Annotated in this window: 96 protein-coding genes and 1 riboswitch (2 of these 97 cut by a window edge); of the genes, 55 read left to right on the top strand and 41 right to left on the bottom strand. The window is 60.3% G+C overall.

Annotated features, from left to right (window positions below; all coding sequences use genetic code 11):
• From rfaP to glnE, 5 genes are all read right to left on the bottom strand, one after another.
• Window positions 1-303: the start of a lipopolysaccharide core heptose(I) kinase RfaP gene (gene rfaP, locus LJU29_RS02295; RefSeq protein ID WP_005752705.1), read on the bottom strand. 504 nt of this gene lie to the left of the window's left edge; 303 of the gene's 807 nt are visible here — the first part of the coding sequence; the start codon lies at window positions 301-303; its stop codon lies off the left edge, out of view.
• On the bottom strand, window positions 303-1,424 hold the full coding sequence (locus LJU29_RS02290; RefSeq protein WP_057423947.1) for a glycosyltransferase family 4 protein: 1,122 nt from the start codon (window positions 1,422-1,424) through the stop codon (window positions 303-305). Before LJU29_RS02290 ends, rfaP begins: the two co-directional genes overlap by 1 nt.
• Window positions 1,424-2,488 carry a lipopolysaccharide heptosyltransferase I gene (waaC, locus tag LJU29_RS02285; protein ID WP_004666429.1) on the bottom strand — a complete coding sequence of 355 codons (1,065 nt, stop codon included), beginning with the start codon at window positions 2,486-2,488 and terminating at the stop codon, window positions 1,424-1,426. Before waaC ends, LJU29_RS02290 begins: the two co-directional genes overlap by 1 nt.
• A gap of 2 nt (window positions 2,489-2,490) precedes the next feature.
• Entirely contained in the window at window positions 2,491-3,525 is a 1,035-nt protein-coding gene (gene waaF / locus LJU29_RS02280; RefSeq protein WP_257111596.1) for a lipopolysaccharide heptosyltransferase II, read from the bottom strand.
• Between the two features lie 129 nt (window positions 3,526-3,654).
• Entirely contained in the window at window positions 3,655-6,612 is a 2,958-nt protein-coding gene (glnE, locus tag LJU29_RS02275) for a bifunctional [glutamate--ammonia ligase]-adenylyl-L-tyrosine phosphorylase/[glutamate--ammonia-ligase] adenylyltransferase (protein ID WP_004666430.1), read from the bottom strand.
• Window positions 6,613-6,996: 384 nt separating this feature from the next.
• Between glnE and aceE the strand changes: the two genes are divergently transcribed.
• The 5 genes from aceE to yccS all read left to right on the top strand — a co-directional run bounded on the left by aceE (window position 6,997) and on the right by yccS (window position 16,923).
• Entirely contained in the window at window positions 6,997-9,642 is a 2,646-nt protein-coding gene (aceE, locus tag LJU29_RS02270; RefSeq protein WP_002551766.1) for a pyruvate dehydrogenase (acetyl-transferring), homodimeric type, read from the top strand.
• Window positions 9,643-9,784: 142 nt separating this feature from the next.
• A complete protein-coding gene (gene aceF, locus LJU29_RS02265) occupies window positions 9,785-11,434 on the top strand; it encodes a dihydrolipoyllysine-residue acetyltransferase (RefSeq protein WP_257111595.1) in 1,650 nt (549 codons plus the stop codon).
• A 299-nt stretch (window positions 11,435-11,733) separates the two neighbouring features.
• Complete coding sequence (dbpA, locus tag LJU29_RS02260) at window positions 11,734-13,113, top strand: ATP-dependent RNA helicase DbpA (RefSeq protein WP_257111594.1); 1,380 nt, start codon at window positions 11,734-11,736, stop codon at window positions 13,111-13,113.
• A 296-nt stretch (window positions 13,114-13,409) separates the two neighbouring features.
• Window positions 13,410-14,588 (top strand): BaiN/RdsA family NAD(P)/FAD-dependent oxidoreductase, encoded by a 1,179-nt coding sequence (locus LJU29_RS02255; RefSeq protein ID WP_057423988.1) that lies wholly within the window; start codon window positions 13,410-13,412, stop codon window positions 14,586-14,588.
• Between the two features lie 136 nt (window positions 14,589-14,724).
• The gene (yccS, locus tag LJU29_RS02250; RefSeq protein ID WP_257111593.1) at window positions 14,725-16,923 is read left to right on the top strand and encodes a YccS family putative transporter; all 2,199 of its coding nucleotides are present in this window, start codon (window positions 14,725-14,727) and stop codon (window positions 16,921-16,923) included.
• On the opposite strand, the gene LJU29_RS02245 is transcribed toward yccS, so the two are convergent.
• Window positions 16,886-17,641, bottom strand: coding sequence for a substrate-binding periplasmic protein (locus LJU29_RS02245; protein ID WP_005778817.1), 756 nt, complete (start codon window positions 17,639-17,641; stop codon window positions 16,886-16,888). The two genes, yccS and LJU29_RS02245, sit on opposite strands and share 38 nt — an antisense overlap.
• A gap of 227 nt (window positions 17,642-17,868) precedes the next feature.
• Here LJU29_RS02245 and LJU29_RS02240 point away from each other — a divergent pair, with 227 nt between their 5' ends.
• Together LJU29_RS02240 and LJU29_RS02235 are read left to right on the top strand one after the other, a co-directional pair.
• Window positions 17,869-18,327: a GNAT family N-acetyltransferase gene (locus LJU29_RS02240; protein WP_002551760.1), complete on the top strand. Its 459-nt coding sequence runs from the start codon at window positions 17,869-17,871 to the stop codon at window positions 18,325-18,327.
• A gap of 61 nt (window positions 18,328-18,388) precedes the next feature.
• Window positions 18,389-18,685 carry a winged helix-turn-helix domain-containing protein gene (locus LJU29_RS02235; RefSeq protein WP_054077095.1) on the top strand — a complete coding sequence of 99 codons (297 nt, stop codon included), beginning with the start codon at window positions 18,389-18,391 and terminating at the stop codon, window positions 18,683-18,685.
• 16 nt (window positions 18,686-18,701) lie between these two features.
• Here the strand turns inward: LJU29_RS02235 and LJU29_RS02230 are convergent, their stop codons facing one another.
• Entirely contained in the window at window positions 18,702-19,226 is a 525-nt protein-coding gene (locus tag LJU29_RS02230; protein WP_005731076.1) for a M48 metallopeptidase family protein, read from the bottom strand.
• Window positions 19,227-19,259: 33 nt separating this feature from the next.
• The gene (locus LJU29_RS02225) at window positions 19,260-21,398 is read right to left on the bottom strand and encodes a two-component system response regulator (protein ID WP_257111592.1); all 2,139 of its coding nucleotides are present in this window, start codon (window positions 21,396-21,398) and stop codon (window positions 19,260-19,262) included.
• Between the two features lie 315 nt (window positions 21,399-21,713).
• On the opposite strand from LJU29_RS02225, the gene LJU29_RS02220 reads away from it, so the two are divergent.
• On the top strand, window positions 21,714-22,385 hold the full coding sequence (locus tag LJU29_RS02220) for a polysaccharide lyase family 7 protein (RefSeq protein WP_005743045.1): 672 nt from the start codon (window positions 21,714-21,716) through the stop codon (window positions 22,383-22,385).
• A gap of 98 nt (window positions 22,386-22,483) precedes the next feature.
• On the opposite strand, the gene putP is transcribed toward LJU29_RS02220, so the two are convergent.
• Window positions 22,484-23,971 (bottom strand): sodium/proline symporter PutP, encoded by a 1,488-nt coding sequence (putP, locus tag LJU29_RS02215; RefSeq protein WP_005731074.1) that lies wholly within the window; start codon window positions 23,969-23,971, stop codon window positions 22,484-22,486.
• Window positions 23,972-24,419: 448 nt separating this feature from the next.
• Between putP and putA the strand changes: the two genes are divergently transcribed.
• Both putA and LJU29_RS02205 read left to right on the top strand, forming a co-directional pair.
• Window positions 24,420-28,373, top strand: coding sequence for a trifunctional transcriptional regulator/proline dehydrogenase/L-glutamate gamma-semialdehyde dehydrogenase (gene putA / locus LJU29_RS02210; protein WP_257111591.1), 3,954 nt, complete (start codon window positions 24,420-24,422; stop codon window positions 28,371-28,373).
• Window positions 28,374-28,599: 226 nt separating this feature from the next.
• On the top strand, window positions 28,600-30,402 hold the full coding sequence (locus LJU29_RS02205) for an acyl-CoA dehydrogenase (RefSeq protein ID WP_257111590.1): 1,803 nt from the start codon (window positions 28,600-28,602) through the stop codon (window positions 30,400-30,402).
• Window positions 30,403-30,423: 21 nt separating this feature from the next.
• Here the strand turns inward: LJU29_RS02205 and LJU29_RS02200 are convergent, their stop codons facing one another.
• On the bottom strand, window positions 30,424-33,069 hold the full coding sequence (locus tag LJU29_RS02200; protein ID WP_257111589.1) for a dermonecrotic toxin domain-containing protein: 2,646 nt from the start codon (window positions 33,067-33,069) through the stop codon (window positions 30,424-30,426).
• A gap of 83 nt (window positions 33,070-33,152) precedes the next feature.
• A complete protein-coding gene (locus LJU29_RS02195; RefSeq protein ID WP_183137932.1) occupies window positions 33,153-33,323 on the bottom strand; it encodes a hypothetical protein in 171 nt (56 codons plus the stop codon).
• A gap of 247 nt (window positions 33,324-33,570) precedes the next feature.
• On the opposite strand from LJU29_RS02195, the gene LJU29_RS02190 reads away from it, so the two are divergent.
• The gene (locus LJU29_RS02190) at window positions 33,571-35,313 is read left to right on the top strand and encodes a potassium/proton antiporter (protein WP_002551752.1); all 1,743 of its coding nucleotides are present in this window, start codon (window positions 33,571-33,573) and stop codon (window positions 35,311-35,313) included.
• A 38-nt stretch (window positions 35,314-35,351) separates the two neighbouring features.
• Window positions 35,352-38,741 (top strand): mechanosensitive channel MscK, encoded by a 3,390-nt coding sequence (gene mscK, locus LJU29_RS02185; RefSeq protein ID WP_257112673.1) that lies wholly within the window; start codon window positions 35,352-35,354, stop codon window positions 38,739-38,741.
• A 69-nt stretch (window positions 38,742-38,810) separates the two neighbouring features.
• Here the strand turns inward: mscK and LJU29_RS02180 are convergent, their stop codons facing one another.
• The 5 genes from LJU29_RS02180 to LJU29_RS02160 are packed head-to-tail and all read right to left on the bottom strand — an operon-like array spanning window position 38,811 to window position 44,967.
• Window positions 38,811-40,544 carry an acetyl/propionyl/methylcrotonyl-CoA carboxylase subunit alpha gene (locus LJU29_RS02180; protein ID WP_257111588.1) on the bottom strand — a complete coding sequence of 578 codons (1,734 nt, stop codon included), beginning with the start codon at window positions 40,542-40,544 and terminating at the stop codon, window positions 38,811-38,813.
• Window positions 40,541-42,145, bottom strand: coding sequence for a 5-oxoprolinase subunit B/C family protein (locus tag LJU29_RS02175; protein ID WP_257111587.1), 1,605 nt, complete (start codon window positions 42,143-42,145; stop codon window positions 40,541-40,543). Before LJU29_RS02175 ends, LJU29_RS02180 begins: the two co-directional genes overlap by 4 nt.
• Window positions 42,146-42,154: 9 nt before the next feature.
• Window positions 42,155-42,952 carry a putative hydro-lyase gene (locus LJU29_RS02170; RefSeq protein ID WP_257111586.1) on the bottom strand — a complete coding sequence of 266 codons (798 nt, stop codon included), beginning with the start codon at window positions 42,950-42,952 and terminating at the stop codon, window positions 42,155-42,157.
• Window positions 42,953-42,954: 2 nt separating this feature from the next.
• Complete coding sequence (locus LJU29_RS02165; protein WP_002551748.1) at window positions 42,955-43,719, bottom strand: LamB/YcsF family protein; 765 nt, start codon at window positions 43,717-43,719, stop codon at window positions 42,955-42,957.
• 15 nt (window positions 43,720-43,734) lie between these two features.
• Window positions 43,735-44,967, bottom strand: coding sequence for an NRAMP family divalent metal transporter (locus LJU29_RS02160; RefSeq protein WP_002551747.1), 1,233 nt, complete (start codon window positions 44,965-44,967; stop codon window positions 43,735-43,737).
• A 253-nt stretch (window positions 44,968-45,220) separates the two neighbouring features.
• Between LJU29_RS02160 and LJU29_RS02155 the strand changes: the two genes are divergently transcribed.
• Window positions 45,221-45,886 carry a GntR family transcriptional regulator gene (locus LJU29_RS02155; RefSeq protein WP_080438858.1) on the top strand — a complete coding sequence of 222 codons (666 nt, stop codon included), beginning with the start codon at window positions 45,221-45,223 and terminating at the stop codon, window positions 45,884-45,886.
• Window positions 45,887-46,024: 138 nt separating this feature from the next.
• Window positions 46,025-47,488 (top strand): protein adenylyltransferase SelO, encoded by a 1,464-nt coding sequence (gene selO, locus LJU29_RS02150; protein ID WP_005752661.1) that lies wholly within the window; start codon window positions 46,025-46,027, stop codon window positions 47,486-47,488.
• Window positions 47,489-49,224: 1,736 nt separating this feature from the next.
• Here selO and LJU29_RS02145 read toward each other — a convergent pair.
• From LJU29_RS02145 to pilG, 6 genes are read right to left on the bottom strand one after another with little or no spacing between them, the layout of a single operon-like run.
• Window positions 49,225-49,695, bottom strand: coding sequence for a chemotaxis protein CheW (locus tag LJU29_RS02145; RefSeq protein ID WP_002551743.1), 471 nt, complete (start codon window positions 49,693-49,695; stop codon window positions 49,225-49,227).
• Entirely contained in the window at window positions 49,688-55,657 is a 5,970-nt protein-coding gene (locus LJU29_RS02140; RefSeq protein WP_257111585.1) for an Hpt domain-containing protein, read from the bottom strand. The genes LJU29_RS02145 and LJU29_RS02140 overlap by 8 nt, the downstream gene beginning before the upstream one ends.
• Before the next feature lie 47 nt (window positions 55,658-55,704).
• Window positions 55,705-57,747, bottom strand: a complete 2,043-nt coding sequence (locus LJU29_RS02135) for a methyl-accepting chemotaxis protein (RefSeq protein WP_002551741.1) — start codon at window positions 57,745-57,747, stop codon at window positions 55,705-55,707.
• 48 nt (window positions 57,748-57,795) lie between these two features.
• Window positions 57,796-58,335, bottom strand: coding sequence for a chemotaxis protein CheW (locus LJU29_RS02130; protein WP_002551740.1), 540 nt, complete (start codon window positions 58,333-58,335; stop codon window positions 57,796-57,798).
• A 14-nt stretch (window positions 58,336-58,349) separates the two neighbouring features.
• Window positions 58,350-58,715 (bottom strand): twitching motility response regulator PilH, encoded by a 366-nt coding sequence (gene pilH, locus LJU29_RS02125; protein WP_002551739.1) that lies wholly within the window; start codon window positions 58,713-58,715, stop codon window positions 58,350-58,352.
• Between the two features lie 46 nt (window positions 58,716-58,761).
• The gene (gene pilG / locus LJU29_RS02120) at window positions 58,762-59,172 is read right to left on the bottom strand and encodes a twitching motility response regulator PilG (protein ID WP_002551738.1); all 411 of its coding nucleotides are present in this window, start codon (window positions 59,170-59,172) and stop codon (window positions 58,762-58,764) included.
• Between the two features lie 244 nt (window positions 59,173-59,416).
• Between pilG and gshB the strand changes: the two genes are divergently transcribed.
• The 7 genes from gshB to LJU29_RS02085 all read left to right on the top strand — a co-directional run bounded on the left by gshB (window position 59,417) and on the right by LJU29_RS02085 (window position 65,419).
• Window positions 59,417-60,376 carry a glutathione synthase gene (gene gshB, locus LJU29_RS02115; RefSeq protein WP_002551737.1) on the top strand — a complete coding sequence of 320 codons (960 nt, stop codon included), beginning with the start codon at window positions 59,417-59,419 and terminating at the stop codon, window positions 60,374-60,376.
• A gap of 156 nt (window positions 60,377-60,532) precedes the next feature.
• A complete protein-coding gene (locus LJU29_RS02110) occupies window positions 60,533-61,435 on the top strand; it encodes an energy transducer TonB (RefSeq protein ID WP_031599039.1) in 903 nt (300 codons plus the stop codon).
• Between the two features lie 75 nt (window positions 61,436-61,510).
• A complete protein-coding gene (locus tag LJU29_RS02105) occupies window positions 61,511-62,083 on the top strand; it encodes a YqgE/AlgH family protein (RefSeq protein WP_002551735.1) in 573 nt (190 codons plus the stop codon).
• Entirely contained in the window at window positions 62,083-62,523 is a 441-nt protein-coding gene (ruvX, locus tag LJU29_RS02100) for a Holliday junction resolvase RuvX (RefSeq protein ID WP_002551734.1), read from the top strand. Before LJU29_RS02105 ends, ruvX begins: the two co-directional genes overlap by 1 nt.
• A 98-nt stretch (window positions 62,524-62,621) precedes the next feature.
• Complete coding sequence (gene pyrR, locus LJU29_RS02095; RefSeq protein ID WP_002551733.1) at window positions 62,622-63,134, top strand: bifunctional pyr operon transcriptional regulator/uracil phosphoribosyltransferase PyrR; 513 nt, start codon at window positions 62,622-62,624, stop codon at window positions 63,132-63,134.
• Window positions 63,135-63,146: 12 nt separating this feature from the next.
• Window positions 63,147-64,151 carry an aspartate carbamoyltransferase catalytic subunit gene (locus LJU29_RS02090; protein WP_004666454.1) on the top strand — a complete coding sequence of 335 codons (1,005 nt, stop codon included), beginning with the start codon at window positions 63,147-63,149 and terminating at the stop codon, window positions 64,149-64,151.
• Window positions 64,148-65,419 (top strand): dihydroorotase, encoded by a 1,272-nt coding sequence (locus tag LJU29_RS02085; RefSeq protein WP_122322663.1) that lies wholly within the window; start codon window positions 64,148-64,150, stop codon window positions 65,417-65,419. Before LJU29_RS02090 ends, LJU29_RS02085 begins: the two co-directional genes overlap by 4 nt.
• Window positions 65,420-65,612: 193 nt before the next feature.
• Here the strand turns inward: LJU29_RS02085 and LJU29_RS02080 are convergent, their stop codons facing one another.
• The gene (locus LJU29_RS02080) at window positions 65,613-66,017 is read right to left on the bottom strand and encodes an NINE protein (protein WP_004666455.1); all 405 of its coding nucleotides are present in this window, start codon (window positions 66,015-66,017) and stop codon (window positions 65,613-65,615) included.
• Between the two features lie 250 nt (window positions 66,018-66,267).
• On the opposite strand from LJU29_RS02080, the gene LJU29_RS02075 reads away from it, so the two are divergent.
• The gene (locus LJU29_RS02075) at window positions 66,268-66,945 is read left to right on the top strand and encodes a C40 family peptidase (RefSeq protein WP_257111584.1); all 678 of its coding nucleotides are present in this window, start codon (window positions 66,268-66,270) and stop codon (window positions 66,943-66,945) included.
• Between the two features lie 94 nt (window positions 66,946-67,039).
• Here the strand turns inward: LJU29_RS02075 and LJU29_RS02070 are convergent, their stop codons facing one another.
• Entirely contained in the window at window positions 67,040-68,074 is a 1,035-nt protein-coding gene (locus LJU29_RS02070; RefSeq protein ID WP_257111583.1) for a type IV pilus twitching motility protein PilT, read from the bottom strand.
• A 55-nt stretch (window positions 68,075-68,129) separates the two neighbouring features.
• Between LJU29_RS02070 and LJU29_RS02065 the strand changes: the two genes are divergently transcribed.
• The 8 genes from LJU29_RS02065 to LJU29_RS02030 all read left to right on the top strand — a co-directional run bounded on the left by LJU29_RS02065 (window position 68,130) and on the right by LJU29_RS02030 (window position 74,404).
• Window positions 68,130-68,816 carry a YggS family pyridoxal phosphate-dependent enzyme gene (locus LJU29_RS02065; RefSeq protein ID WP_005752647.1) on the top strand — a complete coding sequence of 229 codons (687 nt, stop codon included), beginning with the start codon at window positions 68,130-68,132 and terminating at the stop codon, window positions 68,814-68,816.
• A gap of 22 nt (window positions 68,817-68,838) precedes the next feature.
• Window positions 68,839-69,657, top strand: coding sequence for a pyrroline-5-carboxylate reductase (gene proC, locus LJU29_RS02060; protein ID WP_257111582.1), 819 nt, complete (start codon window positions 68,839-68,841; stop codon window positions 69,655-69,657).
• Window positions 69,658-69,682: 25 nt separating this feature from the next.
• Complete coding sequence (locus LJU29_RS02055) at window positions 69,683-70,273, top strand: YggT family protein (protein ID WP_004666457.1); 591 nt, start codon at window positions 69,683-69,685, stop codon at window positions 70,271-70,273.
• 192 nt (window positions 70,274-70,465) lie between these two features.
• Complete coding sequence (gene metX / locus LJU29_RS02050; RefSeq protein WP_257111581.1) at window positions 70,466-71,605, top strand: homoserine O-succinyltransferase MetX; 1,140 nt, start codon at window positions 70,466-70,468, stop codon at window positions 71,603-71,605.
• 7 nt (window positions 71,606-71,612) lie between these two features.
• Complete coding sequence (gene metW, locus LJU29_RS02045) at window positions 71,613-72,233, top strand: methionine biosynthesis protein MetW (protein WP_005752641.1); 621 nt, start codon at window positions 71,613-71,615, stop codon at window positions 72,231-72,233.
• A gap of 33 nt (window positions 72,234-72,266) precedes the next feature.
• Window positions 72,267-72,860 carry an RdgB/HAM1 family non-canonical purine NTP pyrophosphatase gene (gene rdgB / locus LJU29_RS02040; RefSeq protein ID WP_054077078.1) on the top strand — a complete coding sequence of 198 codons (594 nt, stop codon included), beginning with the start codon at window positions 72,267-72,269 and terminating at the stop codon, window positions 72,858-72,860.
• Window positions 72,857-74,071 (top strand): radical SAM family heme chaperone HemW, encoded by a 1,215-nt coding sequence (gene hemW / locus LJU29_RS02035; RefSeq protein ID WP_257111580.1) that lies wholly within the window; start codon window positions 72,857-72,859, stop codon window positions 74,069-74,071. Before rdgB ends, hemW begins: the two co-directional genes overlap by 4 nt.
• Window positions 74,072-74,080: 9 nt before the next feature.
• Complete coding sequence (locus tag LJU29_RS02030) at window positions 74,081-74,404, top strand: DUF3392 domain-containing protein (RefSeq protein WP_002551720.1); 324 nt, start codon at window positions 74,081-74,083, stop codon at window positions 74,402-74,404.
• A gap of 28 nt (window positions 74,405-74,432) precedes the next feature.
• Here the strand turns inward: LJU29_RS02030 and LJU29_RS02025 are convergent, their stop codons facing one another.
• Both LJU29_RS02025 and ilvD read right to left on the bottom strand, forming a co-directional pair.
• Entirely contained in the window at window positions 74,433-74,792 is a 360-nt protein-coding gene (locus LJU29_RS02025; protein ID WP_005752635.1) for a hypothetical protein, read from the bottom strand.
• Between the two features lie 184 nt (window positions 74,793-74,976).
• Window positions 74,977-76,824, bottom strand: a complete 1,848-nt coding sequence (gene ilvD, locus LJU29_RS02020; RefSeq protein WP_004667272.1) for a dihydroxy-acid dehydratase — start codon at window positions 76,822-76,824, stop codon at window positions 74,977-74,979.
• Between the two features lie 337 nt (window positions 76,825-77,161).
• On the opposite strand from ilvD, the gene alaC reads away from it, so the two are divergent.
• The 7 genes from alaC (at window position 77,162) to otnI (ending at window position 84,471) form a co-directional block, all read left to right on the top strand.
• Entirely contained in the window at window positions 77,162-78,370 is a 1,209-nt protein-coding gene (alaC, locus tag LJU29_RS02015; RefSeq protein ID WP_003346356.1) for an alanine transaminase, read from the top strand.
• A gap of 174 nt (window positions 78,371-78,544) precedes the next feature.
• Window positions 78,545-79,000, top strand: coding sequence for a YkgJ family cysteine cluster protein (locus LJU29_RS02010; RefSeq protein WP_003422458.1), 456 nt, complete (start codon window positions 78,545-78,547; stop codon window positions 78,998-79,000).
• 226 nt (window positions 79,001-79,226) lie between these two features.
• A complete protein-coding gene (gene ltnD / locus LJU29_RS02005; RefSeq protein WP_057454202.1) occupies window positions 79,227-80,132 on the top strand; it encodes an L-threonate dehydrogenase in 906 nt (301 codons plus the stop codon).
• 10 nt (window positions 80,133-80,142) lie between these two features.
• Window positions 80,143-81,432 (top strand): 3-oxo-tetronate kinase, encoded by a 1,290-nt coding sequence (gene otnK / locus LJU29_RS02000; protein WP_257111579.1) that lies wholly within the window; start codon window positions 80,143-80,145, stop codon window positions 81,430-81,432.
• On the top strand, window positions 81,432-82,070 hold the full coding sequence (gene otnC, locus LJU29_RS01995) for a 3-oxo-tetronate 4-phosphate decarboxylase (RefSeq protein WP_257111578.1): 639 nt from the start codon (window positions 81,432-81,434) through the stop codon (window positions 82,068-82,070). The genes otnK and otnC overlap by 1 nt, the downstream gene beginning before the upstream one ends.
• A gap of 135 nt (window positions 82,071-82,205) precedes the next feature.
• A complete protein-coding gene (locus LJU29_RS01990; protein ID WP_257111577.1) occupies window positions 82,206-83,663 on the top strand; it encodes a GntT/GntP/DsdX family permease in 1,458 nt (485 codons plus the stop codon).
• A gap of 22 nt (window positions 83,664-83,685) precedes the next feature.
• Window positions 83,686-84,471 carry a 2-oxo-tetronate isomerase gene (gene otnI / locus LJU29_RS01985; RefSeq protein WP_005743070.1) on the top strand — a complete coding sequence of 262 codons (786 nt, stop codon included), beginning with the start codon at window positions 83,686-83,688 and terminating at the stop codon, window positions 84,469-84,471.
• A 154-nt stretch (window positions 84,472-84,625) separates the two neighbouring features.
• On the opposite strand, the gene LJU29_RS01980 is transcribed toward otnI, so the two are convergent.
• On the bottom strand, window positions 84,626-85,021 hold the full coding sequence (locus LJU29_RS01980) for an acyl-CoA thioesterase (RefSeq protein ID WP_004409331.1): 396 nt from the start codon (window positions 85,019-85,021) through the stop codon (window positions 84,626-84,628).
• Window positions 85,022-85,241: 220 nt separating this feature from the next.
• A riboswitch (S-adenosyl-L-homocysteine riboswitch) is annotated at window positions 85,242-85,352 on the top strand.
• Window positions 85,353-85,375: 23 nt separating this feature from the next.
• Between LJU29_RS01980 and ahcY the strand changes: the two genes are divergently transcribed.
• From ahcY to rhlE2, 3 genes are all read left to right on the top strand, one after another.
• Window positions 85,376-86,785: an adenosylhomocysteinase gene (gene ahcY / locus LJU29_RS01975; protein ID WP_057454204.1), complete on the top strand. Its 1,410-nt coding sequence runs from the start codon at window positions 85,376-85,378 to the stop codon at window positions 86,783-86,785.
• A gap of 192 nt (window positions 86,786-86,977) precedes the next feature.
• A complete protein-coding gene (gene metF, locus LJU29_RS01970; protein WP_003366111.1) occupies window positions 86,978-87,823 on the top strand; it encodes a methylenetetrahydrofolate reductase [NAD(P)H] in 846 nt (281 codons plus the stop codon).
• A 311-nt stretch (window positions 87,824-88,134) separates the two neighbouring features.
• Window positions 88,135-90,012 (top strand): RNA helicase RhlE2, encoded by a 1,878-nt coding sequence (gene rhlE2 / locus LJU29_RS01965; RefSeq protein ID WP_002551708.1) that lies wholly within the window; start codon window positions 88,135-88,137, stop codon window positions 90,010-90,012.
• A 441-nt stretch (window positions 90,013-90,453) separates the two neighbouring features.
• On the opposite strand, the gene LJU29_RS01960 is transcribed toward rhlE2, so the two are convergent.
• From LJU29_RS01960 to LJU29_RS01950, 3 genes are all read right to left on the bottom strand, one after another.
• Entirely contained in the window at window positions 90,454-91,032 is a 579-nt protein-coding gene (locus tag LJU29_RS01960; protein ID WP_005747871.1) for a YceI family protein, read from the bottom strand.
• A gap of 27 nt (window positions 91,033-91,059) precedes the next feature.
• Window positions 91,060-91,608 (bottom strand): cytochrome b, encoded by a 549-nt coding sequence (locus LJU29_RS01955; protein ID WP_002551706.1) that lies wholly within the window; start codon window positions 91,606-91,608, stop codon window positions 91,060-91,062.
• A gap of 356 nt (window positions 91,609-91,964) precedes the next feature.
• Window positions 91,965-93,839, bottom strand: coding sequence for a flavin monoamine oxidase family protein (locus LJU29_RS01950; RefSeq protein WP_257111576.1), 1,875 nt, complete (start codon window positions 93,837-93,839; stop codon window positions 91,965-91,967).
• Between the two features lie 209 nt (window positions 93,840-94,048).
• On the opposite strand from LJU29_RS01950, the gene LJU29_RS01945 reads away from it, so the two are divergent.
• Both LJU29_RS01945 and LJU29_RS01940 read left to right on the top strand, forming a co-directional pair.
• A complete protein-coding gene (locus LJU29_RS01945) occupies window positions 94,049-95,455 on the top strand; it encodes an adenosylmethionine--8-amino-7-oxononanoate transaminase (protein WP_057422119.1) in 1,407 nt (468 codons plus the stop codon).
• 143 nt (window positions 95,456-95,598) lie between these two features.
• Window positions 95,599-96,318: a 16S rRNA (uracil(1498)-N(3))-methyltransferase gene (locus tag LJU29_RS01940; protein ID WP_257111575.1), complete on the top strand. Its 720-nt coding sequence runs from the start codon at window positions 95,599-95,601 to the stop codon at window positions 96,316-96,318.
• 21 nt (window positions 96,319-96,339) lie between these two features.
• Here LJU29_RS01940 and trhA read toward each other — a convergent pair whose 3' ends face one another.
• Window positions 96,340-96,954 (bottom strand): PAQR family membrane homeostasis protein TrhA, encoded by a 615-nt coding sequence (gene trhA / locus LJU29_RS01935; protein WP_257111574.1) that lies wholly within the window; start codon window positions 96,952-96,954, stop codon window positions 96,340-96,342.
• Window positions 96,955-97,108: 154 nt separating this feature from the next.
• On the opposite strand from trhA, the gene LJU29_RS01930 reads away from it, so the two are divergent.
• Window positions 97,109-98,035: a LysR family transcriptional regulator gene (locus tag LJU29_RS01930; protein ID WP_057422118.1), complete on the top strand. Its 927-nt coding sequence runs from the start codon at window positions 97,109-97,111 to the stop codon at window positions 98,033-98,035.
• A 10-nt stretch (window positions 98,036-98,045) separates the two neighbouring features.
• Here the strand turns inward: LJU29_RS01930 and madM are convergent, their stop codons facing one another.
• The 9 genes from madM to mdcA all read right to left on the bottom strand — a co-directional run bounded on the left by madM (window position 98,046) and on the right by mdcA (window position 105,367).
• The gene (gene madM / locus LJU29_RS01925) at window positions 98,046-98,810 is read right to left on the bottom strand and encodes a malonate transporter subunit MadM (RefSeq protein WP_054996838.1); all 765 of its coding nucleotides are present in this window, start codon (window positions 98,808-98,810) and stop codon (window positions 98,046-98,048) included.
• Window position 98,811: 1 nt separating this feature from the next.
• Entirely contained in the window at window positions 98,812-99,240 is a 429-nt protein-coding gene (madL, locus tag LJU29_RS01920) for a malonate transporter subunit MadL (RefSeq protein WP_002551699.1), read from the bottom strand.
• Between the two features lie 69 nt (window positions 99,241-99,309).
• Window positions 99,310-100,245: a malonate decarboxylase subunit epsilon gene (gene mdcH / locus LJU29_RS01915; protein WP_257111573.1), complete on the bottom strand. Its 936-nt coding sequence runs from the start codon at window positions 100,243-100,245 to the stop codon at window positions 99,310-99,312.
• The gene (locus tag LJU29_RS01910; protein WP_054996840.1) at window positions 100,242-100,880 is read right to left on the bottom strand and encodes a malonate decarboxylase holo-ACP synthase; all 639 of its coding nucleotides are present in this window, start codon (window positions 100,878-100,880) and stop codon (window positions 100,242-100,244) included. The genes mdcH and LJU29_RS01910 overlap by 4 nt, the downstream gene beginning before the upstream one ends.
• Window positions 100,874-101,674: a biotin-independent malonate decarboxylase subunit gamma gene (gene mdcE / locus LJU29_RS01905; protein WP_005778738.1), complete on the bottom strand. Its 801-nt coding sequence runs from the start codon at window positions 101,672-101,674 to the stop codon at window positions 100,874-100,876. The genes LJU29_RS01910 and mdcE overlap by 7 nt, the downstream gene beginning before the upstream one ends.
• Complete coding sequence (locus LJU29_RS01900; protein WP_057452928.1) at window positions 101,671-102,522, bottom strand: biotin-independent malonate decarboxylase subunit beta; 852 nt, start codon at window positions 102,520-102,522, stop codon at window positions 101,671-101,673. Before LJU29_RS01900 ends, mdcE begins: the two co-directional genes overlap by 4 nt.
• On the bottom strand, window positions 102,515-102,814 hold the full coding sequence (locus LJU29_RS01895) for a malonate decarboxylase subunit delta (protein WP_004654333.1): 300 nt from the start codon (window positions 102,812-102,814) through the stop codon (window positions 102,515-102,517). Before LJU29_RS01895 ends, LJU29_RS01900 begins: the two co-directional genes overlap by 8 nt.
• Window position 102,815: 1 nt before the next feature.
• The gene (locus tag LJU29_RS01890) at window positions 102,816-103,691 is read right to left on the bottom strand and encodes a triphosphoribosyl-dephospho-CoA synthase (protein ID WP_057404827.1); all 876 of its coding nucleotides are present in this window, start codon (window positions 103,689-103,691) and stop codon (window positions 102,816-102,818) included.
• The gene (gene mdcA / locus LJU29_RS01885; protein ID WP_057452927.1) at window positions 103,691-105,367 is read right to left on the bottom strand and encodes a malonate decarboxylase subunit alpha; all 1,677 of its coding nucleotides are present in this window, start codon (window positions 105,365-105,367) and stop codon (window positions 103,691-103,693) included. Before mdcA ends, LJU29_RS01890 begins: the two co-directional genes overlap by 1 nt.
• Before the next feature lie 263 nt (window positions 105,368-105,630).
• Here mdcA and LJU29_RS01880 point away from each other — a divergent pair, with 263 nt between their 5' ends.
• Entirely contained in the window at window positions 105,631-106,023 is a 393-nt protein-coding gene (locus LJU29_RS01880; RefSeq protein ID WP_054996844.1) for a PAAR domain-containing protein, read from the top strand.
• A gap of 221 nt (window positions 106,024-106,244) precedes the next feature.
• Here the strand turns inward: LJU29_RS01880 and LJU29_RS01875 are convergent, their stop codons facing one another.
• A complete protein-coding gene (locus LJU29_RS01875; protein WP_005752605.1) occupies window positions 106,245-107,024 on the bottom strand; it encodes a ParA family protein in 780 nt (259 codons plus the stop codon).
• Between the two features lie 308 nt (window positions 107,025-107,332).
• On the opposite strand from LJU29_RS01875, the gene LJU29_RS01870 reads away from it, so the two are divergent.
• The 11 genes in view from LJU29_RS01870 to LJU29_RS01820 are tightly spaced (at most 10 nt apart) and all read left to right on the top strand, a layout consistent with a single transcriptional unit that may run on beyond the window.
• The gene (locus tag LJU29_RS01870) at window positions 107,333-108,052 is read left to right on the top strand and encodes a beta-ketoacyl synthase chain length factor (RefSeq protein ID WP_005743087.1); all 720 of its coding nucleotides are present in this window, start codon (window positions 107,333-107,335) and stop codon (window positions 108,050-108,052) included.
• The gene (locus tag LJU29_RS01865) at window positions 108,028-108,840 is read left to right on the top strand and encodes a lysophospholipid acyltransferase family protein (protein WP_054077060.1); all 813 of its coding nucleotides are present in this window, start codon (window positions 108,028-108,030) and stop codon (window positions 108,838-108,840) included. Before LJU29_RS01870 ends, LJU29_RS01865 begins: the two co-directional genes overlap by 25 nt.
• A complete protein-coding gene (locus LJU29_RS01860) occupies window positions 108,815-109,075 on the top strand; it encodes a phosphopantetheine-binding protein (protein WP_002551687.1) in 261 nt (86 codons plus the stop codon). Before LJU29_RS01865 ends, LJU29_RS01860 begins: the two co-directional genes overlap by 26 nt.
• A gap of 9 nt (window positions 109,076-109,084) precedes the next feature.
• Window positions 109,085-109,339 carry an acyl carrier protein gene (locus tag LJU29_RS01855; RefSeq protein ID WP_004654315.1) on the top strand — a complete coding sequence of 85 codons (255 nt, stop codon included), beginning with the start codon at window positions 109,085-109,087 and terminating at the stop codon, window positions 109,337-109,339.
• Window positions 109,336-109,881, top strand: a complete 546-nt coding sequence (locus tag LJU29_RS01850) for a COG4648 family protein (RefSeq protein WP_004654313.1) — start codon at window positions 109,336-109,338, stop codon at window positions 109,879-109,881. The genes LJU29_RS01855 and LJU29_RS01850 overlap by 4 nt, the downstream gene beginning before the upstream one ends.
• Window positions 109,882-109,891: 10 nt before the next feature.
• Complete coding sequence (locus LJU29_RS01845) at window positions 109,892-111,574, top strand: acyl-CoA synthetase family protein (protein ID WP_257111572.1); 1,683 nt, start codon at window positions 109,892-109,894, stop codon at window positions 111,572-111,574.
• A complete protein-coding gene (locus LJU29_RS01840; protein ID WP_002551683.1) occupies window positions 111,567-112,301 on the top strand; it encodes a glycosyltransferase family 2 protein in 735 nt (244 codons plus the stop codon). Before LJU29_RS01845 ends, LJU29_RS01840 begins: the two co-directional genes overlap by 8 nt.
• On the top strand, window positions 112,298-113,245 hold the full coding sequence (locus LJU29_RS01835) for a lysophospholipid acyltransferase family protein (protein WP_005752586.1): 948 nt from the start codon (window positions 112,298-112,300) through the stop codon (window positions 113,243-113,245). The genes LJU29_RS01840 and LJU29_RS01835 overlap by 4 nt, the downstream gene beginning before the upstream one ends.
• The gene (locus tag LJU29_RS01830; protein WP_257111571.1) at window positions 113,226-114,773 is read left to right on the top strand and encodes an HAL/PAL/TAL family ammonia-lyase; all 1,548 of its coding nucleotides are present in this window, start codon (window positions 113,226-113,228) and stop codon (window positions 114,771-114,773) included. The genes LJU29_RS01835 and LJU29_RS01830 overlap by 20 nt, the downstream gene beginning before the upstream one ends.
• Window positions 114,763-115,188 carry an acyl-CoA thioesterase gene (locus tag LJU29_RS01825; RefSeq protein ID WP_002551680.1) on the top strand — a complete coding sequence of 142 codons (426 nt, stop codon included), beginning with the start codon at window positions 114,763-114,765 and terminating at the stop codon, window positions 115,186-115,188. The genes LJU29_RS01830 and LJU29_RS01825 overlap by 11 nt, the downstream gene beginning before the upstream one ends.
• Window positions 115,185-115,343, top strand: partial view of an outer membrane lipoprotein carrier protein LolA gene (locus LJU29_RS01820; RefSeq protein WP_005743093.1) — the start only. The gene runs 456 nt beyond the window's last position; the window shows 159 of its 615 coding nt (coding positions 1-159); the start codon lies at window positions 115,185-115,187; its stop codon lies off the right edge, out of view. The genes LJU29_RS01825 and LJU29_RS01820 overlap by 4 nt, the downstream gene beginning before the upstream one ends.

Here is a 115,343-nt window from a genome sequence, read left to right as displayed (position 1 = left end):
ACGTTCACCATAGGCCACGGCCGTCATGGTCGGTACGCCGACTTCATGCAGACGCTCGATGGCGTCCCACTCCTTGCCAGCGCCCAGCACTGGCAACTTGGCAGTTGCCAGGTTCTTGGCGATTTCACCCCAACCGATACCACGGTGGATCTTGACGAAATAACCACGCCCGTCGACCTCGGTGCGCAGCGTGCGGCGTCCTTCAAGCTCGCGGTAGACCTCGCCGCTCAGGCCCTCGACCTCGACGAACGCATCGCGTCCGGCCCACAGGCTCTTGAACGGTTCAGCCAGGAACAGCTTCATCAATAGTGCTCCGCCAGAATCACATCCGCAGCGTGTTGCGGCATGCTGTAAAGGTCCGCTGTGTCAGCAAAGGCCAGGCCATTGCGACCCCAGGCGCTGCGCGCGTCATCATCCTCAAGCATGTCCGACAGGTAGCGATTGAGTTGCACCTGATCGAACGGCTCGTCCAGTACCCGCCCGCAGTCAGCTTCGGCTATGTAATGGGCGTACCCGCAGACTGCACTGACCAGAACCGGCAAACCGGCGACCAGTGCTTCAAGCAATACGGTGCCAGTATTCTCGTTGTAAGCCGGATGAATCAGCAGGTCGGCGCCCAGCAGAAAACGCGGAATATCGCTGCGCCCTTTCATGAACGTCACCTGGTCGCCCAGGCCCAGCGCCGCGCTTTGCAACTGGAATACTTTGGGGTCGTCCTGGCCGATTACAAACAGGCGGGTACGCTTTTTGAGCTCGGCAGGTAACGCCGCCAGCGCCTTCAGGCTGCGATCGACGCCCTTTGTCTTGAAACCGGAGCCGATCTGCACCAATAACAGGTCTTCGTCGGCAAGCCCGAATTCCTTGCGAAAGCCAGCACGGATGTCTGGTGCGTCCGGCGGTGCGCGGCGATCCTGGGAAATGCCCGGTGGCAGCAAATGAAAGCGCGACGGCGGGGTGTCGTAATGCTTGATGAACAGCGGCTGCTGTACTTCGGAAATCATCAACACCTGAGTTTTCGAGTCTTTAGCAAACACCGCGCGCTCGTAGTCAGCAAAGTGGCGATAACGGCCCCACTTGCGATACAGCGGGCTGCGCAGGTTCTGCGCCTTGTCCTCGAAGCAGCCGTCGGCGGCGTAATACACATCCAGACCGGGCATCTTGTTGAAACCGATCAGACGGTCCACCGGGCGCCTGGCCAGGTCTGCTTCCATCCACGCCGTGAGCTTTTCATTGCGTCGATGATTGAAGAACGCCTTGACCGGCGCTACCAGCACTTCAAAACCGGGCGGCACATCGCCTTCCCAGATCAGGGTGTAGACGCGGATCTGGTGGTCGCGCTGCTGGCACTCCAGCGCAATGCGCATGAAATCGCGTTGCAGACCGCCGAACGGAAAGTATTTGTAGAGTACAAAAGCCAGTTGCATCAGCCAGGTTCCTTTGCCAGCAACAGCGCGCCCAGTTGGCTCGCTACTCGCTCGGGATTCAAACGAGTGAAGCACATCGGCCACTCGCGTTTAAGGTCGAACCGGCGCTGATCATCGGCGGTCGGTTGGTACGTGCATTTCTTTTGCAGGCAAGGTGTGCAGCCCGGATAGTCGCTGGCCAGATGCACCTGCGACTTGCCATACGCTCCGGTCAGGCCCGGGTTGGTCGGGCCGAACAGGGAAATGGTCGGCACGTCCAGCGCGGCGGCCAGGTGTCCGATTCCGGTATCCACCGCAACGCAGGCCTGTGCGCTGGCCAATACCCGCGCTACACCCGCCAGATTCAATTTCGGCAGCACGTGTGCGCTGTCCAGACCGTCGGCAATGCGCTCGGCGCGTGCCTTTTCTGCCGGGTTGCCCCATGGCAATTGCACCTGCAGGCCCCGAGCCGCCATCAGTTCGGCCAGTTGTCGCCAGTACAACTCGGGCCAGTGCTTGGTGTCCCAGGTTGTGCCATGCAGGAACAGCACGAACGGAGCCTGCAACGTGTCATCCAGAGTCGCCAGCGGCTTGAGGCCGTAGTCGCCCATACCGGACGGCTGTGGATAACCCAATGCCTGAGCGAACAACTGACGCAGTCGTTCGACCGCATGCTGCCCGCGCGGCACTGCAAAAGCGCGGTCATAAAAGCGACTGGCGACCGGTTCGCGTGCCGAGTCGCGGTCCAGCCCCGCCACCGGCGCATCGACATAACGTGTCAGCCAGGCACTTTTGAACAAGCCCTGAGCGTCAATCACCAGATCGTAGCGCTGTTCGCGCACCTGCTGTTTGAAGCGCCGCCACTCCCCCGACCTGAAGGTCTGCCAGAGGTGCTTGCGCCAGCGGCGGATCGCCACCGGGATCACCCTGTCGACCGCTGGGTGCCAGGCGGGAATTTCGGCGAAACCCTCTTCCACTACCCAGTCAAAGCGGATGCCGGGCAGCGCTCGCTGCGCATCGGTCAGTGCGGGCAAGGCATGGATCACATCGCCCAGCGAAGAAGTCTTGATCAGCAGTACCCGCAAAATCAGGCGACCTCCACCGGCGTGCTGTTCAGGCGGCTCAGCGCCTGAATCACGGCGTCCGGTTCAAGCAGACGCATACAGTTGTAATGGCCGAAACGGCAGGTGCGCTCAAAGCACGGGCTGCACTCGATACCCAGGCGCACCACTTCCACTGCGTCGGCCAGCGGTGGCGTGAAGCCCGGCGAGGTCGAACCGTAGACGGCCACCAGCGGGCGGTTCAGCGCTGCGGCCACATGCATCAGGCCGGAATCGTTGGACACCACCGCGTCGGCACACGAGAGCAGGTCGATGGCTTCGGCCAGCGAGGTTTCACCACTGAGGTTGACCGACTCCTCACGCAGACCGGGAATCAGTTCCTGGCGAACACTCTCGCCGACCGGGTGATCCTTTTTCGAGCCGAACAGCCAGACTTGCCAGCCTTCGCGAATGCTGGCGTCGGCGACTTGTGCGTAATGCTCGGCAGGCCAGCGCTTGGACTCGCCAAACTCTGCACCTGGGCATAGTGCCAGCACCGGACGATCGAGGGTCAGCCCGAACTTGCTCAATGCCGCATCGCGAGTCGCGGTGTCGATACGCAGGCTGGGCTTGGGATAAGGACGCGGCAATTCGGTGCTCTTGTCGAATGCCAAAGCCATGAAACGCTCGATCATCAGCGGATAGCGCTGTTTGTCGAGGGTGCGCACGTCATTGAGTAGGCCATAGCGGAATTCACCGCGCCAGCCGGTACGCTTCGGTATACCGGCAAAAAAGGGCACCAAAGCGGATTTCAGCGAGTTGGGCAGCAGGATAGCCTGATCGTATTGGCCAGCCAGGGACTTGCCGATCCGGCGACGGGTCGCCAGCTCGAGGGCACCGTGACCCAGCGGGAAACTGAGCGCAGCACGAACCTGCGGCATGCGTTCCAGTATCGGACGGCTCCATTCAGGGGCCAGCACGTCGATTTCGCACTCGGGATGACGCTGTTTCAGACACTGGAACAGCGTTTGTGCCATCACCATGTCACCGACCCAGCTAGGCCCAACGATCAGAATTTTCATGTTCTATCCAAAAACGACCAGAAACGATCAGGGAGGCCGATCAGACTGCGTGACATTCCCACACAACCTGTCGCCTCCCTGTCATAGCTTTATATAGTGTTGCAGCGGAATATGCCGTTGCCGCGCGGCTCAGCTCAACCCCATCTGCGTCCAGATCCGCATCACCTCACGCCGCTGGGCATGAAACTGATCGCCGCTGACCACGCCCGCCTGCTTCTGCAAAGCCTGACGATGCGCTGCCGAGCGGTACGCCTTGTAGGCTTCGCGCAACAGGCCGGCGTCCGTGTCAGGCAACAGTCCGGCGTCCTCAAGCCCTTCGAGAATCCGTATGTTGTCGGTGTATTGCAGCAGCGCTGGATGCTCTCTGGACCACGCCAAGGCGGCGTATTGCACCATAAATTCGATATCGACGATACCTCCGGCGTCCTGCTTGAGGTCGAACGGCACCGACGCCTCGAAGGCATTGGCCGCCCTTCCGGCTGCTGTCACGCGGGTGCCGAGGTTGTCGCGCATCTTGCCGCGCATCTCGCTGACCTCTGCGCGCAGCTTGCCCAGATCACGCTCGCGCCCCAGTACATCGGCACGGACTTTTTCGAACTGCTCGCCAACATCGCGACTGCCGGTCATCACCCGCGCACGCACCAGCGCCTGATGCTCCCAGGTCCAGGCTTCATTGGCCTGATAACGGGCGAAGGCCCCCAGCGAACTGACCAGCAACCCGGATGCACCCGACGGCCGCAGGCGCATGTCGACGTCATACAGCTGACCGGAGTTGGTTTGCGTGGTCAGCAAATGGATCACCCGCTGCCCCAGACGAGTGAAGAACTGCGCGGTGTCGATCGGTTTGGCACCGTCGGTCTCGGCCTCCAGATCGCCATCATGAATGAACACCAGATCCAGATCGGAGCCGTGCCCCAGCTCGATGCCGCCGACCTTGCCGTAGCCGACGATCACGAAGCCCGGATCGCACAACGTGCCGTCCGGACGTAAAGGCGTACCGTGCCGGGCCACGCTGTAGCGCCAAGCCAGCGCCAGCACCTGATCGAGAATCGCCTCGGCCAGCCAGGTCAGGTAATCACTGACTTTCATCAACGGCAGGCTGCCGGATATCTCGGACGCCGCAACGCGCAGACTGTGCGCCAGCTTGAAATGCCGCAAGGCTTCCATCTGCTGCTCGAGGTCGTCCTCCGGGATACGAATCAGTCGTTCACGAAGCTCGGCCGCCAGCTCTGGTGCCAACGGCGGATTGAACAGGCGACCTTCATTGAGCAGCTCATCGAGCAGCAGCGGGAAGCGTGCGATCTGCTCCGCAATCCATGGGCTGGCAGCGCACAGGGTCAACAGTTGTCGTAATGCATCGGGGTTTTCGGTCAGCAACACCAGATACGCCGAGCGCCGGGCGACCGCTTCTACCAGCGGCAGCACACGCTCCAGCACCAGGTCGGGCTTCTCATGCTCTACCGCCTGAGCCAGCAACCGAGGGATGAACGCATCCAGCCGCTCACGACTCAGACGCTGCATCGAACGCAGGTTGGGACTGCTGCGCAGGCTGGCCAGATTTTTCAGTGCCTTTTCCGCATCGACGAAACCGGCCTGCAACAGCTGGCGACCCGCGGCTTCCTCGTCCTGGGACTCTTCCCACAGGGGCAGCCACTCGCCACCCACCGCGACTTCACTGTCGTCCTGCTGCTCGTCGTCGGGATCCGAATCGGGGTCGGCGATGACCTGACGGAAATGCCAGGACACCCGACTGCGCCAGTACATAAGGCGCTCGTGAAAACTGACCCAGTCGGCAAAGCCCATGATCAGGGCAATGCGTGCCTGATCCTGATCGTTGTCCGGCAACATTTGCGTCTGACGGTCGGCAATCGCCTGAATGGCGTGCTCGGTGTAACGCAAAAATTCGTAACCCTCGCGCAGCTCTTCAGTCACCGCCGAAGGCAGATAACCCTGCCCTTCAAGGGTTTTCAGCACTTTGAACAGCGGGCGCTGTTGCAGGCTCAGGTCGCGGCCACCGTGGATCAGCTGGAACGCCTGGGCGATAAACTCGACTTCGCGAATCCCCCCCGCACCGAGCTTGATGTTTTCCGCCATGCCCTTGCGCTTCACTTCCTGCTGAATCAGCTGCTTCATGGTGCGCAGCGCTTCAATGGCCGAGAAGTCCAGGTAACGGCGATACACAAACGGGCGCAACATATCCAGCAGCTCGGCACCTGCGGTCTGATCGCCGCCGACCACTCGCGCCTTGATCATCGCGTAACGTTCCCAGTCCCGGCCCTGATCCTGGTAATACTGCTCCAGCGCGTTGAAACTGAGCACCAGCGCCCCGGAAGAACCGTAGGGCCGCAGGCGCATGTCGACCCGGAACACGAAACCATCGACGGTTACCGGGTCCAGCGCCTTGATCAGCCGTTGCCCCAGGCGAATGAAAAACTCCTGGTTATCCAGCGCACGCTTGGTGCCCAGCGTCTCGCCACCCTCCGGGTAGGCAAAGATCAGGTCAATGTCCGACGAAAGGTTCAGTTCGACCGCGCCGAGTTTGCCCATGCCCAGAATGACCATGTGCTGCGGCTGCCCAGAGTGACGACCGGTCGGTGTGCCGAACTGCTCGCAGTGCCGTGGATACAGCCATTGGTAGGCCAGGTCGATCGAAGCATCGGCCATTTCCGATAGATCACGGCAGGTTTCGATCAGATCTGCCTGACGGGTCAGATCGCGCCAGATGATTCGCACTTGCTGGCGTGCGCGCTGCCGACGTAGATTACGCCCCAGCTCGTCATCACTGGTGGCGCTCGACAGGGCATCGGCAATCTGACCGCGCAATTGGCCGGCAGAGAGGCTACGCTCCAGCTCGCCCGAATCGGCCAGTTGCAGGAGCATCTGTGGGTCACGGCAAACTTGCTCGGTGACAAAATCACTGGCGGCGCAAACCCGGTCGAACGCCTTGCGGCGCGCTTCCGGCCAGGCCTCGAAAGACGCCAGCGCGTCCTCCGACAAAGCAGTGAGCGCGGCCTGGAAAGTCTGGCGGGCACGGGTAATCAATGGCAGCAGAATGGCCGGAAATTCAGCCAGTAAAGGTAGGCTCATGGTCTATCCTTGATCGGCGTGCAAACGCCCGTCTGTCATGACGGCAAGACACGTCTGCCAGCACCGCTTGTCGAACAAAGGTTATAAATTGCTGGAAAAATCAAATTAGAAGCATAAAAATCCGCTTTTTCCCTGCAAGATATTCAATAGCAATCAACAGTAACGTTTTAAGTTACAAGACAACAGGAGCGATTGAGTCGCTTCTCTGTAGTTTTACTACTGGGTCCGATACTCGGAGGGCTGAAATCGTCGTCGATTTGTAGTAAAACTACACGCCGCCGGATCCCACCCTCCGGTAATCCAAGAAATTATGTCGTCTGCCCACAAGGCCAGTCGCAAACTCAGGCAACCGATTCTGGAAGCCTTTCCGCCCTGGAGCAAGCCATGCAAGACCTCGATCCCGTCGAAACCCAGGAATGGCTGGACGCCCTGGAATCGGTTCTCGACAAAGAAGGCGAAGACCGCGCTCACTACCTGATGACCCGTTTGGGCGAGCTGGCCACCCGTAGTGGTTCGCAGCTGCCGTACGCCATCACTACGCCATACCGCAACACGATTCCTGTCACCCACGAAGCACGCATGCCTGGCGACCTGTTCATGGAACGCCGCATTCGCTCGCTGGTGCGCTGGAACGCATTGGCAATGGTCGTCAAAACCAACCTGAACGACCCGGATCTGGGCGGCCACATCTCCAGCTTCGCCTCCAGCGCCACGCTGTACGACATCGGCTTCAACTACTTCTTCCAGGCCCCGACCGACGAACACGGCGGCGACCTGATCTACTTCCAGGGTCACGCATCGCCAGGCGTCTATGCCCGTGCGTTCCTCGAAGGCCGTATCACCGAAGACCAGATGAACAACTTCCGCCAGGAAGTCGACGGCAATGGCCTGTCGTCTTACCCACACCCGTGGCTGATGAAGGATTTCTGGCAGTTCCCGACTGTATCGATGGGCCTTGGCCCGATCCAGGCGATCTACCAGGCGCGCTTCATGAAGTACCTGGAGCACCGCGGTTACATCCCGGAAGGCAAGCAGAAAGTCTGGTGCTTCCTGGGTGACGGCGAGACCGACGAGCCGGAATCCCTGGGCGCCATCGCTCTGGCCGGTCGCGAGAAGCTCGACAACCTGATCTTCGTCGTCAACTGCAACCTGCAGCGCCTCGACGGCCCGGTTCGCGGCAACGCCAAGATCATCCAGGAACTGGAAGGCGTGTTCCGTGGCGCTCAGTGGAACGTCACCAAAGTCATCTGGGGCCGTTTCTGGGACCCGCTGCTGGCCAAGGACGTCGACGGTATCCTGCAACGTCGTATGGACGAAGTCATCGACGGCGAATACCAGAATTACAAGGCCAAGGACGGCGCGTTCGTCCGCGAGCACTTCTTCAACTCGCCCGAACTCAAGGCAATGGTTGCCGATCTGTCCGACGACGAGATCTGGAAACTCAACCGTGGTGGCCACGATCCGTACAAGGTTTATGCGGCCTACCACGAAGCCGTCAACCACAAGGGTCAACCGACCGTGGTTCTGGCCAAGACCATCAAAGGTTATGGCACCGGCGCCGGCGAAGCGAAAAACACTGCACACAACACCAAGAAGGTCGATGTCGACAGCCTGCGTCACTTCCGTGACCGTTTCGACATCCCGGTCAAGGACTCCGAACTCGAAGCCCTACCGTTCTACAAGCCGGAAGAAGGCAGCGCCGAAGCCCGTTACCTGAGCGAGCGTCGTGCTGCGCTGGGTGGCTTCGTACCTCAGCGCCGCGCGCAGAGCTTCAGCCTGCCGACGCCGCCACTCGATACCCTCAAGGCCATCCTTGACGGTTCGGGCGATCGTGAAATTTCCACCACCATGGCTTTCGTGCGCATCCTGGCGCAGCTGGTCAAGGACAAGGAAGTCGGTCAGCGCATCGTGCCGATCATCCCGGACGAAGCCCGTACCTTCGGTATGGAAGGCATGTTCCGCCAGCTGGGCATCTACTCGTCGGTCGGCCAGCTCTACGAGCCAGTCGATAAAGAACAGGTAATGTTCTATCGCGAAGACAAGAAAGGCCAGATTCTCGAAGAAGGCATCAACGAAGCGGGCGCCATGTCCTCCTTCATCGCTGCCGGTACTTCGTATTCCAGCCACAACCAGCCGATGATTCCGTTCTACATCTTCTACTCGATGTTCGGTTTCCAGCGTATCGGCGACCTGGCATGGGCTGCTGGCGACAGCCGCACCCGTGGTTTCCTGATCGGCGGCACCGCCGGCCGTACCACGCTGAACGGCGAAGGCCTGCAGCACGAAGACGGTCACAGCCACATTCTGGCGTCGACCATCCCGAACTGCCGCACCTTCGACCCGACTTACGGTTACGAACTGGCAGTGATCATCCAGGACGGCATGCGCCGGATGTTCGAAGAGCAGCAGGACGTTTTCTACTACCTGACCGTGATGAACGAGTCCTACACCCAGCCAGCCATGCCGGCCGGTGCGGAAGAAGGCATCGTCAAGGGCATGTACCTGCTCGAAGAAGACACCAGGGAAGCGGCGCACCACGTCCAGTTGCTGGGCTCGGGCACCATCCTGCGTGAAGTTCGCGAAGCGGCGAAGATTCTCCGTGACGAGTTCAACATCGGCGCTGACGTCTGGAGCGTTACCAGCTTCAACGAACTGCGTCGCGACGGTCTGGCTGTAGAGCGTAACAACCGCCTGCACCCTGGCCAGAAGCCGGAACTGAGCTATGTTGAGCAGTGCCTCAACGGTCGCAAAGGCCCGGTCATTGCATCGACGGATTACATGAAGCTGTTCGCTGACCAGATTCGTCAGTGGGTTCCAACCAAGGAGTATAAAGTTCTGGGCACCGACGGTTTCGGCCGTAGCGACAGCCGCAAGAAGCTGCGTCACTTCTTTGAAGTCGATCGTCACTTCGTTGTGCTGGCAGCCCTGGAAGCTTTGGCGGATCGTGGCGATATCGAACCTAAAGTGGTGGCGGAAGCCATCGCCAAGTTCGGCATCGATCCTGAAAAACGCAATCCACTGGACTGCTAAGAGTCTGCTTCAAGAGCGCTGATCAGAGCGTAAACAGCCGAGGATGCGGAATTTACCTACCGTAAATGAGCATCCAACGCTGTTTCGTTGTAACTGAACCAGCGTATTGGTGAGTGAACAGGTTCTCCTAAGGAGAGACATAGTGAGTGAGTTAATTCGTGTACCCGACATCGGCAACGGTGAAGGCGAAGTCATTGAATTGATGGTCAAGGTCGGTGATCGCATCGAAGCCGACCAGAGCATTCTGACGCTGGAATCAGACAAGGCGAGCATGGAAATCCCTGCTCCCAAGGCTGGCGTCATCAAGGCCATGAAGGTCAAGCTGGGCGACCGCCTGAAAGAAGGCGACGAGCTGTTCGAGCTGGAAGTGGAAGGCGAAGCGGCTGCGGCTGCCGCTCCTGCCCCCGCAGCCGAACCTGCCGCGGCCCCTGCTGCTGCCGAAAAACCGGCTGAAGCTGCACCGGCAACTGCCGCTGCGCCTGCTCCGGCAGCCAGCGCCAGCGTTCAGGACATCCACGTGCCGGACATCGGCTCGTCGGGCAAGGCCAAAATCATCGAGCTGATGGTCAAGGTCGGTGACTCCATTCAGGCTGATCAGTCGTTGATCACCCTGGAATCCGACAAGGCCAGCATGGAGATCCCATCTCCGGCAGCAGGCGTTGTCGAGAGCATCGAAGTCAAGCTGGACCAGGAAGTCGGTACCGGCGACCTGATCCTCAAACTGAAAGTCGAAGGCGCAGCGCCCGCCGCAGCTCCGGCACCTGCTGCCAGCGCACCGGCTGCCGCTCCTGCCAAGGCTGAAGCGGCTGCACCGGCCGCTGCTCCAGCGCCGAAAGCCGAAGCAGCACCTGCTCCGGCTGCACCGGCCAAAGACGGCGCCAAGGTTCACGCAGGCCCGGCTGTTCGTCAGCTGGCACGCGAGTTCGGCGTCGAGCTGAGCGCGGTCAGCGCCACCGGCCCACACGGCCGCGTGCTGAAAGAAGACGTTCAGGTTTACGTCAAGACCATGATGCAGAAGGCCAAGGACGCTCCGGCTGGCGGCGCAAGCGGCGGCTCGGGCATTCCGCCGATCCCGGAAGTCGATTTCAGCCGTTTCGGCGAGATCGAAGAAGTACCGATGACGCGCCTGATGCAACTCGGCGCTTCGGGTCTGCACCGCAGCTGGCTGAACATTCCGCACGTCACGCAATTCGACCAGGCCGACATTACCGACCTGGAAGCTTTCCGTGTTGCGCAGAAAGGCGCTGCCGAGAAGGCTGGCGTCAAGCTGACCGTTCTGCCACTGCTGCTCAAGTCCTGCGCCCACTTGCTCAAGGAGCTGCCGGACTTCAACGCCTCGCTGGCACCAAGCGGCAAGGCTGTGATCCGCAAGAAGTATGTGCACATCGGCTTTGCCGTGGACACCCCGGATGGCCTGTTGGTACCGGTTATCCGCGACGTCGATCAGAAGAGCCTGTTGCAGCTGGCCGCCGAAGCCGCAGCACTGGCTGAAAAGGCACGTAACAAAAAGCTGACTGCAAACGACATGCAGGGCGCGTGCTTCACCATCTCCAGCCTCGGCCACATTGGCGGCACCGGCTTCACGCCGATCGTCAACGCGCCGGAAGTGGCAATCCTCGGAGTTTCCAAGGCCACCATCCAGCCAGTCTGGGACGGCAAAGCCTTCCAGCCAAAACTGATGCTGCCGCTGTCGCTGTCCTACGATCACCGCGTGATCAACGGTGCAGCTGCCGCCCGCTTCACCAAGCGCTTGAGCGAATTGCTGGCGGATATCCGCACAATCCTGCTGTAAGCCAGGCAGGCCCGTCCCCGGACGGGCCTTGCTATACATCTTTGCGAGCTGCCACGCTCGAACCTCAACCCCGCCTTCCAGCGGGGATTTTTTTGCCTGGCTATCACGCCCATGCTCCGCGCTCATTGCTGGATTCTGTGGGAGTGACCGGGGCGGCGATCCGCATTGCTCACGACCATCTTCTGGGGCTGTACGGCCCCCTTCGCGAGCAAGCTCGCTCCCACGACCTTTATCGCGGTGTGAGGTCTGGCTGGCGGGTGATACACTACGCGACATTTTTGTTTTGCAGGTCCACCGTCGTGACTAACACCGCTTTCAATTCTCTGCCTCTGTCCGCTGCCATGCTGGCTAACCTGAAGTCGCTTGGTTACGCCGAAATGACACCGATTCAGGCGCAGAGCCTGCCGGTGATCCTCAAGGGCATGGACCTGATCGCGCAAGCCAAGACCGGCAGCGGCAAGACCGCTGCGTTCGGTATCGGCCTGCTCAACCCGATCAACCCGCGGTTCTTCGGCTGCCAGGCACTGGTCATGTGCCCGACCCGCGAACTGGCGGATCAGGTGGCCAAGGAAATCCGCCGTCTGGCGCGCTCGGAAGACAACATCAAGGTGCTGACCCTCTGTGGCGGCGTGTCTTTCGGCCCGCAGATCGGCTCGCTGGAGCACGGCGCGCATATCATCGTCGGTACGCCTGGGCGTATTCAGCAACATTTGCGCAAGGGTTCTCTGGTGCTGGACGGCCTGAACACGCTGATTCTCGATGAAGCCGACCGCATGCTGGACATGGGTTTCTACGACGCCATCGCCGACATCATCGAGCAGACCCCGCAGCGCCGTCAGACCCTGCTGTTCTCCGCGACCTACCCGGTCGGCATCAAGCAGCTGTCGTCGAAATTCATGCGTGACCCACAGACCGTAAAAGTCGAAGCGCTGCACGCCGACAGCCAGATCGAGCAGATTTTCTATGAAATCTCTCCGGAACAGCGTCTGGAAGCGGTGGTCAAGGTACTTGGTCATTTCCGTCCGGCGTCCTGTGTGGCGTTCTGCTTCACCAAGCAGCAGGTTCAGGAAGTGGTCGACCACCTGACCGCCAAAGGCATGTCTGCCGTCGGTCTGCATGGTGATCTGGAACAGCGCGACCGCGATCAGGTGCTGGCGATGTTCGCCAACCGTAGTACCTCGGTACTGGTCGCCACCGACGTGGCCGCGCGCGGTCTGGATATCGACGCACTGGACATGGTGATCAACGTCGAGCTGGCGCGAGATTCGGAAATCCACATTCACCGCGTAGGCCGTACCGGTCGCGCAGGCGAAAAAGGCATCGCGGTCAGCCTTGTGGCTCCGTCGGAAAGCCAGCGCGCCCGCGCTATCGAAGAATTGCAGAAAGCCCCGTTGAACTGGCAGCAGTACGATCAGCTAAGCGTCAAGGAAGGCGGCAAACTGCTGCCGACCATGACGACGCTGTGCATCGGTTCGGGTCGCAAAGACAAACTGCGCCCGGGCGACATTCTTGGCGCGCTGACCGGCGAAGCGGGTATTGCGGGCACTCAGGTGGGCAAGATCGCGATCTTCGATTTCCAGGCGTACGTCGCCGTCGAGCGCAGCATGGCCAAACAGGCTCTGGAGCGTTTGAACAACGGTAAGATCAAAGGCAAGTCGCTGCGCGTGCGGATTTTGTAAAGTTTATAGTTGACCCTGATAGTCCCTACACTCCGCGCCGAGCATCATATACAGGCCCCGAAGGTCCTGAAAACGCGGTTTTCAGGCCTCTGCCCGTAGGGCGTGGGAGCGAACTTGTTCGCGAAGACGGTAGTTCAGACGATAAATCTTCGGAGAACATACCGGCCCTTTCGCGAATAAGCGAAGCGTCGCCCGGTCCGCTCCCACGGCCTTCGGCCAGAATCAAAAACAGGCTTGTATATAGCTTAGCGCGGAGCATGGGAACGATCGTGACCTACAGATCGAGGAAACACGCTGTGCCCGTTACTGACGTTGTAATCATTGGCGCTGGCGCCGCAGGTCTGATGTGTGCGTTTACCGCTGCCGCTCGCGGGCGCAGGGTGATATTGATCGATCACGCCAATAAACCTGGCAAGAAGATCCTCATGTCCGGCGGCGGACGCTGCAACTTCACCAACATGTACACCGAGCCGGCCAATTTCCTGTCGCAGAACCCGCACTTCTGCAAATCGGCGCTGGCGCGCTACACCCAGTGGGATTTCATTGCGATGGTCGCCAAACATGGCGTGCCGTATCACGAGAAAAAACTCGGCCAGCTGTTCTGCGACAACAAGTCCAGCGACATTCTGGAAATGCTCCTGGAGGAATGCCGTCAGGCCGGTGTCAGCCTGCACATGGACACTTCCGTGCAGCAGATCGACAAAACCGAATCCGGCTACAGCCTGCAAACCACGCTGGGCACGTTGAGCTGCGAGGCGCTGGTCATCGCCACGGGCGGGCTGTCGATCCCGACGCTGGGCGCGACCGGCTTTGGCTATCAGGTCGGCAAGCAGTTCGGCCACACGCTGCTGCCCACCCGCGCAGGCCTTGTGCCGTTCACCATCACCGATCAGCTCAAGGAGCTGTGCACCGAGCTTTCGGGCACATCGGTGGATTGCCTGGTCAGTTGCAACGACACCAGCTTCCGCGAAAACATCCTGTTCACGCATCGCGGCCTCAGCGGTCCGGCGATCCTGCAGATCTCCTCGTTCTGGCAGCCCGGTGACACGGTGGAAATCAACCTGCTGCCCGATCACGATGTGCCCGCCTGGCTCAGTCAGCAACAAGCCGAGCGTCCCAACAGCGAGTTGAAAACCCTGCTGGGCGAGATTTTCACCAAGAAGATGGCCAACCTGATCGCCGAACACTGGTTCGTGTCCAAGCCCATGAAGCAGTACACCCACGCCGAACTGTCCGACATCGCCGAAAAACTGGCGAGCTGGAAGGTGGTCCCGGCAGGCACCGAGGGTTATCGCACCGCTGAAGTGACGCTGGGCGGTATCGATACCCGTGAAGTGTCGTCCAAGACCATGGAGTCGCTGAAATCCCCTGGCCTCTATTTCGTCGGCGAAGTACTCGACGTGAGCGGTCATCTGGGCGGCTTCAACTTTCAGTGGGCGTGGGCCTCGGCCTACGCAGCGGCGCAGTACGTGTGACGTAGTGCGCGTGGCGTAACATCACGACACTGCAAACCGGTATAAATTTTGCCAAGCGGATGTACAGCCAGTCGTTTGGTCTGTACATATCCTCCTGCAGAATTGATCAATTGCGAACAGGGCCGTCAGCTTACCCATGGCATCGAAATCTCTCCGTCATACATTCCGTCGATTGTGGGCGCTGGATAAATTCAGCTATAGCGTTCGAGTCTTTATCGCGCTGACCGGCAGCATGGCGCTGTGCTGGTACCAAAACGAGATGGCATTGCTGATCCCGCTGTTTCTGGGGATTATTGCCTGCGCACTGGCAGAGACTGACGATAGCTGGCAAGGCCGGCTAAATGCTCTGGCCGTGACGCTGGTGTGCTTCAGTGTTGCCGCACTCGCCGTAGAACTGCTCTTCCCCTACCCCTGGCTGTTTGTCTGCTCACTGGCGCTGGCCAGCTTCTGCCTGACCATGCTCGGCGCGCTGGGCGAACGCTATGGCGCGATTGCCTATGGCACGCTGATCCTCTCGGTCTACACCATGATCGGCGTCGATCAGCGCGGCGGTGAGGTACTGGACTTCTGGCATGAGCCGATGCTGCTGGTGGCGGGTGCAGCCTGGTACGGCCTGCTGTCGGTACTGTGGCAGATGCTGTTTTCCAACCAGCCGGTGCAACAGGCGCTGGCCCGGCTGTTCCGTGAGCTGGGGCAGTACCTGAAACTCAAGTCGACGCTGTTTGAGCCGATCCGCACACTCAATGTAGAGGCCCGTCGTCTGGAACTGGCGCAGCAGAATGGCAAAGTGGTCGCCGCGCTGAACTCCACCAAGGAAATCATCCTGAACCGCGTTGGCAGCGGCCGCCCCGGTTCGAAAGTCAGCCGCTACCTGAAGCTGTATTTCATCGCCCAGGACATCCACGAGCGCGCCAGCTCGTCGCACTACCCCTACAACTCACTGGCCGACGCCTTTTTCCACAGCGATGTGCTGTTCCGCTGCCAGCGCCTGTTGCGTCAACAGGGCGTTGCCTGTCAGGCCCTGTCGGAATCCATCCAGTTGCGTCAGCCGTTCGTATACGACCCAAGCTTCGCCGAAGCCATGGAGGACCTGCACGCCTCTCTGGAACACCTGCGCATCCAGAGCAACCCTGCGTGGCGTGGCCTGTTGCGTTCGCTGCGTGCGCTGGCTGCCAACCTCGGCACACTGGATCGCCTGATCAGCGACGCCAGCAACCCGGACGCCGTGGCCGATGCCACCGACAGCAGCCTGCTGGACCGCTCGCCGCGCAACCTCAAGGATGTCTGGACCCGCCTGCGCTTGCAGATGACGCCGACCTCACTGCTGTTCCGCCACGCCCTGCGCCTGCCGCTGGCGCTGACCATCGGTTATGCGATGGTGCACCTGATTCATCCGTCACAGGGCTACTGGATCATCCTGACCACGGTGTTTGTCTGCCAGCCGAGCTACGGCGCCACCCGGCGCAAACTCGGCCAGCGGATCATTGGTACGGCAATAGGTCTGACGGTCGGCTGGGTACTGTTCGATCTGGTTACCAGTCCGATTCTGCAATCGATGTGCGCGGTGTTGGCGGGTGTGGTGTTCTTCGTCAATCGCACCACGCGCTACACCCTGTCGACCGCCGCCATCACAGTCATGGTGCTGTTCTGTTTCAATCAGGTCGGCGACGGTTACGGGCTGTTCCTGCCCCGGCTGTTCGATACGCTGCTGGGCAGCTTGATCGCCGGGCTCGCGGTGTTCCTGTTCCTGCCGGACTGGCAAGGACGACGCCTGAACAAGGTGCTGGCCAACACCCTGACCTGCAACAGCATTTACCTGCGGCAGATCATGCAGCAGTACGCCAAGGGCAAGAGTGACGACCTTGCCTATCGACTGGCGCGACGCAACGCACACAATGCCGACGCTGCGCTGTCGACCACATTGGCAAACATGCTTATGGAGCCCGGTCACTTCCGCAAGGAGGCCGATGTCGGTTTCCGCTTTCTGGTCCTGTCACATACGCTGCTGAGCTACCTTTCCGGCCTCGGCGCGCACCGTGATACACAGTTGCCTGGCGATGTCCGCGAACACCTGATCGATAACGTCGGCGCTACGCTGGCAGCCAGTATCGACGAAATCGCCGCAGGGCTGGCCGAGAAGAAACCTATCGCCGTACAGAGTGACGCAGAGGAAGCACTGGCCGCGCAACTGGAACAGCTGCCGGAAGAGATGGACGAAAGCCAGCGTCTGGTACAGGCTCAGCTAGCCTTGATCTGCCGCCAGCTGGCACCGCTACGCACCCTTGCCGCCCACCTGATCAAAGCTCCGGAGGCTGTTGCAGCCCATGCAGTCTGAACAGCTCGTCGTAGGTGCCGTCGGCCTTCATGGCGGCAATTTCACGATCAAAATCAGCGACGATTTTTGCGTGCTGAGGGTTTTTCAGGCTGACCAGAATATGCAGACTGTTCTCGCTCAACGACCCGGGTAGAAACTCGACACGGTCGCGAACCGCTTCTGGCTCCATCGCCAGGTTATAGCGGGCGACGTATTCGTCCTCCAGTGTCAGGTCTACACGTTCGGCAGCGAGCATGCGTACGGCTGTGGAGAAGTTTTGTACAGGGACCTTCTTGAGCAGACTGTCGCCGTCAAACGCAGGGGAATAGGCATAACCGCGTACAACCGCAATCCTGTAATTGTGCAGTTGCTCATGGGTCCGAACCTCGATAGGCGATTCCTTGCGTTTAATGAAGCGCACCCGATTGAGCAGGTATTCGGCTGAAAACTGGCCAATTTTTGTGCGATCTTCGCTGAACCATGCGTTGATCAGCACATCGTGCCGCCCTTCACTCAACCCCAGCATTGCCCGCGCCCAAGGCACTTGCTCATACAGGGTGGTGTATCCGGCGCGGCGTAACGCCGTATTGACGATATCGGTCGCAAGCCCGCCGTTGAGCAGCAGCGCATCGGTAAAAGGTGGCCAAGGGTCAGCGACGAGGCGCAGTTTCTCGGCTGCACTGGCATGCGCCATCAGCAAAAAGACCAGCAACCCAACCGCTCGAAGCCACTGCGACATGCTCAGGTTCCTGAAAAGGGCGGTATACCCGATTTAATCCTATCGGCAGCAAAACCATCACTCATGAGAGTGCCAGCAGCTTTTAATTGAAGACCTGAAGCGGTCAGTAGACAAGCCGGAAGAAGAACATGCTCAGTAAAGCTGTACGCACATCGTTGACAGCGTTTATTGGGAATGTCGGCGGATACGTTTAGACTTCGCTTCTGGTTTCCCTGCGAGTCTGCGACATGTCTATCAAATGGATCTGCAAACATCACACCGAGTTGAGCATCCAGCAGCTGTATGCCGTGCTGCAACTGCGCGCCGAGGTGTTTGTGGTCGAGCAGCAATGTGTGTATCTGGACGTGGACGGGCAGGACCTGACGGGCGATACCTGCCACCTGATGGCCTGGCAGGAAGACAAGCTGGTCGCCTACCTGCGCTTGCTGGACCCTATCCAGCAGGGCGGCGACGTCACTATCGGGCGAGTCGTGACAGCCCCTTCGATTCGCAGCCGGGGCATTGGCCATGAACTGATGGAACAGGCTCTGGAAAACGCCGAACGCAAATGGCCTGACCAGCCCATCTATCTGTCGGCACAAGCCCACCTGCAAGGCTATTACAGCCGCTACGGTTTCAACCCGGTGGGCGAGGTCTACCTGGAAGACGACATCCCCCACATCGGCATGCGCCGCGATCTGGACTAAGAGCAGTTGCACGCCTTGAGCTGCAAGCTGCACATTGAAAGCATTGAAAAGGGATTCGTCGATGGAGGTCAGCAAGACCAAAAGCAGTTTCTATCGCCGCCTGTACGTGGCGTACCTGATTGATTCGAAGCTCGCCAGCAGCGTACCCGAACTGACCGCCGTGACCGGCATGCCACGCCGCACCGCGCAGGACACCATCAGCGCGCTCTCCGATCTGGACATCGTGTGTGAATTCGAACAGCAGGAAGGTGCCCGCAATCACGCAGGCAATTACCGTATTCGCAACTGGGGCGCCATCGACAAAACATGGATCGCCCGCAACCTGAACAGCATCAAGTCCGTGCTCGGGTATCCCTAGCAGGGCAGTTGCGAGCTTAAAGCTTGCCGTTCGAAGCCTGCAGCTCGTTATAGGTCAGGTAGACGCGCAGGTCGAATTCCAGCTGGTGATACCCGGGCAGCATGTGCTCGCATAACTGGTAGAACGCCTTGTTGTGGTCTGACTCGCGAAAATGTGCGAGCTCATGAACCACGATCATCTTCAGGAATTGTGCAGGGGCTTCCTTGAACAAGGCGGCTACCCGAATTTCATTGCTTGCCTTGAGCTTGCCGCCCTGCACTCTGGATATTTTAGTGTGCAACCCGAGCGCGCGATGGGTCAGGTCCAGGCGACTATCGAAGAGCACCTTCCTGATGGCCGGCGCGTTGCGCAGGTGATCCTGCTTGAGCGCCAGCGCGTAGGCATAAAGAGCCTTGTCGCTTTGTATCTGATGACGCTCAGGGTAGCGCTGCTCCAGATAGTCCGCCAGACGGTTCTGGGCAATCAACTGATGCACTTGATCCTGCAGGGTCTGCGGATAGGCTTGCAGGTATTTGAGCGGAGCATGGCTGGCGGCAGTCATGGGGCCTTTTGCATGATGACGAAAGACGCCATTCTACAGCAATCCACTCGATCTCAAGCCTGCCACCTCAAAGTGCCCGGGGAAGCGCAGCGCGTCTTCGGGCACCATCGGATGCGCGATCAGAAAGCCCTGCATGACCTGACAGCCGTTGTCCGCCAGCCACTGGTATTGCTCGGGGGTCTCGACCCCTTCGGCAATAACCAGCATATCGAGGTTGCGACTCAGGTCGATGATGCTGCTGGCCATCGCCGCCTCGCGCCTGGACTCGACAATGTTGGCGACAAAACGCCTGTCCAGCTTCAAGGTGTCTAGCTGAAGATTGCGCAAGTGCGACAGCGAGCATTCGCCGGTCCCGAAATCGTCTAGCGCAATACGCACGCCGACGTCATGCAGCAACTTCAGCTGTTTATGGCTATGCGTAAGGTTATGCACCAGAGAGCTTTCAGTGATTTCCACCTCGATCTGCCCTGGTTTGAGCTCGAAGCGATCCATGGCACGCTTCAGCTCCGAAGCCAGGTTGGGCATGCAGAATTGCGTGGGGCTGACACAGACACTCAGTACCACATCGGCAGCAAACACCCGACTCCACGCCTGACGCTGTTCGGCACCCTGATCGAAAATCCAGCTGCCTAGCCGGTTGATCAACCTGGTCTCCTCAAGCAAGGGAATGAACAGTGCTGGAGGTACCTCGCCGACCGCCGGATGCTGCCAGCGCAACAACGCTTCGAAACCACGCAGGCGGCCATCCGCAACGTGGACCTGGGGCTGGTACACCACCGAAAAATCCTTGCCATCGATGGCCGTGCGCACGCTTTCCTCAAGCATCAGCCGTGAGCGGGCGCGTCCGTTCATGTTCTGGTCGTAGAACCGGTATTGCTGACGCCCTGCACGCTTGGCCTCGTACATGGCGATATCTGCCGCACGCAGCAAACCGTCCAGATTCGAGCCGCAGTCCGGAAAGGTCGCAATACCGACACTGGCACCCAAGGTGATATCGACACCGTCGACCTGGCGTCTTCCCGACACCCGTTCAATGAGCTTTTCGGCGATTTTGGCCGCCTGTTCGGGGTAATCAAGACCATCGATCACGACCGTGAATTCGTCGCCGCCAATGCGCGCCAGAACATCATAGGGGCGCATGCTGTCCTTGAACTGCTCGGCGACCCAGAGCAATACCTGATCACCGGCGTCATGACCCAGCGCATCATTGATCTGCTTGAAGCCGTCCAGGTCCATGAACAGCACAACCAGGTATTTGTCTGTCTGCTCCTTTCGCAGGAGCATGCCTTCAACGGCCTGATAAAGCCCGCGGCGATTGAGCAGGCCTGTCAAAGCGTCGGTAACGGCCTGTTTTTCAAGTTGCTGATAAAGATCACGGACTACCGACATATCCAGAACCGTCATCACCATCGCCTTCTGCTCCGCAGGCAGCGCCGCGCAAGACAAGGCAACCGGCAACTGAGTACCTTGTGCGGTACGCAGAACGGCATCGTGCACCCGGTAGGTGTCGGCCCTGCGATAGTGCTTGTAGAAGCCAGACTCCAGCCAGTCGCCTACTTGCGGTTCGATAATGTAATCCAGCACTTGCGTACCGCGCAGTTGATCGACCGAAGCGCTCAACAACTGGCAGATGGCGGGATTGGCAAAACTGATGGTGCCCGCCTCATCAACGACCAGAATGCCTTCGGCGACGTTGGCCAGCACTGACGCGTTGAACGCTCGGGCCGATTCAAGCTCCAGCGAGAGCTGTTGCAGCGCACGACGGTTACGCTGCTGCTCAAGCAGGGTCTTCACCTTGGGCTTGAGAACGTTCGGGTCGAAGGGTTTGAACAGGTAATCCGTCGCGCCATTCGCATACCCCTTCTGCACGGCATCCTGAGTCTGCTCATTTGCCGTGAGAAAGATAATCGGCGTCAGACGGGTGCGCTGACTGCCTCGCATTAGCCGGGCGACTTCGAAGCCGTCCATGCCCGGCATCTGCACATCCAGCAGAACCAGATCGACTTCCTGCTCAAGAAGTACCGTCAATGCTTCGATGCCTGAACTCGCAGTCACAATATGCCAGTCCGTTCTTTGCAGAACAGCGCACATCGTCACCAGATTTTCCGGGTAATCGTCTACAACCAGTAAAACCGAAGAGCCATCATGTGGCTGTGTTGGCACGCGTTCCATGCTGCTTCTCTATGTGGGCATGACGCCTGGGTTTCAGGACGACCGTCATACTTTGGAATAACTCTAGCCCCGTCTCGCAAAAAGCAGAAGCAAGGCACCCCTTCCCTACCATCAAAGTTCGATCTACCCGACTAACGGTCATTCCCTGTACGCCGTGCACACTCTGCCCTGCAGGAAAAGTGACAGCACTTTGACGTCATTGGTTCGACAACTTTTAATTAACAAATCGCCCTACAATCCGTATAAAACTCGCTCAAACCCTCTTGCTAGAGGCCCCCCCTTGGTAGCAAACAGACATGCGCGGAAGGATTGAACATGATCGATCTCGGATCGTACCAACTCAGCATTCCAGTGGGCTCACCCCCCAAAACCATTACCACCGCTCAGCTTGTTAAGGGTTATGACGGCAAATACTTCAAATCAAAATCGGACTCCATTGTGTTCTGGTCTCCGGTGACCGGGACCAAAACCGAAAACGCTAAATATTCGCGCAGCGAGTTACGGGAAACATGGTCAGATGGATCACTGCACAATTGGGTATATCCCGACGCGGACAACTATCTGAACGCTAAACTGGAAGTCGATCAGGTGCCCTCTTCCGGCAAGATCGTGATCGGCCAGATACATGCCTACGAGAGCACCGAGCCTCTTCTGAAAGTCGAGTATCAATACAAGGAAGACACCAAGACCGGAGACATCGTTGCGAAAGTTCGCAATCGTTTCGATGACGACGAAAGCAAGGTCTATAAGATAGTCGAAGGTGTGAAGCTCAATCAGACATTCAGTTACGTCATTCACCTGAGCAAGGGTGGAAAATTGACTGTCAGTGTCAACGACACCGACTGGAGCAAGCGCATCAGCGAGACCTGGCGCGACAAGCCTTTGTATTTCAAAGCCGGTGTTTATACCCAGGACAACACCGGGTATACCTCGGAAGGCGGCAAGGCCACGTTCTATAATCTGGATATTGATCACAACAAGAGCTGAGTCGCACGCAGGCCTTGAATCAAACGATCAAAAAAACGGCCCGCACTTGCAGAAAGTGCGGGCCGCTTTTCATTTCATCGGTTATTCAGGCAGCATTATCAGCGGTTGGCTTTGAACTCCTGCTCAGCCGCCAGGAAACGTGTCTGCATGGACGCAGACGCAGGCTTGCCGATCAGACTGAATACCACGATGGCAATGCTGGCAAGGATGAAACCCGGGATGATTTCATACAGGCCAAGGGTACTGAACTGCTTCCAGAGCACGACAGTCGCAGCGCCGACTATTACCCCTGCCAGCGCACCATTGCGCGTCATGCCTTTCCACAGCACAGATATCAGCACCACAGGGCCGAATGCAGCGCCAAACCCTGCCCAGGCATAGCTCACCAGCCCCAGTACGCGATTCTCGGGATTGGCGGCCAGCAGAATGGCAATGACAGCGATCAGCAACACCATCGCACGCCCGACCCACACCAACTCAAGCTGCGAAGCCCCCTTGCGCAGATAAGCCTTGTAGAAGTCTTCGGTCAGCGCGCTGGAGCACACCAGCAACTGGCAACTCAGCGTACTCATCACCGCAGCCAGAATGGCCGACAGCAATACACCGGCAATCCATGGATTGAACAGCAGCTTGGCCAGTTCGATGAAGACTCGCTCCGGGTTCTCGGTCACCGGCCCGGCCACATCCGGGTGCGCGGAGAAGTAAGCGATACCAAAGAAGCCTACCGCCACAGTACCGCCAAGGCACAGGATCATCCAGGCCATAGAGATGCGTCGGGCGCTGGCAATCGACTTGACCGAATCAGCCGCCATGAAGCGCGCCAGAATATGCGGCTGACCGAAATAACCCAGTCCCCAGCCAAGCAGGGAAATGATGCCGATGAAAGTCGTGTTCTTGAACATGTCGAAGCTGGTCGGATCTTTCGCTTCAATGGCCAGGAAGGTGGTATCGACCCCGCCTGTTGCCAGCAGGACGATGATCGGCGTCAGGATGAGGGCGAAGATCATCAGCGTGGCTTGTACGGTGTCGGTCCAGCTCACGGCCAGAAAACCACCGACGAAGGTGTACGCAATGGTAGCCGCAGCGCCGGCCCACAGGGCGGTTTCGTAGGACATGCCGAAGGTGCTTTCAAACAGACGCGCGCCCGCAACGATGCCCGAGGCGCAATAGATGGTGAAAAACACCAGAATCACGATGGCCGAGATGATGCGCAGCAGGCCGCTGTTGTCTTCGAAGCGGCTGCTGAAGTAATCCGGCAGGGTCAGCGCGTCACCGTTGTGCTCGGTCTGCACACGCAGACGACCGGCCACGAACAGCCAGTTCAGGTAGGCGCCGATGATCAGACCAATGGCGATCCAGCTTTCCGACAGGCCGGACATATAGATAGCCCCCGGCAACCCCATCAACAGCCAGCCGCTCATGTCCGAGGCCCCTGCTGAAAGAGCTGTTACCACGCTGCCCAGGCTGCGCCCGCCGAGGATGTAATCCGAAAGGTTGTTGGTAGAGCGATAGGCCATCAGGCCGATCAAGACCATTGCCGCTATATAGATCACAAACGTGATCAAGGTAGGGTTACTGACACTCATGAGTTCTGCCTTGGCATTGTTTTTATGTTGGCACCCGATGCCAAAGGGAATAGCGACCGATATTCGGCGCACCCGTGCTTTTGCACCCGACACCGCGTTGACTGATCGCTCCGCAAGGATCGGCAATCAATGACTGGCGGTTGCACCGCGGGAATGAATCCTATTAAACAAACCAAACAAGGTGCAACCCATTTCACCGTGCAAGTTGCACCTGTTACAAAAAAACCGATAAAGGCGTTTTTCTGCGCCATTTTAGGGCGTTTTAGACCCTCTCTACAAACAATCGCGCACCAGCTCTGAGCAAAGCAGCACTCTTGCGGGTCACTTGCCGGCAATGTCACAAAATATTATCAAAACAGGGTTGCACTCGGTTGCACCTGACCCCGTCACAGCGCTAATCTTCGCCAAAGCCGATGCCGCCGTTGCGTGGCTATAATGAGGACAACACATGGCCACCACTACTCTGGGCGTCAAACTTGACGACCCGACCCGCGAGCGATTGAAAGCCGCCGCCCATTCGATCGACCGCACACCGCACTGGTTGATCAAGCAGGCGATTTTCAATTACCTGGAAAAACTGGAGAGTGGTGCAACCTTGCTGGAGCTCAATGGCGCGACTGGCAAAGACAGCGAAGACCGAGGCGAAGTGGCGGAAGACACAGGCCTGCAATGCTTCCTGGATTTTGCCGAGAGCATTCAACCGCAGTCGGTACTGCGGGCGGCCATCACCTCCGCCTACCGCCGCCCCGAGCAGGAAGTGGTGCCGATGCTACTGGAGCAGGCGCGCCTGACTGCACCTGTTGCCGAAGCCACCAACAAGATGGCCGCGTCTATTGCCGAAAAGCTGCGCAACCAGAAAAGTGCTGGCGGCCGCGCAGGCATTGTTCAAGGCCTGTTGCAGGAATTTTCGCTGTCCTCGCAGGAAGGCGTTGCACTCATGTGCCTGGCCGAGGCGTTGCTGCGCATTCCGGACAAGGGCACGCGCGATGCCCTGATTCGCGACAAGATCAGCAACGGCAACTGGCAACCGCACTTGGGCAACAGCCCCTCGCTGTTCGTCAACGCTGCCACCTGGGGCCTGCTGCTGACCGGCAAGCTGGTCGCCACTCACAATGAGGCAGGCCTCACTTCTTCACTGAGCCGCATCATCGGCAAGAGCGGCGAACCGATGATCCGCAAGGGCGTCGACATGGCCATGCGCCTGATGGGCGAGCAGTTCGTCACCGGCGAAACCATCGGCGAAGCCCTGGCCAATGCCAGCCGTTTTGAAGCCAAGGGCTTCCGCTATTCCTACGACATGCTGGGTGAAGCGGCGCTTACCGAGCATGATGCGCAGAAGTATCTCGCGTCCTACGAGCAGGCCATACACTCCATCGGCAAGGCCTCCCACGGCCGCGGGATCTATGAAGGCCCGGGCATTTCCATCAAGCTGTCGGCACTGCACCCGCGCTATAGCCGCGCTCAGTACGAGCGCGTGATGGAAGAGCTGTACCCGCGCCTGCTGTCGCTGACCCTGCTGGCCAAGCAGTACGACATCGGCCTGAACATCGATGCCGAAGAGGCTGATCGTCTGGAGCTGTCACTGGATCTGCTCGAGCGCCTGTGCTTCGAACCGCAGCTCACTGGCTGGAACGGCATTGGCTTCGTGATTCAGGCTTACCAAAAGCGCTGCCCTTATGTGATCGATTACGTGATCGATCTGGCTCGGCGCAGCCGTCACCGCCTGATGATCCGTCTGGTCAAGGGCGCGTATTGGGACAGCGAGATCAAGCGCGCCCAAGTCGAAGGTCTGGAAGGCTATCCGGTGTACACGCGCAAGGTGTACACCGACGTCTCGTACATCGCCTGTGCCCGCAAGCTGCTGGCGGCACCAGAAGTCATTTATCCACAATTCGCCACACACAACGCCCACACCCTGGCGGCTATTTACCAGATCGCCGGGCAGAATTATTACCCAGGTCAGTATGAGTTCCAGTGCCTGCACGGCATGGGCGAGCCTTTGTACGAGCAGGTCGTAGGCAAGGTCGCAGACGGCAAGCTGAACCGTCCATGCCGCGTGTACGCTCCGGTCGGCACGCATGGGACGCTGTTGGCCTATCTGGTCCGTCGTCTGCTGGAAAACGGTGCCAACACGTCGTTCGTCAACCGGATTGCCGACCATTCGATCTCCATTCAGGAACTGGTGGCCGACCCGGTCAGCCAGATCGAACGCATGGCAACACAGGAAGGCGGTTTCGGCTTGCCGCACCCGCGCATTCCGCTGCCGCGCGACCTGTATGGCACCGAGCGCGCCAACTCCAGCGGCATCGACATGGCCAACGAGCATCGTCTGGCTTCGCTGTCCTCGGCCCTGCTCGCCACAGCGCACAATGACTGGAAAGCTGCCCCCATGCTCGGCTGCCCGGCCAGCGCAGGCACACTGACTGCCGCGTTGAACCCATCGGACCTGCGTGATGTGGTCGGTCATATTCAGGAAGCCTCGCTGCAGGATGTCGAGAACGCCATCCAGTGCGCCTTGAGCGCTGGCCCGATCTGGCAGGCAACACCGCCTGCCGAACGCGCCGCAATTCTGGAACGTGCTGCCGATTTGATGGAAAGCGACATCCAGCCCTTGATGGGCCTGCTAGTCCGCGAGGCGGGCAAGACCTTCGCCAACGCCATCGCCGAGGTGCGCGAAGCCGTCGACTTCCTGCGTTACTACGCCGTACAGGCGCGCAATGATTTCACCAACGACGCCCATCGTCCGCTGGGGCCGGTGGTCTGCATCAGCCCATGGAACTTCCCGCTGGCAATTTTCAGCGGTCAGGTCGCTGCTGCACTGGCTGCGGGCAACCCGGTGCTGGCCAAACCGGCCGAGCAAACACCGTTGATTGCCGCTCAGGCCGTGCGCCTGCTGCTTGAAGCCGGCATCCCGGAAGGCGTGGTGCAATTGTTACCGGGGCGCGGTGAAACCGTAGGTGCCGGACTGGTCGGTGACGAACGCGTCAAAGGCGTGATGTTCACCGGTTCCACTGAAGTCGCCCGCCTGCTGCAACGTAACGTGGCGGGGCGCCTGGACTCGCAGGGTCGCCCCATCCCCCTGATCGCCGAAACCGGCGGTCAGAACGCGATGATCGTCGACTCTTCGGCGCTGACCGAACAGGTTGTCATTGACGTGGTTTCTTCGGCGTTCGACAGCGCCGGGCAACGCTGCTCGGCACTGCGCGTGCTGTGCCTGCAGGAAGACTCTGCCGACCGCGTCATCGAAATGCTCAAGGGGGCGATGGCCGAGAGCCGCCTCGGCAACCCGGAGCGCCTGTCCGTGGACATCGGCCCGGTGATCGATGCCGAGGCCAAGGCGGGTATCGAAAAACACATCCAGGCCATGCGCGACAAAGGCCGTACGGTTTATCAGGTGGCCATTGCCGACAGCACGGAGCTTAAGCGTGGCACTTACGTGATGCCGACCCTGATCGAGCTGGAAAGCTTCGATGAGCTGCAACGCGAAATCTTCGGCCCGGTGCTGCACGTGGTGCGCTACAAGCGCAAGGAACTGGGCCTGCTGATCGACCAGATCAATGCATCCGGCTACGGCCTTACCCTTGGTGTTCATACCCGCATCGACGAAACCATCGCCAAGGTCATCGACAACGTCAACGCAGGCAACGTCTATGTAAACCGTAACATCGTCGGTGCTGTGGTGGGCGTCCAGCCATTTGGCGGCGAAGGCTTGTCCGGTACCGGCCCTAAAGCCGGTGGCCCGCTGTACCTGTACCGCCTGCTGTCGACGCGTCCGCAGGATGCCATCGAGAAATCGTTCGTGCGCAGTGATGCACTGTCTGCTCCGGACACGCGCCTGCGTGACATCCTCAACAAACCGTTGCAAGCCTTGAAGGCCTGGGCAGCCAGTAACCAGCAAAGCGATCTGGATGCCCTGTGCAGCCAATACGCCGAGCAATCGCAAAGCGGCATCACTCGCCAGCTGGCGGGGCCGACCGGCGAGCGCAACAGCTATGCGATTCTGCCGCGTGAACACGTGCTTTGCCTGGCGGATGACGAGAACGACCTGCTGATTCAACTGGCGGCCGTGCTGGCTGTCGGCAGCTCTGCCGTATGGCCGGAAACAGACATCAGCAAGCCATTGCGCGCTCGTCTGCCAAAGGACGTTCAGGCACGCATCAAGCTGATCCCTGACTGGACCAAGGACGAAGTCATCTTCGACGCCGTCCTGCACCACGGCGATTCCGATCAGCTACGCGCCATCTGCCAGCAGATCGCCCAGCGCAGCGGTGCAATCGTCGGCGTCAACGGCCAGTCCCACGGCGAAACCAACGTGCCGCTGGAACGCCTGGTGATAGAGCGGGCATTGAGCGTGAACACTGCGGCGGCGGGTGGCAATGCGAGCCTGATGACGATCGGCTGATGCCGCTAGGTAACAGATGACGCAGGGCGTCAAGAAAGGCCTTCCCACGCTGGAGCGTGCGGAACGAGAGGTGTCTGAAAAACACCGACCGTTCCCATGCTCTGGACGCTTCGCGTCCGCTCTCGATACCCCCCGCACACGCTCGACCATCACCCGAATCAATCTTGCTACCCTCCCCCCTCAACCCGACCTAGACTTGAGCCATTCCAAGAATAGGTACGCCATCATGTCCGAGTCGCTGCTCAGTTCCCGAAACCTGGCTTTCGAGCTGTATGAAGTGCTGGACGCCGAAGGGCTGACGCGGCGTGAGCGGTTTGCCGAGCATTCGCGGGAAACCTTCGATGCAGCGCTGGGGACGGCGCGTACTATCGCGGAAAAGTATTTTGCGCCGCACAACCGCAAGGCTGACGAAAACGAGCCGCGCTATGAAAATGGCGAAGCGATTCTGATCCCCGAGGTCAAGCCTGCGGTGGATGCGTTTCTCGCCGCTGGTTTTCTCAATGCATCGCGTGATTTTGAAGCGGGCGGCATGCAGTTGCCGACCCTACTGTCACAGGCCTGCTTTGCCCACTTTCAGGCAGCCAATGTCGGAACCACGGCCTACCCGTTCCTGACCATGGGCGCGGCGAATCTGATTGAGAGTTTTGGCAACGACGAACAAAAACAGCGCTTTCTGCAACCGATGATCGAGGGGCGCTTCTTCGGCACCATGGCGCTGACCGAGCCACACGCAGGTTCGTCGCTGTCAGACATCCGCACCCGCGCCGAACCGGCAGAAGACGGCACCTATCGGCTGCGTGGCAACAAGATTTTCATCTCGGGTGGTGATCACGCACTTTCGGAAAATATCGTGCACATGGTATTGGCAAAGCTGCCGGATGCGCCTGGCGGGGTCAAAGGTATCTCGCTGTTCATCGTGCCCAAGTTTCTGGTCAACGACGACGGCAGCCTCGGCAAGCGTAACGATGTACTGCTGGCTGGCCTGTTTCACAAGATGGGCTGGAAAGGCACTACTTCTACCGCACTGAATTTCGGCGATAACGGTGAGTGTGTCGGCTATCTGGTCGGCAAGCCCCATCACGGTTTGAGTTACATGTTCCAGATGATGAACGAAGCACGCATCGGCGTCGGCCTGGGCGCGGTCATGCTCGGCTATTCGGGGTATCTGTATTCTCTGGATTATGCCCGCGACCGACCTCAAGGTCGGCTGCCCGACAGCAAGAGCCCCGAGAGCACGCCTGTTCCGATCATTCAGCACGCCGACGTGCGGCGCATGCTGCTGACCCAGAAAGCGTATGTAGAAGGCGCGTTCGACCTGTGCCTGTATGCCTCGCGACTGTTCGACGACACACAGACCGGAGAAACCGAAGACGCCCGCAAGCATGCCCATGAACTGTTGGACCTGCTGACTCCGGTGGTCAAGTCATGGCCCTCGGAGTTCTGCCTGAAGGCTAACGAGCTGGCGATTCAGGTTCTAGGCGGTCATGGCTATACCCGCGAATACCCTGTTGAGCAGTACTACCGCGACAACCGGCTTAATCCGATTCATGAAGGTACTCACGGCATTCAGTCGCTGGACCTGCTTGGCCGCAAGCTGGCGCAGAACGGCGGCACCGGCCTCAAGCAACTGCTGCGCCTGATATCCGATACCTGCGCGCGGGCGCAGGTTTACGACTCACTTCATGAGCTGCGCCAACCTCTGGAGCAATTGGTCACTCATGTGCAGGCTGTCACCCTCGGCCTGCTGACCGATCTGGCGCAAGGCAGAATCACCAGTACGCTGGCCAATTCGGCGCTGTACCTCAAGGTATTCGGCCACACCATTATCGGCTGGCGCTGGCTGGAACAGGCGATCCGCGCCGAGGAAGGTCTGGGCAAAGGTGATTCGGCCGACAGCGACTTCTACAAGGGCAAGCTGCAAGCTGCCCGCTACTTCCTGACATGGGAATTACCGGGCTGCCATCACGAGCTGAGCATTCTGGAGAACCGCGATGACACCTGCCTCGCTATGCGCGATGACTGGTTTTAAATAAAACCGGGCGGCGCTTGATCAGTGAGGGCTGAACAGGTCAGTCATCGGGTTCTCTGGAAAGAACCGGTCGACCAATACCTTGGCATCTGCCCCCAACTTGAGCGCGTATTGCTCTCGACTGAATGGCTCGCCTGTGCGCATATCGTAAAGCGCTCTTCCCTGAACCGGGCGATCGACCTCCTGCATCTGGACTTTCATGAGACGATAAAAATCGCCGACCACTTCTTCGATACTCTCGATCTGAAAATAACAACCGGGCAAAAAGATCGATTCGGCCTCATCGGGCGAGGCTGAAAATGGCGCGATCGGCGTGGCCCTCAAATACCGTCCTTTGGGCAAGACAAAGACCACCGAAGTATCATCGAACGTTATCGGCCCAATCACCGCGTTAGTAGGGGCACCGGCTCGACTGCTGGCGAACGCGCTGACCACATAGGGGGTTTCACTGAACGAAGTGATATCGGTATTGACCAGCACATCGCCAACCTTGATCTGCCCGCTACGGAACACGGCACCCGAGGTGCCCCGATCACCGCTGCCACCCCGATACAACTCGACATCATTGCTATAGCCCACCACCTGGATGTCATCGGCAAGACGCTCAATGAACCTTACCTGGTTGGGGCCCCTACGTTCGCCTGTACGCAGGAATCGATTGAACACAGTATCCTCCTGAGTATAGAGCATGATGTTAGCGCCGTAATAGTCGTCCTCGCCCAGCTTGAACACTCTGTGTTTACCGTGCCACGGGGCCCGGTACACTTCATCGCCTTCGGGTGAAGAGTCAGACTCCAGAACATCGTCCGTGGTTGGCTCCCAGATATCCATGACCTCTTTCTGACGAGTCAGGGCTCTTTCTGCATAATATTGCTCATTGAATATGTCCGTTTGCAGGTACCTGTCCCAGAACGTTGAATGCACTGTTGCATAAGGTTTTCCTGGCGGGACTGATGAGCTGGTAGACGGCACCTGCGGATCCATAGGCGAGCCACCCTGCAAGCCAGGTGATTGAATCAGCGTCCATTCTCCGTCGAGCCCCAAGCGAACCGGCTTACTGCCAACGAACGCAAAAGGATTGTCAGGGTCAACGATAAACCAGCACTGCTGTTGCTCACTGAACATCACGCGATACGGCAACCGCGCAAGCTTGATCCAGGTTTCGCCATTGCCCAACGAGTAAACGCCACGAAACCTGCCTTCCTCGGCTGAGGGCGTGAGGCTGTCCAGCAGCAGGTTGCCTTCCATGTTTTCCAGCGGATCGACAATCACGCCACTCTCCACAACTTCACTGGGGAGCGACACGACATCCGCCCGCACTAATGGCATACGCTCAGGCATGGCACGAATGGACATCAGTAGCGGCAGATTAAAAAGCAGGTAAAGGGTGTTGATAATGGCACCCAATACACCAGCGCGACGTTGCGCCGGGGTCTTGCCATTGACCGCCTGATCAATGTTCAACCCGGTATTGGCGAGGCCTGCGCCAACCAGCGTCAGAGCAACGGGCCACCCCAACGCGGCTAGCCCGCCAAAAGCCTGCATGAAGGCACTTAGATAACCGATCCACATCTGCTTGCGCAGATCGGCGTTGGACGTCAGCAACTGATGTGCGTCGGTGGTCATGACCTGACGCGCGATATCACGCAGATAAATAAAGGGATCACCCACGATGGGGGCCCGGGATTGATTGATAAGTCGGACATCGGCACGCCAGTCATGCGCGAGCAATTCACTGACTCCGCGCGCAAACCTGACGCTGTCCTGTGTTCGTGCCGCCTCGCCGCGCAGGAAATTGCCTGTCAGTGCCTTACCCGCCTGCTCGCTCGCGAACTGCCCCTTGAGCCAGTTGTACAGCGCGCGTTCGTTTTCGAACACCTGAAAAGGCTGCTCGGCATCAGGCCGGTAAATCACTTCCCGGCCATCAGCGATAAAGATACGCAGCATGTCGTAAGTCTTGACGCCGTTGATATCCAGCGTATGCACCGAAAGGCCAGGCGTTACCAAGGGCGAGTCCCGCAAGGCCTTCAGCGTCGCTGGCTGCGAGGGATCAGTGACGACGAATCGAGTGACTTGCTTGAAGTCGTCTGGCGAAAGCTGACCTTTGCGCAGGCAATTACCGGCTGCAACCAAATAGTGCGCTTTGGCCAGAATGCAAAAATTCTCACTGTGCGAACTCCAGAAACGCTCCATGCGGCGGGTGTACAGCGAGCTGAAATCCAGCGTCCACATTTCTGCCAGCAAAGTCTGCGGCAGCATGGGCACCTCGTTGCGCTCGTCGAACACCTCATGATCCGGACCGTCGGTATAAAACCCGCCGTAAAGGGAAAGCTCATCACTGGCCTCTTGGTCGTGGGCGTTGAAGTTCTGCATGAGCAGTTCGATCAACGTCATCGATTGCAGCGGTTTGCCGGAATGTTGCCAGCCGGTAAATGTACGCGGACTGCTGCTTGCGCTGCCGAAACGATGCCAATAGACCTTGTCAGGGTTAAACACCTTTTGCGTGTGCTGAAGCATGATCTTGCTGATTACACTATAGGCCAGATCGTGCAGATCGGGGTAGTCGAAAACAAATTGCTTCGCGCGCTCACGCAGCAGTTGCTGATCGGTTTTAGGTATTTTCAGAGATTGGGGCGTCATGACTTCTTCCTGTATGAGAGAAGTCATGCACGTAATCACTCCTTACGGCATACGTGGCACTAACTATTTATAACGCGATCCTGCGCAGGCAGGCGCGTGAACTGATTCAGTCAGAGGACCGAACAGCAAAGGCGGCGGGTGACTGCAGATTGATCGGGTTCAGCCGGAAGTAATCGCGACCGAAAGTATTTGCTCGCCCGCCTCCAGAACTCTGCATGCGGATCCCGCTTATCGCCGAACGGATTTCCGCCCTTCTTATTTTCTGCAATTTCATCGTCCATGATGAAAACCTTCTATAGCTGAAGCTCGACAACAGGCCGCAAGAAGGCTTGGCTTGCGGCATATACGTCTGTGTCGACCGCCAGATTGCGACGAGTCACGTGCTCTGGAACGCCGAATCTGCGTGATCCGCCGGAAATTGATCTTTGACAGCCAAGCAATTCAACAGGTTAAATCGCTTGGCACGCGGACTGCATGGTCAGTTTTCGCCCCTCTCGCTTCAATTCAGTTTTCTACGGAGTACCGCCCTTGGACGCCACCACCATCAACAGCCTGTTCCTGATCGGCGCGTTGCTGGTAGCCGCAAGCATCCTGGTCAGCTCTCTTTCATCACGCCTGGGTATTCCGATCCTGGTCATCATCCTGGCCGTGGGCATGGTGGCGGGCGTGGATGGCGGCGGGATCATCTTCGACAACTACGCTACCGCCTATCTGGTCGGCAACCTTGCGCTGGCCGTGATCCTGCTCGACGGCGGGCTGCGAACGCGGGTGGCCAGTTTCCGGGTTGCGCTGTGGCCTGCATTGTCGCTGGCAACGGTGGGCGTGCTGATCACCACCGTACTGACCGGCATGGTGGCTGCCTGGCTGTTCAATCTCAGCGTCATTCAGGGCCTGTTGATCGGCGCGATCGTCGGCTCCACAGACGCTGCTGCGGTGTTCTCCCTGCTGGGCGGCAAAGGCCTGAACGAGCGGGTCACCGCCAGCCTCGAGATCGAGTCGGGCAGCAACGACCCCATGGCGGTGTTCCTGACCGTCACCCTGATCGGCATGCTGGCCAGCGGTCAGACCGGCTTGCACTGGGGGCTGCTGGGACATTTGATTCAGGAGTTCGGCATCGGCAGTTTCATCGGCCTGGGCGGCGGCTGGATCCTGCTTCAGCTGGTCAACCGCATCAATCTGGCGGCCGGCCTGTACCCTATTCTGGTGATTGCCGGGGGGCTTGCGATCTTTGCCCTGACCAACGCCATTCACGGCAGCGGCTTTCTCGCGGTCTACCTGTGCGGTCTGGTGCTAGGTAACCGGCCGATCCGCAGCCGCCACGGCATCCTGCACATGCTCGACGGCATGGCCTGGCTGGCACAGATCGGCATGTTTCTGGTGCTGGGCCTGCTGGTCACGCCACACGATCTGCTGCCGATTGCGATTCCGGCGCTAGGCCTGGCGCTGTGGATGATTCTGGTGGCACGCCCGCTGTCGGTGATGGTCGGCCTGCTGCCGTTCAAGGCCTTCCATGGCCGCGAAAAAGCCTTTATCGCCTGGGTCGGCCTGCGCGGCGCGGTGCCGATCATCCTCGCCGTGTTCCCGCTGATGGCCGGGCTGCCCAATGCGCAGCTGTACTTCAACCTAGCGTTCTTTATCGTACTGGTCTCGCTGTTGCTGCAAGGCACCAGCCTGCCGTGGGTGGCCAAACTGTTGAAAGTGACGGTTCCGCCTGACCCTGCGCCTATTTCCCGAGCCGCACTGGAGGTGCACGTCACCAGTGAATGGGAGCTGTTCGTCTACCGTCTGGGCGCTGAAAAGTGGTGCATCGGTGCAGCGCTGCGTGAGCTGAAAATGCCTGAAGGCACGCGTATTGCCGCGCTGTTCCGGGGCCAGCAGTTGCTCCACCCGTCCGGCAGTACGACGCTGGAAGTGGGCGACCTGCTCTGTGTGATCGGTCACGAACATGATCTTCCGGCACTGGGCAAACTGTTCAGCCAGGCACCGCAACGTGGCCTGGACCTGCGCTTCTTCGGCGACTTCGTTCTTGAAGGCGATGCACGGCTGGGTGAAGTCGCGGCCCTGTATGGCCTGAAGCTCGATGGCATTGACCCCGGAATGCCACTCAGCCAGTTCATCGTGCAGAAGAACCGCGGCGAGCCAGTGGTGGGCGACCAGATTGAATGGAATGGAACTATTTGGACAGTTGCCGTCATGGACGGGAACAAGATCCAGAAAGTGGGCGTCAAATTCCCCGAAGGAACCCGCCCGGGCCCCGGACTGTTCCTTTAAACTGCCAATCCACACGTATCATCATGCGACCGGTGTCTATGTTTTCCCTGCGTTCCATTTGTGCTGCCGCACTGTTTGCGCTTTGCCTGTCCACCTTCCCGGCGCTCGCCGCCGACCCGCCCAGCAGCGATGCCGTGCAGCAAAGCCTCGACAAGATTGCTGATCGCAAGCTGCCTGATGCCGAGCAGAAAGCGCTGCAACAGGTACTCGAGCAAACGTTGGCTTTTCTCGCCAGCAAGAAGGACAGCGAGCAGAAACTCGAAGCGCTCAAGCAACAACTGGCCCAGGCGCCAAAACAGACCTCGGAAAACCAGCACGAGCTGGCCCGCCTGAAAGAAAGCAAAGTGGTACCCGTCGCCCAGCGCTACGGCGGCCTTGATGTGCCACAACTGGAGCAGCTTCTCAGCCAGCGCAGTACCCAACAAAGCGACCTGCAAAGCGAACTCAACGACGCCAACAGCCTGGCCATCACCGCGCAGACCCGGCCTGAGCGGGCGCAGACTGAAATCAGCGCCAATCAGACGCGTATCCAGCAGATCAACGCCATCCTCAAGAGCGGCAAGGACAATGGCAAGACCCTGAGCGCCGACCAGCGCAATCTGCTCAATGCAGAACTGGCCTCGATCAACGCCCTCAACCTGCTGCGCCGTCAGGAACTGGCGGGTAACAGCCAGTTGCAGGACCTGGGCAATAGCCAGCATGACTTGCTGACCGAAAAGGTCGCGCGCCAGGAACAGGAAATTCAGGACCTGCAGACCCTGATCAACGACAAGCGTCGCGCCCAGTCGCAGAAAACGGTCGCCGACCTGTCCCTGGAAGCGCAAAAGTCCGGTGGCAGCAGCCTGCTGGCGACCGAAAGCGCCGCCAACCTCAAGCTTTCCGACTACCTGCTGCGCGGCACCGACCGCCTCAACGAGCTGACCCAGCAGAACCTCAAGACCAAGCAGCAACTGGACAACCTGACCCAGACCGATCAAGCCCTCAGCGAGCAGATCAACGTGCTGAGCGGTAGCCTGCTGCTGTCCAAGATTCTCTACAAGCAGAAGCAGGCGTTGCCGCACCTGGAGCTGGACAAGGGCCTGGCCGACGAAATCGCCAACATCCGCCTGTATCAGTTCGACATCAACCAGCAACGCGAGCAGATGAGCACGCCGACCGCCTATGTCGAAAAGCTGCTCGCCACTCAACCGCCTGAAAACATTACCCCGCAACTGCGCCGTACGCTGCTGGACCTGGCAATCACCCGCAGCGACTTGCTGGAGCGCCTCAATCGCGAGCTGAGCGCGTTGCTCAACGAGTCCATCACGCTGCAACTGAACCAGAAGCAGCTGACCAGCACCGCTCAGGGACTGCGCGCCACACTCGACGAGCAGATGTTCTGGATCCCCAGCAACAAGCCACTGGACCTGGAATGGTTTCAGAATATCTGGCCGCGCCTGCAAAAGCAGATCGCCACCCTGCCCTGGACATCCAGCCTGAGCGAGCTGTCAGACGGCCTGACTCAGCGACCGCTGCTGTTCCTGCCCCTGCTGCTGTTGATCGGCGTACTGACCTGGCGGCGCAAGGCGCTGTATCAGAAGCTGAATCGCCTGCATGCCGACATCGGCCACTTCAAACGTGACAGCCAATGGAAAACGCCACTGGCGCTGCTGATCAACGTGCTGCTGGCAATGCCTGTGGCGCTGGGCCTGGCGCTGTGCGGCTATGCCCTGCAAATCGATGCACGCGGGCAAAACGCCAACCTGGGCGAGGCCTTGTTGCAGATCGCCCTCGCCTGGCTGGTGTTCTACACCGCCTACCGCGTACTCGCCCCGTCTGGCGTTGCCCAACTGCATTTCCGCTGGGAAACGGCGCAGGTCGAGTTCCTGCGTGGCTGGGTGCGTCGCCTCGGGCTGGTCGTTCTGGCCCTGGTGGCCGTGGTGGCCGTCGCCGAGCATCAACCTGCGGCGCTGGCCGACGATGTACTGGGGATCGGCGTGGTCCTGACCTGTTACGCGCTGATGACCTGGCTGCTCGCTCGCCTGCTGATCTCAAGCCCCACGCACCATAACGCTTCGCTGTTCCGCAAGACTGTCGGCGTGGTGTTCACGGCATTGCCGGTCGCGCTCTTCCTGGCGGTTTGCTTTGGCTACTACTACACCGCGCTCAAGCTCAGCGACCGTCTGATCGACACTCTGTACCTGATGATGATCTGGCTGATGGTCGAGGCGACCTTCGTCCGCGGCCTGAGCGTCGCCGCCCGGCGTCTGGCCTATCAGCGCGCGCTGGCCAAGCGTCAGGCAGCCCGGGAAAACGGCGACAGCGACATTCCGGTCGAAGAGCCGAAGCTGGACATCGAACAGGTCAACCAGCAGTCGCTGCGCCTGATCCGCCTGGCCCTGCTGGCCGGATTCGTCGGCGCGCTGTACCTGGTCTGGGCCGAACTGATTACGGTATTCGCCTACCTGGACAACATCATCCTCTACGAATACACCAGCGGCACCGGTGCCAACATGAGCATGGTGCCGATCAGCCTGAGCGACTTCCTCGGTGCCGGGGTGATCATCGTCATCACCTTCGTGCTCGCCGGCAACCTGCCGGGTCTGCTGGAAGTGCTGGTGCTGTCACGCATGAACCTCGCGCAAGGCAGTGCCTACGCGACAACCACGCTGCTGTCGTACACCATCGCCGGTGTCGGCTTCGTGACCACGCTGTCGACGCTGGGCGTGAGCTGGGACAAATTGCAGTGGCTGGTCGCGGCGCTGTCGGTAGGGCTTGGGTTCGGTATGCAGGAGATCTTCGCCAACTTCATCTCCGGCATCATGATCCTCTTCGAACGTCCGGTGCGGATCGGCGACACCATCACCATCGGCGCCCTGTCGGGGACGGTCAGCAAGATCCGCATCCGTGCCACGACCATCACCGACTTTGACCGCAAGGACATCATCGTCCCGAACAAGACGTTCATCACCGGCCAGCTCATCAACTGGTCGCTGACCGACACCGTTACTCGCGTAACCCTCAAGCTGGGCGTCGATTACGGCTCGGACCTGGACCTGGTACGCTCCCTGCTGCTGCAAGCCGCACGGGAAAACCCTCGGGTGCTCAAGGAACCAGAGCCGATCGTCTACTTCCTGAACTTCGGCGAAAGTACCCTCGACCACGAACTGCGCATGCACGTCCGCGACCTGGGCGACCGCAACCCGGTGCTGGACGAGATCAACCGCTTCATCAATCGCGAGTTCAAGAAGCAGCACATCAACATCTCGTTCCGCCAGATGGAGATTTACCTCAAGAACACCCAGGGCCTGGAATACAAGCTGGTGCCCGCCGAGCCAAGCGACAAAACCGGTGCACCGACCGGGCAAACAACGCTGCAACCGGTAAACACCAAAGTGGCCCCGGCGACCAAGGATGCGCCCGAGCCGCCTGAGTTGAGGCTGGACTGAGGCGATTATTTTCTGCAACAGCACGCGTCAATCGGGTAACCGCCCGGTTGACGCGCGATTGCAATGAAATCAGACCTCAACCCGACCAATCACCACCTTCACCTCCAGATACCCGCCAGGCTCCTTGCTGATCTGCACGGTTCCGGCACACGGCGCCAATATCGATGTTTCCATCTTCATCGCCTCCATGATGGCGATCACCTGTCCCTTCTCTACCGTCGCACCGTCTTCAACCGCCCAGGCATACAGGTTGCCCGCGACCGGCGTCAGTACTGCGTGCGGGTCCGGGGCGTCGGCAGCTGGCTGGCTGGCGTCAGCCGGTGCGGCAGCGTTCAGGCTCATACCGGCCAGCAGCGCAGCGGGCAGGCCCAGTTCGTGGCGTTTTCCGTCGATTTCGACGAAGGTGCGCAGCACGCCTGCATCAACTGGCGCAGCGCTGCGCGGTGCGAGGGTGACGTGTTCGGCGAAGTCGGTTTCGATCCAGCGGGTGTGGACGGCGAAGGTATTGGCGGCGGTGAAGTCGTCGTGGGCCATGACGGCTCGATGGAACGGCAGCACGGTGGCGACGCCTTCCACTTTGAACTCAGCCAGGGCGCGGCGGGCGCGGCTGATGGCTTGCTCGCGGGTTGCGCCGGTGACGATCAGTTTGGCGATCATCGAATCGAAGTTCGGTGAGACCCGTGAGCCTTCCGTCACGCCGGTGTCCAGCCGCACGCCCGGTCCGGACGGTGGCTGAAACACGTCGATGGTGCCCGGGGTCGGCAGGAAGCCGTTGCCTGCATCTTCGGCGTTGATGCGGAATTCGAAGCTGTGGCCGCGCGGTACAGGCGTACCGTCGAATGACAGCGGCAGGCCGTCGGCCACGCGCAGTTGTTCGATGACCAGATCCACACCGCTGGTTTCTTCAGTCACCGGGTGTTCGACCTGCAAGCGTGTGTTGACCTCCAGGAATGACAGGGTGCCGTCGCCACTGAGCAGGAATTCCACCGTACCGGCACCGACATAGCCTGCCTCGGCACAAACCGCACGGGCCGAATCGTGGATGCGCTGGCGCAGTTCATCATCCAGGTAAGGCGCTGGCGCTTCTTCGATCAGCTTCTGGTTGCGGCGTTGCAGCGAGCAATCCCGGGTGCCGACCACAACCACCCGGCCATGCCGGTCGGCGATGATCTGCGCTTCAATGTGCCGTGGGCGATCCAGAAAGCGTTCGACGAAGCACTCGCCACGACCGAACGCGGTCACCGCTTCACGCACCGCAGACTCGTACAGCTCGCTGACTTCATCGAGCTTCCAAGCGACTTTCAGGCCGCGACCACCGCCGCCAAATGCCGCCTTGATGGCAATCGGCAGGCCGTACTGCTCGGCGAACGCAAGCACTTCAGAAGCATCTTTCACCGGGTTTTCAGTGCCAGCTACCAGCGGCGCACCGACTTTCAAAGCGATGCGCCGGGCTTGCACCTTGTCGCCCAGCGCGTCGATGGTTGCAGGGTCCGGGCCGATCCAGGTCAGGCCGGCGTCGATTACGGCGCGGGCAAAGTCGGCGCGTTCCGAGAGGAAGCCATAACCTGGGTGAACCGCGTCGGCACCGGCACGAGCAGCGACTGCCAGCAGCTTTTCGATGTTCAGATAGGTGTCGGTCGGGCGCTCACCTTGCAGCCCGTAGGCTTCATCGGCCTGACACACATGCAGAGCGTCGATATCGGCATCGGCATACACGGCCACCGAGGCAACCCCATAGTCACGGCAGGCGCGGGCAATACGCACGGCAATTTCGCCACGGTTGGCAATCAGAACCTTTTTCATCTGTTATTGGTCTCGTCTGAAGTGGCGGAGCGCACTGGCTCGAAGGCGCTCAGCGGGTTGAAACGAATGCGGGCATTGACCGGAATCTGCCCGGCCTTGTCCAGGTGATAGGTAGCGACTGCGCCGATGACCGGGTAACCGCCCGTCAACGGGTGGTCCGCCAGAAACAGTACCGGCTGGCCACTGGGCGGCACCTGAATGGCACCGACCGTGGTGCCCTCGCTGGGCAGTTCGCCACTGACGGCGCGCGCAAGCGACTGCTCGCCTGCCAGGCGGATACCGATCCGGTTGGATTGCGGTGTGACCAGCCAGGTCTGCTGAGCAAGCAACGCCTGCGCCTCGGCGGTGAACCAGTCGCTGCGCGGCCCCATGACCACATCCAGCGTAATGACCTGATCATTACGCGGCATGTCGAAGGCCGGTTGTTCGCCAGTCGACACCGCAGCGCCGCCGGTTCTGCGCCTGAAGCCCAGCCGGTCACCCGCCGTCAGCGCTGCGGGCCCCACCTGGGCCAGCGTGTCGGTGGACAGACTACCCAGCACCGTCTCGTGGACAAAACCGCCGCGCACGGCCAGATAACTGCGCAAGCCTGCGGTGGGCGAACCGATGCTCACCTGATCGCCGCTCTGCAACGAAAACGGCGCGTAAAGCGGCGGCTGCATGCGTTGGCCATCAGCCGTCAGCACCTCGACAGGCGCCTGAGCACCGGTAACCGCTACCACGGCCTGGCCCTGACAGGTAAACGTCAGGCCACCCATGAGAATTTCCAGACAAGCAGTGCCCGGCTCGTTGCCTACTGCGCGATTGGCCGCACGCAATGCGCCGCGATCCAGCGCGCCTGATGCGGAAACACCCTGCCCTGCCCGACCAGGACGACCCAGGTCCTGAAACAGGGTCTGCAAACCCGGCGTAACGACTTGCAGATAGTCTTCGGTGATTGTCGACGCCTGCTGACGAACGGGCGCAGCCACCGAAATGCTGGTCACGGGCAGCGGACCGGCGTCTTGAAAGCGCACGCGATAGCCAGGCTGAAGCAAGGCTGGCTCGTCGCGGCCCAGGTCCCACATTTTTGAGTGAGTCACGCCGATGATCTGCCAGCCACCGGGGCTGGCCTGTGGATAAATGCCGCTGAAACCACCGGCCAACGCCACTGCACCAGCCGGAATGCGCGTGCGCGGTGTGCTGCGCCGCGGCACGACAAAGCCGGCACCGCCGCTGAGGTAGGCAAAACCGGGCGCAAAGCCGCAGAAGGCAACGTTGTAGTCGCTGCCGGTGTGGCGCTTGATCACTTCGTCAACGCTGATCTCCAGCTCGCGGGCCACATCAGCCAGGTCTTCACCGTTGTAATGCACGGGTATTTCAATCAGCTTGCCGGGCTCGCGAGCGCTGCCGCGAATGTCACGCGAGGCAATCTGCGCCGCCAGCGCTTCGAAACCAATGGCGGACGGGCGAAAATGCACCAGCAGCGTCCGGGCCGCCGGAACGATTTCCTCCACGCCGAAAATGGGCATCTGCTGTAACGATTCGAACAGGGCCAGAGTCTCGTCCAGGTTCGACAGTTCAACCAGGAGCGCGTCCAGGTTGGCCGGGTAGAAACGCATGAGCCTCTCCTATACGTGGTAGTAGCTGTCCGGAATATCGGTAATGAACATGTGCCTCGGCGCATGGGAAATCGCGAACGGCACACGAGACGCCATGACAACCGCCTGCGGGGTCACGCCGCAGGCCCAGAACACAGGAATCTCGCCGGGCTTGATGCTCACTGCATCGCCGAAGTCCGGATGCGCCAAGTCCTTGATGCCAAGCAGCTCAGGTTCGCCGACATGCACCGGCGCGCCGTGCACGCCGGGGTAACGCCCGGTGATCCTTGCTGCCTCGGCAACCCGGTCCGCAGCGATGGGCCGCATAGAAACCACCATGTTTCCCTGCAAGCGCCCGGCAGGTCGACAGACACGATTGCTGCGGTACATCGGTACGTTGCAGCCTTCGCTGATATGGCGCACGTCGATCCCGGCGTTCATCAGGTCGGTTTCGAAGGTGAAACTGCAACCGATCAGAAAACTGACCAGATCGCCGTGCTGCGCCCAGATTTCGCTGGCGTCGCTGACTTCTTCAGCCAGTTGCCCATCACGCCAGACCCGATACAACGGCAGGTCAGTGCGCAGGTCGGCCTGTTCGGCCAGCAACGTGGTGTAACTGCCGGGCTCGGTCACATCCAGCACCGGACAGGCTTGCGGGTTGCGCTGGGCGAACAGCAGAAAGTCATAGGCCCAGTCGCGCGGCAGCGTGATCATGTTGCACTGGGTCAGACCGGGAGCCTGACCTGCGGTAGGCGAGACAAACCCTTGTCGATAGCGGGCACGTGCGTCGATAGCCGCCTGACGGGCGTGTTGCAAGGTGTTGTTCATGATCAGCCCCTATTGAATGCGCGGACGGTAACGCCTGCGTCGTGCAAACGGTCTTTCAGGATGCGGGCGATGTTCACCGCGCCCGGGCTGTCGCCGTGTACGCAGATAGAATCGGCTTGCAGGCTGATTTCGCGGCCGTCTTCAGCCTCGATAACCCCGTCGCGCACCAGGCGCAACATGCGTTCGGCGATCAGTTCGGCGTCGTGCAGCACGGCACCGGGCCGCGAGCGCGAGACCAGCGTGCCTTCAGCGGTATAGGCGCGGTCGGCGAATGCTTCGGCAACGCACGCCAGTCCGGCTTCCCGCGCCCAGCCAAGCAGTGGCGAATTGGCCAGACACACCAGCTTCAGCGCAGGGTCGATGCGCAGCAGCGCCTGAATGACCGCCGCTGCCTGGCGCTGATCGCCAGCGATGGTGTTGTACAGCGCGCCGTGGGGTTTGACGTATGTCACGCTGGTACCAGCGCTGCGCGCCAGCCCCTGAAGCGCGCCGATCTGGTAAATGACGTCGGCGGTCAGTTGGTCGCTCGGGATATCCATGTTGCGGCGGCCAAACCCGACGAGGTCCGGGTAAGCCACATGCGCACCAATGGCCACGCCCCGGGCCGCAGCGGCCTCAAGGGTGCGCAGGATGCCGGCGGGATCACCAGCATGAAAACCGCAGGCCACATTGGCGCTGCTGACCACATCGAGAATCGCCTCGTCGTCGCCCATGCTCCAGGCGCCGAAGCTTTCACCGAGATCACTGTTGAGGTCTATTGCAGGCATTTTTATTCTCCGAAATCAGGCTGCATTGATGAAGGCAAAGATGGCTCCCGCCGATTTGAACGCCATGTACCACGACAGCAGACAGGTCAGCACGCCCAGCACCAATAGCCAGCGCGGGTAGTGGTAGCCGTCCATCATGTCGGACCGACGCCAGCCGACGTACATGAAAATGCTCAGGCCCAGTGGCAGAATCAAGCCGTTGAAGCCACCGGCAAACACCAGCAGCGCAGCCGGTGGTTTGCCCCACATGACGTATACGACCACGGTGATCAGGATAAAGCCGACCGTGGCAAGGTTGCGCACGCGCTCGGTGATGCGTTTGGAAAATACCGTGATGAACGACATCGAAGTATAGGACGCGCCGATCACGCTGCTGATGCCGGCCGCCCAGAGCACCAGGCCGAACATGATCAGGCCGAAGTTGCCAGCGGCAGCGGTGAACGCCTGGGCCGCAGGGTTTGCGCCCTGGCCAGATACATCGATGACAACGCCGCTGGCGACCACGCCGAGGATTGCCAGAAACAGTATGTAACGGACAACCCCGGTGACCAGAATACCGGTCAGCGCCGCCTTGGACACGACATCGATGTTCTCGACCCCGACGGTGCCGCGATCCAGCAAGCGGTGAGCACCGGCGTAAGTGATATAGCCACCGACCGTGCCGCCGACGATGGTGGTGATGGCGGCGAAATCAACCATGTCCGGCAGGATGGTCTGGCGCAGAGCCTCGCCCAGCGGCGGGTGCGAGGCAAAGGCGGCGAAGAGAATCAGGCAGACCTTCAAGGTGCCCAGCACCATCATGATGCGATCCATCGCAATACCCGCACGGTGCGACGAGAAGATCGCAATGGCGATCAGCGCACTCAAGGCGCCCCCCCATTTGGGGTCAAGACCGGTCAACGCATTCAAGCCCAGGCCCGCACCGGCGATGTTGCCCAGACTGAACACCAGACCGCCGAAGATGACCAGTACCGCGAGCAGATAACCACTGCCTGGGATCGCTGCGTTGGCCAGATCGGCCGCGCGCATTCTGGTCAGCGTCACGATGCGCCAGACATTCAACTGCACCACGAAGTCGATCAGGATCGACGCCAGAATGCCGAAGGCAAACGCCGCCCCCAGGGTCGCGGTGAAAGTGGCTGTCTGGGTCAGAAATCCTGGGCCGATGGCAGAGGTCGCCATCATGAAGATCGCGGCGATCAATGAGGCGCGACGCGCCTTGGTGAACTCATTGGCAGTCTGTGTCACGGCGGCATTCCTGAGATGAGAGGTAACCTGCCAGAGCAATGAGCATGCCAAAGGGCATTCAAACGCGCCAAGTTGTAGATCCATAAAGAGAATATTGTTGAACAATGTTGGTGATATGGATCAACCATTTGCACCATGTTGTTACGCGGGGACTCAGATGTGCTACCTGATGAAGCATCTGCTGACCTTCGTCCTTGCCAGCCAATGAGCTGTCGTGGAATATCGACTCGGCTTTTCTTTATCCGGACCCTTTATGAATGACGCTGCCTCTCTCCTCCCTCGTACGCTTGGAGAATCCATCACCACAGAGCTTCGCAGAATGCTGGTCGAGGGTGAGCTGGTTCCCGGTCAACGCCTTTCGGAAGCGGCGCTGGCCGAGAGTCTGGATATTTCCCGTAACACCCTCAGAGAAGCCTTCAGAGTGCTGACCCGCGAAGGACTGCTGACCCACGAACCCAATCGAGGCGTCACCGTGGCCAAGCCTGATATGGCTTCAATCATCGATATCTACCGAATTCGGCGCTTCATCGAATGCGGGGCGATTGCCCAGGCTTATCCACAGCATCCCGGTGTGCTGCACATGCGCAATGCGGTCGAGGCCGGCGTGCAGGCGCGTGAGGCCAAGGACTGGATTGCCGTGGGCACCGCCAACATGATGTTTCACAAGGCCATCGTCGAGCTGTCCGACAGCCCGCGACTGGCGGCGTTTTATGCGCAGATCTCGGCAGAATTGCGCCTGGCCTTCGGGCTGCTCAACGACCCGGAGCTTCTGCATTCGCCCTATCTGGACATGAATGCAGCGGTACTCGGGCGCCTTGACGCGGGCAAGACCGATGAGGCGACGCGCATGCTCGAGGATTATCTGGTGCAATCGGAACGAACGATTCTGGCCGCCTTCGAGCGAAGCCGGAACCGATAGTCCGGGCGCAGCCCCGATCACCAGAACTACCACCCAGGGACCCGGTCTACGGGTTCTGACCGTTGCAACACGCCCGACGAGCCAGGCAGGCCGCCGCTTCGTTGAAAGCCTGAAATTCCCCTCTGGAGGCGATACGCTTTGAAAGCACTCGACGAACTCACTTTCGACAACCGCTTTGCCCGACTGGGCGATGCGTTCTCCACTTCCGTGCTGCCTGAGCCCATCGATGCGCCGCGGCTTGTGGTTGCCAGCGAATCCGCGCTGGCGCTGCTGGACCTGGCCCCTGAACAAGCCGATCTGCCGCTGTTCGCGGAAATCTTCAGCGGCCACAAGCTGTGGTCAGAGGCCGAGCCGCGAGCGATGGTTTATTCCGGCCATCAGTTTGGTTCCTACAACCCGCGCCTGGGCGACGGCCGCGGGCTGTTGCTGGGCGAGGTGTATAACGACGCAGGCGAACACTGGGACCTGCACCTCAAGGGCGCGGGCCGCACGCCGTACTCGCGGATGGGTGACGGGCGCGCCGTGCTGCGTTCGTCGATCCGCGAGTTTCTGGCTTCCGAAGCGTTGCACGCGCTGGGCATCCCCAGCAGCCGCGCGGGGTGTGTGGTCAGCTCCAGCACGCCGGTGTGGCGCGAAACCCAGGAACATGCAGCGATGGTGCTGCGTCTGGCGCAGAGCCATGTGCGCTTCGGCAGTCTGGAATACTTTTTCTACACCAAACAGCCAGAGCAGTTGAAGACCCTCGCCGAGCATGTGCTGACGATGCATTACCCGCACTGCCAGGAGCAGCCTGAGCCGTATCTGGCGATGTTCCGCGAAATCGTCGAGCGTAACGCCGAGCTGATTGCCAAGTGGCAGGCCTACGGCTTCTGTCATGGCGTGATGAACACCGACAACATGTCGATTCTGGGCATTACCTTCGATTTCGGTCCGTTTGCGTTTCTGGATGATTTCGACGAGCACTTCATCTGCAACCACTCCGATCACGAGGGACGCTACTCCTTCAGCAATCAGGTGCCTATCGCGCAATGGAACCTGAGCGCACTGGCGCAGGCGCTGACGCCGTTCATCAGCGTGGAAGCGTTACGCGAGACCATCGGCTTGTTCCTGCCGCTTTATCAAGCGCACTACCTGGACCTGATGCGTCGTCGACTGGGCCTGACCATTGCCCAGGAGCAGGACGAACAACTGGTCAGTCAGTTGCTGAAGCTGATGCAGAACAGTGGCGTGGATTACACCCTGTTTTTCCGTCGTCTGGGCGATCAGCCCGCCGTAGAAGCGCTGCGCACATTGCGCGACGACTTTGTCGACATCAAGGGCTTCGATGGCTGGGCAGAAGCGTATCTGGCGCGTATTGCCGGCGAGGGCAAAGGCACCGAGCAAGAGCGTCAAACCCGCATGCACGCGGTCAATCCGCTGTACATCCTGCGCAACTACCTGGCCCAGAACGCTATCGCCGCAGCGGAAAAAGGTGACTATGCAGAAGTCCGCCGCCTGCACCAAGTGCTCTGCACGCCCTTCACCGAACAACCCGGAATGGAAGGCTACGCCCAGCGACCACCGGACTGGGGCAAGCATCTGGAAATCAGCTGTTCGTCGTGAGGCTTTGATTCCCTATCGTGCCCATGCTCTGCGTCCTGCCTTGAGTGTGCGGCGCGGCACAGATCTGTGACGCGGAGCGTCACGCACGGCATTCCCACGCTGGAGCGTGCGGAACGATCACCTCAACTATGACTATCGTGCGACGCTCCGCGTCGCATGCCGTTCTGGACGCTCCGCGTCCTATCCGGAATGTGCGGTGCGGCACAGATCTGTGACGCGGAGCATCACACACGGCATTCCCACGCTGGAGCGTGAGGAACGATAACCCTGTAACTATCGTGCGGCGCTCCGCGTCGCATGCCGTTCTGGACGCTCTGCGTCCGATCCCGACTGTGCGGCGCGGCGCAGATTTATGACGCGGAGCGTCACGCACGGCATTCCCACGCTGGAGCGTGCGGAACGATAATCCTGTAACTATCGTGCGGCGCTCCGCGTCGCATGCCGTTCTGGACGCTCCGCGTCCTATCCGGAATGTGCGGTGCGGCACAGATTTGTGACGCGGAGCATCACACACGGCATTCCCACGCTGGAGCGTGAGGAACGATAACCCTGTAACTATCGTGCGGCGCTCCGCGTCGCATGCCGTTCTGGACGCTCCGCGTCCTATCCGGAATGTGCGGTGCGGCACAGATCTGTGACGCGGAGCGTCACGCACGGCATTCCCACGCTGGAGCGTGAGGAACGATCACCCTGTAACTATCGTGCGGCGCTCCGCGTCGCATGCTGTTCTGGACGCTCCGCGTCCTATCCGGAATGTGCGGTGCGGCACAGATCTGTGACGCGGAGCGTCACGCACGGCATTCCCACTCTGGAGCGTGAGGAACGATAACCCTGTAACTACCGTGCGGCGCTCCGCGTCGCATGCCGTTCTGGACGCTCCGCGTCCTATCCGGAATGTGCGGTGCGGCACAGATGTGTGACGCGGAGCATCACACACGGCATTCCCACGCTGGAGCGTGCGGAACGATCACCCTGTAACTATCGTGCGGCGCTCCGCGTCGCATGCCGTTCTGGACGCTCCGCGTCCGATCCGGAATGTGCGGCGCGGCACAGATGTGTGACGCGGAGCATCACACACGGCATTCCCACGCTGGAGCGTGCGGAACGATCACCCTGTAACTATCGTGCGGCGCTCCGCGTCGCATGCCGTTCTGGACGCTCCGCGTCCGATCCGGAATGTGCGGCGCGGCACAGATGTGTGACGCGGAGCATCACGCACGGCATTCCCACGCTGGAGCGTGAGGAACGATAATCCTGTAACTATCGTGCGGCGCTCCGCGTCGCATGCCGTTCTGGACGCTCTGCGTCCGATCCTGACTGTGCGGTGCGGCGCAGATTTGTGACGCGGAGCGTCACGCACGGCATTCCCACGCTGGAGCGTGCGGAACGATAATCCTGTAACTATCGTGCGGCGCTCCGCGTCGCATGCAGTTCTGGACGCTCCGCGTCCTATCCGGAATGTGCGGTGCAGCGCATATTTGTGACGCGGAGCGTCACGCACGGCATTCCCACGCTGGAGCGTGAGGAACGATAATCCTGTAACTATCGTGCGGCGCTCCGCGTCGCATGCAGTTCTGGACGCTCCGCGTCCTATCCGGAATGTGCGGCGCGGCACAGATCTGTGACGCGGAGCGTCACGCACGGCATTCCCACGCTGGAGCGTGCGGAACGATAACCTGACTATCGTGCGGCGCTCCGCGTCGCATGCCGTTCTGGACGCTCTGCGTCCTCTTTACCTATGACAGCCCTGCATCTACCAGCCACTGCTCCAGCCCTTCCAGGTCGGGGATGCGCGCGACGGTTTCGCCGATCTGTACGGCAGCCAGCTCCAGTTCGGCCAGTGGGACGTCGACGTAGCTCAACTGGCTGTCGACTTTGCACGAGCGCGGAATGCCTTGGGTGAGCAACGCGATGAACCTGACGTCGTTACGCCCGCCCAGTGCATTGAGCACTACAATCCGGGCCCGGCCACCCACGCGGGTGCGGCCTCCGCAGGCGGCTTCGAAACTGAGCAACGGCAAGGTCAGCTCGCGCCAGCTGATCGGTCCCAGATACCACTCGGGAGCGCCCGGCTCTGCGCTGCAGTCCTGGTAGTCGATCAACTCGGCGACCGCGACGTTGGGCAGCAGCAAATGCCGGTCACTCAACGGCAGCAGCAGGCCGGTCAGGCTGGTCAGGCGACTGGTCTGGAACGTACCTTCAGACATGCACCTGACTCCAGTAAGCAATACTCTCCAGCAACACGGTTTCCTGATAAGGCTTGCTCAGGTACTCGTTGACGCCCACCGCCATGGCCCGATCCCGGTGCTTCTGGCCCGAGCGGGAAGTGATCATGATGATGGGCAGTTCCTTGAGCTGTTCGTCCTGGCGGATCTGGCTGGCTACTTCAAAGCCGTCCATGCGCGGCATTTCGATATCCAGCAGCATGATGTCAGGCGTGTGCTCCTGCAACAGGGTCATGGCGTCAATCCCGTCCTTGGCGGTCAGCACATGCATGCCGTGGCGCTCAAGCAATCGGCTGGTGACTTTGCGTACCGTCACCGAATCGTCCACCACCATCACCAGCAACGGCCTGGCGTGCTCGGCTTCGTGGTAGACAGGCGCCAACCCTCTGAAAGGCAAGCCCTGCAAGGTACGAATCTGCGCCATCAAGTCGAGAATCAGGACCACACGCCCATCACCCAGAATAGTCGCACCGGAAATGCCCTGCACCCTTGAGAACTGCGTACCAAGGCTCTTGACCACAATTTCGCGTGAACCTGCCAGCGCATCGACCTGCACAGCCACCCACTGATCCTGCAAATGCACCAGCAATACAGGCAGCGGCTGCAATTGCCCGGCCAGTCTGGGCGGGCTGCTGCCCAGCAATTCGCCCAGATAGCGCAGCTCGTAACTGCGTCCGCCATATTGATAGCGCGGCGGGGTGGTCTGGTAATAGCCGTCCAGCTCATTGGCCATGACACGCACGATGCCATCGACGGTATTGAGCGGTACCGCATACTGTTCTTCGCCGCACGTCACCATCAACGCCCGGTTGACCGACACCGAAATCGGCAGCCGGATACGGAAGCGCGTGCCCTTGCCAGGCACCGAGTCGATGACCATCGAGCCGCCCAGTTGTTTGACCTCGGCATGCACCACATCCATCCCGACGCCACGTCCGGAAATCTGGGTGATGATCTCGCTGGTGGAAAACCCCGCCTGCAGAATGAACGGCAAAACCTCATGGTCGGACAGATCGGCATCCGGATGGATCATGCCGCGTTTGATGGCCTTGCGGCGCACGGCCGCCAGGTCGACACCCGAGCCGTCATCGCTCAACTCGATCACCATATCGCCGCCTTCGTACATCAGCTCAAGGCTGATATGGCCCTGCTCCGGCTTACCGGCAGCGATGCGTTTTTCGGTGCTTTCCAGGCCATGATCAACAGCGTTGCGCAGCATGTGCTCCAGCGGCGCGACCATCCTTTCCAACACATTTCGGTCCATTTCACCGTCGGCATTGCCGACCTCGAAATGGACCTTCTTGTGCAGTTCCGAGGCAACCTGGCGCACCACGCGACGCAAACGCGGCACCAGGCGTTCGAACGGCACCATGCGCGTACGCATCAGGCCTTCCTGCAACTGGGTGTTGACCCTGGCCTGTTGCGACAGCAGCGTTTCAGCGTCGCGGGCCCGCGCACCGAGGGTTTCCTTGAGGTCCATCAGGTCGGAGGCAGACTCGAAAAGCGCACGCGACAACTGTTGCAACTGCGAATGGCGGTCCATTTCCAGCGGGTCGAATTCCTCATAACCCAGCCGCTCGGCCTGAACCTGCTCGCGACTGAGAATACGGCCTTGGGTTTCCATATCCAGGCGACGCAATTGATCGCGCATCCGCTCGATAGTGGTTTCAACTTCCAGCAGCGCGACCTGCGAATCCAGAATCTGCTGTTCGATCCGCCCACGGAAAATAGACGTTTCACCGGCCAGGTTGACCAGGTCTTCCAGTTGCTCGGCGGGCACCTTGACCATTTCCGGCCCACTGCGCTCGACCTCGCCGTCAGCAGCAGGCGCGACGGCCACCACCGATTCAGGACCGGTTTCAAAGGTTTGCGCAACCACCGGCTCGCCCACCGGTTCATCGCTGGCCAGTCTGCGGATGCTTTCAATCAGCAGCGAGGCATCAGGCAGCGGCTTTTCGTTACGCACTGCGTCGAGCATATCGGCCAGCACATCGTGACCGCTTTGCAACAGGCTGATCATCAATGGCGCAGGTTGCAGGTTGCCGGCAGAAAGCCCTTCATAAAGCGTTTCCAGCTCGTGGGCCAGATCGCCTATCGGGGCGATTTCGACCATCCGCGCGCCGCCCTTTAGGGTGTGCAGGTCACGCAACAGGTTTTCGACTTCCAGCAGGTTGTGCGGATCAGCCTGCCAGCGGGCCAGTGCCGGGCCCGAGCTTTCGATAATGTCGAAACCCTCCTCAAGGAAGACTTCACGCAGCTCGGTGTCATGTTCAGGAAGATCTTCGCTGGCCGTTGGCGGTGCCTGCACATCAGACCCTGAGCTCTCGAGCGTGCGGCAGCGGCCCAGCGCTTCGATCAAGGCCGAGGGGTCACTGAGCGCTTCCTGCCGATACAACTGCTCCAGCAGAATCGCCAGATGGTCGTGACTCTCATGCAGCAGCTCGGCCAGCGCTGGCGAATGGTTGAAGCGCCGGTCGATCAAGCCTTCGTAGAGGTTTTCCAGTTCGTGGGCAAGGTCGCCCACCTCGGCCACCTCGGCCACCTCGGCCATCCGCGCGCCGCCCTTGAGGGTGTGCAGGTCGCGCTGCAGTGAGGCCAGCGGCGCGGAGTTTTCCGGATCAGCCAGCCAGCGCTGCAACGCCTGACCGGCGCTGTCGAGGATATCGACAGCCTCTTCCAGAAATATCTCGACGATCTCGTCGTCAGGGCCAGCAGTTTCAGCATGCTCGGCCTCACTGGCCAATTGCTCGGTGGCCGCGTTGAGTTCGGTAACGCTCAGGGTCCGATGGCCATCGCTCTTGACCAGACCGGTCGCCGAAGGGTCCAGCGCCTGATCCAGCAACTGGTTCAAGGCTCGCACGCACTCGGGACGTGGTTCGACGTCCTGACCGGCAGCCACCTGATCAAGCATATTGATCAACGCTTCGTGGGCGCTCTCTGCTGCATCGAAAAAGCGTTCGCTGACCGCCAGGCTGCTTTCCTCGACCGCCCCGTATAGGTCGAGCAAGGCTTCGCAGAGCTCATCGACCTGCGGCAGATCGGCCAGATGCGCGCCATGCCCCAGCGTGGTCAGTTCATCGAGCAACGCGCTCAGCTCCTGACGTTCGCCCGGGTGCTGACGCCAGCGCCGCAACAGGTTTTCCGCGTCCAGCACGATATCCATGCCTTCGGCCAGAAAGCCGGCAAGCAGCGTGGGATTACGCTTGATCCGCAGGCCACTGTCCGACTCGCGCAGCACCACAGTGAGCCGCTCGTTGAGTAGCGCCAGGGCCGCTTCGATCAGCTGCGCAGCACCCGCAATGGCTGCCAGCGGGGTTGTGTCGAGTTGCTTGAGCCCGTCGTGCAACAACGGTTCTGCGCTGCGCAGCAGGGCGAGTTCGGGCGCGCCGATGTCGATAAGGTTGGCTTTGTATTCACGCACCAACTGGTCGAGCGGGCTGGCCAGCTCGGCAATCGGCAACACACCGGCCATGTGCGCGCTGCCTTTAAGGGTGTGCAGCGCACGCAGCACTGCGTCGCTGATTGAAGGTGATGCCGATTGTTCGGCGTTGTCGAGGAAGCGACCCAGGGTATTCAGATGCCCGAGCGCTTCCTGACGGAAAATTTCCAGCAATTGCGGATCAAGCGCTTCGACCGGCACAGATTCACCGGTTGCGGGCAGTGCCGGCAGCTCAAGTCCATTGGCCAGCGCATGGGCACGGGCCGCCAGCAGGTCGACATCGTTACGCTGGCGCTGCGCATCCTCGGCGAAATCGCGAATCACCGAAGGTAGCAGCGTCAGCACTTCGCTCATCAATTGCTGAACTTCAAGACCCGCCAGCACATCGCCTTCCAGCACCCGGTTGAGCAGGTTCTCCACCGACCAGGCCAGTTCGCTGAGAATCAGCGCACGCACCATCCGGCCGCTGCCCTTGAGGGTATGAAACGCCCGGCGCACTTCGGTCAGTGCGGTGCTGTCCCAATGGCCGCCGCTGCCCAGTGAGGCAAACCAGCGCGGCAGATACTCGCGCAATGCGTCGAGCACCTCGTCTGCCTCTTCCAGAAAGACTTCGCGCAACTCGTCGTCCACCGCCTCTTCGTCTGCCGAGGGCGGCAACAGGCTGGTGGGTACGTTGCGGGCAGGCGGATTGACTGCCGACACCGGGCTGGCAAGGACCTGGGCAATGGTTTGCGCAGAGCTGACCAGCGCCTTGCGATCATCCAGTTCCAGCAACTCATCCTGGGTGATGATTTCTTCCAGCAGCGGCACTTCAAGGGTGTCGGCAGCGGGCGTATAGCCCAGCCGCGCCAGGCTTTGCTGGGCCATGTCGAGGACCTGATCACCCGGCGCTTCATGGTCTTCGAGCATGCGCTCCAGGTAATACTCGATGCCAGTAATTGTATCGGCCAGGCAATCGAGCTGAACCCAGCTGGGACGGGTTTCGTCCACCAGCAGGTGTTCCTGAATGTATTCGTTGCAGGCGGCCAGCAGGCTGGCAGCACGGGCCAGCGGGATCATCGCCAGCGCACCGCGAACCTGCACGATCAGCGCGCAAAGCGGGTCGAGCCGCTGGCGGTCCCACTCACCGTCGATGTAATCGAGGATCACGTCCTTGGCCTGCTGCAACACCGTGCGGGCTTCGCGAATCAACAGTTGATGAATTTGCGTCAGGTCAGTGGTCGGCAGGCGGCTTTCTTCACGGCTGGTCTGTTCGTTGCTCCCGGCCATGCCCGCAAGGGTCGATTCGACGTAGAGCAAGGCGCCCGCAACATCCATCAGCGCGCCGTCGCTGGGCTCGCGCTGCCCCTGCGCCAGCCCCAGAACGACAGAAAGCTGATCGATGATCACCTTACGCGGCTGGCCGAAGCCAAGCACCGCCAGGGTATCGGCGATCTGCCGCAACGGCGGCAGCAGCGCGTTGAGTTCACTGACATGCTGGCGGTCACCGCGCACGAACACGTCAAGCCGTTCCTTGACCCGGACCAGCCCTTCGCACAGGGCTACGATTACCGAGCGCATGGCGTCGCGGTCCGGCCCGGCCATGCGTGCGCGTTCTTCATTGACCACATCGTTGCCGGGCAAGGCATCGGCCAGCGCGTACTGGTCTTTGAGGTCGAGCATCTTCGGTGCCAGGCTGTCGGACTTGGCGATGTAGAACAGCAGGCTTTTCAGCAGCTCTTCGGGGGCCGGCTGATTGATGCCGGTCACGCCCTGCTCGGCCAGCCGCTTGAGTTCCTTGTCGGCATCCTTCAGCAGGCTGCGCAGGGCCGGGCTGTTGGTGAAGTTGCCGTTGAGCATGGTTTCGACCAGCGCCGAGGCGATTCGCCAGAGCGGACCGAGCGGCGCGTCCTCGCATAACTGCTCCAGCCGGGCAAACACCTTGGCCATGTAACCGAGCTGGGTCTGAACGCCCTGCTCGCGCATCAGGCCCGCCAGCGCCGCCTGCAAGGTCTGACGCAGCTTGCGCAGCAGGTTGGGCAATTCAGGGGTATTGCGCCGCGCCAGTTCCTGGTCATCGAGCGCAGGAACGACGACCAGTTGCGGGGCGAACAGGCTGGTTTCCGAGAGCAGACTTTCGCCCCGCGCACTGCGCAGGTCATTGAGCAACGGCAACACCACCAACGGCAGGTCGCGGCGCGCGGAGTGGATACGCTCCAGATAAACCGGCAACTGACTCATGGCCTGAATCAGCAGTTGCTCGGACTCCACCGGATGGCTGACACGGTTCTGCTGGACCGCCAGCGCCAGTTGCTCGATTTCCTCGGCCAGCAACGCCGCGCCGTAAAACTCGATCATCTGCAGGCTGCCGTGAACCTGATGCACCAGGTTCAGACATTCGGCCATCGCCGCGCTGTTGGCCGGGTCTTCGATGAAGGCATCCAGCTCGTTGCGGGCCTGGCGCAGCGTTTCGGCGATTTCGCCCTTAAGCCATTCAAGGGCCACGTAATCGTGACGATCAGCCATGACGAGTACCGCCTGTTACCCAATCAAGGTTGTTCATTGGTTGTACATCATCCGGCTTTCTTCGATGACGGCAGGGCAAAACCCGATACCGAACGACGCATTTCGCTGGCCATTTTTGCCAGATTGCCGATGCTTTCGGCCGTGGCCGAGGTGCCCGAGGTGGTCTGTGAGGTGGTCTGCTGAATGACAGTCATGATCTGTGAAATCTGACCGGCCGACTCGGCCTGCTGGTGAGCGGCATCGGTGATACTTTCGATCAGTTCGGCCAGCACTCGGGAAACACCTTCGATTTCCCCCAGCGCCACCCCGGCGTCCTGCGCCAGTCGTGCGCCGCGTACCACCTCGCTGGTGGTCTGCTCCATGGAGATGACCGCCTCGTTGGTGTCGTTCTGAATGGCCCGCACCAGCGTTTCGATCTGCTTGGTGGCAGACGACGAGCGCTCGGCCAGCCGCTGTACTTCGTCAGCCACCACGGCAAAGCCACGTCCGGCATCACCGGCCATCGAAGCCTGAATGGCCGCGTTGAGGGCCAGAATATTGGTCTGATCGGCAATGTCGTCGATCAGGCTGACAATATCGCCGATTTCCTGAGAAGACTCACCCAGGCGCTTAATACGCTTGGACGTGTCCTGAATCTGTTCGCGAATGTTGTCCATGCCGTGAATGGTGTTGTGTACGACCTCGTTGCCCTTGTTGGCAATCGCTACGGAGCGCTCTGCCACCGCCGAGGATTCCGATGCATTGGTCGACACCTGATCGATGGACGCTGCCATGTCGTTGATTGCCGTCGAAGCCGCGCTGATCTGCAGCGCCTGATGCTCGGAGGCGGCAGACAACTGCATGGCCGTGGCCTGAGTTTCGGTAACGGCAGCAGCAACCTGTTCGGCCGTCAGGTTGATGGTCACCACCAGCTCGCGCAACTGGTCGATGGAATAATTGATGGAATCGGCAATCGCGCCGGTGAAATCTTCGGTCACCGAGGCCGTCACCGTCAGATCACCGTCAGCGAGGTTCTCGATCTCGTCCAGCAAACGCATGATCGCGGTCTGGTTACGCTCGCTCTTCTGTGCGGTTTCGCGCAACTGGCGGTTGGTCTCGCGGACCATGACCAGACCGATAAGGATGATCGACATCAGCGCCAGCAAGCCCAGTACATAGCCACCGATGGTATTCACAGTACGGCGCTTGGCCATGTTTTCCAGGCTGTTGGTGAGTACCGAGGTTTCATCCAGCAGGGTCTGTGAGGTGTTGAAAATGTTTCCGGACGCCTCACGCACCTGATACAGCTCGGGCGAGGTTTCAAGAATCTCGTCCACCGAGCCGGACACAAACTCGAACAGCTCGGCAATTTCCGCCAACCGTGCACGGGCATCGCGGTCTTCGACCTGGGAGATTCGCAGCGTGGCATTGCCCTCCAGCATGCCGTTGAGCACACGACCAAACTGGCTGGCGTCGCGGCCAAACGCATCGGCTGCCTGCACCGCTGTTTCGTCACCTGCCAGCACGGTATTGACCGAGCCGAGGATTCGTTCTGCGAGCAGCGCCTGACGCTGCGCAACCACCACCTGCGCAGCCGGCGCACGGCTTTGCAGAAGGCTTTCCACGACTTTTTCGTATTCGGCCTGCAATTGCGGGATGGTTTCGGCCAGTGTCGCAGCCACCTGATGCAGCGACAAAACCGTCTGTTCGCTGGCCAGAATCACATCGGTACTTTTGCGCAGCCCCTCCCAGTCGCGCTGAACGGTGCGCAATTCGTCGCGTATCAGATCAGGAGCCGCAGGCAGCCCGGTGGCCGGGTCGCCTTTTCTCAGGTAGCCCCAGCGCACGTCGAAATCGTTGCGCGCATCGGCCAGCAGCTTGAACGCCTGGGTTTTACCGGCGGCCGCTTCGGTGGCGTTTTTCGCGATGCGCTGGGATAACACGCGTAGCTCACCAGCATGCCCGATGTACTGTTTGTCGTAGTTCGATTGAGTGTTGAGATAGGCGAAGTTGGCGAACAGCAACATGATGAAAACGATAAGCGCGACAAACAGCAGAATAATCTGCGTCCGGCTGCGCGCGCCTTCCCTTGATCTGCCTGTATTACTCATTAATCAGGCCCCCGCCTGGATCAATTGTGAAACAAAACAAACCAGAGCCTAAGATGCCAGGTCCATGAAGTCTGCAGACTGCACCAGCGCCCACGGACTGAATATCTGCCACGCCTGCTCGCGAATGAACTGCCCGCGCAAGAACGGCGCGATACCTTGATCGATGTCTTGTGATGTCTGGGGTATGAGGCTCAACTGACTGAAACGTTGCATGCCGAACACCTCATCGACCAGCAGACCGGCGAACACATCGTTGTGCTCGACAACCAGCACCCGGCGCTGTTTGCGCGCGGGGGTCAGTTCGTGGCCGAAAAACCCGCATAAATCCATGAGTGGTAACAATCGGCCGCGCAGATTGGCGATACCCGCCACCCAGAACTTCACGCCCGGCATCACTGCATGATGAGGCTCGTGAAGGATTTCGGCGATTTCGCCGATAGGTGCCACGAAGCGCTGCTCACCCATCCGGAAACCGATGCCGACCCAATCCTGCTGATGAGCTTCCTGCAGCGGCAGGCCCGCCGCCAGCGAACGACAGCGTCGATCCATATCAAGAAGCAGTTCAAAGGCAGTACGTGGCTCGGCCATGGCGATTCCGGCAATCAGCCGGCCAGCACCGCATTCAGGGTTTTCATCAGGGTTTCTTCATCCACCGGTTTGGTCAGGTAATCCCGCGCGCCCTGGCGTTTGCCCCAGACCTTGTCGGTCTCCTGATCCTTGGTGGTGATCATGATCACCGGGATCATGTTGGTGTCGGCATCCTTGGTCAGCTGACGCGTGGCCTGAAAGCCGTTGAGCCCGGGCATGACGATGTCCATCAGCACTGCATCGGGTTTTTCCTGACGGGCCAGAGCCACGCCATCAGCGCCATTTTCGGCCTTGAGCACTTCATGACCGTGCTTTTCCAGCATGCCGGTGAGTTTGTACATTTCAGTCGGCGAGTCATCGACGATCAATATTCGAGCCATGGGTGTTCCCCGTCAGGTTACGAGCGTGCCACATCGGGCGCGGGCGTCATGATATGTGTTGTTCTGCTGCAACGAAGCCCGGCACATGAGCCTTGATCGCGCTGAGCAGTTCTTCCTTGCTGAAAGGCTTTGTCAAAAACTGATCGGAACCGACAATCCGCCCCTTGGCCTTGTCGAACAGACCATCCTTGGAGGACAGCATGATGACCGGCGTGGACTTGAATGCGCGGTTGTTCTTGATCAGCGCACACGTCTGATAACCGTCCAGACGCGGCATCATGATATCTACGAATATGATTCGTGGGTGGTTATCGGCAATCTTGGCCAGCGCGTCGAAACCGTCTATCGCAGTGATGACTTCGCAACCTGCGTTTTTAAGCAGTGTTTCGGCGGTGCGGCGAATGGTCTTCGAGTCATCGATGACCATGACTTTCAAGGCGGAGGCGTGTTGTTCCATAGCTGCTCTTCCATCGCCGCAGCGAATTTTTGCGCATTCTGCGAGGCACTGGGAGCCTGACGGTATCGCTTCATTGATCCCCAAGGATCGAAAACCGGACGCCGAGCCTTTTTAGCATACTCTCCAGACTCAATCCATAAAGCGCACCGTGGCGGGCCTGCCCCTTGACCCGGAGCAAACGGAACGCCACCCTGATGCCAATTTTACGGCCGTTGCGGCCCTTACCGATCAGAGGATATTGCCCATGAGCGTTCGCCTAGGGATTGTCATGGACCCCATTGAGCGCATTTCCTATAAAAAGGACAGCTCGCTGGCCATGCTCCTTGCCGCACAGGAACGCGGCTGGTCGCTGTTCTATATGGAACAGAAAGACCTGTATCAGGACGCTGGCCAGGCCCGCGCGCGCATGAAGCCGCTCAAGGTGTTTGCCGATCCGGCCAAATGGTTCGAGTTCGAAGCCGAAGTCGACGCAGGTCTCGACGACCTGGACGTGATTCTGATGCGCAAGGACCCGCCGTTCGACATGGAGTTCGTCTACGCCACCTATTTGCTGGAACAGGCCGAGCGTGCAGGCGTGCTGGTCGTCAACAAGCCGCAGAGCCTGCGTGACTGCAACGAGAAGCTGTTCGCCACGCTGTTCCCCCAATGCACCCCGCCGACCCTGGTCAGTCGCCGCGCAGATATCATTCGCGAATTCGCCGAAAAGCACGGCGACGTCATCCTCAAGCCGTTGGACGGCATGGGCGGCGCGTCGATCTTCCGCCATCGGGCGGGCGATCCGAACCTGTCGGTGATCCTTGAAACCCTGACCGCTCATGGCACACAGCAAATCATGGCGCAGGGCTACCTGCCCGCCATCAAGGACGGCGACAAGCGCATCCTGATGGTCGATGGCGAACCAGTCCCGTATTGCCTGGCGCGCATCCCTGCCGCAGGTGAAACACGTGGCAACCTGGCCGCAGGCGGGCGTGGCGAAGCCCGTCCGCTGAGCGACAAGGACCGCTGGATCGCCGAGCAGATCGGCCCCACCCTGCGCGAAAAAGGCCTGTTGTTCGTCGGCCTCGACGTGATTGGTGAGCACCTGACCGAAATCAATGTCACCAGCCCGACCTGCATCCGCGAAATCGACAATGCTTTCGGCACCAATATTGGTGGCCTTTTAATGGATGCGATCGATAAGAAGCTGCAGGCGCGCAAGGGCTGATCAACGACTGACGCCGCTGGCCACGGATCAAACCGTGCGCCGCGGCGTCCCTTCGTCTGATCCGCAACAGAGCTTCGCCGTACATTGCGTTATCATGCGCCACCTGTAACACGACACGGATTTTGACATGCAGGCTGACGAGATGCTGAACCGCCAATGACATCCATGGCCAGAAACGACCTTCCCCTCGAACTCGCTAATATGGGTGTGCGTCCTGCCGATCGCCTGGGCTTTACCATGATGATCGCGGCGCTGATCCACCTCGCGGTGATCCTTGGCGTGGGTTTCACCTATGTAAAGCCGGAGCAGATCTCGCAGACCCTGGAAATCACCCTCGCTACGTTCAAAAGTGAAGAAAAGCCTAAACAGGCGGATTTCCTGGCACAGGACGATCAGCAGGGCAGTGGCACGCTGGACAAGGCCGAAACGCTCAAGACCACCGAGCTGGCGCCGTATCAGGACACCAAGGTCAACAAGGTTACCCCGCCTCCGGCCAGCAAGCCGGTGGTCAAGCAGGAAGCGCCAAAGACTGCCGTCGCGACCACTGCGCCCAGCCAGCAGAAAACCGTCGCCAAGCGCGATGAAGTCAAGCCTGAGCCAACCACCAAGGCCGCACCGACCTTTGACAGCTCGGAGCTGAGCAATGAAATTGCCAGCCTGGAAGCCGAACTGTCGACCGAGCAGCAGCTTTATGCCAAGCGCCCGAAGATCCACCGCCTCAATGCGGCCTCGACCATGCGCGACAAAGGTGCCTGGTACAAGGACGACTGGCGCAAGAAGGTCGAGCGGGTCGGAAACCTGAACTATCCTGAGGAAGCACGGCGCAAGCAGATCTACGGCAATTTGCGACTTCTTGTGTCAATCAATCGCGACGGCTCGTTGTATGAAGTGCTGGTGCTTGAATCATCAGGGCAACCTTTGCTGGATCAGGCAGCACAACGAATCGTGCGTCTGGCGGCACCTTTTGCGCCGTTCACCGGCGATCTGGCCGACATCGACAGGCTGGAGATCATCCGCACCTGGAAATTTGCACGCGGCGACAAGCTGTCGAGTAATTGAATTTTTTGCAAACTGACACTCGACACGTACAAGTGTCAGTTGTCAGGCGCGCAAGGCAACGCCAAACTAGGCCTCATGAAAAAAGTCTCCCCGAGTTATCTAAAGCACCAGTTCCTGATCGCCATGCCGCACATGCACGACGAGAACTTTGCTCAGACCTTGACCTACGTTGTCGAGCACAACGCCAATGGCGCAATGGGGCTGGTGATCAACCGCCCGCAAAGCCTGACCCTGGCGGATGTACTCGAACAACTGCGCCCGGAGCTTCCTGCGCCCAAACGCTGCCAGGAAATCGCCATACATTCGGGTGGCCCGGTGCAGACAGATCGCGGCTTTGTCCTGCATCCCAGTGGCCAGACGTTTCAGGCCACAGTCAATCTTCCCGGCGGGATTTCGCTGTCGACCTCACAGGACGTGCTGTTTTCCATCGCCGATGGCTACGGGCCTGATCAAAATGTGATCACCCTCGGCTACGCGGGGTGGGACGCAGGCCAACTGGATGCGGAAATGGCCGATAATGCCTGGCTGACCTGCTCGTTTGACCCGGCCATCCTGTTCGATGTCGACAGCGAGCAACGCCTGGATGCGGCAGCCAGACGCCTGGGCATTAATCTCAACCTCATATCGACCCAGGCAGGACACGCTTGATGGCCGCTTTACGGCTGCTGCTGGGGATTGATTACGGCACCAAACAGATCGGCGTTGCGGTCGGTCAGGCCATTACCGGTCAGGCGCGTGAACTCTGTACGCTCAAGGCGCAGAATGGCGTGCCGGACTGGGACAAGGTTCAGGCACTGATCAACGAATGGAAACCTGACGCCATCGTGGTCGGCCTGCCGTTGAACATGGACGGCACGCCCAGCGACATGAGCGCGCGCGCGGAAAAGTTTTCGCGCAAGCTCAACGGCCGCTTTGGTGTAACCGTCTACACCCATGATGAACGCCTGACCACCTTCGAAGCCAAGGGCGAGCGCATGGCTCGCGGCGGCCAGAAAGGCAGCTACCGCGATAATCCGGTGGATGCCATTGCTGCTGCGCTTCTTCTGCAAGGCTGGCTGGACGAGCACCCCGAGCTGTTGAATGTGTGACTTTTTCTGCCTTTATCGCTTCGAGATACCCGGATTCCACGTTATCGCTTGAGCATTGCGCCATGGACCGACGCTGCCTGAGCCTCTAAGGAGAAACCATGAGCCTGCCCGATCCCGCCGAATTGATTCGTCAGATGGCCACTGACCTGAACGCTCACCTGAGCAAGCGCGGCATCAGCGACCCTCGTTTCATTGGTATCCGCACGGGCGGTGTATGGGTTGCCCAGGCGCTGCTCAAGGCACTGAACAACCCCGCTCCGCTCGGCACCCTGGACGTTTCGTTCTATCGCGATGACTTCAGCCAGAACGGCCTGCACCCTCAAGTGCGACCTTCGGACCTGCCGTTCGAAATAGAAGGGCAGCATCTGGTGCTGATCGACGACGTGCTGATGAGTGGTCGTACCGTCCGCGCCGCCCTCAATGAACTGTTCGACTACGGCCGCCCGGCCAGCGTGACGCTGGTCTGCCTGCTGGACCTGGACGCCGGTGAACTGCCGATCCGCCCGAATGTGGTTGGCGCGACTCTGTCGCTGGCACCCGATGAACGCATCAAGCTGTCCGGCCCAGAGCCGCTGGCGCTCGAACTTCAAGACCTCTCCACCGCCCTTTAAGAGTCCATTGCGATGACGCCTCTCGACGCCAAGCGCCCGCTGCAGCTCAACCACCAGGGCCAGCTGCGCCATTTTCTGTCTCTGGACGGCTTGCCCCGCGAGCTGCTTACCGAAATTCTCGACACCGCTGACTCGTTCCTTGAAGTCGGCGCGCGGGCGGTGAAAAAAGTCCCGCTGCTGCGCGGCAAAACGGTGTGCAACGTGTTCTTCGAGAACTCCACCCGTACCCGCACCACCTTTGAACTGGCTGCGCAGCGGCTGTCGGCCGACGTGATCACGCTGAACGTCTCGACCTCGTCCACCAGCAAAGGCGAAACGCTGTTCGATACCTTGCGCAACCTTGAGGCGATGGCCGCCGACATGTTCGTTGTGCGTCACGCAGATTCGGGCGCTGCGCACTTCATCGCCGAACACGTATGCCCGGATGTCGCGATCATCAACGGCGGCGATGGCCGCCACGCACACCCGACCCAGGGCATGCTCGACATGCTGACGATTCGTCGGCACAAGGGCGGCTTTGAAAACCTGTCGGTGGCCATCGTTGGAGACATCCTGCATTCACGGGTAGCGCGCTCCAACATGCTCGCGCTCCAGGCGCTCGGCTGCCCGGACATCCGCGTGATAGGGCCGAAAACCCTGCTGCCGGTCGGCGTCGAACAATATGGGGTGAAGGTCTACACCGACCTCAACGAAGGTTTGAAGGACGTGGACGTGGTGATCATGCTGCGCCTGCAACGCGAACGCATGACCGGTGGGTTGCTGCCCAGCGAAGGCGAGTTCTACCGCCTGTTCGGCCTGACCACCGCGCGCCTTGCGGCCGCGAAGCCGGATGCGATTGTCATGCACCCCGGCCCGATCAACCGCGGCGTGGAGATCGAATCGGCAGTGGCCGACGGCGCGCATTCGGTGATTCTCAATCAAGTGACCTACGGCATCGCAATCCGCATGGCAGTGCTGTCCATGGCCATGAGCGGGCAAAACGCACAACGTCAATTCGAACAGGAGAACGCCCAGTGAAGCTCAGCATCCTCGGCGCTCGCGTCATCGACCCGGTCAGCGGGATGGATCAGGTTACCGACCTGCATGTTGAAGCAGGCAAGCTCACCGCTATCGGTGCCGCCCCGGAGGGTTTCGAGCCCACCCAGACCATCGATGCTGCCGGACTGGTCGCAGCACCCGGCCTGGTCGACCTCAACGTGTCCCTGCGCGAGCCGGGCTACAGCCGCAAAGGCAGCATCGCCAGCGAAACCCGCGCGGCGGTGGCAGGCGGCGTGACCAGCCTGTGCTGCCCGCCGCAGACCAAACCGGTGCTCGACACCTCGGCGGTGGCCGAACTGATTCTGGACCGTGCCCGTGAAGCCGGTTTCAGCAAGGTGTTTCCTGTCGGCGCACTGAGCAAGGGCCTGGAAGGCGAACAACTGGCAGAGCTGATCGCCCTGCGCGACGCAGGCTGCGTGGCGTTCGGCAACGGTCTGAGCAGCTTCAGCAACACCCGTACGCTGTGCCGGGCGCTGGAATATGCGGCCACCTTCGACCTGACGGTGATTTTCAATTCGCAGGATCGTGATCTGGCCGAAGGTGGTCTGGCGCACGATGGCGCGACGGCGGCGTTTCTGGGTCTGGCGGGCATCCCCGAGACGGCCGAGACAGTGGCGCTGGCTCGCGACCTGTTGCTGGTCGAGCAAAGCGGTGTGCGCGCGCACTTCAGCCAGTTGACCAGTGCGCGTGGTGCGGCGCTGATTGCCCAGGCGCAGGCACGTGGTCTGCCAGTGACAGCGGATGTGGCGTTGTATCAGCTGATTCTGACTGACGAGGCGCTGATCGACTTCTCCAGCCTCTATCACGTCCAGCCACCGCTGCGCACCCGCGCCGATCGCGATGGCCTGCGTGAGGCAGTGAAGTCGGGTGTCATACAGGCGATTTCCAGCCATCACCAGCCACATGAGCGTGACGCCAAGCTGGCGCCATTCGGTGCCACGGAACCGGGAATCAGCAGCGTTGAGCTGCTGTTGCCGCTGGCCATGACGCTGGTGGATGACGGCCTGCTGGACCTGCCGACCCTGATCGCCCGCCTGAGCAGCGGCCCTGCCGCCGCCTTGCGCCTGCCAGCCGGCACGCTCAGCGCAGGAGCGCCAGCGGATATCGTGCTGTTCGACCCTGCCGCCTCGACGGTTGCCGGCGAGACCTGGCTGTCAAAAGGCGAAAACTGCCCCTTCATCGGTCACTGCCTGCCCGGCTCGGTACGCTATACGCTGGTGGATGGACGGATCAGCTACAGCCGTTGAGGCACTACGCTCAGACCAACGAAGGAGAGCGAGACCTCTGTAGGAGCGGACCGGGCGACGCTTCGCTTGTCCGCGAAGACAGTGTGTCAGTCGATGTATTCTCGGCGATCATAAAGCCCCCTTCGCGAACAAGTTCGCTCCCACGCCCTGCGGGCAGAAGCCCTGACGCTCTGCGTCCGCCGCTGAGCAAGCCTCACCCGCGCTGGGCGTTCTTCATCGAGATCTGGTCATTCAGGGTCCAGAAGTCATACAGAATCCCCAAGAGAAACAACCCGCCCGTGCACAGGTAGATAATGCCGGTGATCCACTTGCCCTGATACATGCGGTGTACACCAAACAGGCCCAGGAAGGTCAGCAGGATCCACGCCAGGCTGTAATCGGTGGAACCTGAGGTAAAGCGCAGGTCGGCTTCGCGGTCCATCGACGGGATCAGAAACAGGTCGATCAGCCAGCCGATACCAAACAGACCGAACGTGAAGAACCAGAGGGTCCCGGTGACCGGCTTGCCGTAGTAAAAGCGATGCGCCCCCAGGAACCCGAAAATCCACATCAGGTAGCCCATGACCTTGCTGTGCGTGTCCGAACGATAGGCGTTCATTTTTACCCTCTTTGCGCTGATAGAAAAAAATACATAACAAATTTGTGACTTGGTTTCCCTCTTCCGACGTATGGCACGTGAGGCGGTTTTATGCCGCCAAGCCCTTGTCGTTAAAGGGATTAGCAAGAAAAAAGAAAGAGTCTGTCGCATAAAACGCAATGATACCAGTGTGATGCGCTCGACAAATGGGGTCAGATTTTCCGAAAAAGCTGTTATAAAGTTGCGCGCTGACCACTATGAGCCCTGCCGAATGCGTCCTTTTTTCAAGACATGGCTAACCATTTGCCTTTTTATGCCACTGGCCGCCCACGCCACCAATCGTGAGCAACAACTTCCTGCGAGCTTCACGGGCTACACCGCCAAAAGTCACTCTTCACCGGCACTCGCGACTCGCAATGCACCTCAGGAAGCCACTCCAGTATCCGTTCACCCCAAAAACGCCCGCGCCTCCAAGCCTGTTTCACGCAAGAACGCCAGCAAGGCCACCTTGCAGGCGTCGGCTGCTGTCCCTGCCAAACAGGGCAATGCCGTCGTAAAACGCGCCCTGCAGGCTGTCGGTACGCCTTACCGCTGGGGCGGCACCACGCCTGGCAAGGGCCTGGACTGCAGCGGGCTGGTCAAATATGCCTACACGGATGTCCGTGAGGTCGACCTGCCACGCACCTCCAATGCCATGGCCCAGAGTCATGGTCAGACGGTGGATCGCAAGGATCTGAAACTTGGTGACCTGCTGTTCTTCAATATCAAGAGCCGCAACATCAACCACGTCGCCATTTACCTGGGCGACAACAAGTTCGTTCATGCGCCGCGCCGTGGCAAGGCGGTAACTGTCGATACGCTGAACAAACCGTATTGGAACAGTCACTACAAGATCGCCAAGCGTGTGTTGCCCAAGCAACCAGGACAGATGCGTGTGGTTCAGCGCTGATACTGGCGTGAATCCGCAGTCCGCAAGCTGCATCTGAAAAAGGGGTCTTGAACGCGTTCAAGACCCCTTTTTCGTTCCTGCAGCCTCCCTGCGATCAGAAGTTATCCGGCACCTTGGCGCGTTCGCGCGCGCTTTCGCGGGTGATCAGCCCCTTCTTCACCAGATCGGCCAGGCACATGTCCAGCGTCTGCATGCCCAGCGAACCGCCGGTCTGGATAGACGAATACATCTGCGCCACTTTGTCCTCGCGAATCAGGTTACGGATCGCCGGGGTGCCCATCATGATTTCATGCGCTGCCACGCGTCCGCCGCCGACCTTCTTGAGCAGCGCCTGCGAAACCACGGCGTGCAATGACTCGGAGAGCATCGAGCGAATCATCGATTTTTCCTGAGCCGGAAACACATCGACGATCCGATCGATGGTCTTGGCTGCTGAAGTGGTGTGCAGCGTGCCGAATACCAGGTGACCGGTTTCAGCGGCGGTGAGCGCCAGGCGAATGGTCTCCAGGTCACGCATCTCACCGACCAGAATCACGTCCGGGTCTTCACGCAACGCCGAGCGCAGCGCCTCCGAGAAACCCAGTGTGTCGCGGTGCACCTCGCGCTGGTTGACCAGGCACTTCTTCGACTCGTGGACGAATTCGATCGGGTCCTCGATGGTCAGGATGTGGTGATGCTTGTTGCAATTGAGGTAGTCAATCATCGCCGCCAGCGTCGTCGACTTGCCTGAGCCGGTCGGCCCGGTGACCAGAATCAGGCCGCGTGCCACGTCGGTAATCTTCCGAAACACACTGCCCATCCCCAAGTCTTCCATGCTCAGGATTTTCGAGGGAATGGTACGAAACACCGCGCCTGCGCCGCGATTCTGGTTGAATGCGTTGACCCGAAAACGCGCAACGCCCGGCACTTCAAAGGAAAAGTCGGTTTCCAGACGCTCCTCGAAATCCTGCCGCTGCTTGTCGTTCATGATGTCGTAGATCAGCGCCTTGACCTCTTTGGCGTCCAGCGGGGGCAGGATGATACGCCGCACATCGCCGTCGACGCGGATCATCGGTGGCAGACCTGCAGAGAGGTGCAAGTCCGACGCGCCCTGTTTGGCACTGAAGGCCAGCAGCTCGGTAATATCCATACAGCTCCTCAATCACATAGAATGCCGCAGACTTTAGCCCTGCTGGCGCAAATCAATGTCCACGATAGCAGCGAACATTTCAACGCTCGAACAACGAATTCGCGACGCAGCCCTCGCCGCCAACCGCGAACCGGCGTCCGTCGGCCTGCTGGCGGTGAGCAAAACCAAGCCCGCCAGCGACCTGCGTGAAGCTTACACCGCAGGCTTGCGCAACTTTGGCGAAAATTATTTACAGGAAGCACTGGGCAAACAGCTCGAACTGAGCGACCTGCCCTTGTGCTGGCACTTCATCGGCCCCATTCAATCGAACAAGACGCGCGCTATCGCCGAGAACTTCGCCTGGGTACATTCCGTGGACCGCCTGAAAATCGCCCAACGCCTGTCCGAGCAACGCCCCGAGGCGCTTGAACCACTGAACATCTGCATTCAGGTGAACGTCAGTGACGAAGCCAGCAAGTCGGGCTGCTCGCCTCAGGACCTGCCGGCACTGGCCGCCGCCATCATCGCCCTGCCGCGACTGAAGTTGCGTGGCCTCATGGCGATCCCCGAGCCCACAGACGACCCTGCGGCTCAGCATGCCTCGTTCGCCGCTGTGCGCACATTGCAGGAGCAATTGAACCTGGCGCTCGACACACTTTCCATGGGCATGAGCCACGACCTGGAAGCCGCCATTGCACAGGGCGCAACCTGGGTGCGTATCGGCACAGCTCTCTTTGGCGCCCGCGACTATGGTCAGCCATAACCTTCCCCATAAGGCCCCCTTCATGAGCAAGACTCGTATTGCCTTCGTCGGTGCCGGAAACATGGCTGCCAGCCTGATCGGCGGCCTGCGCGCCCAAGGCGTGGACGCGGCACTGATCTGTGCCAGCGCGCCAGGTGCCGAAACCCGCGAACGGATCGCCAACGATCATGGCGTCCAGGTATTTGCCGACAACGCCGAGGCGATCAAGGGCGCTGATGTGGTGGTGCTGGCGGTCAAGCCGCAGATGATGAAAAACGTCTGCCAGGCGTTGAAGTCCAGCCTTGAAGCCAATCAGTTGATTGTTTCGGTCGCAGCCGGCATTACCTGCGCCAGCCTGACTCAATGGCTTGGCGATCAGCCGGTGGTGCGCTGCATGCCCAATACCCCATCACTGCTGCGTCAGGGTGCCAGCGGGCTGTATGCGACCGACAAGGTCGCTGCCGAACAACGCGAGCAGGCCGAGCAACTGCTGTCGGCCGTGGGTGTGGCAGTCTGGGTCGAGCAGGAAAAACACATGGACGCTGTAACAGCGGTGTCCGGCAGTGGCCCTGCGTACTTCTTTTTGATGATGGAAGCGATGACCGCGGCAGGTGTAAAACTGGGCCTGCCGGAAGACATCGCGAAAAAGCTGACCCTGCAAACCGCACTGGGCTCGGCACTGATCGCGACCGGCAGCGATGTGGGTGCGGGCGAGCTGCGTCGTCGTGTCACCTCGCCGGGCGGGACCACCGAGGCGGCCATCAAGGCATTTCAGGCAGGCGGCTTCGAAGCACTGGTGGAAACGGCACTGACTGCCGCAGATCATCGTGCAGCCGAGCTGGCTGAGCAACTGGGCAAATAATTTTCGGGTTTTCTGGAGCAGATCGATGATCGGATTGAACACCGCTGCAATTTACGTCCTGCAAACGCTTGGCAGTCTTTACCTGCTGATCGTGCTGTTGCGCTTTGTGCTGCAACTGGTGCGGGCCAATTTCTACAACCCGCTGTGCCAGTTCATCGTGCGCGCCACCCAGCCGCTGCTCAAGCCGCTGCGGCGCATTATCCCAAGCCTAGGCGGGCTGGACATGTCTTCGCTGGTACTGGCGATCATCGTGCAGATGATCCTGATGGCCCTGACCCTGCTGCTGATGTTCGGCACCACGGGCGATCCGCTGCACCTGCTGCTCTGGTCGATCATCGGCGTCACCGCACTGTTCCTGAAGATATTCTTCTTTGCCCTGATCATCAGCGTGATTCTGTCGTGGGTAGCACCGGGTAGCAGCAACCCCGGCGCGGAACTGGTCAACCAGATCTGCGAACCTGCCCTGGCACCGTTTCGCAAGATCGTCCCGAACCTGGGCGGCCTGGACATCTCGCCGATCCTGGCGTTTCTGGTGCTCAAGTTGCTGGACATGCTGGTCATCAACAACCTCGCCGCCATGAGCGGCATGCCGGATGTGCTGCGGTTGCTGATGTAAGCACTCTTGTTCCACGCTGGAGCGTGAGGAACGATAACCTCAACTATCGTGCGACGCTCCGCGTCGCATGCCGTTCTGGACGCTCTGCGTCCTGTCCCGAGGTGCAGCTGATTTGTGCCTCACAACATCGCTTATTGCCGCTGCACCTCGCGGTCTTTAGACTTACGCCTCATTTATGCGAGAGCAGGGTCGATGCCCACGGTATTCCCTCACGATTCTGTCGGACTGGTCACACCACAGACGGCGCACTTCAGCGAGCCTCTGGCGCTGGCGTGCGGTCGTTCGTTGCCGGCCTATGACCTGATTTACGAAACCTACGGTCAGCTCAACGCCGCACGCAGCAATGCCGTGCTGATCTGCCACGCGCTGTCCGGGCATCACCATGCCGCAGGCTTCCACAGCGCCCATGACCGCAAACCGGGCTGGTGGGACAGTTGCATCGGCCCTGGCAAGCCTATCGACACCAACACGTTCTTCGTCGTCAGCCTCAACAACCTGGGCGGCTGCAACGGCTCTACCGGCCCGAGCAGTATCGACCCGGAGACCGGCAAGCCGTTCGGCGCCAACTTCCCGGTGGTGACCGTGGAAGACTGGGTCAACAGTCAGGCCCGGCTGGCGGATCTGCTCGGCATCGACACGTGGGCAGCGGTCATTGGCGGCAGTCTGGGTGGCATGCAGGCACTGCAATGGACCATCAGCTACCCGGATCGCGTGCGCCATTGCCTGGCAATCGCCTCGGCCCCCAAGCTGTCGGCACAGAACATCGCGTTCAACGAGGTGGCACGTCAGGCCATTCTCACCGACCCTGAATTCCACGGTGGCTCGTTTCAGGAGCGCGGTGTGATCCCCAAACGCGGCCTGATGCTGGCACGGATGGTCGGGCACATCACCTACCTGTCGGATGACTCGATGGGCGAGAAATTCGGCCGTGGTCTGAAGAGCGAAAAACTCAACTACGACTTCCACAGCGTCGAGTTTCAGGTCGAGAGCTACCTGCGTTATCAGGGTGAAGAGTTTTCCGGGCGTTTCGACGCCAATACCTACCTGTTGATGACCAAAGCGCTGGATTACTTCGACCCTGCCGCCAACTTCAACGACGATCTGGCCAAGACCTTCGCCAATGCCACCGCCAAATTCTGCGTGATGTCGTTTACTACAGACTGGCGCTTCTCGCCGGCCCGCTCGCGGGAACTGGTTGACGCACTGATGGCCGCGCGCAAGGACGTCTGCTATCTGGAAATCGACGCACCTCAAGGCCACGACGCCTTTCTGATCCCGATTCCGCGCTACTTGCAGGCTTTCGGTAATTACATGAACCGAATTTCGTTGTGAGGACGTCATGAGAGCCGATCTGGAAATCATTCAGGAATGGATTCCCGCGGGCAGCCGCGTGCTCGACCTTGGCTGCGGTGACGGCGAATTGCTGACCTGGCTGCGTGACCACAAGCAGGTCACCGGTTACGGACTGGAAAACGACGCTGCCAACATTGCCGAGTGTGTCGCCAAGGGCATCAACGTCATCGAGCAGGACCTCGACAAAGGGCTGGGCAACTTTGCCAGCAACAGCTTCGATGTCGTGGTCATGACCCAGGCCCTGCAAGCTGTGCATTACCCGGACCGAATCCTCGACGAGATGCTGCGCGTCGGGCGCCAGTGCATCATCACCTTCCCGAATTTCGGTCACTGGCGCTGCCGCTGGTATCTGGCGAGCAAGGGCCGCATGCCGGTGTCCGAATTCCTGCCGTATACCTGGTACAACACGCCGAACATCCACTTCTGCACCTTCGGCGACTTCGAAGAACTATGCCGTGAACGCGATGCAAAGGTGCTCGCCAGGCTGGCCGTCGATCAACAGCATCGTCACGGCTGGGCCAGCAAACTCTGGCCCAACCTGCTGGGTGAAATCGGCATCTACCGGGTCACCAGCCCTGGGCTGACAGACCACAAGATTGCCGTTTAACCGACCGTTTTCAAGCACCACGACAGGCCAACCATGAACCTCACACAACTCGTACTGGCCAGCCACAATGGCGGCAAACTCAAGGAACTCCAGGCCATGCTCGGCGGCAGCGTAACGCTGCGCTCGGTCAGTGAGTTCAGCCTGGTAGAGCCGGAAGAAACCGGCCTGTCATTCGTCGAGAATGCAATCCTCAAGGCACGCAACGCCGCGCGTCTGTCCGGCCTGCCTGCGCTGGCCGACGACTCGGGGCTGGCGGTGGACTTTCTCGGCGGTGCGCCGGGTATCTATTCCGCACGCTACGCCGAGGGCAAGGGCGATGCCGCCAACAACGCCAAGCTGCTGGAGGCGCTCAAAGACGTGCCGGACGACCAGCGTGGTGCACAGTTCGTCTGCGTATTGGCGCTGGTACGCCACGCCGACGATCCATTGCCGATCCTCTGTGAAGGGCTGTGGCACGGGCGCATCCTGCACGCCGCCAGCGGTGAACACGGCTTCGGCTATGACCCGCTGTTCTGGGTGCCGGAGCGCAACTGCTCGAGTGCCGAACTGGGCCCGACCGAGAAGAACCAGCTCAGCCACCGCGCCCGCGCCATGGTCCTGTTGCGGCAACGCCTGGGTCTGCAATGACCCACGATTCGCCTGCGCAGCCGCTGTTTCTCGGCGAGAGCGGTTTCTCGTCAGAAAGCCCACGCCCTGCGCTGCCGCACCTGCCACCGCTGTCGCTGTACATCCATATTCCGTGGTGCGTGCGCAAATGCCCGTACTGCGACTTCAATTCGCACACTGCCAGCCCGGTATTGCCGGAACAGGAATACGTCGACGCCCTGCTCGCCGACCTGGACCTTGACCTGCCGCACGTCTATGGCCGCGAACTGCAATCGATCTTCTTTGGCGGCGGTACGCCAAGCCTGTTCAGCTCAGACGCACTGGGCCGCCTGCTCAAGGGCGTGGAGCAACGCATCCGCTTTGCCAGCGACATCGAAATTACCCTGGAAGCCAACCCCGGCACCTTTGAACAGGTCAAATTCAGCGCCTATCGCGGCCTGGGCATTAATCGACTGTCGATCGGCATTCAGAGCTTTCAGGAGTCCAAACTCAAGGCGCTGGGCCGCATCCACAATGGCGACGAAGCGATTCGTGCTGCCGATATGGCGCGTCAGGCCGGTTTCAACAACTTCAACCTGGACCTGATGCACGGTCTGCCGGACCAGTCCCAGGACGAAGCGCTGGACGATCTGCGCCAGGCCATCGCCCTCGCCCCGACTCATCTGTCCTGGTATCAACTGACCCTGGAACCCAACACGGTGTTCTGGAATCAGCCACCGGTGCTGCCCGAAGACGACATTCTTTGGGACATTCAGGAAACCGGACAGCAGTTGCTGGCCACTCATGGCTACGCGCAATACGAAGTGTCGGCTTATGCACAGCCCGGAAAACCGGCGCGGCATAACCTCAACTATTGGGCGTTCGGTGATTTCATCGGCATCGGCGCAGGCGCACACGGCAAGCTGAGCCATCCGGACGGGCGCATCATGCGCACTTGGAAAACCAGGCTGCCCAAGGATTACCTGAACCCGGACAAGCCGTTTCAGGCCGGGGCAAAGCTGTTGCCGCTCGATGAATTGCCGTTTGAGTTCTTGATGAATGCATTGCGACTGACAAATGGTGTGGACGCTGCGTTATTTCGGGAAAGAACGGGTCTAAGCCTCGATTCGCTGGCCGAGGCGCGTCGACAGGCTGAGCAAAAGGGGTTGCTGCACCAGGACCCGACACGCCTGATCGCCACGCCACAAGGCCAGCTGTTCCTCAACGACCTGCTGCAATACTTTCTGATCTAAGGACCCTGCATGGATTTCGTACTCGATTTGCTCGCCACCGTCTCGCGCTGGAGCCGCAGCAATCTCTCGGAAATCGCGCTCGCGCTGGTGGGCTGCCTGCTGGTGCTGTTCGGCTCGGACATCAAAGGCTGGCTGGAACAGCGAATCAGCGGCATTACCGGTGCCCTGCGCATCCCGCTGATCGCCCTGCTGTGCGCCGTGGGCAGCGGCGCGGCGCTGATCTATGCCACGCCTTGGGTAGTGCGCGGCCTCAGCCAGTTCAACAACTACAGCCTGGCGCCGGTGCTGTTGGTGGTGCTGGTGCTGATCGGGGTGATTGCGGACAGGAAGTGAGCCTGTTCTGGATCAACCTTCTGTCGCACTACTGAACGATGAGGCAACTGGCAAACGTGCATGCCCCGGATTTTCCGGTAAATGTCACAAACTTTATGCTCGGTGTGCCACTGACAGGCGTGATACTCAGTGGGTAAGTGGCGGCGCTACTGACGACGTAGGTGCCTTTGCTCGCCACTTCCTGCTTCACGCCCTTCTGTATGACGTAGATCGCGAACGCACTGTTATTGCGTACCTGTACCGCCGTATCCACACCCTGAGGCGGCGCAACTTGAGCAGTATCGGCGGGCGGCGCTGTTTCGTTCTGGACAGCGTCTGTTGAATCGAGTGCGTATGCGCCGAGGCAGACGCTCATGAACAATGTTGGTGCTAATAGCCATGCTTTCATCACGCTCTCCATAAAAGTCGATAGCGGTTAACCGCGGCAGATCACTCGCGGCTATTGGCCCAATATATAGCGCCCACGCGCGCTCGACAGCTGTCAGAAATAGCAGTAAGAAAGCCCGCCAGTCGTTCTCTCCAGACAAAAAAACACCCCGACTGGCGGGGTGTTTTCGCTGCGTCGCCGAACGTTACGGCACCAGTTTGTCCAGCAACGCCTTGTCACGCACCGCGCCCTTGTCAGCGCTGGTTGCCAGCAGGGCGTAGGCCTTGAGGGCGGTGGTCACTTTGCGTGGACGCGACTCGACCGGCTTCCAGCCTTTCTTATCCTGTTCGGTACGGCGCTCGGCCATCTCGGCATCGTCGATCAGCAGGTTGATCGAGCGGTTGGGGATGTCGATCAGCACTTTGTCGCCATCGCGCACCAGACCGATTGCACCGCCTGCCGCCGCTTCCGGGGAAGCGTGACCGATGGACAGGCCTGACGTACCGCCCGAGAAGCGGCCGTCAGTCAGCAGTGCGCAATCCTTGCCCAGCCCTTTGGACTTCAGATACGACGTCGGGTAAAGCATTTCCTGCATGCCCGGGCCGCCTTTCGGGCCTTCGTAACGGATGATGACGATATCGCCAGCCTTCACTTCGTCAGCAAGAATCCCGCGTACTGCGCTGTCCTGGCTTTCAAAGATTTTGGCGTTGCCTTCGAAGACGTGAATCGACTCGTCGACACCGGCAGTTTTCACTACGCAGCCATCCAGCGCGATGTTGCCGTACAACACGGCCAGGCCGCCTTCTTGCGAATAGGCGTGCTCTACGCTGCGGATGCAGCCGTTTTCACGGTCATCATCCAGACTGTCCCAACGGGTCGACTGGCTGAACGCGGTCTGCGTCGGGATGCCTGCCGGGCCTGCCTTGAAGAAGGTGTGCACGGCCTCGTCGTCAGTCTGGGTGATGTCCCATTTGGCGATGCCTTCGGCCAGGGTCTTGCTGTGCACGGTCGGCAGGTCGGTGTGCAGCAGGCCGCCACGGGCCAGCTCGCCGAGGATGCTGAAGATCCCGCCCGCGCGGTGCACGTCTTCCATGTGGTACTTCTGGATGTTCGGCGCGACCTTGCACAGCTGCGGCACCTTGCGCGACAGGCGGTCGATGTGGCGCAGGTCGAAGTCGATCTCGGCTTCCTGAGCAGCGGCCAGCAAGTGCAGGATGGTGTTGGTCGAACCGCCCATGGCGATGTCCAGCGTCATGGCGTTCTCGAACGCCTTGAAGTTGGCGATGTTACGCGGCAACACCGAATCGTCGTTTTCCTTATAGTACTGACGGCACAGGTCAACGATGGTGCGGCCGGCCTGCAGGAACAGTTGCTCGCGGTCGCTGTGGGTGGCGAGTGCGGAACCGTTGCCCGGCAGGGCAAGACCCAGTGCTTCGGTCAGGCAGTTCATCGAGTTGGCGGTGAACATGCCGGAACACGACCCGCAGGTCGGACAGGCGCTGCGCTCGTACTCGGCGACTTTTTCGTCACTGGCTGTCGAGTCGGCGGCGATGACCATCGCATCGACCAGATCCAGGCCGTGGCTGGCCAGTTTGGTCTTGCCCGCTTCCATTGGCCCGCCGGAGACGAAGATCACCGGAATGTTCAGGCGCAACGACGCCATCAGCATGCCCGGGGTGATCTTGTCGCAGTTGGAAATGCACACGATGGCGTCGGCGCAATGCGCATTGACCATGTACTCGACCGAGTCGGCAATGATCTCGCGGCTCGGCAGCGAATAGAGCATCCCGTCGTGGCCCATGGCGATGCCATCGTCGACCGCGATGGTGTTGAATTCCTTGGCCACGCCACCGGCGCGCTCGACTTCACGCGCGACCAGCTGGCCCATGTCCTTGAGGTGGACGTGGCCGGGTACGAACTGGGTGAAGGAGTTGGCGATGGCGATGATCGGTTTCTTGAAGTCTTCGTCCTTCATGCCCGTGGCGCGCCACAGGGCGCGGGCGCCGGCCATGTTGCGGCCGTGGGTGGACGTTTTCGAGCGGTAATCAGGCATTGAAACACTCCGGCAAAAATAAGGCTGATCAGGAAGGGAGTGAGCTTCTATTGACGTCGCGAACGAGCGGCAGTGACCGCAGGCAGCGAAGAAACCGAACACCACGGGATCACCGTGTATTCGGCCTGAGCTCATAAACCCGCCGGGGATGACTGGCGATGAATAGCGCCGATTCTACACCGCCGGGTGGTTTGGTGGGGTCCGAATATCGGTCTTGGCACGGCGTTGCAAATCCCGATGGACAAAAGGCTGTCAGCCCATCTATCTTCCTCGGCAGGCCGCCTCATGTGGCCACGTCGCTCGGACGGTTCCGGGCGCTTACGTTTGCGAGATACTCATGGCTGACCAAGGTTCGCCGCGCCGCTTTGCGCGCATCGATCGACTCCCCCCTTATGTGTTCAACATCACCGCCGAGCTGAAAATGGCTGCTCGTCGTCGTGGTGAGGACATTATCGACCTGAGCATGGGCAACCCCGACGGGGCCACACCGCCGCACATTGTCGAAAAACTGATCACCGTCGCCCAGCGCGAAGACACCCACGGTTACTCCACCTCGCGGGGCATTCCGCGCCTGCGCCGGGCCATTTCCAACTGGTACAAGAAGCGCTACGAGGTCGACATCGACCCTGAAAGCGAAGCGATCGTGACCATTGGTTCCAAGGAAGGCCTGGCCCACCTGATGCTCGCCACGCTGGATCAGGGCGACACGGTGCTGGTGCCCAACCCCAGTTACCCGATTCACATCTATGGTGCCGTGATTGCCGGCGCCCAGGTGCGATCGGTGCCGCTGGTGCCAGGCGTGGACTTCTTTGACGAGCTGGAAAAAGCCATTCGCGGCTCGATTCCCAAGCCGAAGATGATGATTCTGGGCTTTCCGTCCAACCCGACTGCGCAATGTGTGGAGCTGGATTTCTTCGAGCGCGTGGTGGCCCTGGCCAAACAGTACGACGTGCTGGTGGTGCATGACCTGGCGTACGCCGACATCGTCTACGATGGCTGGAAAGCCCCGTCGATCATGCAGGTGCCGGGCGCCAAGGACATTGCCGTGGAATTCTTCACCTTGTCTAAGAGCTACAACATGGCAGGCTGGCGGATTGGCTTCATGGTCGGCAACCCCGAACTGGTGAATGCACTGGCGCGGATCAAGAGTTACCACGACTACGGTACCTTCACGCCACTGCAGGTGGCGGCGATTGCCGCGCTGGAAGGCGATCAGCAGTGCGTGCTCGACATTGCCGAGCAGTATCGCCAGCGCCGCAACGTGCTGGTCAAGGGCTTGCACGAGCTGGGCTGGATGGTAGAGAACCCCAAGGCCTCTATGTACGTCTGGGCGAAGATTCCACAGGCTTATGCGCACCTGGGTTCGCTGGAGTTCGCCAAGAAGCTGCTGGCCGAGGCCAAGGTGTGTGTCTCGCCGGGCATCGGTTTCGGTGAGTACGGCGACGATCATGTGCGCTTCGCCCTGATCGAGAATCAGGACCGCATCCGCCAGGCCGTTCGTGGCATCCGCAGCATGTTCAGGGCCGACGACAAGCTCAAGTCCTGAGGCTAACCTGAACGCCATGCCTGCTGACCGAATGCGCTCGGCAGGCATGGACCTCGATACCGATGATGCCCTTCCCTGACTGACCGACAGTCGCCTCGACAATTTTTACTTACTGCAAATGGCCGCGGCCCGGTATGATCGCGCGCCCCGATACACCCGGAATTCTGAAATAAAATGAAACCCACCTTGATCGCCGCCGCAGAACTCGATCGCATCGACACCTGGGCCAAATACTCCAGCCACATGTGCGGGGGCTGCGTGTCCAGTTGCTGCACGTTGCCGGTAGAAGTGAAGATCAAGGACCTGATACGCATCGGCATCGTCGATGAGTTCGAGCGCGGCGACCCGGCCAAGAACATCGCCAAGCGTCTGCAGAAAGAAGGCATCGTCGAGCGCTACAACCAGAAGTCCGAGATCTTCACCTTGCAGCGCATGAGCAACAACGACTGCCTGTACCTGGACCGTAAAAGCCGCCTGTGCACCATCTATGACAAGCGCCCGGACACCTGCCGCAACCACCCGAAAATCGGGCCGCGCCCCGGTTATTGCGCGTACAAACCCAAAGAAGTCGTGCGTCAGGAAAGCGGCTCACTGAGAAACGCCACCAGCGCGCCAGTGCCGAAGTTCTGACCCCTTGAAGGCTGCGCAACGCGCAGAATATCGGCTCATATCAATCAAGCCCCGCACAGGGGCTTTTTTGTGGGCGATGGAAAAAGCCTATCGATGTTAATTTTTGTGAAAAATAAAAATACTTCACATTATTTACTCATTGATTCACTATCCAATTCACAGATCAGAACAATAACGCTCGAATGCCAGCGACACAGGCATCGGCACTGACTTTGAGGATTACTGCATGACCAGCAAAAACGTTGGCGTTATCGGCCTCGGTGCGATGGGTCTGGGCATTGCCCGCTCGTTGCTGCGTAGCGGCTTCACTGTGCATGCCTGCGATGTGCGCAGCAGCGTGACCGAAGCGTTTGCTCAGGAAGGCGGCGTTGCCTGCCAATCCCCAGCCAGCATGGCCGCTGCCTGCGATGTGATCATTACCGTCGTGGTCAATGCCGAGCAGACCGAAACCGTCCTGTTTGGTGAAAACGGCGCCATTGCCGCCCTGCGTCCAGGCTGCCTGGTCATCGGTTGCGCCACCGTCGCGCCCACCTTCGCCGTCGAACTGGGCGAGCGTCTGGCCGCACAGAATCTGCTGTACCTCGATGCGCCTATCTCCGGCGGTGCCGCCAAGGCTGCCGCAGGTCAGATGACCATGATGACCTCCGGCCCCGCCGAGTCTTACGCCAAGGCCGAAGCCATCCTCAATGGCATGGCCGGCAAGGTCTATCGCCTGGGCGACGTCCACGGGCTGGGCTCGAAAGTCAAAATCATCAATCAGTTGCTCGCTGGCGTACACATCGCCGCCAGTGCCGAAGCCATGGCCCTCGGCCTGCGCGAAGGTGTCGATGCTGACGCGCTGTATGAAGTGATCACCAACAGTGCCGGTAACTCGTGGATGTTCGAAAACCGCGTGCCGCACATCCTCAATGCCGATTACACGCCGCTGTCGGCTGTGGATATCTTCGTCAAAGACCTCGGCCTGGTACTGGATACCGCACGCAGCAGCAAATTCCCGCTGCCGCTGTCGGCCACCGCACACCAGATGTTCATGCAGGCCTCCAGCGCCGGTTTCGGCCGCGAGGATGACTCGGCGGTGATCAAGATTTTCCCGGGCATCGAATTGCCGAAAGCCAAGCCAGAAAAAGCCTGAGGAGCGACTGATGAGCCTGAATAACGCTCGCCCGCTGCTGGGCTGCATTGCCGATGACTTCACCGGCGCGACCGACCTTGCCAACATGCTGGTGCGCGGCGGTATGCGCACCGTGCAGAGCATCGGCATCCCCAGCGCCGAAATGGCTGCCGGCCTGGACGCCGACGCGATTGTCATCGCCCTGAAATCGCGTACCACACCAAGCGCCGACGCGGTGGCTGAATCCCTCGCTGCGCTGGAATGGCTGCGCGAGCGCGGCTGCGAGCAGATCTTCTTCAAATACTGCTCGACCTTCGATTCCACCGCCGCGGGTAACATCGGCCAGGTCAGCGAAGCACTGCTGGAGCAACTGGACAGCGACTTCACCCTCGCCTGCCCGGCCTTCCCGGAAAATGGCCGCACGATTTTCCGTGGCCATCTGTTCGTACAGGACCAGTTACTCAGCGAATCGGGCATGCAGAACCACCCGCTGACGCCCATGACCGACGCCAATCTGGTGCGTGTGCTGCAAGCGCAGACCCGCCACAAGGTCGGCCTATTGCGCTATGACAGCATTGCCCAGGGCGTCGAAGGCGTGCGCAACAGAATTGCCGAGCTGCGCGCCGAAGGTGTGAGCATGGCGATCGCCGATGCCCTGTCGGATGCCGATTTGTACACCCTGGGCGAAGCCTGCGCCGACTTGCCGCTGCTGACCGGTGGCTCGGGTCTGGCGCTGGGCCTGCCGGGTAACTTTCGCAAGGCGGGCAAGCTGCGCGATATCGATGCCGCCAAACAGGTCGCCATCAGTGGTGGCGAAGTGGTACTGGCGGGTAGCGCATCGGTCGCCACCAACGGTCAGGTTGCGGCCTGGCTGGAAGCCGATCGCCCTGCGCTGCGCATCAATCCGCTGGATCTGGCCGCTGGCAAGCCAGTGGTCGAGCATGCGCTGGCCTTTGCCAGAGATGCCGGGCAGACCGTATTGATCTACGCCACCAGCACACCGGATGAGGTCAAAGCCGTGCAGAAAGAACTGGGCGTTGAACGCTCCGGAGCCATGGTCGAAGCCGCACTCGGCGAAATCGCCAAAGGGCTGCTGAACGCTGGTGTGCGCCGCTTTGTGGTCGCCGGTGGCGAAACCTCCGGTGCCGTGGTTCAGGCGCTGGGCGTGCAACTGTTGCAGATCGGCGCACAGATCGATCCGGGCGTTCCGGCCACAGTCAGCAGCGGCGTGCAACCGCTGGCACTGGCGCTCAAGTCCGGTAATTTCGGCGCTCGCGACTTCTTCGCCAAAGCCCTCAAGCAACTGGCGGGGGCGGCCTGATGAACGACGAAAACGCACTGCGTCAGGAAATCTGCGACGTCGGCCGTCTGCTGTATGGCCGTGGCTATACGGTGGGCAGCGCCGGCAACATCAGCGCACGACTCGACGACGGCTGGCTGATTACCCCGACCGATGCCTGCCTGGGCCGCATGGACCCGGCCGATATCGCCAAGGTCAATCTGGCCGGTGAATGGGTATCCGGTAGCAAGCCGTCCAAGACCCTGGCCCTGCACCGCGAAGTCTACGACCGCAACCCGCAGGTCGGCGGCGTGGTGCACACCCACTCGACGCATCTGGTGGCGCTGACCCTGGCGGGCGTATGGCGCGAAGACGACATTCTGCCGCCGCTGACGCCGTATCAGGTCATGAAGGTCGGGCATATCCCGCTGATCCCTTACGAGCGTCCGGGCTCGCCGAAAGTCGCCGAGCGCGTGGCGGAACTGGCCAACAGCGTGCGCGGCGTGATGCTCGAGCGGCTCGGCCCGGTGGTCTGGGAAAGTTCGGTGGCCAAGGCCTGCTACGCCCTGGAAGAGCTGGAAGAAACAGCGCGTCTGTGGCTGATGAGCAATCCCAAACCTGCGCCGCTGGACCCGGCGGCGCTTGAAGAACTGCGTCAGGTGTTCGGCGCGAAGTGGTAACGGACACACATTGATCGGGGGGCGCGCTGCGCCTCCCGGACGAAAAACAATAACAACAGGAATCGAGAGCATGACTCACCCCTATCCCGCTGTTTCGTTGTTCCTCTTTACCACCATCGACCGGAGTGCACGGGCATGACGCCGCTCATGTTGATGATCGTGGCCGGTGCGGGCATCGCACTGCTGTTGTTCCTGGTGCTCAAGTACAAATTCCAGCCCTTTGTCGCCCTGATGCTGGTCAGCATTATCGTGGCGCTGGTCGCCGGTGTTAAACCGGCCGATCTGGTTTCCACCATTGAAGGCGGCATGGGCAAGACGCTCGGCCACATCGCGATCATCATCGCTTTGGGCGCGATGATCGGACGCATCATCGAGCTGTCGGGCGGGGCCGAGGCGCTGGCCAAAACCCTGATCAACCGCTTCGGTAACAGACGCACGCCACTGGCGCTGACCGTTGCAGGCTTCATGGTCGGTATTCCGGTGTTCTTCGAGGTCGGCGTGATCATCCTCATGCCGCTGGCTTACGGTGTGGCACGGGCGGCACGCAAGCCGCTGCTGATCTTCGCGCTGCCAATGTGTGCAGCCTTGCTTGCCGTGCACGCGTTCCTGCCGCCGCACCCCGGCGCGGTAGCCGCTGCCAGCCAGTTGGGCGCGGACCTGGGCCGGGTGCTGATGCTGGGTATTCCGATCGTTGCCGTGCTGTGCATGATCGGCTACTTCGTCGCGGGCCGCATGACCCGTAAGACCTACCCGATGACCGATGATATTCGCGCCGAAGTCTACGGCCCGCACGTTACCAACGAAGACCTGGAAGCCTGGGCGCGCAACGATTATTCCGCTGTACGTGAAGCCACTGAAACCAGAACCCTGGGCGCGGAAGAAACCGCCAGCAGCCTGGCAAGCAAACTGCCGCCAGCGCCTGCACCGGGTTTCGGGCTGATCATCGCGCTGATTCTGCTGCCGATCGTGCTGATTCTGATGGGCACCCTGGCGACGACCATGCTGCCTGCAACGTCGACGCTGCGTGCAGTGCTGACTGTTCTAGGTGCGCCGCTTGTGGCATTGCTGATCGATACACTGCTTTGCGCATGGCTGTTGGGCTCGCGTCGTGGCTGGAGTCGCACTCAGGTGTCCGACGTGATCGGCTCGGCCTTGCCCGGTGTGGCGATGGTGATCCTGATTGCCGGTGCCGGTGGCGTGTTTGGCAAGGTGCTGGTCGACACCGGCATTGGTGCGGTGGTCTCCGAGGCGCTGCGCAACACCGGTCTGCCGGTACTCGCGCTGGGCTTCCTGCTGACCCTGCTGCTGCGCGCTGTTCAGGGTTCGACCACCGTTGCACTGGTGACCACTGCAGGCATTCTCAGCCCGCTGATCGCCACGCTGGACCTGAGCGCCAACCACCTGGCTCTATTGTGCCTGGCGATGGGCGGTGGCGGTCTGGCCATGTCGCACATCAATGATGCCGGTTACTGGATGTTCACCAAGCTGGCAGGCCTCAACGTCGCCGACGGCTTGCGCACCTGGACCGTACTGGTCACGCTGCTCGGCACACTGGGCTTCGTGATCACCCTGCTGCTTTGGCCATTCGTCTGACCCTTTGAAGACTGGAGTTAACATGCCTCGTTTTGCCGCCAACCTCAGCATGCTGTACCCGCAGCATGACTTTCTTGAGCGCTTTGCCGCAGCCGCTGCCGATGGTTTCGGCGCGGTCGAGTACCTGTTCCCCTACGCCTACAGCACTCAGGAACTCAAGCAGCGCCTGAGCGACAACGGTCTGGTGCAGGCGCTGTTCAACGCCCCGCCAGGCGACTGGGAGGCAGGCGAGCGAGGCATTGCCACGCTGCCGGGCCGTGAAGCGGAATTTCGCAGCGGTATCGAGCAGGCGTTGGAATATGCGCAGGTGCTGGGCAATGACCGAGTGCATGTCATGGCTGGCTTGCTGGCCGATGAAAGCTTGCGTGAGCGTCATCAGGCGGTCTATCTGGAAAACCTCGCGTTCGCGGCTGAGCAAGCCAAGGGCGCAGGCGTCACGATTCTGATCGAGCCGATCAACACCCGCGACATGCCGGGCTTCTTCCTCAATCGTCAGGATCAGGCACAGGACATCTGCAAGCTGGTGGGTGCCGACAACCTGAAGGTGCAGTTCGACTGCTACCACTGCCAGATCGTCGAAGGTGACCTGACCAGCAAGCTGCGTCGCGACTTTGCGGGCATTGGTCATATTCAGATCGCCGGGGTACCGGATCGCCATGAGCCGGACTTGGGCGAACTGAACTACGAGCACCTGTTCAACGTCATCGACGAGCTGGGCTACAGCGGCTGGATCGGCTGCGAATACCGTCCGAAAGGCGATACCAGCGTGGGTCTGGCGTGGTTGCGCAAGCTACAAGCCAAGAGCTGAAAAACGCGGGATAGACGACGCGGAGCGTGAGGAACGATCACTCTGTAACTGTCGTGCCCAGGCACGCCAGGCTTGCGCAAGAACACTATCGTGCGACGCTCCGCGTCGCATGCCGTTCTGGACGCTCTGCGTCCGCTCTTCAGCGACCCGAGCCTCAATCCTCTACGTCGAACTGGTCCTTTATATAGCGGATTTCAGTCCGGCCATGCGGCGCTGGCTGGCCGTCTTCGTCGAGGTTGACGAAGACGATCTTGTCGACAGTCAAAATGCTTTTGCGGGTGATCTTGTTGCGCACCTGGCACTTGAGGGTGATCGAGGTGCGGCCGAATTCTGTGGCGGTGATGCCTAGCTCAATGATGTCGCCCTGACGCGAGGCGCTGACAAAGTTGATTTCAGAGATGTACTTGGTCACCACCCGCTGATTACCCAGTTGAACGATCGCGTAGATCGCCGCTTCTTCATCGATCCAGCGCAGCAGGCTACCGCCGAACAACGTGCCGTTGGGGTTGAGGTCTTCGGGCTTGACCCACTTGCGGGTGTGGAAATTCATGTTCACTCCTGAGCGTCTGGCCGGTAGAGACGTGCATGATGGCAGAGCCGACGGCCCGCGCCCATGCCTGTGTCATAGCGAATGTGCATAGACTCGATTACAGACAGATGGCAATTGTATGGCCTTTAAACCGACAGAAAGCCTTGGGAAGAATCGCGAGCGCAGCTATACTGCCCAACGTTTCAAAACGGTCATCCACGCTTGATACCGTTCCCGCCACCTGTCCGAGGGGCGCTGCAGCAGGTTTTCCCTGTCAGGCTCGGATGGGGCGTTGTTTGCCAGGACGATCCTCGACCGGCAAACCTTAAACGCACAACGGCGCCCATTCGCATTTTTATGGAATGGAGACTCTCAATGAGTGCTGTAATCACGCCCGCAGAATTTAATGACTACAAGGTTGCCGACATTTCCCTGGCCGCCTGGGGTCGTCGCGAAACCATCATTGCCGAATCCGAAATGCCTGCCCTGATGGGTCTGCGCCGCAAATACGCCGGTGACCAGCCGCTCAAGGGCGCGAAAATTCTCGGCTGCATCCACATGACTATTCAGACCGCCGTGCTGATCGAAACCCTGGTTGCCCTGGGTGCCGAAGTTCGCTGGTCGTCGTGCAACATTTTCTCCACTCAGGACCAGGCCGCCGCTGCCATTGCCGCTGCCGGCATTCCTGTGTTCGCCTGGAAGGGCGAAACCGAAGAAGAATACGAGTGGTGCATCGAGCAGACCATCCTCAAGGATGGCCAGCCATGGGACGCCAACATGATTCTCGACGACGGCGGCGACCTGACCGAGATCATCCACAAGAAATACCCGGCGATGCTGGAAAAGATCCACGGCGTTACCGAAGAAACCACCACGGGTGTTCACCGCCTGCTGGACATGCTGGCCAAGGGCGAGCTGAAAATCCCGGCCATCAACGTCAACGACTCGGTGACCAAGAGCAAGAACGACAACAAGTACGGCTGCCGTCACAGCCTGAACGACGCCATCAAGCGCGGCACCGACCACTTGCTGTCCGGCAAGCAGGCACTGGTGATCGGCTACGGTGACGTGGGCAAGGGCTCGGCCCAGTCCCTGCGTCAGGAAGGCATGATCGTCAAAGTGACCGAAGTCGACCCGATCTGCGCCATGCAGGCCTGCATGGACGGTTTCGAGCTGGTCTCCCCGTTCATCGACGGCGAAAACGACGGCACTGAAGCAAGCATCGACAAAGCGCTGCTGGGCAAGATCGACCTGATCGTGACCACCACCGGTAACGTCAACGTTTGTGATTCGAACATGCTCAAAGCGCTGAAAAAACGCGCTGTGGTGTGCAACATCGGTCACTTTGACAACGAAATCGACACCGCTTTCATGCGCAAGAACTGGGCATGGGAAGAAGTGAAGCCACAGGTTCACAAGATCCATCGCACCGGCCCAGGCTCGTTCGACGCACAGAACGACGACTACCTGATCCTGCTGGCCGAAGGCCGTCTGGTAAACCTGGGTAACGCCACTGGCCACCCAAGCCGCATCATGGATGGCTCGTTCGCCAACCAGGTTCTGGCGCAGATCTTCCTCTTCGAGCAGAAGTACGCTGACCTGGCACCGGCCAAAAAGGCCGAGCGTCTGACCGTTGAAGTGCTGCCGAAGAAACTCGACGAAGAAGTGGCCCTGGAAATGGTCCGCGGCTTCGGCGGCGTTGTGACCAAGCTGACCAAGACCCAGGCCGATTACATCGGCGTGACCGTCGAAGGTCCGTTCAAGCCGCACGCTTATCGCTACTGATTGATCTTCTGTGAAGAGTGCGCGGCGTTCCTGACGCCTCTCACTCTCTCAGTTGGCAATTATCTGTGGGAGCGGACTTGTCCGCGAAGGGGCCTGTGCATTCAATCAAGATGCAGCGTCTGAAATAAAGCCTTTGCGGACAAGTCCGCTCCTACAAAGTATGTGTTCGTTTCTATATCGAGATCGGCCTCCATGAGCCAAGAACGCCGCTTCAGCTTCGAGTTCTTTCCTACCAAGACCGACGCTGGACATGAAAAGCTGCTGACCGTTGCTCGTCAGCTCGCTACGTACAACCCCGATTTTTTCTCCTGCACCTACGGTGCCGGTGGCTCGACCCGCGACCGCACGCTCAATACCGTGCTGCAGCTGGAAAACGAGATCAAAGTCCCTGCTGCACCGCATTTGTCCTGCGTGGGCGACAGCAAGGACGACCTGCGCAACCTGTTGGCGCAGTACAAGGATGCGGGCATCAAACGCATCGTGGCACTGCGCGGCGACCTGCCTTCCGGCATGGGCATGGCCAGCGGTGAGCTGCGTCACGCCAATGACCTGGTGAGCTTCATTCGCCAGGAAAGCGGCAGCCATTTCCACATCGAAGTCGCCGCCTACCCGGAAATGCATCCGCAGGCGCGCAATTTCGAAGACGACCTCAAGCACTTCGTCAACAAGGCCAACGCCGGCGCCGACAGTGCGATCACGCAGTACTTCTTCAACGCCGACAGCTATTTCAACTTCGTCGAGCGGGTCGAGAAGATGGGCGTCAGCATTCCGATGGTGCCGGGCATCATGCCGATCACCAACTACAGCAAGCTGGCGCGTTTCTCGGATGCCTGCGGTGCGGAAATCCCGCGCTGGATCCGTAAACAGCTGGAAGCCTACGGCGATGACGTGCAAAGCATCCAGGCGTTTGGCGAAGAAGTCATCACGCAGATGTGCGAACGACTGCTGCAAGGCGGCGCCCCCGGCCTGCATTTCTACACGCTGAACCAGGCAGAACCGAGCCTGGCGGTGTGGAACAACCTGCAACTGCCACGCTGAAAACGGCTGCGGCACCGCGGTCCGACCGGTAATTTCCGGGGGATCGCGGCCTCATACACCGTTGGGCAGCAGGAAAGCGGCGTATTGCGCTCGCTCTGTTATACTCCAGCCTTCCCGCCAGGCTTACGCCCGGACGCCCGGTCTTGCAATCGTCATCCGTTCACGCCAACAGCGCAATTTTCATCAAGCGCAGACGTCACGGAATGCACTGAAGACCCGGCAGGACCGGACGGGATCGCGTTGTCTTTACACGCCATTCGCGCCAGGCAAGACATCCCTTGAGCTTAAGCTCCAACAGAACAGGATTACTCATGTCCTTTGCTTCCCTCGGTCTCTCCGAGGCTTTAGTCCGCGCCATCGAGGCAGCGGGCTATACCCAGCCTACCCCCGTGCAACAGCGGGCCATTCCCGCCGTGTTGCAAGGTCGCGACCTGATGGTTGCGGCACAGACCGGTACTGGTAAAACCGGCGGTTTCGCCCTCCCAATTCTGGAGCGGCTGTTTCCCAATGGTGTTCCGGACAAATCCCAGCGTCATGGCCCGCGTCAACCACGCGTTCTGGTCCTGACCCCCACTCGCGAACTGGCCGCACAGGTGCACGAGAGCTTCAAGCTCTATGCCCGCGACCTGAAGTTCGTCAGCGCCTGCATCTTCGGCGGCGTCGGCATGAACCCTCAGGTTCAGGCCATGTCCCGTGGCGTGGACGTCCTGGTGGCCTGCCCCGGCCGCCTGCTCGACCTGGCCGGTCAAGGCAGTGTCGATTTGTCCCACGTTGAAATCCTGGTGCTCGATGAAGCAGACCGGATGCTCGACATGGGCTTCGTCCATGACGTGAAAAAGGTCCTCGCGCGTCTGCCGGCCAAGCGCCAGAACCTGCTGTTCTCGGCAACCTTCTCCAATGACATCACGTCATTGGCCGGCAAGCTGCTGCACAACCCAGAGCGCATCGAAGTCACGCCGCCGAACACCACGGTCGAGCGTATCGAGCAACGGGTTTTCCGCCTTGCCGCCAATCACAAGCGTTCGCTGCTGGCGCACCTGATTACCGTCGGTGCCTGGGAACAGGTGCTGGTCTTCACCCGCACCAAGCACGGCGCCAACCGTCTGGCCGAGTACCTGGACAAGCACGGCCTTGCGGCTGTCGCGATCCACGGCAACAAGAGCCAGAACGCCCGTACCAAGGCACTGGCCGACTTCAAGGCAGGTGATGTACGCATCATGGTTGCGACCGATATCGCCGCACGCGGCCTGGATATCGACCAGCTGCCGCATGTCGTCAACTTCGAGCTGCCCAACGTCGACGAAGACTACGTTCACCGTATCGGTCGTACCGGCCGGGCCGGTCGTTCGGGCGAAGCCATTTCCCTGGTTGCGCCGGACGAAGAGAAGCTGCTCAAAAGCATTGAGCGCATGACTAAACAGAAGATCGCCGATGGCGACCTGATGGGCTTCGACATCACCGCAGTCGAGGCTGAAAAACCGGAAGTGCGTGAGCGTCCGGATGTTCGAAACTCCCGTGGTGCACGTCCTGCCGGCGACAAGAACAACGGCGGTCGTCGCGACAAGGGCAAGGACAAAGGCAAGGAAAAACCTGCCGCTGCAGCCGCCACTGGCGAACGCCCTGCAAGGCAGCCACGCGAAAAAAAACCTCGTGAGGGCACGCCTCGCAGCGAACAGCGTGCATCGCAGCCATCCATACCGCGCCCGGCAGCCGATCGTGCGCCGGACGAGTTCCGCGATGATGAAGTAGACAACTTCGGCAATCGTGCTGACTACGTCAGTCCTTATCAGGGCAAAGGCCAGAACCGTGGTCGTCGTCCTGCTGCTGCGCCCGGTGCAGCACCGGCTGCTGGCGGCGCAGCTCGCCCAGCCAATTCGGGTCGACCTGCGGGCGGCGCTCGTAACGGTTCCGGTACTGGCGCGCCAAAGCGCAACGGTTCGGGTTCGTCGGCTCCGCGTTCGCGTGATGGCCAGCCGCGCGGTCGTCGCCCGGCACGTGAAGATCAGCCCTTGCCGCGTGAAGGTCAGGAGCCAGCCGTGCGTGCCCCGCGCGACGGTCAACCTCAGCCGAAGATCGTGCACAAGGAATCCAAGATCGACCGTTTCCCGTCTGCCGAGCAACTGGACCAGTTGCCAACACGCCCACGCGGTGAAAAACCGGCCCTGCTGACCCGCAATCGCGACAGCTGATAGCCACGCAACACTAAAAACGCCCCGACCTGCTCGGGGCGTTTTTGTTTGTGGCCCTGGAGGATGTTGATATCGCTCCCACGCTCTGCGTGGTAGCGCAGCCTTGATATTGACTATCGTGCCGACGCTCCGCGTCGGCATGCAGTTCTGGACGCTCTGCGTCCTCTTTGTTGCGCTCCGCGTCAAACACAGGTTCTGCGACGTCAGTGCCACTGTAATAAAGAAGCGCTTTATTCATCGCTCCCACGCTCTGCGTGGTAGCGCAGTCCTGGACGCTCTGCGTCCGATCTTGAGACGGCAGCGCGGCGCCGATCTGTGACGCAGAGCGTCACGAACTGCATGTCAACGCAGAGCATTGGCACGATAGTCATCCCAAGACGTTTCATCGCACCAACAAAAACGCCGACCCAAGGGTCGGCGTTTTTTCGATCAAGCGTGCAATTACTTCTTCTGTACGCCTTCGAAGCTGATGTCCAGATCCAGCGTCTGCGACGTCGGGCCTGGGCCCTTGATGCCGAAGTCGTTCAGGTTCAGCGTCGAAGTACCGTTGAAGCCGGCACGGTAGCCGCCCCACGGATCCTTGCCTTCGCCGTTGAAGGTTGCCTTGATGACGATTGGCTTGGTCACGCCGTGCAGGGTCAGGTCGCCAGTGACGTCAGCCGTTTTCTCGCCAGTCGATTTGACTGCGGTGGAAACGAATTTGGCTTCCGGGTATTTGGCAACGTCCAGGAAATCCTTGCTGGAGATGTGTTTGTCGCGCTCGGCGTGGTTGGTGAACAGGCTGGCGGTTTTCAGCTCGACATTGATTTTGCTGGCTTCAGGCTTGGCAGCGTCGAAGCTGAACGTGCCGTTCCAGTCCTTGAAGGTACCGTGAATGAAGCTGTAGCCCAGGTGGCTGATCTTGAAGTCAACGAATGCGTGTTGACCTTCCTTGTCGATAACGTAGTCGGCGGCCATGGCCTGGCCAGCAGACAACAGTGCGGTACCCAGAGCCAGAGCGGCGAGAGACTTCTTCAACATGCTTTTATTCCCGTTTTGGTTGAACAATCAATTACGACCCAGCATGCGCTTGAGGGTCACATCGCGATCGATGAAGTGGTGTTTCAATGCAGCAAGACCATGGAGCCCCGCGAATATCACGATGACCCAGGCCAGATACAGGTGAATCCAGCCCGCCGTTTCTGCCTGATCAGGAAGGCCCGACACCAGCGCGGGCACATCGAACAGGCCGAATACTGGAATCCCCACGCCGTCGGCGGTGGAAATGAGATACCCGGCGAACATCACGGCAAACAGTGCGACGTACAAAAACAGATGGCCGAATGCAGCACCGATGCGCGTCAACTTACTGTAGCTGGTCAACGGCGGCGGTGGCGGACTGAGCAGACGCCAGACCACGCGGATCAGCATGATTGCAAACAGCGTGATGCCGATGCTCTTGTGCAGATCAGGGCCCGCCTTGCGCCACGTATCGTAGTAATCCAGCCCGACCATCCACAGCCCCAGCGCAAACATTCCAAACACGACAGCAGCCACACCCCAGTGCAGCACCATGCTGACCAGACCGTAGCGAGAGGATGAATTACGTAGCTGCATTACCAGTACCTTGTCAGAAGTGTTACCAGACTAGCTTTTTATCTATCGAATGAAAGCGCAAAATTTCGCTCGGACGTATCGAACAATACGATAGGTCTGCTTGACCTTTCGTACGCCGGTTCTGCTGGTTACACCAACACCTGACAGGCTTTACAGCATCTCAGGCTGTCCTCGCTGCGGCAGCATCTCGATAATTTGCCGTCAGTAATACTTTGCAATGACCATCGGCCGTTCGATACCGATGAACGGCATGATCCGCTCAGATATCCCCAGCCCACACAGACAGAACGAATTCAGCGCGCATAAAAAAAGGACGCGGCATACACCGCGTCCTCTTTCGCTCAGCTATTGCCCGGTCAGTTGTTAACGTCTGCGGGCGCTGTTTCAGCAGGGGTTTTGGCAGGAGCCGGTTTGCTCTGAGCCTTTTTCGCAGCTTCCTTTTTCGCAGCTTCCTTTTTTGCTGCTTCTTTCTTCGCCGCTTCTTTTTTGGCGGCTTCCTTGCTCTGCAGCTTTTTCTCAGGCTCAGCCTTGGTCGCCGGTTTCTTCGCAGGCTCGGCTTTTACCGGCGGCTTGGCAGGCTGGACAACCGGCGCAACCACGGGTGCTGGCGCGGTAACAGGTGCTGGAGCTGCAGCCGGTTCCGGGGCCTTCTCTACCGGAGCAGGTGCCGGGGCCGGTTCTTCACCACCACCAAACATGCGCGAGAAGAAGCCTGGCTTGTCGGCCTGCGGCTTGGCAGGTTCAGCCGGTTTGTCGGACGAACCACCGAACAGGTTGCTGACGAAATTGCCTTCGGACTTCTGCGAAGCCGGGGCCGGTGCTTTCGGCGGTGCAACCTTGACCGGTTCGAACGACTTGCCAGCCGCCAGATCCTGGACCTGACCGGCCGCACGCTGACCGCTGCGCAAGGCACCTTCCAGAGTGCCGGGGTACAAGGTGTCGGTGTGCTCGCCAGCGAAGGCTACACGCAGAATCGGCCGCTCCCACAGACGCCAGTATTTACTGATCTGGCCGGGGCCGAACGCCAGGTAAGAACCGCCCGTGGACGGGTCGACGCTGTAACGGCGGATTTCATAGCCGGTGTAAGCGCCACGTGCTTCAGGGTAGAACGCATGCAGGCGGATCAATACCTGATCAACCATCTGCTTGTCGCCGAAGGCCTGCATGATGCGTGCGTTGTCGCCGGACAGGTTGATCACCACGTTGGCGCCGCCCTTGAGCGCGGGCTCTACCCACAACATGCCCAGACCGGTGTTGCTGAATACTTCACCGGACATGCGTGCCTTGCTGTCCCAGACCGGGGTCTTGAACTTGAGCATGATCTGGTCGCGCCAGCCGTAGTTGGTGCTCTTGATCGCGCCCATGTGCTGAGCGTCCAGCGCAGGCGTCATCTGGATCTTGCCCAGCGAGCGCAGCGGTACGGCCATGACCACGTAATCTGCGGTGTAGCTGGTTGCGCCAGCCTTGACGGTGACCTTGTCCTTCTCCTGAACGACTGCCGTCACCGGCGAATTGGTCTTGACGGTCTTGAGCTGCTTGACGAACGCCTGGGTCAGCACCGCACTGCCACCGGGCAGGCGCGCAGCACGCAAGTCACGCTCGTCGACCGAGCGATAAACCCGCGATTGCTGGGCAAGGTACAGCAGCGACAGGCGCGAAGGCTCGTCGTAGCGGGTACGGATCTGCTGGTTGATCAACTGACGCGCTGTGGCAGGCAGGTTCAGGCGGTCCAGCCAGTTGGCGACGTTGATCTGGTCCAGCGCGAACAAGGTGCTGTTGGAAGCGGGGTTTTCCGAGTCGTCAACCGAGCGCGCGAGGTTGTCCAGCGTGTCGTTGTAGCGCTTGATGGCTTCGGCGGTCGCAGGCTGTTTGACGGCCAGGTCAGCCTGGGTGAAGTACACACCGTCGATCAGGTAGCTGGGCGTGCGAACAAATTCAGGCGCAGGCACGGTCGTCAGCTTGAAGCTGTCCAGGTAGCGGTTCAGCACAGGCTGAGCCTTGGTGTTGCCGATCCACTCGCTGGTCGCCAGACCGGAACGTCCGCCCAGGCTGGGCTTGGCTTCCAGTAGCGTCACCTGCCAGCCTTTGGCCTGCAGTTCATAGGCAGCGGTCAAGCCTGCCAGACCACCACCGACGACAATGGCGGTTCGTTGTTTTTCATCGGCGAGCGTCGAAACGCTGACCAACCCTGCCACTATCAGCGCACAGGCGCGCAGCCAACCAGAAAGCATTCGGCGAACTCCAGAAAACATAGGGAAGATTGGGCAAGTCAGCCCGGCACATCGACTTGCTGCGCAGGATACGCGAGCCATCAAATAGCCGCCAGCAATGTCCATCAGCTGTTAAAACTGCATCAAAGGTTGTTCCGCAGCCGGGCATTGCATAGGCTTGCGCGATTGTTCGTCCTCGCATCAGGCGAGTCGCTACCCGGAGATTGAAAATGGGCCTCAATGACCAGTGGATGCAACGTGACCTGAAGGTCCTGTGGCACCCCTGCACCCAGATGAAAGACCACGAAAATCTGCCGTTGATACCGATCAAGCGCGGTGAAGGCGTATGGCTTGAAGACTTCGAAGGCAAGCGTTATCTGGACGCTGTCAGTTCCTGGTGGGTCAACGTTTTCGGACACGCCAACCCGCGCATCAACCAGCGCATCAAGGATCAGGTCGACCAACTGGAGCACGTGATTCTTGCCGGTTTCAGTCATCAGCCGGTCATCGAGCTGTCGGAACGGCTGGTCAAACTGACCCCTGAAGGCCTCAACCGCTGCTTCTACGCCGACAATGGCTCATCGTGCATTGAAGTCGCGCTGAAGATGAGCTTTCACTACTGGCTCAATCGCGGCCAGCCGGACAAGAAGCGCTTCGTCACCCTGACCAACAGCTACCACGGTGAGACCATGGCGGCGATGTCGGTGGGCGACGTGCCGCTGTTTACCGAAACCTACAAGGCGCTGCTGCTCGACACCATCAAGGTGCCGAGCCCCGACTGCTATCACCGCCCGGAAGGCATGAGCTGGGAAGAGCATTCGCGCAACATGTTCGCCGCCATGGAGCAGACCCTCGCCGAACACCACGCCAGCGTTGCGGCAGTGATCGTCGAACCGCTGATTCAGGGCGCAGGCGGCATGCGCATGTATCACCCGGTCTACCTCAAGCTGCTGCGCGACGCCTGCGACCGCTATGGCGTGCACCTGATCCACGATGAAATCGCCGTAGGTTTCGGCCGCACCGGAACCATGTTCGCCTGTGAACAGGCCGGCATCCGTCCGGATTTCCTGTGCCTGTCCAAGGCGCTGACCGGTGGCTACCTGCCGCTGGCGGCCTGCCTGACCACCGATGATGTGTACGACGCGTTCTACGACGACTACCCAACGCTGCGCGCGTTTCTGCACTCACACAGTTACACCGGCAACCCGCTGGCCTGTGCGGCGGCGCTGGCGACACTGGATATCTTCGAGCAGGACAACGTCATCGAAAACAACAAGGCCCTGGCGCAGCGTATGGCGACAGCCACGGCGCATCTGGTGGACCATCCACATGTGGCGGAAGTGCGTCAGACCGGCATGGCCATCGCTATCGAAATGGTTCAGGACAAAGCCACCAAGACCGCCTACCCGTGGCAGGAACGGCGTGGCATGAAGGTCTTTCAGCATGCGCTGGAGCGCGGTGCATTGCTGCGACCACTGGGCAGTGTGGTGTATTTTCTGCCGCCGTACGTGATTACCCCGGAGCAGATCGATTTTCTGGCCGAGGTGGCCACCAAGGGCATTGATATCGCTACGCGCAGCAGTGTCAGTGTTGCCGTGCGCGAGAACTTTCATCCGGATTTCAGAGATCCGGGCTAGGGCTGGAATTTGCGGCGCCGCGACTGACGCCTTCGCGGACAAGTCCGCTCCCACGAGCGGCCCGGGCAACACCGCATTAATGTGGGAGCGGACTTGTCCGCGAAAGCGGCCATCACAAAACAACACCGGAACCGAGACACACCATGAGACTCTCCCGCTTTTTTACTGAAGCGCCGCTTAGCCTGGGCGAGCACGAACTGCCTGAGGCCCAGGCGCATTACATCAGCCGCGTGCTGCGCATGACCGAAGGTGACGCGTTACAACTGTTCGACGGATCGGGCCAGGAGTTTCGCGGCACCTTGCTGGAAGTCGGCAAGAAGCGCGTGCATGTGCAACTGACCGAAAGCTTTGCCGGGCAAGTCGAGTCAGGGCTGCGCATTCATCTGGGCCAGGGCCTGTCGCGTGGTGAACGCATGGACTGGGCTATTCAGAAGGCTACCGAGCTGGGCGTCGGCGAAATTACCCCGATTGTCAGCGAGCGCTGTGAGGTGCGTCTCAAGGACGAGCGCGCCGAAAAGCGCCAGGCGCATTGGCAACAGATCGCTATCAGCGCCTGCGAGCAGTGCGGTCGCTCGGTGGTGCCGGTGATTCATGCGCCGATGCCGCTGGACGAGTGGATCAAGCATACCGAGGCCGACCTGAAACTGGTCCTGCACCCGGTGGCCGAGCCGCTGACCAGCCATGACAAGCCAGCCAGCCTGGCCTTCCTGATTGGTCCGGAAGGCGGCTTGAACGACGCAGAAGTCGATCAGGCGCAAGCCGCTGGCTTCCACGCCGCGCGCCTCGGCCCGCGTGTTCTGCGCACTGAAACCGCCCCGGTGGTCGCGCTCAGCGTGGCGCAACAGCTGTGGGGCGATTTCTGACTACTGATGCTCGTCCCCTCCTCACAGCACATAAAAACAAATCGCCACGAAGTGCATCAAACTGCCGCTGATGACGAACAGGTGCCAGATGCCGTGAAAGTGGCGGATCTGGTCGTAGGCGAAGAACAGAATGCCGACGGTGTACAGCACGCCGCCGCCGGCCAGCCAGATGAAGCCCGCCAGGCCGAGCGCAGCAATCAGTGGTTTGACCGCCACGAGGACGATCCAGCCCATCACGGCGTAGATCACGATGGACATGATTCGCGCTTCAGAGCGGGGTTTTATCTCCTGCACAATGCCGATCAGCGCCAGCCCCCAGACGATACCGAACAGGGTCCAGCCCCACGCGCCGCGCAATGTCACAAGACAGAACGGCGTGTAGCTGCCCGCAATCATCAGGTAGATCGAAAAGTGATCGACCTTCTGCATGATCGATTTCGAACGGCCCTTGACGCTGTGGTAGATCGTCGAAACGCTGTACAGCGTGACCAGACAGGCGCCATAGATCGCAATGCTGACCACCTTCCAGACATCGCCGTGCAGACTCGCCATCACCAATAACCAGATTGCGCCGACACCGGCCAGTACTGCGCCCACCAGGTGGGACCAGGCGTTGAATTTTTCTCCGTAATACATCCGCTCAATACCCTCTTGTGGCAAAACACTGGGAGCAGAGGCTCGCGGTTATTGAAACAAATCGCAACACCCTGTTTCAGTGACGGATATTTTAAGCAGCTATCGGCGCACGACTTGTGCACAATCAGCGCACATCAATAACCAGCGCCACGACATGCAGATCGATGACGAACTGACGCTCAAGAAACTGGAAATATTCCTGGCCTTCATGCGCACCGGCAATCTGGCGCGGGCGGCGGAGGAGTTGCAGACCAGCAACGTCAGCGTGCACCGCGCCATTCACTCGTTGGAAAGCGCCCTGCGTTGCCCGCTGTTCAAACACGAAGGCCGCAACCTTACGCCGCTGGAAAGCGCGTATGTGCTGGAAGAGCGTGCGCAGAAGCTGGTGCAGGATGTGCTCGCCACCGTAGAGCTGACCCGTCAGGCGGCAGGCTTTTCGGCGGCGCGCTTCCGCCTGGGGGCCTTGTATTCACTGACCGTCAAGACGGTTCCGCAACTGATCATGGGCCTGAAAATCCGCCGCAGCGAGCTGAATATCGACCTGATTCTGGGTTCGAACATGGACCTGCTGTACAAGCTCAAGAACATGGAAGTCGACGCCATGCTGGTGTCGCTGGATGAAAGCACCCAGGACCCGGACTGCGAGCAGCTGGCGTTGTTTTCCGACGATATCTTCCTGGCTGTGCCCACCGACTCGCCGTTTGCCGAGCACAGCGAGGTGGATCTCAGCGACCTGCGTGAAGCGACATTTATCACCCTCACCCAAGGCTTTGCCACTCATCGCGATGGCATACGGGTGTTTCAGCAGGCCGGGTTCGAGCCCAAAGTGGCGATGCAGGTCAATGACATCTTCACCCTGCTGAGCATGGTCAGCTCCGGCGTCGGCTATGCGCTGCTGCCGGGGCGCATAGCCGCAGTGTATGAAAACCGCGTGCGGCTGATTCCATTGCAGAGCCGCTACCGGATGCAGCAACACATCGGCATGGTCTTTCTCAAGTCCAGAGAGCGAGACCCTAACCTGCTGGCGCTGCTGGCCGAGTGTCGGATGTATGCGAATCGCCTGCTGGAGCAGGCGACCTGATCGAAGGGATCTAACCGACGATTGCGCGCACGATGAAATACAGCGCCGACGGCCCCAGCAGACAGCCCAGTCCGGTATGAAAAGTGGCGGTCAGCGCGCCATAAGGCACCAGACGCCGATCCGTTGCCGCCAGCCCTGCGGTAACGCCGCTGACAGTACCCGCCAGACCACCGAAAACCATCGCCGAACGCGGGTTGTCCAGCCCCATCCAGCGCGCCGCCATGGGCGTACCGACCATCACCAGAATCGCCTTGATCAGGCCGGTGGCAATCGACAGGGCCATCACGTCGGAGGTCGCACCCAACGCAGCACCGGTCACCGGGCCGACGATGTAGGTCACAGCACCCGCGCCAATGGTGGTCATGCTGATTGCATCGCGGTAGCCAAACACCCAGGCAATGCTCGCGCCCACGATAAACGGCAGAATCGTGCCCAACAGCAAGGCAATTGCTCCGATCAGCCCGGCCTTGCGTGCCTCGGTTGCCTGCACTTCAAAGGCAGTCGCCACGATGGCGAAGTCACGCAACATCGCCCCGCCCATCAGGCCGATGCCTGAGAACAGCGCCATATCGGCAAGCCCCTTCTGGCCGCCGGTCAACGTGCCGCCGACCCAGGCCAGAATCAGCCCGATGACAATCGCGATGGCCGAGCCATGCACCCGGCCGAAGGTCAGGCGCTTTGAAAGCACCACCGAGACCCACATGATGATACCGACGAAGGCAAATGCGGTGATCAGCCCGTTGTGTTCAAGTCCTTTCTCGATGAGGTCCCACATATCAGCGACCTCCAGCCGGGGCTATTTCAGGCTTGATCACAGGCGTCAGCAGCGGCTCTTCCTTGGGTAAAGGCTCGCCGCGATTGGTGCGGCTGATCACTGCGATGGTGCAGGCGCAGAGCACCACAGAACCGACAGCGGCCAATACCGCCACCGGCCCGCCCTTGAGTGCGGTCACAACGTTTTGTTGCGCGGCCATCGCCACCACAACCGGTATGTACAGCGCGCCCCAGAAACCCACGCCCATTTCGCAGTCCTTGGTCATGCCGCCGTGTTTCTGCATCCACAGACGTGCGCAGATCAACAGGATCATGGCGATCCCGACCCCGCCCACATTGGATTTCACGCCCAGCAGAACGCCGAGCATGTCACCGAGAATCACGCCCGCGAGCGTGCAGATAGCCAGTAGTGCAACACCATAGATAATCATTGTTGTTATTCCTCTGTTTGCATTGCTGAAGTTGTTGTTTTTGTCCTTCGTAGCAGCTGCACGGCGGCTCTATGGAGTGCGGCGACCCTCCTCGTGCGACAGCGCGATCAGGCTGTCCAGACGCGCAGCCTGAAAGGCCAGCGCTGTTCCTTGCTGGAAGACTTTGCGCGCCAGCCCGGTCAACACGGCACCGGGCGGCAATTCGATGTGCAGGCGCACGCCTCGCTCCCAGGCAGTTTCCACGGTGCTGCGCCAATCGATGACCCGGCACATGTTGAAGGCCAGGTCGTCACGCAGTTTTTCGGCATTCAGCAGCGGACGCGCCGTACTGCCGCTGAGGTAACGTATCTTCGGTGCCTGCAACGCAATCCTTGAAAAGGCTTCTGCCAGTTGCTGCGCGGGAGCTTCCAGCAAGGCGCAATGCGACGGCACGCTGACCGCAAGACGCTTGACCGCCGCGGCCCCCGACGCCTTGGCCAAATGACCGACCTGCTGCATCGCCTCGGCGCTGCCCGATATCACCATCTGGTTGTCGGCGTTGATATTGGCGAGAAACACCGGCATTTGCGGGCTGTGTACTTGCGTGATCAGCGCCTCGACCTGTGTCTGCTCCAGACCGATCACCGCAGTCATGCCATAACCTTCGGGCCAGGCGTTCTGCATCAACTCGCCGCGCAACGCCACCAGGCGCACGGCATCGTCAAAGGCCAGCGCCCCGGAGATCACCGCTGCCGGATAAGCGCCGATGGACAACCCTGCAACGTAATCCGGCACACAGTCACGCGCCTGCAACAGACGGGCGCAGGCGACACCGGCGATCAACAGGCAAAGCTGGACGGCGCGAGTCGCTTGCAGCGCCTGAGTGCTGTCCAACGCCAGTACGTCTTCGCCCAGAGCATCGGCAGCTTCCTGCAGGCAATCGTGGACAACAGGGTCGTCGGGTAACTGATGCAGCATGCCGGCCTGCTGCGCGCCCTGACCGGGAAACACCCACAGGCTACTCATGCGCACGCCCCGATCAGATGCCACGGGTCTGCAACCAGCCGCGCCCCTGCTGCGGTCTTGAGCAACACCCGCCCCGCTGGGCGCGCCCATTCACGCAGCGCCACAGCGCCATGATCGAGTTGCAGCTGGACATCGACCCGGCAGACCGATGTTTCCAGCGCCTCGACCAATTCGGCTGCGCAACTGCGACTTAACGGCTCAGGCGTGCGCAAAATCAGGTCCAGATCGCTGTCCTGATTCAACGCCGCAATACCACTGGCCAATTCGAACCCGGCGCTGCCACCGACACCCCAGACCAGTTCCAGCGCATCCATCACCGGGCGGACCTGGCGCAAGGCACGCAACGCGGGCCAGTCCTGAATATTCTCGACCGGGCACAAGACCAATTGTTCGGGGGTTACCCGCCGATAGACATCCGTCAACAGCATGCTCGCGGCATAGCGCTGCTCACGACCGTAGCCGCGCAACCCTACGGCCACTTGACCGACTGGCACTGCCTGCCGACGCACCACAACCGGCTGCCCGGCCAGCACCGTTTCGACCGCCCATTTGGGCGCATCGTCCGGCAAGGCAGACAGTGGTATGCCCCACAGCAAATCATGGGGCAATACTGCGCAAGCGCTGTCGATCACCATTGCGCCCGCAGCAACTGGCGCACGGTAGCCGATGCCGCACGATTGCTCGCGCCCAGACGGCTGCTCAGGTCGACCCCGCTGGCCTGCACGTCTTTGATCGCACTGCTCAGAACATTGCGGACCTGAGTCAGGTCGTTCGCAGTGGGCTGCTCGATCTGGCTGACCGAGAGGGTTTCCCACAGCAGACCAAGGCTGGCATAGCTGTCAATGTCGTAGGCCATTGGCGGGATGCTGGCGGCGAGCTTTTCCAGGTCTTCGACACTGCGCAGTGTTACCCGAGCGGCGGAAGCCTTGCCCATCGCATGCACCATCACGCCGGGATCACGCAGTGCAATCAGCCGATTGGCCTGATACCCGTGGGCCAGAAACGCGCCGGACATCGCCTTGCCAACCAGCAGACCGATGACCGCATGCCCGGCAAGACGCGCCCGCGCATAGCTGTCCACCGCCCCAGCCAGCGCCTGATGAATGCCCAGCGCTTCTTCGCGGCGGCCATAGGCCTGGCTCGGCACATCGACAATCGCAATCAATGCACGCTTTTCGGCGCGGTCGCGGTCCTGCTCGATGGCATCATCCACAGCTTTGGCCAGGCCCCAGCCTTCCAGCAGACCGACCTCGCCCTGACGCGCCCGAGGGAAACGATTGCCGGTATCGGCAACCACCGCCACAAAGCGCACCGGCTGGTCGCCCAGTGAGCCATCGGCGACCTTGAGCGAGGCAGGCAGACCGTCAACTTGCGTAGCACCTGCGCTCAACGCGTTGAACCAGTGCAAACCCCGTTGTGAATAGCTCATGACCGGGCTCCTTGATAAAGGGTACGTACACTCTGCGGATCGATTTGCGCTTCGGTGTCGAGGCTGGTGAGGCGCTGCAAAAACAGTTCGTACTGGCTGCTGCGATGCGCTGCCGGTACGCCCTGATTGAGCCAGCCGCTGACCTGCTGCCGGACATCGGCCACATCGTCTGCGGCAAAACCGTCCACCAGATCACTGGCAAACCGCTGTTCGCCACCGGTCAGGCTCCAGATAAACGGGCGGTCACGGGAGTCGTATTCTTCGATGCCGGCTTCCTGCTCGATCACCTGTGGGCCGTTCAGGCCCAAGCGGGCCTCCTGGGTCACCAGCAAATAGCTGCACAAGCCCGCAGCAATGGACATCCCGCCAAAACAGCCGACGCTGCCTGCAACCACGCCGATCACTGGCTGGTACTGACGCAAGTCGACCATCGCGGCATGAATCTCGGCAATCGCCGCCAGGCCCAGATTGGCTTCCTGCAAACGCACACCGCCGGTTTCCAGCAGCACGATGGCAGCGGTGGGAATGCCATTGCGGTTGTCTTCAGCAGCCAGCTCCAGCGCGCCTGCCATTTTTGCGCCGCCGACTTCGCCCATGCTGCCGCCCTGAAACGAGCCTTCAATGGCCGCAATGACTACCGGCCGCCCGTCAACAGTGCCCTTGGCAACCACCACGCCATCGTCGGCTTGAGGGACAACGCCTTGTCTGGCAAGCCAGGGCGACATGACGCGATCAAACGGGCCAAGCAATTCGCGGAAGCTGTCGGCATCCAGCAGAGCGCGGGCGCGCTGCCGGGCACCGAGCTCGATGAAACTGTGCTGGCTCAGCAAACGTGCGTTATCAGTCATGACCGATCTCCTCGAAGCCCTGCTCCAGACGCAAGCGCACCACGCCGGGCGTGGCCCCGAAGTCGTGGATGTCGATGCTCAGCGCAGGCGGGGTCTGGCCGTCGAACATGCGCTCGAAAAGATGTTTCCAACGCAGCGAGGCACCGTTGACCGAGGTCACCACCTGAATTGATAGCTTGCCTGGCGAACCGGGCTCCAGCAGCACTTCCAGATCGCCCGAGCCAACCACACCTACCAGCGCGCGGCCTTTGGGCGGCTGTCCGGCAGGGAATTCAAAAGACAGGGTTTCCATTTCAGACACTCCTCGAAACACGGCCGAGCGCAGGCTCCAGACCGTCGATAAACAGGCAGGCAGCCAGCAGATCAGCCGCGCCGCCGGGCGAAGCATTCAGCGCCAGCAATTGCTGATCCAGTTGGTTCAGTGCGCGGCGCCCGGCAAGGCTGGCACTGCCGCCAACGTCCAGCACGTGCTGAGCGCCGCGCTGCATGGTGTGCAAGCCTTCGATACCGGCACGATGCAGCACGCAGGTGTCGGACAGGGTGGTCATGATCGCCAGCAGCGCATCCAGCCGGGCGTTCTGCTCGCCACTGCCCGCCGCGCGACTGCGTTGCAGTTGCGGCAAGGCGAAATCCCTGACTGCCGGGAAGCCTTGCTGCGCCTGTTCCCGGGCGCCCATTACACCGTAACGGCGAACCACTTCATTACCGTGACTGCCTTGCACGAGCACCTGGCGGTCCTTGATCTGCGCCAGGCTGGCAGCCCGCGCGAAGACGGCTTCGGGTGCGCAGTTGCGGGCATCCAGCGCGGCAGCTGTCACCAGCAGGCCCAGCGCCCAGATCGCACCTCGATGAGTATTCACGCCCAGGGTGGTGCGCAGCATCGTCGCTTCACCTTCGCGACCGAGACGGCCGAGCGCCTCACGTAATGGCTGGCCCACTGTGTTGAATTGCCCGGCGGCGTCAGCCATCAACTTGAAGGTCGGCCACAGTGACAGCGCCGAGGAATGCATCAGGCCCAGGTGCAGGTCGGTGTGTGCGCCGCTGCCACGCCGGTCCACCAGTGCAGGTTTGGGCGACAGGTCGGCTTCGGCGATCAGGGCATCGACGGCCAGATCGGCCAGTCGCTCGGCAAGCGAAGCAGCTTGCGGTGTCAATTGAAGTGCGCTCATCACCAACTCCTGAATTTGGCAGGCGGGCTGTACAGACCACCGGACCACTGAACCAGATCGGCAATGCTCTTGGCCGCAAGCAGTTCACGGCTGGCATCGGTGCGCCGGATGCCGAGGTCTTCCGGCAGCGCGATCAGCCCTTCACGACGCATACGTGCAGTGTCTTTCGGGTTATGGCGCAAGCCGATCACGGTCACGCCCGCCACGGCGGCGATCATCGCCTGACGCTCTTCCAGGCTGCGCGCCTTGTAGAGGTAGGCGATGCCTTCTTCGGTCAACAAATGGGTGACGTCGTCGCCGTAGATCATGATCGGTGCCAGCGGCATGCCGCTTTTCTTCGCCACTTCTACAGCGTCCAGCGTTTCAACGAAGGTCGGCTTGCCGCCCTCCTGAAACGTCTCGACCAACTGCACCACGAGCTTTTTGCCGCGCTCCAGATAGGCATCCGGGCCGCTCTCGTTCTGTTGGCGCATGTCCAGCCATGCCGGGGTGGCATGACGTCTGCCGCGCGGATCATGGCCCATGTTCGGTGCGCCGCCAAAACCTGCCAGCCTGCCACGGGTGACGGTCGAGGAATGCCCGTCTCCATCCACCTGCAGGGTCGCGCCGATAAACAGGTCAACGGCATATTGGCCAGCCAGCTGACAGAGTTGGCGATTGGAACGCAGCGAGCCATCGCGCCCGGTGAAGAACACATCCGGGCGCGCAGCAATGTAGTTTTCCATGCCCAGTTCGGTGCCGAAGCAATGCACGCTCTCGACCCAACCGCTTTCGATGGCCGGGATCAGTGTCGGATGCGGGTTAAGCGTCCAGTTACGGCAGATCTTGCCCTTGAGGCCTAACGACTCGCCGTAAGTCGGCAGAATCAGTTCAATGGCTGCGGTATTGAAACCAATGCCGTGGTTCAGCGACTGAACGTTGTGTTTTTCGTAGATGCCGCGAATCGCCATCATCGCCATCAATACGTGCACCGGCTTGATGTGGCGTGGGTCGCGGGTGAACAGCGGCTCGATGTAGAACGGCTTGTCGGCCACCACCACAAAATCGACCCACGAGGCGGGAATGTCCACGCGAGGCAGTTCGCTGACGTCATCCACCAATTGATTGACCTGAACGATGACGATGCCATCGCTGAATGCGGCCGGCTCGATCAGCGCGGGGGTGTCTTCGGTGCTCGGGCCGGTGTAGATGTTGCCTGCCCGGTCGGCCATGAAGCCTGCGGCCAGCACCACGTTGGGGATCAGGTCCACCACCAGCCGCGAATACAGTTCGATGTAGGTGTGGATCGCACCGATTTCCAGCAGGCCGTCTTCCAGCAACTGGCTGATGCGCAGGCTCTGCGTGCCAGCAAACGAGAAGTCCAGTTTGCGTGCGATGCCTTGCTCGAAAAGGTCGAGGTGCTCGGCGCGGCCAACGCTTGGCATGATCATGTGCAGGTCATGGACCTTGCCCGGATCGACTTTGGCCAGCGCGCGGGACAGGAAGTCCGCTTGCTTCTGGTTATTGCCCTCAAGCACCACCCGATCACCGGAAACCAGCAAGGCCTCCAGCGCCGCGACAATCTTGTCGGTCGACAGCACTACGCCATCGGCCAACGCCCGCACCTGCTCCAGACGCCGCTGCTTCTCGGTGCGACGACGTGTCCAGCGTGCGTCGGGGGAAGTTGTTGTTGTCATGATCGCTCCACGATTTTGCTGTCGTGGGCCACCTTAGGAGCGATAGGGGCAAGCATCAATCAAGCAGCGAGGTGAATCGTTACGGCTGGAGTAACGATAGTAGAAGTGATCATTTTTTGATCACCTTTATTGATGCCCGTAACATCCGCGAAACGCTCTGCTGATCTTTGCGTAGGACCGGTCTTTAAACAGGGCTTCTGCGCACCTGAGTAGCGGTTTTACGCCTAGCCTTCAGGCTTCCAGAACTCAAAGGAAGCACTGCCATGTCGTTCATAGTCAGGGAAGGCGATCTCACCACCACGGGCGGCTTTGTGCTGGCCGCATCGGCAAGCGAGGTCATTGACCTGCGTCGCGTGGCCCGCATGGGCGACCCGGTGTGGTGCCCGGCGTGCACCCGAATCGGTTTCATTGCTCAGGGCAACCCGACGTATGTCGACGATCTGGTGGCGGTTGCCACTCAGGGTCATGAGGTGCGGTGTAGCTGCGCCCCCGGCAGCAACCGCCTGACCGCATCACAGCAAGAAATCCAGGCCGATATGGACGCAGCTGTCACCATCTCCACAGAACTGGCATCTACAGCGAGGCTGCATGCCGAACAGCTTGCGCGCTCACTGAGAGACGGCAGCTATACGCCCGAGGTGCTCAGGCCACGATGATTCCTGCGCCCCAGCGTTATGCATAAGTCTTGAGATGCTCACAGATTGGCTTCTGCCCGAAGGGCGTGGGAGCGAACTTGTTCGCGAATACGGTAGTTCAGACGATACATTTTCTGTGACTATACCGGCCCTTTCGTGAACAAGTTCACTCCCACGGCCTTCGGCCAGAATCAAAAGCGGACTTGTGTATAACGCTGAGTGCTACGCGCGGTGCATACCCATCACGGATGGGCATTGGTCTCCAGCAAGTGATGCAGGTCCACGAACTGCTGCGTCAGCTTGTGACGGGGGTCCAGGTGGATCAGCGGCAGGCTGGCCTGATGCGACTCGCGCATTTTCACCGATGCGCCCAGGTAGACCGGCAACACCGGCAGCCCCTCGGCTATCAGCTCGTCGAGCATCTGCTGCGGCAGGCTGGCTCGGGGCTGGAACTGGTTAACGATGATGCCTTCAACCTTAAGATCTTCGTTGTGATCCTCTTTCAGCTCCTCGATCTCGCGCATCAGTCCGTACAGCGCCTGTCGGGAAAAGCTGTCGCAGTCGAACGGAATCAATACACGATCAGACGCAATAAGCGCCGAAACCGCATAAAAGTTCAGTGCTGGCGGCGTATCCAGATAAATCCGCTCGTAATCCTCACTCAGTTCGTCGAGCAGTTTGCGCAGCTTGTTGATCTTGTGCTTTACCTCAAGTTTGGGCTGCAAGTCGGCAAGCTCGGCAGTGGCCGTGACCACATGCAGGTTATCGAAAGGTGTTTCATAGATATCAACGTGGTTTTTCTTGGCGAACGGTGCTGCTGACAATGTGTTCTTGAAGAACTCGGCAATACCCATCGGAATATCCTGACCGGTAAGGCCGGTGAGGTACTGAGTCGAGTTGGCCTGGGCATCGAGATCGATCAACAACGTCCGATAGCCTTCGTGAGCGCTGACTGCAGCCAGATTGCAGGCGATGCTCGATTTGCCTACACCGCCCTTCTGATTGAATACCACGCGACGCATGCTTTGGGTTCCTTGAAAGATGAAGAAACAGCAGGTGTGGCCGATAACGACCTTAAGAGGTGTAGAGTCTAGGCAGTACATATGACAACAGCGAGCTTATCGCAAAACGGCACGTACCTGCCTGTCATCCTAAAGCCAGACTTGAACTTTAAAATACACGTCTGTAAACGATTTTTATGTAACAAATTTGCTAGTAATGACCCCCATCGGGATAATGCGCGCGCTCGGTCAAATTACCGCACCCAGGCTGATATCTACCTGATATCGATTTAGCGAGAAACAAGCCCGCAGGGGCGGGAAGAGAAGTCTTGATCACCTTCAACATTGCACGATGGCATGCCTGGGCTCCGGGCCTGGCGAGCGCGGAAGACTGGCTGCAATGGAGCCGCAATCCGACGCTACTGGAAACCAGTGATGCCGCGCCAGACGTGTCTTTCCTGCCTGCCATGCAACGTCGCCGCCTGGGCCGCATGGCCAGAATGGCATTTGCAGTCGGCTGGCCATTGACTGAAGGTTTGGGGCGCGTACCGCTGGTGTTTGTCTCGCGCCACGGAGAAACCCCGAGAACGTTTGAAATTCTGCGCGATCTGGCTGCGAACGAGCCGGTTTCACCGACCCAGTTCAGCCTTTCAGTGCATAACGCAGTGATTGGCCTGTGGTCGATCATGCGCGGTGAAACAAGTGAGATGACAGCCCTGGCCGCCGCAGGCGACGGGCTGGAGTATGGAGCGTTCGAGGCCGCAGCGTTGCTGGCCGAGGGTGCAGAAGCAGTATTGCTTGTGGTGACTGAAGAGCAGCCACCACACGCTTATGCACAATGGATTGATGACGTGCCCTTTCCCTACGCGGTCGGCTTGCTGCTGACGCCCGGCAACGAGTGGGAATTGTCTTTGCACAGCGACACACAAGGGAACCCGCAGACTCGATGGCCCCACGCATTGAATCTGCTGCAAGCCTTGCACACTGATCAATCCGTCTGCCTGCACCCCTGGAATAACCGGTTATGGAACTGGCAACGCAAGAACTGAAAAAACGTCAGGATGCTTATTACTGGCGTTTGCTGGCAACCGCCTTCAGCTTTGCCCTCTTCGGGTTCAGCGGCCTGTGCCTGCGCTTGTTCGTTTTTCCGGTACTGAGTTGCCTGCCCGGCAGTGTAGCCAGTCATCAGCGCCGCGCCAGGCGGACCATCAGCCGCCTGTTCTGGCTGTTCATCCGCATCATGGCGCGCATGGGCGTGTTGACCTACGAGGTACAGGGTGCCGAAAAGCTTGGCCGCCCCGGGCAGATGATCATTGCCAACCACCCGTCACTGATCGACGTGGTGTTCCTGATCGGGCTGGTGCGTGACGCCAATTGCGTGGTCAAGCGCAGCCTGTGGGAAAACCCGTTCACCCGTGGCCCGGTGCGCTCCACAGGTTACATCAGCAACGACGGCAGCATGGACATGCTCGATGCCGCCGTGGAGCGCCTGCAAAGCGGCCAGACACTGATTATTTTCCCCGAAGGCACCCGCACCCAGCCGGGTCAGCCGCCGGTCTTTCACCGGGGCGCGGCCGCCATTGCACTGCGTGGCGCGAGCATGATCACTCCGGTGACCATCAAGGTCCAGCCGACCACTCTGACCAAGGCCGAGCCCTGGTATCGCATTGCACAACGCCGCGTGCACTTCAGTTTGCGCGTCGGTGCCGATATAGACCCCACCGCCTTCAGTTCGCTGGGTCCGCCGCCCGTGGCGTCCCGCAAGCTCAACGATTACCTGCATGACTATTTCACCAAGGAGCTCGCCTCAGATGAGCGATCTGCACCAGGACATTAAATTGTTGATCATCGATGCCCTGGGCCTCGAAGACATCACCCCGGAAGATATCGGCAACGATATGACGCTGTTCGGCGAAGGACTGGGACTGGACTCGGTGGATGCGCTCGAACTGGGCCTGGCCATCCAGAAGCGCTATGGCATCAAGATCGATGCCGATGCAAAGGACACCCGTAACCATTTCGCCAGCGTCGACAGCCTTGCGGCCTTCGTCAGCGCCAGACAACCGGCCTGAGAATTGAACATGCAAACCCGTGAAGACATCTTCGAAATCCTGCGCGCCGCAATGGTGGAACTGTTCGAACTGGAGCCTGAGAGGGTCACACTTGAAGCCAACCTGTATCAGGACCTGGAAATCGACAGCATCGATGCCGTGGACCTGATCGACCACATCAAGCGCAAGACCGGCAAGAAGATTGCCGCTGAAGAGTTCAAGTCAGTCAGAACCGTGAACGACGTGGTAGAGGCCGTCTACAAACTGGTCAACGCGGCCGAATGAAGCGGCTGATTGGCCTGATTCTGGTGCTGGCCGGTGTGCTGTATCCGTTTGCCGTCTACTGGGGAACCGAACACTTCGCCCCGTGGCAGTTCGCGCTGCTGCTGGGCAGCCTGTGGCTGGCGCGCGCACTGACCGGCGAGCGCAAGCCCGGCAGCCTGGCGATGGCGCTCGTCGCCCTGGTTTTTTGCGTGGCGCTGGGCGTAATCGACAGCCACCTGATGCTGCGCTGGTATCCGGTACTGGTCAGCGCGTTCATGCTCGGCCTGTTCGGTTCAAGCCTGATCTACGGCCCGCCTATCGTAGAAAGAATGGCGCGCATAAACCGCCCTGAACTGCCCGAGTCCGGCATCCGCTACACCCGTAAAGTCACGCAGATCTGGTGCCTGTTCTTCCTCGCCAATGGCCTCACGGCAGCCATACTGACGCTCTGGGCACCGTTGTCCTGGTGGACGCTGTACACCGGCCTGGTTTCCTACGGATTGATGGGCCTGTTGTTCGCTGTTGAATGGATCGTCCGCCCACCCTCTGCGGGCGGCAAATGAAATGGATCGCATGAACTGGTTGAACCTTGAACACCTGCTGCTCGACGCCCTGCCCGACCGGCCGCTGACACTGGCCCCGACCCTGGACCACGCGCAATTTCGTGATCAGGCATTGAGTGTGGCCGCAGGACTGCAAGCCCGTGGTGTCAAAAACCTCGCGGTACACCTTGAAGATGCCGCTGACCTGGCCGTCGCCTTGTTCGGTGCCTGGCGCGCCGGTGTGCATGTATTGCTGCCCGCGGACTTGCAAGGCCAGACCCGCGAGCGCTGGGCCAATCGGGTCGACCTATGGCTGACCGACCTGGCGCACGACACGCATTTAAGCGATCTGCACGCCGCGCAGCTGGCTCCGGCAGCGCTCGACCTTGACCAGTGCCGGTTGAGCCTGTGCACCTCGGGTTCCAGCGGCGAGCCCAAACTGATTGAAAAACGCCTGCGCCAGCTGGCCAACGAAGTCTGCGGGCTGGAACAGTTGTGGGGCGCGCAGCTTGGTTCGGCATGCATGATCGGCAGCGTCGCGACGCAACATATTTATGGGCTGCTGTTCCGTTTGCTATGGCCGCTGTGCGCCGCACGCCCGTTCGTGCGCCGCCAGTTGCCGTTTGCCGAAGACCTGCAACGCGCCAGCCGCGAATACCCGTCCTTTGCCTGGGTCGCCAGCCCGGCACTGCTCAAGCGCATGGGCGACAACCTCGACTGGAGCAGCCTCAGTGCCGTGCGCCGGGTGTTTTCATCCGGCGGCGCATTGCCAGCCGAAGCGGCGCAAAGCCTGCAACAACGTCTTGGCCAGTGGCCGACGGAAATTCTCGGCAGTTCGGAAACCGGTGGCATCGCCTGGCGGCAGGGCGAACAACGCTGGCAAGCCTTCGACGGCGTAGAGCTGAGTCAGGACAACGAAGGTGCGCTGCGCATCAGCTCGCCCTATCTGCCGCCCGGTCACGTCGAGCAGACCGCCGATGCCGTGCTGATTGGCGATGATGGGCGATTCGAACTGCTGGGCAGGCTGGACCGCATCGTCAAACTTGAAGAAAAGCGCGTGTCGTTGCCGCTGATCGAGCAGGCCCTTACGACTCACGAATGGGTGAACGAAGCGCGCCTTGGCGTGGTTCAGGAAAACCGTGCGTCGCTTGGCGCGCTGCTGGTGCTGAGCGATGCGGGCTTGCTGGCCCTGCGCAATCAGGGTCGTCGAGCGCTGACCGAAGCCTTGCGCCAGTATCTGCGACCGCACTGCGAAACCATCGCCCTGCCGCGTCGCTGGCGTCTGCTGCGGCAGATGCCGCTCAACGCCCAGGGCAAGCTGCCTCAGGCAGAGGTCGAGGCGCTGCTGCTGGCGCCACGCTCGAAACAGCCAGAAGTGCTTGAGCAACAGAACGTCGAAGGCGAGCTGCACCTGCAATTGAGCGTCCCGCCAGATCTGGCATTTTTCAGCGGCCACTTTCCCAAGGCACCGGTCTTGCCAGGCGTGGTTCAGGTCGAATGGGCGATCAGTCTGGGGCAGCGCCTGTTGAATCTGCCAACCGACTTTGCTGGCATGGAAGTGCTCAAGTTTCAGCAACTGGTGCGCCCCGGCGACCGCCTGAAACTGACCCTGCGCTTCGATGCCGCTCGCTCAAAGCTGCATTTCGCCTTTCACAACAGCGAAAACGCACCCTGCTCCAGCGGCCGGATTGTGCTGGAGGGAGATCATGCATAAGCCTTGCGTGATCATTCCGGTGTTCGACCACGAACTGGCCGTGCCCAGCGTGGTCAAGGCCGTCCGCAACGCAGGCTTGCCCTGCATACTGGTGGACGATGCCAGCAGCCCGGCTTGCGCCGCAGTGTTACAGCAGCTGGCGCAGGGTGAGGGTATTTACCTGTTGCGCCTGCCGGTCAATCAAGGCAAGGGCGGCGCGGTCATGGCCGGGTTCCGCGAGGCGGCACGCCTGGGTTTCAGCCATGCGTTGCAGGTCGATGCCGATGGTCAGCATGACCTGAACGATATTCCGGTGTTTCTGGAGCAGTCACGCCAGTATCCGCAAGCGTTGATCTGTGGCTATCCGCAGTACGACGAAAGCGTGCCCAAAGGCCGCCTGTACGCCCGTTATCTCACCCACGTCTGGGTATGGATCAACACCCTGTCACTGCATATTCGCGATTCCATGTGCGGCTTTCGGCTCTACCCGCTGGCCCCGGTTCTGGCGCTGATCGACAGCGTGCAGATCGGCAGGCGCATGGACTTCGACTCGGAAATTCTCGTGCGCCTGTCATGGCGTGGCCAGGCGATGCGCTGGCTGCCGACCCGCGTTCACTATCCGCAGGACGGCCTGTCGCATTTCCGCCTGTTTCACGACAACGCCCTGATCTCGAAAATGCACGCCAAGCTGTTCTTCGGCATGCTGATGCGTCTGCCGGTGATCCTCTGGCGGCGGTGGCGCTCATGACCATTGAAAAATCGCCCAAGGAACATTGGGCCAGTCACGAAGAGCGTGGCAGCTTCCTGCTCATGAAGCTTACCGCCTGGGGCATGCGCGTGCTCGGTCGTCGCCTGCTCAGCCCGGTGCTGTATGGCATCGTTCTATATTTCTTCGCCTTCGGCCGCCGTGCCCGACACAGCATCTGGGAATACCAGCAGCGCCTGGCGGACTGGAGCGCCAGACCCGAACTGCGCCCCAGCAAGCGGAGCGTGTTTGGCCAGTTCATGGCCTTCGCCGAGGCACTGCTCGACAAGCTTGATGTGTGGAACGGCAGGCTGGGCATCGAGCAGATCGAGATCATCGACCCAGCCCTGCTGCGCCACAACCTGCGCGGCGAGCGCGGGCAGATGCTGGTCGGGGCGCATCTGGGCAACCTTGAGGTGTGCCGCGCACTGGCCGAGCTCGGCGAAAAAGTCACCATGAACGTGCTGGTACACACCAAGCACGCCGAACGCTTCAATCGCCTGCTCGGTGAAGCCGGGGCGACCAACCTGCGCCTGATTCAGGTCAGCGAACTGGACCCGGCGATCATGCTGCAACTCAGCCAGCGTCTGGACGAAGGCGAGTGGCTGGCCATCGCCGGTGACCGCGTTGCCCTGCACGGCGGGCGCAATGTGCGGGTCGACTTTCTGGGCAAGCCCGCGACGTTTCCGCAAGGCCCGTGGCTGCTGGCCGGTCTGCTCAAGTGCCCGGTCAATCTGTTTTTCTGCCTTAAAGGCCCGAACGGCTATCGGGTGATTCTCGAACCGTTCTCCGACGCCATCGAATGGCGACGCAGCGACCGGGCACAGGTCATCGCCCACTGGGCCACGCGTTATGCCGAGCGTCTTGGGCACTACTGCCTGGAAGCCCCGCAGCAGTGGTTCAATTTCTACCCATTCTGGAAGTCCGATGATGATTCAAGCTCCTGACCCGATCATTTTCGGCGAGCGCGCTCTGTGTATCGAAGACGTGCTGGCCCTGGCCAATCGTCAAGCGCCGAGTGCGTTGCAAGGCGACGCTGAATTTCGCGCACGCATTGCCAGGGGCGCGCAGTTTCTCGATTCGTTACTGAACAAGGAAGGCGTGATCTACGGCGTCACCACCGGCTACGGCGACTCCTGCGTGGTGGCCGTGCCATTGGAGCATGTCGAGGCGCTGCCGCAGCATTTGTACACGTTTCACGGCTGCGGGCTGGGCAAGCTGCTGGACGCCCAAGCCACCCGCGCAGTGCTGGCGGCACGTTTGCAGTCACTGTGTCAGGGCGTTTCCGGGGTGCGCGTCGAACTGCTTGAGCGTTTGCAGGCGTTTATCGATCAGGACGTGCTGCCGCTGATCCCGGAAGAGGGCTCGGTGGGTGCCAGCGGTGATCTGACCCCACTGTCTTACGTGGCCGCGACCCTGTCCGGCGAGCGCGACGTGATGTTCCGTGGCGAGCTCCGTCCGGCCAGCGACGTGCACCGCGAACTGGGCTGGACGCCGCTGGTGCTGCGCCCCAAGGAAGCGCTGGCGCTGATGAACGGCACCGCCGTCATGACAGGCATCGCGTGCCTGGCGTTCGCCCGCGCCGATTACCTGTTGCAACTGGCGATCCGTATCACCGCCATGAACGTGGTGGCGCTGCAAGGCAACCCGGAGCACTTCGACGAGCGCCTGTTCGCCGCCAAGCCGCATCCGGGCCAGATGCAGGTAGCCGCGTGGTTGCGTCAGGACCTGGCCATCGACGCGCCAACCGCCCCACTGCATCGTTTGCAGGACCGCTATTCGCTGCGCTGCGCACCGCATGTGCTGGGCGTGCTGGCCGACAGCCTGAACTGGCTGCGCTCGTTCATCGAGATCGAGCTGAACAGCGCCAACGACAACCCGATCATCGATGCCGAAGCAGAGCGCGTGTTGCACGGCGGGCATTTCTACGGCGGGCACATTGCTTTTGCCATGGACAGCCTGAAAACGCTGGTGGCTAATGTCGCAGACCTGCTTGACCGGCAATTGGCGCTGCTGGTCGACGAACGTTACAACCACGGCTTGCCGAGCAATCTGTCGGGGGCAAGCGCCGAGCGGGCCATGCTCAATCACGGTTTCAAGGCGGTGCAGATAGGCACCAGCGCATGGACCGCCGAAGCACTGAAAAACACCATGCCGGCCAGCGTATTTTCGCGCTCCACCGAATGCCACAATCAGGACAAGGTGAGCATGGGCACCATCGCTGCGCGTGACGCCATTCGGGTGCTGGAGCTGACCGAGCAGGTTGCCGCCGCCACGCTGATCGCCGCCAACCAGGGTATATGGCTGCGCAGCAAGGCCGCCGATGCGCGCCCGCTGCCACCGGCACTGGCGGCCATGCACCAACAACTGGGCGAGGACTTTGCCCCCGTCATCGAAGACCGGGCGCTGGAGAATGAACTGCGCCTGTGCCTGAAACATATTGCCAACCGCCGCTGGAGCTTGCATGCGCAGTAAGGGTTTTCTGCACGTCGACACCGAAATCGTGGTGCCGTTTTTCGACGTCGACATGATGAACATCGTCTGGCACGGGCATTACGTCAAATACCTGGAAGTCGCACGCTGCGCATTGCTCGACCACATTGGTCATAACTACATGCAGATGCTCGAATCCGGTTATGGTTGGCCGGTGATCGACCTGCAACTGCGTTACGTGCGCAGCGCGGTGTTCGGCCAGACACTGAACGTACGCGCCAGTCTGGTGGAGTGGGAGAACCGTCTGAAGATCAACTACCTGATCACCGACGCACACACCGGCGAACGTTTGACCCGCGCCAGCACCGTGCAGGTTGCGGTCGACAGCCAGAGCCGGGAAATGCAACTGGCATCGCCCCAGGTCTTTATCGATGCCGTGAAGAGAGCTTTGCCATGAACCGTCCGTTTCGCGCCTTGCTGCTACTGGGGTTGCTGTGCCTGTCTTCACTGGCGCAGGCTTTCGATCTACAACAACTGAGTGATCAGCTCGCTAAACCTGCGGTGGTGCAAGGGCGCTTCATTCAGGAAAAACACCTGCGCGCCCTGCCGCAA

Origin of the sequence: Pseudomonas ficuserectae (assembly GCF_024584585.1) — a bacterium.
Taxonomy (GTDB): domain Bacteria; phylum Pseudomonadota; class Gammaproteobacteria; order Pseudomonadales; family Pseudomonadaceae; genus Aquipseudomonas; species Aquipseudomonas amygdali.
Note: the sequence above shows the minus strand (reverse complement) of the source record. Positions and strands in the feature narration are given on the sequence as shown.

Bases quoted from the DNA above. Each gene is read 5' to 3' on its own strand.
- LJU29_RS02290 (WP_057423947.1), bottom strand. From the start codon at position 1,424: ATGCAACTGGCTTTTGTACTCTACAAATACTTTCCGTTCGGCGGTCTG.
- waaF (WP_257111596.1), bottom strand. From the start codon at position 3,525: ATGAAAATTCTGATCGTTGGGCCTAGCTGGGTCGGTGACATGGTGATG.
- glnE (WP_004666430.1), bottom strand. From the start codon at position 6,612: ATGAGCCTACCTTTACTGGCTGAATTTCCGGCCATTCTGCTGCCATTG.
- aceE (WP_002551766.1), top strand. From the start codon at position 6,997: ATGCAAGACCTCGATCCCGTCGAAACCCAGGAATGGCTGGACGCCCTG.
- yccS (WP_257111593.1), top strand. From the start codon at position 14,725: ATGGCATCGAAATCTCTCCGTCATACATTCCGTCGATTGTGGGCGCTG.
- LJU29_RS02245 (WP_005778817.1), bottom strand. From the start codon at position 17,641: ATGTCGCAGTGGCTTCGAGCGGTTGGGTTGCTGGTCTTTTTGCTGATG.
- LJU29_RS02240 (WP_002551760.1), top strand. From the start codon at position 17,869: ATGTCTATCAAATGGATCTGCAAACATCACACCGAGTTGAGCATCCAG.
- LJU29_RS02235 (WP_054077095.1), top strand. From the start codon at position 18,389: ATGGAGGTCAGCAAGACCAAAAGCAGTTTCTATCGCCGCCTGTACGTG.
- LJU29_RS02230 (WP_005731076.1), bottom strand. From the start codon at position 19,226: ATGACTGCCGCCAGCCATGCTCCGCTCAAATACCTGCAAGCCTATCCG.
- LJU29_RS02225 (WP_257111592.1), bottom strand. From the start codon at position 21,398: ATGGAACGCGTGCCAACACAGCCACATGATGGCTCTTCGGTTTTACTG.
- LJU29_RS02220 (WP_005743045.1), top strand. From the start codon at position 21,714: ATGATCGATCTCGGATCGTACCAACTCAGCATTCCAGTGGGCTCACCC.
- putP (WP_005731074.1), bottom strand. From the start codon at position 23,971: ATGAGTGTCAGTAACCCTACCTTGATCACGTTTGTGATCTATATAGCG.
- putA (WP_257111591.1), top strand. From the start codon at position 24,420: ATGGCCACCACTACTCTGGGCGTCAAACTTGACGACCCGACCCGCGAG.
- LJU29_RS02205 (WP_257111590.1), top strand. From the start codon at position 28,600: ATGTCCGAGTCGCTGCTCAGTTCCCGAAACCTGGCTTTCGAGCTGTAT.
- LJU29_RS02200 (WP_257111589.1), bottom strand. From the start codon at position 33,069: ATGACTTCTCTCATACAGGAAGAAGTCATGACGCCCCAATCTCTGAAA.
- LJU29_RS02195 (WP_183137932.1), bottom strand. From the start codon at position 33,323: ATGGACGATGAAATTGCAGAAAATAAGAAGGGCGGAAATCCGTTCGGC.
- mscK (WP_257112673.1), top strand. From the start codon at position 35,352: ATGTTTTCCCTGCGTTCCATTTGTGCTGCCGCACTGTTTGCGCTTTGC.
- LJU29_RS02180 (WP_257111588.1), bottom strand. From the start codon at position 40,544: ATGAAAAAGGTTCTGATTGCCAACCGTGGCGAAATTGCCGTGCGTATT.
- LJU29_RS02175 (WP_257111587.1), bottom strand. From the start codon at position 42,145: ATGCGTTTCTACCCGGCCAACCTGGACGCGCTCCTGGTTGAACTGTCG.
- LJU29_RS02170 (WP_257111586.1), bottom strand. From the start codon at position 42,952: ATGAACAACACCTTGCAACACGCCCGTCAGGCGGCTATCGACGCACGT.
- LJU29_RS02165 (WP_002551748.1), bottom strand. From the start codon at position 43,719: ATGCCTGCAATAGACCTCAACAGTGATCTCGGTGAAAGCTTCGGCGCC.
- LJU29_RS02155 (WP_080438858.1), top strand. From the start codon at position 45,221: ATGAATGACGCTGCCTCTCTCCTCCCTCGTACGCTTGGAGAATCCATC.
- LJU29_RS02145 (WP_002551743.1), bottom strand. From the start codon at position 49,695: ATGTCTGAAGGTACGTTCCAGACCAGTCGCCTGACCAGCCTGACCGGC.
- LJU29_RS02140 (WP_257111585.1), bottom strand. From the start codon at position 55,657: ATGGCTGATCGTCACGATTACGTGGCCCTTGAATGGCTTAAGGGCGAA.
- LJU29_RS02135 (WP_002551741.1), bottom strand. From the start codon at position 57,747: ATGAGTAATACAGGCAGATCAAGGGAAGGCGCGCGCAGCCGGACGCAG.
- LJU29_RS02130 (WP_002551740.1), bottom strand. From the start codon at position 58,335: ATGGCCGAGCCACGTACTGCCTTTGAACTGCTTCTTGATATGGATCGA.
- pilH (WP_002551739.1), bottom strand. From the start codon at position 58,715: ATGGCTCGAATATTGATCGTCGATGACTCGCCGACTGAAATGTACAAA.
- pilG (WP_002551738.1), bottom strand. From the start codon at position 59,172: ATGGAACAACACGCCTCCGCCTTGAAAGTCATGGTCATCGATGACTCG.
- gshB (WP_002551737.1), top strand. From the start codon at position 59,417: ATGAGCGTTCGCCTAGGGATTGTCATGGACCCCATTGAGCGCATTTCC.
- LJU29_RS02110 (WP_031599039.1), top strand. From the start codon at position 60,533: ATGACATCCATGGCCAGAAACGACCTTCCCCTCGAACTCGCTAATATG.
- LJU29_RS02105 (WP_002551735.1), top strand. From the start codon at position 61,511: ATGAAAAAAGTCTCCCCGAGTTATCTAAAGCACCAGTTCCTGATCGCC.
- ruvX (WP_002551734.1), top strand. From the start codon at position 62,083: ATGGCCGCTTTACGGCTGCTGCTGGGGATTGATTACGGCACCAAACAG.
- pyrR (WP_002551733.1), top strand. From the start codon at position 62,622: ATGAGCCTGCCCGATCCCGCCGAATTGATTCGTCAGATGGCCACTGAC.
- LJU29_RS02090 (WP_004666454.1), top strand. From the start codon at position 63,147: ATGACGCCTCTCGACGCCAAGCGCCCGCTGCAGCTCAACCACCAGGGC.
- LJU29_RS02080 (WP_004666455.1), bottom strand. From the start codon at position 66,017: ATGAACGCCTATCGTTCGGACACGCACAGCAAGGTCATGGGCTACCTG.
- LJU29_RS02075 (WP_257111584.1), top strand. From the start codon at position 66,268: ATGCGTCCTTTTTTCAAGACATGGCTAACCATTTGCCTTTTTATGCCA.
- LJU29_RS02070 (WP_257111583.1), bottom strand. From the start codon at position 68,074: ATGGATATTACCGAGCTGCTGGCCTTCAGTGCCAAACAGGGCGCGTCG.
- LJU29_RS02065 (WP_005752647.1), top strand. From the start codon at position 68,130: ATGTCCACGATAGCAGCGAACATTTCAACGCTCGAACAACGAATTCGC.
- proC (WP_257111582.1), top strand. From the start codon at position 68,839: ATGAGCAAGACTCGTATTGCCTTCGTCGGTGCCGGAAACATGGCTGCC.
- LJU29_RS02055 (WP_004666457.1), top strand. From the start codon at position 69,683: ATGATCGGATTGAACACCGCTGCAATTTACGTCCTGCAAACGCTTGGC.
- metX (WP_257111581.1), top strand. From the start codon at position 70,466: ATGCCCACGGTATTCCCTCACGATTCTGTCGGACTGGTCACACCACAG.
- metW (WP_005752641.1), top strand. From the start codon at position 71,613: ATGAGAGCCGATCTGGAAATCATTCAGGAATGGATTCCCGCGGGCAGC.
- rdgB (WP_054077078.1), top strand. From the start codon at position 72,267: ATGAACCTCACACAACTCGTACTGGCCAGCCACAATGGCGGCAAACTC.
- hemW (WP_257111580.1), top strand. From the start codon at position 72,857: ATGACCCACGATTCGCCTGCGCAGCCGCTGTTTCTCGGCGAGAGCGGT.
- LJU29_RS02030 (WP_002551720.1), top strand. From the start codon at position 74,081: ATGGATTTCGTACTCGATTTGCTCGCCACCGTCTCGCGCTGGAGCCGC.
- LJU29_RS02025 (WP_005752635.1), bottom strand. From the start codon at position 74,792: ATGAAAGCATGGCTATTAGCACCAACATTGTTCATGAGCGTCTGCCTC.
- ilvD (WP_004667272.1), bottom strand. From the start codon at position 76,824: ATGCCTGATTACCGCTCGAAAACGTCCACCCACGGCCGCAACATGGCC.
- alaC (WP_003346356.1), top strand. From the start codon at position 77,162: ATGGCTGACCAAGGTTCGCCGCGCCGCTTTGCGCGCATCGATCGACTC.
- LJU29_RS02010 (WP_003422458.1), top strand. From the start codon at position 78,545: ATGAAACCCACCTTGATCGCCGCCGCAGAACTCGATCGCATCGACACC.
- ltnD (WP_057454202.1), top strand. From the start codon at position 79,227: ATGACCAGCAAAAACGTTGGCGTTATCGGCCTCGGTGCGATGGGTCTG.
- otnK (WP_257111579.1), top strand. From the start codon at position 80,143: ATGAGCCTGAATAACGCTCGCCCGCTGCTGGGCTGCATTGCCGATGAC.
- otnC (WP_257111578.1), top strand. From the start codon at position 81,432: ATGAACGACGAAAACGCACTGCGTCAGGAAATCTGCGACGTCGGCCGT.
- LJU29_RS01990 (WP_257111577.1), top strand. From the start codon at position 82,206: ATGACGCCGCTCATGTTGATGATCGTGGCCGGTGCGGGCATCGCACTG.
- otnI (WP_005743070.1), top strand. From the start codon at position 83,686: ATGCCTCGTTTTGCCGCCAACCTCAGCATGCTGTACCCGCAGCATGAC.
- LJU29_RS01980 (WP_004409331.1), bottom strand. From the start codon at position 85,021: ATGAATTTCCACACCCGCAAGTGGGTCAAGCCCGAAGACCTCAACCCC.
- ahcY (WP_057454204.1), top strand. From the start codon at position 85,376: ATGAGTGCTGTAATCACGCCCGCAGAATTTAATGACTACAAGGTTGCC.
- metF (WP_003366111.1), top strand. From the start codon at position 86,978: ATGAGCCAAGAACGCCGCTTCAGCTTCGAGTTCTTTCCTACCAAGACC.
- rhlE2 (WP_002551708.1), top strand. From the start codon at position 88,135: ATGTCCTTTGCTTCCCTCGGTCTCTCCGAGGCTTTAGTCCGCGCCATC.
- LJU29_RS01960 (WP_005747871.1), bottom strand. From the start codon at position 91,032: ATGTTGAAGAAGTCTCTCGCCGCTCTGGCTCTGGGTACCGCACTGTTG.
- LJU29_RS01955 (WP_002551706.1), bottom strand. From the start codon at position 91,608: ATGCAGCTACGTAATTCATCCTCTCGCTACGGTCTGGTCAGCATGGTG.
- LJU29_RS01950 (WP_257111576.1), bottom strand. From the start codon at position 93,839: ATGCTTTCTGGTTGGCTGCGCGCCTGTGCGCTGATAGTGGCAGGGTTG.
- LJU29_RS01945 (WP_057422119.1), top strand. From the start codon at position 94,049: ATGGGCCTCAATGACCAGTGGATGCAACGTGACCTGAAGGTCCTGTGG.
- LJU29_RS01940 (WP_257111575.1), top strand. From the start codon at position 95,599: ATGAGACTCTCCCGCTTTTTTACTGAAGCGCCGCTTAGCCTGGGCGAG.
- trhA (WP_257111574.1), bottom strand. From the start codon at position 96,954: ATGTATTACGGAGAAAAATTCAACGCCTGGTCCCACCTGGTGGGCGCA.
- LJU29_RS01930 (WP_057422118.1), top strand. From the start codon at position 97,109: ATGCAGATCGATGACGAACTGACGCTCAAGAAACTGGAAATATTCCTG.
- madM (WP_054996838.1), bottom strand. From the start codon at position 98,810: ATGTGGGACCTCATCGAGAAAGGACTTGAACACAACGGGCTGATCACC.
- madL (WP_002551699.1), bottom strand. From the start codon at position 99,240: ATGATTATCTATGGTGTTGCACTACTGGCTATCTGCACGCTCGCGGGC.
- mdcH (WP_257111573.1), bottom strand. From the start codon at position 100,245: ATGAGTAGCCTGTGGGTGTTTCCCGGTCAGGGCGCGCAGCAGGCCGGC.
- LJU29_RS01910 (WP_054996840.1), bottom strand. From the start codon at position 100,880: ATGGTGATCGACAGCGCTTGCGCAGTATTGCCCCATGATTTGCTGTGG.
- mdcE (WP_005778738.1), bottom strand. From the start codon at position 101,674: ATGAGCTATTCACAACGGGGTTTGCACTGGTTCAACGCGTTGAGCGCA.
- LJU29_RS01900 (WP_057452928.1), bottom strand. From the start codon at position 102,522: ATGACTGATAACGCACGTTTGCTGAGCCAGCACAGTTTCATCGAGCTC.
- LJU29_RS01895 (WP_004654333.1), bottom strand. From the start codon at position 102,814: ATGGAAACCCTGTCTTTTGAATTCCCTGCCGGACAGCCGCCCAAAGGC.
- LJU29_RS01890 (WP_057404827.1), bottom strand. From the start codon at position 103,691: ATGAGCGCACTTCAATTGACACCGCAAGCTGCTTCGCTTGCCGAGCGA.
- mdcA (WP_057452927.1), bottom strand. From the start codon at position 105,367: ATGACAACAACAACTTCCCCCGACGCACGCTGGACACGTCGTCGCACC.
- LJU29_RS01880 (WP_054996844.1), top strand. From the start codon at position 105,631: ATGTCGTTCATAGTCAGGGAAGGCGATCTCACCACCACGGGCGGCTTT.
- LJU29_RS01875 (WP_005752605.1), bottom strand. From the start codon at position 107,024: ATGCGTCGCGTGGTATTCAATCAGAAGGGCGGTGTAGGCAAATCGAGC.
- LJU29_RS01865 (WP_054077060.1), top strand. From the start codon at position 108,028: ATGGAACTGGCAACGCAAGAACTGAAAAAACGTCAGGATGCTTATTAC.
- LJU29_RS01860 (WP_002551687.1), top strand. From the start codon at position 108,815: ATGAGCGATCTGCACCAGGACATTAAATTGTTGATCATCGATGCCCTG.
- LJU29_RS01855 (WP_004654315.1), top strand. From the start codon at position 109,085: ATGCAAACCCGTGAAGACATCTTCGAAATCCTGCGCGCCGCAATGGTG.
- LJU29_RS01850 (WP_004654313.1), top strand. From the start codon at position 109,336: ATGAAGCGGCTGATTGGCCTGATTCTGGTGCTGGCCGGTGTGCTGTAT.
- LJU29_RS01845 (WP_257111572.1), top strand. From the start codon at position 109,892: ATGAACTGGTTGAACCTTGAACACCTGCTGCTCGACGCCCTGCCCGAC.
- LJU29_RS01840 (WP_002551683.1), top strand. From the start codon at position 111,567: ATGCATAAGCCTTGCGTGATCATTCCGGTGTTCGACCACGAACTGGCC.
- LJU29_RS01835 (WP_005752586.1), top strand. From the start codon at position 112,298: ATGACCATTGAAAAATCGCCCAAGGAACATTGGGCCAGTCACGAAGAG.
- LJU29_RS01830 (WP_257111571.1), top strand. From the start codon at position 113,226: ATGATGATTCAAGCTCCTGACCCGATCATTTTCGGCGAGCGCGCTCTG.
- LJU29_RS01825 (WP_002551680.1), top strand. From the start codon at position 114,763: ATGCGCAGTAAGGGTTTTCTGCACGTCGACACCGAAATCGTGGTGCCG.